This is a genomic window from Gordonia sp. IITR100 (assembly GCF_002009645.1).
GTDB lineage: Bacteria > Actinomycetota > Actinomycetes > Mycobacteriales > Mycobacteriaceae > Gordonia > Gordonia hongkongensis.
This window is the reverse complement of sequence record NZ_MVKV01000017.1, coordinates 1-110,148: the sequence shown is the minus strand read 5'-3', so window position 1 is coordinate 110,148 and position 110,148 is coordinate 1. Positions and strand designations below refer to the sequence as shown.

General features: G+C 67.9%; 110 protein-coding genes, 1 tRNA gene, 1 rRNA gene, 1 other RNA gene and 2 pseudogenes. 67 read left to right on the top strand and 48 right to left on the bottom strand.

Annotated features, from left to right (window positions below):
* The first annotated feature begins 169 nt into the window (after positions 1-169).
* Positions 170-286 (top strand): 5S ribosomal RNA (gene rrf, locus B1818_RS19625).
* A 56-nt stretch (positions 287-342) separates the two neighbouring features.
* Here rrf and B1818_RS19620 read toward each other — a convergent pair.
* Positions 343-2,208: an NAD(P)/FAD-dependent oxidoreductase gene (locus B1818_RS19620; RefSeq protein ID WP_058253681.1), complete on the bottom strand. Its 1,866-nt coding sequence runs from the start codon at positions 2,206-2,208 to the stop codon at positions 343-345.
* Between the two features lie 155 nt (positions 2,209-2,363).
* On the opposite strand from B1818_RS19620, the gene B1818_RS19615 reads away from it, so the two are divergent.
* The gene (locus B1818_RS19615) at positions 2,364-3,620 is read left to right on the top strand and encodes a helix-turn-helix domain-containing protein (protein WP_058253680.1); all 1,257 of its coding nucleotides are present in this window, start codon (positions 2,364-2,366) and stop codon (positions 3,618-3,620) included.
* A gap of 11 nt (positions 3,621-3,631) precedes the next feature.
* On the opposite strand, the gene B1818_RS19610 is transcribed toward B1818_RS19615, so the two are convergent.
* Together B1818_RS19610 and B1818_RS19605 are read right to left on the bottom strand one after the other, a co-directional pair.
* Complete coding sequence (locus tag B1818_RS19610; protein ID WP_058253679.1) at positions 3,632-4,318, bottom strand: response regulator transcription factor; 687 nt, start codon at positions 4,316-4,318, stop codon at positions 3,632-3,634.
* Positions 4,315-5,487, bottom strand: coding sequence for a sensor histidine kinase (locus tag B1818_RS19605; protein ID WP_231742661.1), 1,173 nt, complete (start codon positions 5,485-5,487; stop codon positions 4,315-4,317). Before B1818_RS19605 ends, B1818_RS19610 begins: the two co-directional genes overlap by 4 nt.
* Before the next feature lie 160 nt (positions 5,488-5,647).
* Here B1818_RS19605 and B1818_RS19600 point away from each other — a divergent pair, with 160 nt between their 5' ends.
* The 6 genes from B1818_RS19600 (at position 5,648) to crcB (ending at position 10,246) form a co-directional block, all read left to right on the top strand.
* Positions 5,648-6,289, top strand: a complete 642-nt coding sequence (locus B1818_RS19600; RefSeq protein ID WP_058253677.1) for a universal stress protein — start codon at positions 5,648-5,650, stop codon at positions 6,287-6,289.
* A gap of 26 nt (positions 6,290-6,315) precedes the next feature.
* On the top strand, positions 6,316-6,915 hold the full coding sequence (locus B1818_RS19595; RefSeq protein ID WP_058253689.1) for an MSMEG_1061 family FMN-dependent PPOX-type flavoprotein: 600 nt from the start codon (positions 6,316-6,318) through the stop codon (positions 6,913-6,915).
* Between the two features lie 119 nt (positions 6,916-7,034).
* Positions 7,035-8,915, top strand: coding sequence for a propionyl-CoA synthetase (locus tag B1818_RS19590; protein ID WP_058253688.1), 1,881 nt, complete (start codon positions 7,035-7,037; stop codon positions 8,913-8,915).
* A gap of 4 nt (positions 8,916-8,919) precedes the next feature.
* On the top strand, positions 8,920-9,402 hold the full coding sequence (locus B1818_RS19585) for a DUF6790 family protein (RefSeq protein ID WP_058253676.1): 483 nt from the start codon (positions 8,920-8,922) through the stop codon (positions 9,400-9,402).
* A 14-nt stretch (positions 9,403-9,416) separates the two neighbouring features.
* Positions 9,417-9,881, top strand: coding sequence for a CrcB family protein (locus B1818_RS19580; RefSeq protein ID WP_058253675.1), 465 nt, complete (start codon positions 9,417-9,419; stop codon positions 9,879-9,881).
* Positions 9,878-10,246 carry a fluoride efflux transporter CrcB gene (gene crcB, locus B1818_RS19575; RefSeq protein ID WP_175404384.1) on the top strand — a complete coding sequence of 123 codons (369 nt, stop codon included), beginning with the start codon at positions 9,878-9,880 and terminating at the stop codon, positions 10,244-10,246. Before B1818_RS19580 ends, crcB begins: the two co-directional genes overlap by 4 nt.
* A gap of 73 nt (positions 10,247-10,319) precedes the next feature.
* Here the strand turns inward: crcB and B1818_RS19570 are convergent, their stop codons facing one another.
* Together B1818_RS19570 and B1818_RS19565 are read right to left on the bottom strand one after the other, a co-directional pair.
* On the bottom strand, positions 10,320-11,543 hold the full coding sequence (locus B1818_RS19570) for an acyl-CoA dehydrogenase family protein (RefSeq protein WP_078113718.1): 1,224 nt from the start codon (positions 11,541-11,543) through the stop codon (positions 10,320-10,322).
* 26 nt (positions 11,544-11,569) lie between these two features.
* The gene (locus B1818_RS19565; protein WP_078113725.1) at positions 11,570-12,940 is read right to left on the bottom strand and encodes an acyl-CoA dehydrogenase family protein; all 1,371 of its coding nucleotides are present in this window, start codon (positions 12,938-12,940) and stop codon (positions 11,570-11,572) included.
* 179 nt (positions 12,941-13,119) lie between these two features.
* Between B1818_RS19565 and B1818_RS19560 the strand changes: the two genes are divergently transcribed.
* Positions 13,120-13,578: a DUF2752 domain-containing protein gene (locus B1818_RS19560; RefSeq protein WP_078113717.1), complete on the top strand. Its 459-nt coding sequence runs from the start codon at positions 13,120-13,122 to the stop codon at positions 13,576-13,578.
* Positions 13,579-13,595: 17 nt separating this feature from the next.
* Positions 13,596-14,255 carry an MBL fold metallo-hydrolase gene (locus tag B1818_RS19555; RefSeq protein WP_058253672.1) on the top strand — a complete coding sequence of 220 codons (660 nt, stop codon included), beginning with the start codon at positions 13,596-13,598 and terminating at the stop codon, positions 14,253-14,255.
* A 151-nt stretch (positions 14,256-14,406) separates the two neighbouring features.
* Here the strand turns inward: B1818_RS19555 and hisN are convergent, their stop codons facing one another.
* Positions 14,407-15,219: a histidinol-phosphatase gene (gene hisN, locus B1818_RS19550; RefSeq protein WP_058253671.1), complete on the bottom strand. Its 813-nt coding sequence runs from the start codon at positions 15,217-15,219 to the stop codon at positions 14,407-14,409.
* Positions 15,220-15,238: 19 nt separating this feature from the next.
* Between hisN and B1818_RS19545 the strand changes: the two genes are divergently transcribed.
* The 7 genes from B1818_RS19545 to smpB all read left to right on the top strand — a co-directional run bounded on the left by B1818_RS19545 (position 15,239) and on the right by smpB (position 20,656).
* Positions 15,239-15,631: a hypothetical protein gene (locus tag B1818_RS19545; RefSeq protein ID WP_058253670.1), complete on the top strand. Its 393-nt coding sequence runs from the start codon at positions 15,239-15,241 to the stop codon at positions 15,629-15,631.
* A 46-nt stretch (positions 15,632-15,677) separates the two neighbouring features.
* Positions 15,678-16,793 (top strand): peptide chain release factor 2, encoded by a 1,116-nt coding sequence (gene prfB / locus B1818_RS19540; protein WP_058253669.1) that lies wholly within the window; start codon positions 15,678-15,680, stop codon positions 16,791-16,793.
* Positions 16,793-17,746 carry a mechanosensitive ion channel family protein gene (locus tag B1818_RS19535; protein ID WP_058253685.1) on the top strand — a complete coding sequence of 318 codons (954 nt, stop codon included), beginning with the start codon at positions 16,793-16,795 and terminating at the stop codon, positions 17,744-17,746. The genes prfB and B1818_RS19535 overlap by 1 nt, the downstream gene beginning before the upstream one ends.
* Positions 17,746-18,348 (top strand): hypothetical protein, encoded by a 603-nt coding sequence (locus B1818_RS19530; RefSeq protein WP_078113715.1) that lies wholly within the window; start codon positions 17,746-17,748, stop codon positions 18,346-18,348. Before B1818_RS19535 ends, B1818_RS19530 begins: the two co-directional genes overlap by 1 nt.
* 91 nt (positions 18,349-18,439) lie before the next feature.
* The gene (gene ftsE / locus B1818_RS19525; RefSeq protein WP_058253667.1) at positions 18,440-19,126 is read left to right on the top strand and encodes a cell division ATP-binding protein FtsE; all 687 of its coding nucleotides are present in this window, start codon (positions 18,440-18,442) and stop codon (positions 19,124-19,126) included.
* A 54-nt stretch (positions 19,127-19,180) separates the two neighbouring features.
* Entirely contained in the window at positions 19,181-20,089 is a 909-nt protein-coding gene (ftsX, locus tag B1818_RS19520; RefSeq protein WP_058253666.1) for a permease-like cell division protein FtsX, read from the top strand.
* A 90-nt stretch (positions 20,090-20,179) separates the two neighbouring features.
* A complete protein-coding gene (smpB, locus tag B1818_RS19515; protein WP_058253665.1) occupies positions 20,180-20,656 on the top strand; it encodes an SsrA-binding protein SmpB in 477 nt (158 codons plus the stop codon).
* 1 nt (position 20,657) lies between these two features.
* Here smpB and B1818_RS19510 read toward each other — a convergent pair whose 3' ends face one another.
* Positions 20,658-21,209 (bottom strand): hypothetical protein, encoded by a 552-nt coding sequence (locus B1818_RS19510; RefSeq protein WP_139114259.1) that lies wholly within the window; start codon positions 21,207-21,209, stop codon positions 20,658-20,660.
* A 208-nt stretch (positions 21,210-21,417) separates the two neighbouring features.
* Here B1818_RS19510 and ssrA point away from each other — a divergent pair.
* Positions 21,418-21,791: a transfer-messenger RNA gene (ssrA, locus tag B1818_RS19505) on the top strand.
* 55 nt (positions 21,792-21,846) lie between these two features.
* Here ssrA and B1818_RS19500 read toward each other — a convergent pair.
* From B1818_RS19500 to B1818_RS24010, 5 genes are all read right to left on the bottom strand, one after another.
* A complete protein-coding gene (locus tag B1818_RS19500) occupies positions 21,847-22,725 on the bottom strand; it encodes a metal ABC transporter permease (RefSeq protein ID WP_058253663.1) in 879 nt (292 codons plus the stop codon).
* Complete coding sequence (locus B1818_RS19495) at positions 22,722-23,543, bottom strand: metal ABC transporter ATP-binding protein (RefSeq protein ID WP_078113714.1); 822 nt, start codon at positions 23,541-23,543, stop codon at positions 22,722-22,724. Before B1818_RS19495 ends, B1818_RS19500 begins: the two co-directional genes overlap by 4 nt.
* Positions 23,540-24,463 (bottom strand): metal ABC transporter substrate-binding protein, encoded by a 924-nt coding sequence (locus B1818_RS19490; protein WP_065631558.1) that lies wholly within the window; start codon positions 24,461-24,463, stop codon positions 23,540-23,542. The genes B1818_RS19495 and B1818_RS19490 overlap by 4 nt, the downstream gene beginning before the upstream one ends.
* Positions 24,464-24,527: 64 nt before the next feature.
* On the bottom strand, positions 24,528-25,148 hold the full coding sequence (locus tag B1818_RS19485; RefSeq protein ID WP_058253660.1) for a trans-aconitate 2-methyltransferase: 621 nt from the start codon (positions 25,146-25,148) through the stop codon (positions 24,528-24,530).
* Positions 25,145-26,380 (bottom strand): CaiB/BaiF CoA-transferase family protein, encoded by a 1,236-nt coding sequence (locus B1818_RS24010; RefSeq protein ID WP_139363057.1) that lies wholly within the window; start codon positions 26,378-26,380, stop codon positions 25,145-25,147. The genes B1818_RS19485 and B1818_RS24010 overlap by 4 nt, the downstream gene beginning before the upstream one ends.
* Before the next feature lie 189 nt (positions 26,381-26,569).
* On the opposite strand from B1818_RS24010, the gene B1818_RS19480 reads away from it, so the two are divergent.
* Positions 26,570-28,351 (top strand): long-chain-acyl-CoA synthetase, encoded by a 1,782-nt coding sequence (locus B1818_RS19480; protein WP_078113712.1) that lies wholly within the window; start codon positions 26,570-26,572, stop codon positions 28,349-28,351.
* 2 nt (positions 28,352-28,353) lie between these two features.
* Here the strand turns inward: B1818_RS19480 and B1818_RS19475 are convergent, their stop codons facing one another.
* A complete protein-coding gene (locus tag B1818_RS19475; RefSeq protein WP_078113724.1) occupies positions 28,354-28,989 on the bottom strand; it encodes an alpha/beta hydrolase in 636 nt (211 codons plus the stop codon).
* Positions 28,990-29,110: 121 nt separating this feature from the next.
* Between B1818_RS19475 and pgm the strand changes: the two genes are divergently transcribed.
* The 3 genes from pgm to B1818_RS19460 all read left to right on the top strand — a co-directional run bounded on the left by pgm (position 29,111) and on the right by B1818_RS19460 (position 31,785).
* Positions 29,111-30,754, top strand: a complete 1,644-nt coding sequence (pgm, locus tag B1818_RS19470) for a phosphoglucomutase (alpha-D-glucose-1,6-bisphosphate-dependent) (protein WP_078113711.1) — start codon at positions 29,111-29,113, stop codon at positions 30,752-30,754.
* Positions 30,755-30,846: 92 nt separating this feature from the next.
* Complete coding sequence (locus tag B1818_RS19465; RefSeq protein ID WP_078113710.1) at positions 30,847-31,599, top strand: DsbA family protein; 753 nt, start codon at positions 30,847-30,849, stop codon at positions 31,597-31,599.
* Positions 31,600-31,712: 113 nt separating this feature from the next.
* Positions 31,713-31,785 (top strand) — tRNA-Ala (locus tag B1818_RS19460).
* Positions 31,786-31,905: 120 nt separating this feature from the next.
* On the opposite strand, the gene B1818_RS19455 is transcribed toward B1818_RS19460, so the two are convergent.
* The 6 genes from B1818_RS19455 to B1818_RS19430 form a co-directional block, all read right to left on the bottom strand.
* Complete coding sequence (locus B1818_RS19455; protein WP_078113709.1) at positions 31,906-32,484, bottom strand: PIN domain-containing protein; 579 nt, start codon at positions 32,482-32,484, stop codon at positions 31,906-31,908.
* The gene (locus B1818_RS19450; protein ID WP_078113708.1) at positions 32,484-33,014 is read right to left on the bottom strand and encodes an excisionase family DNA-binding protein; all 531 of its coding nucleotides are present in this window, start codon (positions 33,012-33,014) and stop codon (positions 32,484-32,486) included. Before B1818_RS19450 ends, B1818_RS19455 begins: the two co-directional genes overlap by 1 nt.
* Positions 33,015-33,164: 150 nt before the next feature.
* Positions 33,165-33,464 (bottom strand): YciI family protein, encoded by a 300-nt coding sequence (locus tag B1818_RS19445; RefSeq protein ID WP_068971835.1) that lies wholly within the window; start codon positions 33,462-33,464, stop codon positions 33,165-33,167.
* 17 nt (positions 33,465-33,481) lie between these two features.
* A complete protein-coding gene (locus B1818_RS19440) occupies positions 33,482-34,015 on the bottom strand; it encodes a hypothetical protein (RefSeq protein ID WP_078113707.1) in 534 nt (177 codons plus the stop codon).
* On the bottom strand, positions 34,005-34,358 hold the full coding sequence (locus tag B1818_RS19435) for a helix-turn-helix transcriptional regulator (protein WP_078113706.1): 354 nt from the start codon (positions 34,356-34,358) through the stop codon (positions 34,005-34,007). The genes B1818_RS19440 and B1818_RS19435 overlap by 11 nt, the downstream gene beginning before the upstream one ends.
* Positions 34,355-34,711: a VOC family protein gene (locus tag B1818_RS19430; RefSeq protein ID WP_065631726.1), complete on the bottom strand. Its 357-nt coding sequence runs from the start codon at positions 34,709-34,711 to the stop codon at positions 34,355-34,357. The genes B1818_RS19435 and B1818_RS19430 overlap by 4 nt, the downstream gene beginning before the upstream one ends.
* A gap of 144 nt (positions 34,712-34,855) precedes the next feature.
* Between B1818_RS19430 and B1818_RS19425 the strand changes: the two genes are divergently transcribed.
* Positions 34,856-36,574 (top strand): CocE/NonD family hydrolase, encoded by a 1,719-nt coding sequence (locus B1818_RS19425; RefSeq protein ID WP_078113705.1) that lies wholly within the window; start codon positions 34,856-34,858, stop codon positions 36,572-36,574.
* Between the two features lie 22 nt (positions 36,575-36,596).
* A complete protein-coding gene (locus B1818_RS19420) occupies positions 36,597-37,289 on the top strand; it encodes an alpha/beta fold hydrolase (protein ID WP_254859766.1) in 693 nt (230 codons plus the stop codon).
* A 27-nt stretch (positions 37,290-37,316) separates the two neighbouring features.
* Here the strand turns inward: B1818_RS19420 and B1818_RS19415 are convergent, their stop codons facing one another.
* From B1818_RS19415 to B1818_RS19400, 4 genes are all read right to left on the bottom strand, one after another.
* Positions 37,317-38,279 (bottom strand): hypothetical protein, encoded by a 963-nt coding sequence (locus B1818_RS19415; RefSeq protein ID WP_078113703.1) that lies wholly within the window; start codon positions 38,277-38,279, stop codon positions 37,317-37,319.
* A gap of 109 nt (positions 38,280-38,388) precedes the next feature.
* Complete coding sequence (locus B1818_RS19410) at positions 38,389-38,766, bottom strand: VOC family protein (RefSeq protein ID WP_078113702.1); 378 nt, start codon at positions 38,764-38,766, stop codon at positions 38,389-38,391.
* A gap of 274 nt (positions 38,767-39,040) precedes the next feature.
* Positions 39,041-39,472 carry an iron chaperone gene (locus B1818_RS19405; RefSeq protein ID WP_247449795.1) on the bottom strand — a complete coding sequence of 144 codons (432 nt, stop codon included), beginning with the start codon at positions 39,470-39,472 and terminating at the stop codon, positions 39,041-39,043.
* Between the two features lie 109 nt (positions 39,473-39,581).
* Positions 39,582-40,781: an NAD(P)/FAD-dependent oxidoreductase gene (locus B1818_RS19400; RefSeq protein ID WP_078113701.1), complete on the bottom strand. Its 1,200-nt coding sequence runs from the start codon at positions 40,779-40,781 to the stop codon at positions 39,582-39,584.
* A 113-nt stretch (positions 40,782-40,894) separates the two neighbouring features.
* Between B1818_RS19400 and B1818_RS19395 the strand changes: the two genes are divergently transcribed.
* Positions 40,895-42,556, top strand: coding sequence for an ABC-F family ATP-binding cassette domain-containing protein (locus B1818_RS19395; protein ID WP_058252457.1), 1,662 nt, complete (start codon positions 40,895-40,897; stop codon positions 42,554-42,556).
* A gap of 6 nt (positions 42,557-42,562) precedes the next feature.
* Here B1818_RS19395 and B1818_RS19390 read toward each other — a convergent pair whose 3' ends face one another.
* Complete coding sequence (locus B1818_RS19390; protein WP_078113700.1) at positions 42,563-43,933, bottom strand: LLM class flavin-dependent oxidoreductase; 1,371 nt, start codon at positions 43,931-43,933, stop codon at positions 42,563-42,565.
* Positions 43,934-44,109: 176 nt separating this feature from the next.
* Between B1818_RS19390 and B1818_RS19385 the strand changes: the two genes are divergently transcribed.
* A complete protein-coding gene (locus B1818_RS19385) occupies positions 44,110-44,481 on the top strand; it encodes a helix-turn-helix transcriptional regulator (RefSeq protein WP_058252459.1) in 372 nt (123 codons plus the stop codon).
* 3 nt (positions 44,482-44,484) lie between these two features.
* Entirely contained in the window at positions 44,485-44,970 is a 486-nt protein-coding gene (locus tag B1818_RS19380) for an SRPBCC domain-containing protein (RefSeq protein WP_078113699.1), read from the top strand.
* Between the two features lie 3 nt (positions 44,971-44,973).
* On the opposite strand, the gene ygiD is transcribed toward B1818_RS19380, so the two are convergent.
* Positions 44,974-45,849, bottom strand: a complete 876-nt coding sequence (gene ygiD / locus B1818_RS19375; protein ID WP_078113698.1) for a 4,5-DOPA dioxygenase extradiol — start codon at positions 45,847-45,849, stop codon at positions 44,974-44,976.
* Between the two features lie 94 nt (positions 45,850-45,943).
* Between ygiD and B1818_RS19370 the strand changes: the two are divergent.
* The 6 genes and pseudogenes from B1818_RS19370 to B1818_RS19345 all read left to right on the top strand — a co-directional run bounded on the left by B1818_RS19370 (position 45,944) and on the right by B1818_RS19345 (position 52,035).
* A pseudogene (locus B1818_RS19370) lies at positions 45,944-47,179 on the top strand (serine hydrolase domain-containing protein).
* 68 nt (positions 47,180-47,247) lie between these two features.
* Positions 47,248-47,847 carry a DUF1707 domain-containing protein gene (locus B1818_RS19365; RefSeq protein WP_058252553.1) on the top strand — a complete coding sequence of 200 codons (600 nt, stop codon included), beginning with the start codon at positions 47,248-47,250 and terminating at the stop codon, positions 47,845-47,847.
* A 229-nt stretch (positions 47,848-48,076) separates the two neighbouring features.
* Positions 48,077-48,820 carry an ABC transporter permease gene (locus tag B1818_RS19360; protein WP_223259000.1) on the top strand — a complete coding sequence of 248 codons (744 nt, stop codon included), beginning with the start codon at positions 48,077-48,079 and terminating at the stop codon, positions 48,818-48,820.
* A gap of 40 nt (positions 48,821-48,860) precedes the next feature.
* Positions 48,861-49,649, top strand: a complete 789-nt coding sequence (locus B1818_RS19355) for an ABC transporter ATP-binding protein (protein ID WP_078113697.1) — start codon at positions 48,861-48,863, stop codon at positions 49,647-49,649.
* Positions 49,650-49,681: 32 nt separating this feature from the next.
* Positions 49,682-50,755: an ABC transporter substrate-binding protein gene (locus tag B1818_RS19350; protein ID WP_078113696.1), complete on the top strand. Its 1,074-nt coding sequence runs from the start codon at positions 49,682-49,684 to the stop codon at positions 50,753-50,755.
* A 185-nt stretch (positions 50,756-50,940) separates the two neighbouring features.
* On the top strand, positions 50,941-52,035 hold the full coding sequence (locus B1818_RS19345) for an LLM class flavin-dependent oxidoreductase (protein ID WP_078113695.1): 1,095 nt from the start codon (positions 50,941-50,943) through the stop codon (positions 52,033-52,035).
* A 36-nt stretch (positions 52,036-52,071) separates the two neighbouring features.
* Here B1818_RS19345 and B1818_RS19340 read toward each other — a convergent pair whose 3' ends face one another.
* Together B1818_RS19340 and B1818_RS19335 are read right to left on the bottom strand one after the other, a co-directional pair.
* Entirely contained in the window at positions 52,072-53,118 is a 1,047-nt protein-coding gene (locus tag B1818_RS19340; RefSeq protein ID WP_078113694.1) for a PHP domain-containing protein, read from the bottom strand.
* Positions 53,119-53,209: 91 nt separating this feature from the next.
* Positions 53,210-53,554 (bottom strand): Lsr2 family protein, encoded by a 345-nt coding sequence (locus B1818_RS19335; protein WP_058252466.1) that lies wholly within the window; start codon positions 53,552-53,554, stop codon positions 53,210-53,212.
* Positions 53,555-54,642: 1,088 nt separating this feature from the next.
* Here B1818_RS19335 and B1818_RS19325 point away from each other — a divergent pair.
* The 6 genes from B1818_RS19325 (at position 54,643) to B1818_RS19300 (ending at position 60,184) form a co-directional block, all read left to right on the top strand.
* Positions 54,643-55,500, top strand: a complete 858-nt coding sequence (locus B1818_RS19325) for a rhodanese-related sulfurtransferase (RefSeq protein WP_058252467.1) — start codon at positions 54,643-54,645, stop codon at positions 55,498-55,500.
* Positions 55,500-56,558, top strand: coding sequence for a GTP-binding protein (locus B1818_RS19320; protein ID WP_078113692.1), 1,059 nt, complete (start codon positions 55,500-55,502; stop codon positions 56,556-56,558). Before B1818_RS19325 ends, B1818_RS19320 begins: the two co-directional genes overlap by 1 nt.
* Positions 56,559-56,755: 197 nt before the next feature.
* A complete protein-coding gene (locus tag B1818_RS19315; protein WP_078113691.1) occupies positions 56,756-57,778 on the top strand; it encodes an N-acetylmuramoyl-L-alanine amidase in 1,023 nt (340 codons plus the stop codon).
* Between the two features lie 83 nt (positions 57,779-57,861).
* Positions 57,862-58,785 carry an SDR family oxidoreductase gene (locus tag B1818_RS19310; protein ID WP_058252469.1) on the top strand — a complete coding sequence of 308 codons (924 nt, stop codon included), beginning with the start codon at positions 57,862-57,864 and terminating at the stop codon, positions 58,783-58,785.
* Positions 58,782-59,579 carry a fructosamine kinase family protein gene (locus B1818_RS19305; RefSeq protein ID WP_078113690.1) on the top strand — a complete coding sequence of 266 codons (798 nt, stop codon included), beginning with the start codon at positions 58,782-58,784 and terminating at the stop codon, positions 59,577-59,579. The genes B1818_RS19310 and B1818_RS19305 overlap by 4 nt, the downstream gene beginning before the upstream one ends.
* A 20-nt stretch (positions 59,580-59,599) precedes the next feature.
* Complete coding sequence (locus B1818_RS19300; RefSeq protein WP_065631068.1) at positions 59,600-60,184, top strand: nucleosidase; 585 nt, start codon at positions 59,600-59,602, stop codon at positions 60,182-60,184.
* 3 nt (positions 60,185-60,187) lie between these two features.
* On the opposite strand, the gene B1818_RS19295 is transcribed toward B1818_RS19300, so the two are convergent.
* From B1818_RS19295 to B1818_RS19280, 4 genes are all read right to left on the bottom strand, one after another.
* Complete coding sequence (locus B1818_RS19295; RefSeq protein WP_078113689.1) at positions 60,188-61,090, bottom strand: DUF6542 domain-containing protein; 903 nt, start codon at positions 61,088-61,090, stop codon at positions 60,188-60,190.
* Between the two features lie 4 nt (positions 61,091-61,094).
* A complete protein-coding gene (locus B1818_RS19290; RefSeq protein ID WP_078113723.1) occupies positions 61,095-62,348 on the bottom strand; it encodes a DNA recombination protein RmuC in 1,254 nt (417 codons plus the stop codon).
* Positions 62,349-62,405: 57 nt separating this feature from the next.
* A complete protein-coding gene (locus tag B1818_RS19285) occupies positions 62,406-63,032 on the bottom strand; it encodes a methylated-DNA--[protein]-cysteine S-methyltransferase (RefSeq protein WP_078113688.1) in 627 nt (208 codons plus the stop codon).
* An 84-nt stretch (positions 63,033-63,116) separates the two neighbouring features.
* On the bottom strand, positions 63,117-64,670 hold the full coding sequence (locus B1818_RS19280) for a DNA-3-methyladenine glycosylase 2 family protein (RefSeq protein ID WP_078113687.1): 1,554 nt from the start codon (positions 64,668-64,670) through the stop codon (positions 63,117-63,119).
* 118 nt (positions 64,671-64,788) lie between these two features.
* Here B1818_RS19280 and B1818_RS19275 point away from each other — a divergent pair, with 118 nt between their 5' ends.
* The 5 genes from B1818_RS19275 to B1818_RS19255 all read left to right on the top strand — a co-directional run bounded on the left by B1818_RS19275 (position 64,789) and on the right by B1818_RS19255 (position 68,724).
* Positions 64,789-65,127, top strand: a complete 339-nt coding sequence (locus B1818_RS19275; protein ID WP_254859764.1) for a hypothetical protein — start codon at positions 64,789-64,791, stop codon at positions 65,125-65,127.
* An 84-nt stretch (positions 65,128-65,211) separates the two neighbouring features.
* Complete coding sequence (locus tag B1818_RS19270) at positions 65,212-66,510, top strand: AI-2E family transporter (RefSeq protein ID WP_065631088.1); 1,299 nt, start codon at positions 65,212-65,214, stop codon at positions 66,508-66,510.
* A 57-nt stretch (positions 66,511-66,567) separates the two neighbouring features.
* Positions 66,568-67,647 carry a redox-regulated ATPase YchF gene (gene ychF, locus B1818_RS19265; RefSeq protein WP_065631064.1) on the top strand — a complete coding sequence of 360 codons (1,080 nt, stop codon included), beginning with the start codon at positions 66,568-66,570 and terminating at the stop codon, positions 67,645-67,647.
* Between the two features lie 7 nt (positions 67,648-67,654).
* Positions 67,655-68,146 (top strand): peptide-methionine (S)-S-oxide reductase, encoded by a 492-nt coding sequence (locus tag B1818_RS19260; protein WP_078113686.1) that lies wholly within the window; start codon positions 67,655-67,657, stop codon positions 68,144-68,146.
* A 140-nt stretch (positions 68,147-68,286) separates the two neighbouring features.
* The gene (locus B1818_RS19255; protein ID WP_078113685.1) at positions 68,287-68,724 is read left to right on the top strand and encodes a VOC family protein; all 438 of its coding nucleotides are present in this window, start codon (positions 68,287-68,289) and stop codon (positions 68,722-68,724) included.
* 16 nt (positions 68,725-68,740) lie between these two features.
* Here B1818_RS19255 and B1818_RS19250 read toward each other — a convergent pair whose 3' ends face one another.
* On the bottom strand, positions 68,741-70,099 hold the full coding sequence (locus B1818_RS19250) for a S1C family serine protease (RefSeq protein WP_078113684.1): 1,359 nt from the start codon (positions 70,097-70,099) through the stop codon (positions 68,741-68,743).
* Positions 70,100-70,215: 116 nt separating this feature from the next.
* On the opposite strand from B1818_RS19250, the gene B1818_RS19245 reads away from it, so the two are divergent.
* The 4 genes and pseudogenes from B1818_RS19245 (at position 70,216) to B1818_RS19230 (ending at position 73,775) form a co-directional block, all read left to right on the top strand.
* Positions 70,216-70,875, top strand: a complete 660-nt coding sequence (locus tag B1818_RS19245; RefSeq protein WP_254859763.1) for a GNAT family N-acetyltransferase — start codon at positions 70,216-70,218, stop codon at positions 70,873-70,875.
* A 23-nt stretch (positions 70,876-70,898) separates the two neighbouring features.
* Positions 70,899-71,450 (top strand): putative immunity protein, encoded by a 552-nt coding sequence (locus tag B1818_RS19240; RefSeq protein WP_078113683.1) that lies wholly within the window; start codon positions 70,899-70,901, stop codon positions 71,448-71,450.
* Between the two features lie 301 nt (positions 71,451-71,751).
* A pseudogene (locus tag B1818_RS19235) lies at positions 71,752-72,736 on the top strand (arabinofuranosidase).
* Positions 72,737-72,893: 157 nt separating this feature from the next.
* Positions 72,894-73,775: a sulfurtransferase gene (locus B1818_RS19230; protein WP_078113682.1), complete on the top strand. Its 882-nt coding sequence runs from the start codon at positions 72,894-72,896 to the stop codon at positions 73,773-73,775.
* A 449-nt stretch (positions 73,776-74,224) separates the two neighbouring features.
* Here the strand turns inward: B1818_RS19230 and B1818_RS19225 are convergent, their stop codons facing one another.
* Together B1818_RS19225 and B1818_RS19220 are read right to left on the bottom strand one after the other, a co-directional pair.
* On the bottom strand, positions 74,225-75,196 hold the full coding sequence (locus B1818_RS19225; RefSeq protein WP_078113681.1) for an isopenicillin N synthase family oxygenase: 972 nt from the start codon (positions 75,194-75,196) through the stop codon (positions 74,225-74,227).
* Positions 75,193-75,693, bottom strand: coding sequence for a nucleoside deaminase (locus B1818_RS19220; protein ID WP_078113680.1), 501 nt, complete (start codon positions 75,691-75,693; stop codon positions 75,193-75,195). The genes B1818_RS19225 and B1818_RS19220 overlap by 4 nt, the downstream gene beginning before the upstream one ends.
* A gap of 88 nt (positions 75,694-75,781) precedes the next feature.
* On the opposite strand from B1818_RS19220, the gene B1818_RS19215 reads away from it, so the two are divergent.
* Positions 75,782-77,374, top strand: coding sequence for a PucR family transcriptional regulator (locus B1818_RS19215; protein WP_078113679.1), 1,593 nt, complete (start codon positions 75,782-75,784; stop codon positions 77,372-77,374).
* Here B1818_RS19215 and cynS read toward each other — a convergent pair.
* Positions 77,362-77,814 (bottom strand): cyanase, encoded by a 453-nt coding sequence (gene cynS, locus B1818_RS19210; RefSeq protein WP_058252560.1) that lies wholly within the window; start codon positions 77,812-77,814, stop codon positions 77,362-77,364. The two genes, B1818_RS19215 and cynS, sit on opposite strands and share 13 nt — an antisense overlap.
* 253 nt (positions 77,815-78,067) lie before the next feature.
* Between cynS and B1818_RS19205 the strand changes: the two genes are divergently transcribed.
* The gene (locus tag B1818_RS19205) at positions 78,068-78,937 is read left to right on the top strand and encodes a formate/nitrite transporter family protein (RefSeq protein ID WP_058252561.1); all 870 of its coding nucleotides are present in this window, start codon (positions 78,068-78,070) and stop codon (positions 78,935-78,937) included.
* A 66-nt stretch (positions 78,938-79,003) separates the two neighbouring features.
* Here B1818_RS19205 and B1818_RS19200 read toward each other — a convergent pair whose 3' ends face one another.
* Positions 79,004-81,058 carry a DUF2339 domain-containing protein gene (locus B1818_RS19200; protein WP_176455959.1) on the bottom strand — a complete coding sequence of 685 codons (2,055 nt, stop codon included), beginning with the start codon at positions 81,056-81,058 and terminating at the stop codon, positions 79,004-79,006.
* 126 nt (positions 81,059-81,184) lie between these two features.
* Here B1818_RS19200 and B1818_RS19195 point away from each other — a divergent pair, with 126 nt between their 5' ends.
* Both B1818_RS19195 and B1818_RS19190 read left to right on the top strand, forming a co-directional pair.
* Positions 81,185-81,517 (top strand): hypothetical protein, encoded by a 333-nt coding sequence (locus B1818_RS19195; protein ID WP_064571124.1) that lies wholly within the window; start codon positions 81,185-81,187, stop codon positions 81,515-81,517.
* Between the two features lie 43 nt (positions 81,518-81,560).
* On the top strand, positions 81,561-82,070 hold the full coding sequence (locus B1818_RS19190; RefSeq protein WP_078113678.1) for a carboxymuconolactone decarboxylase family protein: 510 nt from the start codon (positions 81,561-81,563) through the stop codon (positions 82,068-82,070).
* A 14-nt stretch (positions 82,071-82,084) separates the two neighbouring features.
* Here the strand turns inward: B1818_RS19190 and B1818_RS19185 are convergent, their stop codons facing one another.
* Together B1818_RS19185 and B1818_RS19180 are read right to left on the bottom strand one after the other, a co-directional pair.
* On the bottom strand, positions 82,085-82,909 hold the full coding sequence (locus B1818_RS19185) for an ABC transporter permease (protein WP_078113677.1): 825 nt from the start codon (positions 82,907-82,909) through the stop codon (positions 82,085-82,087).
* Complete coding sequence (locus B1818_RS19180; RefSeq protein ID WP_078113676.1) at positions 82,906-83,892, bottom strand: ATP-binding cassette domain-containing protein; 987 nt, start codon at positions 83,890-83,892, stop codon at positions 82,906-82,908. Before B1818_RS19180 ends, B1818_RS19185 begins: the two co-directional genes overlap by 4 nt.
* Before the next feature lie 105 nt (positions 83,893-83,997).
* Between B1818_RS19180 and B1818_RS19175 the strand changes: the two genes are divergently transcribed.
* Positions 83,998-84,699, top strand: coding sequence for a TetR/AcrR family transcriptional regulator (locus B1818_RS19175; protein ID WP_058252488.1), 702 nt, complete (start codon positions 83,998-84,000; stop codon positions 84,697-84,699).
* Positions 84,700-84,766: 67 nt separating this feature from the next.
* The gene (locus B1818_RS19170) at positions 84,767-86,005 is read left to right on the top strand and encodes an MFS transporter (RefSeq protein ID WP_078113675.1); all 1,239 of its coding nucleotides are present in this window, start codon (positions 84,767-84,769) and stop codon (positions 86,003-86,005) included.
* Here B1818_RS19170 and B1818_RS19165 read toward each other — a convergent pair.
* Positions 85,986-86,594 (bottom strand): TetR/AcrR family transcriptional regulator, encoded by a 609-nt coding sequence (locus B1818_RS19165; protein WP_078113719.1) that lies wholly within the window; start codon positions 86,592-86,594, stop codon positions 85,986-85,988. The two genes, B1818_RS19170 and B1818_RS19165, sit on opposite strands and share 20 nt — an antisense overlap.
* A gap of 116 nt (positions 86,595-86,710) precedes the next feature.
* On the opposite strand from B1818_RS19165, the gene B1818_RS19160 reads away from it, so the two are divergent.
* From B1818_RS19160 to urtE, 6 genes are all read left to right on the top strand, one after another.
* Positions 86,711-87,757 (top strand): oxygenase MpaB family protein, encoded by a 1,047-nt coding sequence (locus B1818_RS19160; RefSeq protein WP_078113674.1) that lies wholly within the window; start codon positions 86,711-86,713, stop codon positions 87,755-87,757.
* 277 nt (positions 87,758-88,034) lie between these two features.
* Positions 88,035-89,348 carry an urea ABC transporter substrate-binding protein gene (urtA, locus tag B1818_RS19155; RefSeq protein WP_091344393.1) on the top strand — a complete coding sequence of 438 codons (1,314 nt, stop codon included), beginning with the start codon at positions 88,035-88,037 and terminating at the stop codon, positions 89,346-89,348.
* Between the two features lie 102 nt (positions 89,349-89,450).
* Complete coding sequence (gene urtB / locus B1818_RS19150) at positions 89,451-90,338, top strand: urea ABC transporter permease subunit UrtB (protein ID WP_058252491.1); 888 nt, start codon at positions 89,451-89,453, stop codon at positions 90,336-90,338.
* Positions 90,335-91,447 carry an urea ABC transporter permease subunit UrtC gene (gene urtC / locus B1818_RS19145; protein ID WP_078113673.1) on the top strand — a complete coding sequence of 371 codons (1,113 nt, stop codon included), beginning with the start codon at positions 90,335-90,337 and terminating at the stop codon, positions 91,445-91,447. The genes urtB and urtC overlap by 4 nt, the downstream gene beginning before the upstream one ends.
* Positions 91,444-92,340: an urea ABC transporter ATP-binding protein UrtD gene (gene urtD / locus B1818_RS19140; RefSeq protein WP_078113672.1), complete on the top strand. Its 897-nt coding sequence runs from the start codon at positions 91,444-91,446 to the stop codon at positions 92,338-92,340. Before urtC ends, urtD begins: the two co-directional genes overlap by 4 nt.
* A gap of 3 nt (positions 92,341-92,343) precedes the next feature.
* Positions 92,344-93,036: an urea ABC transporter ATP-binding subunit UrtE gene (gene urtE, locus B1818_RS19135; RefSeq protein ID WP_068970915.1), complete on the top strand. Its 693-nt coding sequence runs from the start codon at positions 92,344-92,346 to the stop codon at positions 93,034-93,036.
* Positions 93,037-93,054: 18 nt separating this feature from the next.
* On the opposite strand, the gene B1818_RS19130 is transcribed toward urtE, so the two are convergent.
* Complete coding sequence (locus B1818_RS19130) at positions 93,055-93,672, bottom strand: SDR family NAD(P)-dependent oxidoreductase (protein ID WP_078113671.1); 618 nt, start codon at positions 93,670-93,672, stop codon at positions 93,055-93,057.
* A gap of 45 nt (positions 93,673-93,717) precedes the next feature.
* Between B1818_RS19130 and B1818_RS19125 the strand changes: the two genes are divergently transcribed.
* A complete protein-coding gene (locus B1818_RS19125; protein ID WP_078113670.1) occupies positions 93,718-94,173 on the top strand; it encodes a TetR-like C-terminal domain-containing protein in 456 nt (151 codons plus the stop codon).
* A gap of 24 nt (positions 94,174-94,197) precedes the next feature.
* Here B1818_RS19125 and B1818_RS19120 read toward each other — a convergent pair whose 3' ends face one another.
* Positions 94,198-94,938, bottom strand: a complete 741-nt coding sequence (locus tag B1818_RS19120) for a hypothetical protein (protein WP_058252497.1) — start codon at positions 94,936-94,938, stop codon at positions 94,198-94,200.
* A gap of 58 nt (positions 94,939-94,996) precedes the next feature.
* Between B1818_RS19120 and B1818_RS19115 the strand changes: the two genes are divergently transcribed.
* Positions 94,997-95,176, top strand: a complete 180-nt coding sequence (locus tag B1818_RS19115) for a hypothetical protein (RefSeq protein WP_058252498.1) — start codon at positions 94,997-94,999, stop codon at positions 95,174-95,176.
* A 105-nt stretch (positions 95,177-95,281) separates the two neighbouring features.
* Complete coding sequence (locus B1818_RS19110; protein WP_078113669.1) at positions 95,282-95,701, top strand: hypothetical protein; 420 nt, start codon at positions 95,282-95,284, stop codon at positions 95,699-95,701.
* Positions 95,702-95,806: 105 nt separating this feature from the next.
* On the opposite strand, the gene B1818_RS19105 is transcribed toward B1818_RS19110, so the two are convergent.
* A complete protein-coding gene (locus B1818_RS19105; RefSeq protein WP_058252500.1) occupies positions 95,807-96,142 on the bottom strand; it encodes a transglycosylase family protein in 336 nt (111 codons plus the stop codon).
* A 277-nt stretch (positions 96,143-96,419) separates the two neighbouring features.
* Positions 96,420-97,727, bottom strand: a complete 1,308-nt coding sequence (locus B1818_RS19100) for a cytochrome P450 (protein ID WP_078113668.1) — start codon at positions 97,725-97,727, stop codon at positions 96,420-96,422.
* An 83-nt stretch (positions 97,728-97,810) separates the two neighbouring features.
* Between B1818_RS19100 and B1818_RS19095 the strand changes: the two genes are divergently transcribed.
* Complete coding sequence (locus B1818_RS19095) at positions 97,811-98,488, top strand: TetR/AcrR family transcriptional regulator (RefSeq protein ID WP_078113667.1); 678 nt, start codon at positions 97,811-97,813, stop codon at positions 98,486-98,488.
* A gap of 61 nt (positions 98,489-98,549) precedes the next feature.
* On the opposite strand, the gene B1818_RS19090 is transcribed toward B1818_RS19095, so the two are convergent.
* Positions 98,550-99,635, bottom strand: coding sequence for an NADH:flavin oxidoreductase/NADH oxidase (locus tag B1818_RS19090; protein ID WP_078113666.1), 1,086 nt, complete (start codon positions 99,633-99,635; stop codon positions 98,550-98,552).
* Between the two features lie 59 nt (positions 99,636-99,694).
* Between B1818_RS19090 and B1818_RS19085 the strand changes: the two genes are divergently transcribed.
* On the top strand, positions 99,695-100,486 hold the full coding sequence (locus B1818_RS19085; RefSeq protein ID WP_078113665.1) for an enoyl-CoA hydratase: 792 nt from the start codon (positions 99,695-99,697) through the stop codon (positions 100,484-100,486).
* A gap of 61 nt (positions 100,487-100,547) precedes the next feature.
* On the opposite strand, the gene B1818_RS19080 is transcribed toward B1818_RS19085, so the two are convergent.
* The 4 genes from B1818_RS19080 to B1818_RS19065 all read right to left on the bottom strand — a co-directional run bounded on the left by B1818_RS19080 (position 100,548) and on the right by B1818_RS19065 (position 106,824).
* Positions 100,548-101,699, bottom strand: coding sequence for an acyl-CoA dehydrogenase family protein (locus B1818_RS19080; protein ID WP_058252504.1), 1,152 nt, complete (start codon positions 101,697-101,699; stop codon positions 100,548-100,550).
* Positions 101,700-101,719: 20 nt separating this feature from the next.
* Positions 101,720-102,952 carry an acyl-CoA dehydrogenase family protein gene (locus tag B1818_RS19075; protein WP_065631040.1) on the bottom strand — a complete coding sequence of 411 codons (1,233 nt, stop codon included), beginning with the start codon at positions 102,950-102,952 and terminating at the stop codon, positions 101,720-101,722.
* Positions 102,953-103,042: 90 nt separating this feature from the next.
* Positions 103,043-104,284 (bottom strand): AI-2E family transporter, encoded by a 1,242-nt coding sequence (locus B1818_RS19070; RefSeq protein ID WP_078113664.1) that lies wholly within the window; start codon positions 104,282-104,284, stop codon positions 103,043-103,045.
* 143 nt (positions 104,285-104,427) lie between these two features.
* Complete coding sequence (locus tag B1818_RS19065) at positions 104,428-106,824, bottom strand: acetyl-CoA acetyltransferase (protein ID WP_078113663.1); 2,397 nt, start codon at positions 106,822-106,824, stop codon at positions 104,428-104,430.
* Positions 106,825-107,008: 184 nt separating this feature from the next.
* Here B1818_RS19065 and B1818_RS19060 point away from each other — a divergent pair, with 184 nt between their 5' ends.
* Together B1818_RS19060 and B1818_RS19055 are read left to right on the top strand one after the other, a co-directional pair.
* A complete protein-coding gene (locus B1818_RS19060) occupies positions 107,009-108,250 on the top strand; it encodes an acyl-CoA dehydrogenase family protein (RefSeq protein ID WP_078113662.1) in 1,242 nt (413 codons plus the stop codon).
* A 26-nt stretch (positions 108,251-108,276) separates the two neighbouring features.
* On the top strand, positions 108,277-109,572 hold the full coding sequence (locus tag B1818_RS19055) for a WS/DGAT domain-containing protein (protein ID WP_078113661.1): 1,296 nt from the start codon (positions 108,277-108,279) through the stop codon (positions 109,570-109,572).
* The last annotated feature ends 576 nt before the right edge of the window (positions 109,573-110,148 follow it).

The window sequence follows — 110,148 nt, the reverse complement described above, 5'->3', positions numbered from 1 at the left end:
TACGCACAGCAATGTGTTCAGGTGACTGGTACTAATCGGCCGAGGACTTACCAACAACACCCACAACATCACCAAACACCGTTTTGGTGTGTTCGCATCCACTATGTACTTCTGAAACAACACACAACAGAAAAATAAACACTGTTGTGTGACAGTTGTTTCACAAAGTTACGGCGGCTATAGCGGAGGGGAAACGCCCGGCCCCATTCCGAACCCGGAAGCTAAGCCCTCCAGCGCCAATGGTACTGCACCCTAATCAGTGTGGGAGAGTAGGACACCGCCGAACACAATTTCAGAAAGGCCCCGCAACCCTCGTGGTTGCGGGGCCTTTCTCATTGGTGATCAGCTCAGGTGGTGGACGTCCGCCAAGCCGTATACGGGCGTGGGGATTCCTTCATATCGCGCCTTCAGCTGTAGGGCGAGATACAGCGAATAGTGGCGCGACTGGTGCAGATTTCCGCCGTGGAACCACAGGCCCGGTTGCTGGGTGGGCTTCCACATGTTCCGCTGTTCGCCCTCCCAGGGGCCCGGGTCCTTGGTCGTTTCGGAACCGAGTCCCCACACCTTTCCGACACGGTCGGCGACCTCCTGTCCCATGAGGTCGGCGGCCCAGCCGTTCATCGATCCGTACCCCGTGGCGTAGACGACCACGTCGGCGTCGATCTCGGTCCCGTCGGCGAGCACCACCGAATTCTCGGTGAGGTGGTCCAATTGACCGTGGACCAGCTTGATCGTTCCGTCGGCGATGAGTTCGCTCGCGCCCACGTCGATGTAGTAGCCGGACCCGCGGCGTAGGTACTTCATGAAGAGTCCGGAGTCGTCGTCGCCGAAGTCGAGCTCGAAGCCGGCCGCCTCGAGTCGTTCGTAGAATTCCTTGTCCTGTTCGCGGATCTGGTCATACACGGGTACCTGGAACTGGTGCATGATCCGGTAGGGCAACGAGGCGAAGGTGAGATCGGCCTTCTTGGTCGTCATCCCGGAGGCGACCGCCTCCTCGCTGTACAGGGAACCGAGGGCGATCGACCGCAGCGAGTCGGATTTCACGATGTGGGTCGAGGAGCGCTGCACCATCGTGGCGTCGACGCCGTTGTCCACCAGCGCCTTGCAGATGTCGTGCGCGGAGTTGTTGGAGCCGATGACGACGACCTTCTTGCCGAGGTAGCCGTCCGGTCCGGGATGTGCGCTCGAGTGGTGTTGCTCGCCGGCGAACACATCCTGCCCGGGGACCGAAGGGACGGCAGGTTTGCCGGACATCCCGGTCGCGAGGACCAGCTGCGTCGGATGGAGCGTGAGGCGCTCACCGTCCCGGTCGACCTCAACCGTCCACCGTGACTCGGCCTCGTCGTACTCGGCGGACAGACACGTCGTCTTACTCCAGTACGGAACCTCCATGACCTTGGTGTAGAACTCGAGCCAGTCGCCGATCTTGTCCTTGGGTGCGAAGACCGGCCAGTTGTCGGGGAACGGCAGGTAGGGGAGATGGTCGTACCAAACCGGGTCGTGCAGGCACAGCGACTTGTAGCGTTTGCGCCACTGGTCCCCGGGACGGTCATGGCGATCGACGACGACCGACGGCACGCCGAGCTGGCGGAGTCGTGCGCCGAGCGCGATACCGCCCTGCCCGCCGCCGATCACGAGCACGTACGGTTGCGCCGACCGTCCGAGCGACAATTCCTCGTCGGCCTTCTTCTCCGCCCAGGAACGGGTGTCGGGATCTGAACCGTGCACCGCCCCGAGCGGTCGATTCGGGCCGGCCGACTCCTCGTGTCCCTTCAGTTCCTGCATCGTCGTCAGCAGCGTCCAGGCCTTGTCCTCCCCGGCGTCGCGCCCGCCACCGTCGGTGCCGTCGTCGTCGCGACGGATGCGCAGGTGTCCCTCACACCGCCCGACGGCGGTCTCGAACGCGATGAACGCCGAGACGACACCGTCCCCGTCGTCGGTAGCCGGTTCGGTGGTGGTGAAGTTCGATGGCCGGGTGTCGGCGAGACGCGCGGTCAGCATGTCGGCGATCTGCTCGTGGCCCTCCACCGTCTTGATGTTCCAGGTGAATGCGGTCAGGTCGCGCCAGTAGCTGTCGGTCAGAAACGCGTTCGTCGCGCGGGCGATGTCATGTGCGGCGAGTGCGGATTCGAACTCACGCAGCCAGGCGTCCATCCGCTCCTGCGGGGTGCGGTCGAGATGGACCAGCGGTTCCAATGTCTGAGTCATGATGCCTCCTCGAGATGTGCCCCGCGAACGTGATGTGGAACACAGCGGGTTGTGGACAGCAGACGCCCTGGCGCCGGGTGGCGGCAAGGGTTGCAGGGGGTTGCGAGGGCCGGGGTACGTTGTCGTTGTCTGTGACGTGACGCACAATCGAAGAGATGAACGCTTACGAGTCGGCCTCCGAGCTGGAGCCCGCGGTGCACGCCGGCGACGATCCGCGCGAGTTCGCGTCCGTTCTCAGCGCGGTTCACGACGCGGCGATGTCGGGCGGGCGCATGCCGGCGCGTCCGCGGAGCGTCATCGACGACTCGTGGCAGCGACTCCGGCGTGCCGGTCTCGACCCGGACGTGGACTGTGCCGGGGAACGGACGCTTCAGCTCGAGGAGCTCGAGGAACGCCGCCGACGCTCCGGCCTGGCGGAGGTCGTGGACGAGCTGGCACGTGGCCTCGACTCGCTGATCGCCGATGGCGACAACATCCTGGTCGTCTCGGATGCCGATGGGCACGTGCTATGGCGGAGCGGATCGTCGAGGGTGCTCACGCGCGCGGACACCCTCGGGTTCGTCGAGGGTGCCGACTGGGCCGAGGGCTCGGTGGGGACCAACGCGATCGGTACGGCACTGATGTCAGGTCGTTCGGTGCAGGTGTTCTCGGCCGAGCACTTCGTGCGCAGTCATCATTCGTGGACCTGTACCGGTGCACCGATCAAGGACCCGCGGACCGGTGAGATGTTGGGGGTGGTCGATGTGAGTGGTCCGGCCGCCACCATCCATCCGACCACCTTGGCGCTGGTGCATGCGGTCGCCCGGCTGGCCGAATCGCAACTACGCGAGAGCCATCACCGACGACTCGATTCGTTGCGGGCGGTGGCCGCGCCGATCCTCGCCCGCATGCCCGGCCCAGCGTTGGCGGTCGACACCGACGGGTGGGTCGCCGCCGTCGACACCGTGTCTCCGCGATCGCGACTGATCCTGCCACCGCGGCTCGGCCCCGGCCGGATCTTCGTGAATGCGCTGGGGGAGTGCGACGTCGAGGCGTTGCCCGGCGGATGGTTGGTGCGCGTCGCGGAGACCTCGGACGTATCCACCACACGGGTGATCGTGCGGGTACCGCCGGACGCGTCGGGTGTCCGAAACGTCGAGGTCACTGTCGAAGGCGCGAGCGGTGCCTGGACCCATCGCTGTTCGCCCCGGCACGGCGAGATCCTCACCCTCCTGGCGCGACGGCCCGGCGGCGTCACCGCGGCCCAGATGTCGATGCACCTGTTCGGCGTCGACGACCGGACGGTCACCGTGCGGGCCGAGATGTCCCGTCTGCGCAAGCACTTCGGTGGTCTGCTCGTGGCGGGCCCGTACCGGTTCGTCGACGGGGTCGACGTCGAGGTGCTCGCCCCCGAGGCCACCGTGCACGACTGATCTACACGGGCTCAGTCGTACTCGGCGACCACGAGCCCACGGTCGAAGGCGTACACGATCGCCGCCGCCCGGTCGCGGAGGTCGAGCTTCGTGAAGATGTGATTGATGTGGCTCTTCACGGTCACCTGCGAGATGCCGAGGGCCGCACCGATTTCCGCGTTGGTGCGGCCGCGGGCGATCAGGCGGAGGACATCGGTCTCGCGGTCGGTGAGCCCGGGCACGGTGCTCACCTGCTCACGCCCCGACCGTCGGAAGCCGTGGAGAACGCGTTCGGTCACCGCCGGGTCGAGGAAAGCGCCGTCGCGAACCACCGCGCGGACCGCCCAGATGAGCGCCTCGGCCGGCGAATCCTTGAGGATGAATCCGGCAGCTCCGGCGCGCAGCGCGCGGGACAACAGGGCGTCGTCGTCGAAGGTGGTCAGGATCAGCACCGGCGGCGGCTCCCGCAGGGTGCGGACCATCGTGGTGGCGGTGATGCCGTCGACGTCGCGCATCCGCAGATCCATCAGGACGATGTCGGGCCGGTGCTCGGCGATCCCCGCGAGGACTCCGGAACCGTCCGCGCATTCACCCACGATGTCGAAGCCGTCGCGCAGGCGCAGGATGCGACGCAGGCCCGTACGGATGAGCTCCTGGTCGTCGACGAGGAGAACCCGGATCGGGTCGGCCGCGGGATCGGTGGGTGCGGTCGTCGTCATGCGGGCACCCCCGCGGTGAGCGGTCGCGACGGCAGCGTCGCGTGGACCGACCAGGTGCCTGCGCGATGCGCTGTCCGGAGCGTGCCGCCGAGCAGTGCCGCGCGCTGGGTCATTCCCTCGATACCGGTGCCGTCGCATTCTCGAGGCCGATCCTCGGTCGCCGGGTTCTCGACCGTGAGAGCCACTGCATCGGCCACCGACACCGAGACCGAGGCCTGCTTGGCCACCGAGTGTTTGACGACGTTGGCCAGGGACTCCTGGGTGATCCGATACAGCGCCGCACCGACCGGACGTGGCAGCTCGGTGAGGTCGCCGACGAGGCTGAAGTCGATGTCGACGCCGGCCTTGCGGTAGTCCTCGACGAGCCGGACGAGGTCTCCGGCGCCCGGTGACGGGGCCGTCGTTCCCGTCGGCTCGGTCGTCCCCAGTACGTGGACGATGGTGCGGATCTCGGTCATTGCCTGTCGGCCTTGGCGTTCGGCGTCGGAGAGTGCCTCCAGTGCCTCCTCGATGTCACGATCCTGTTCGAGCACGCGACGGGCGCCGGTGACGTTGAGCATGGTGATCGACAGGGAATGCGCGATGACATCGTGGATCTCGCGGGCGATCCGCTGTCGTTCGTCACTCGCGGCGCGGTCGGCACGCTCGGCGAGCACCCGGGCCCGATTGTCGGCCAGACGCTTCTGGATCAGCATCATGTAGCCGATCAGCCAACCGCACGCGACGCCGAGCGCGTAGATGGCCGGTGACTCGAGACCGCCGACGGCGCCGAACCACACGATGACGGCGAGGCAGGCCGCCGTCACGATCAGTCCGGCGGGAAGGGGATACATCGCGGCGGCGATCGCCGCCACCAGGACGAGTTGGAGGGGGGCGGCGTCGGTGGGCGTCGGGACCATGAGGAAGCAGACCGTACTGGTGATCACGGCAGAGCACGGGTACGAGGTCGGCGGCAGGGTCAGGTCGAGCACCAGCGAGAGCACGGCGAGGACCAGCGCCGCGATCACCCACCCGATCTGATCGAACGGGAAACGTTGTGCCGTCGACACCAGGGTGACCACGACGCTCGACGACAGGATCACCGCGGGGTACAGCGGCGGGTAGTCGCCGCCCGCCCGTTCGATCCGCCGGCGCAGCCCCGCGCCCATCTCCGCTGTGAAGCCCGTCACCGTTCCAGGATAGTTCCGCAGAACTGCCGAACGTCCGCCTCACGGTGGATTCGGCTGTCCACCCTGGGGTGGAGAACCGGTCAACCCGCGGGATGGCGACTCGGGACGATGGTCTCCATAGCGTTGTGAGCAGCCGATATCGCCGACCGAGGAGGACATCATGAGCACGCTGCGGACACGACCCCGGCGCTGGGAGCGCCTCGGGACCCGACGAGTGCCGACAGATCCCGCCCTGGCCGGGCCGATCGACGCGCGCGGCGTACCGGTGAAGAGCCACGCGGGGTTCGGCCGTCCGGTCGTCGTCGGAGTCGACGGGAGTGACGCCTCACTGCGTGCGGTGAAGGTCGCCGTTCGACTGCTCGGCGATTCCGGCGACCTGATCCTGATCTGCGCCACGCGGCGTCGTCGGAAAGAAGCGAGCACCACGCTCCACGACGCCCTCAAGGACGAGGCCTATCTGCTCTCCGGTCAGGCGGGAGTCGACGAGACCCTGCGGACCGCCGCCGAACTCGCGAGGTGGCATGGTGCACGGACGGTGTCGACCATGAGCGAGGTCGGCGACCCGACGACGGTCCTGCACCGGGCAGCCCGACGGGTGGAGGCCGGCGCCGTCGTCATCGGTACCGGTGGGACACGTCCGGGCTGGACCGCCCGACGTCTCGCCGGACGACTCGACGCCGACGTCACCCTGATCGTCACCGACGGGTCGGTCCATCTGCGCCGTCGGGCTGCGCGGGTCGATGATGTCCGCGACACCACCTGGACCTTCCCCTGGCCGGCGCCCGCACCGCGACCCGCGTAGCAACGGCCGCGTGACACGATGTGCAGATGCACATCACCGACGAGTCGAGGCTGCGGGAGATCGTCGGCCATCCGATGGAGATCATCCGCGACAAGGCGCGGAACTCACTCGCCGCCGTCGACCGGGAATGGCTCGCGGAGTCGCCGATGGTGTTCCTGGCGACGGCCGACGAACTCGGACGGATCGACGTGTCGCCCAAGGGCGACCCGGCCGGCAAGGTCGTCCACGTCATCGACGACCGGCACATCGCGATACCCGAGCGGCCGGGCAACCGTCGTGTCGACGGCTACGTGAACATACTCCGGAACCCCAATGCGGGCACCATCTTCGTCGTACCCGGTCGCGGGGACACGCTGCGGATCAACGGCCGCGCCCGCATCGTCGAGGACGCCGACTACTTCGACGACCTCACGGTCAGCGGTAAGCGGCCGATCCTCGCGGTGGAGATCACCGTCGACGAGGTGTTCTACCACTGTCCCAAGGCGTTTCTCCGGTCCGATCTGTGGAAGCCGGACTCATGGCGACCCGACGCGCTGCCCTCGGTCGCGGAGATCACCCGGCGCGTGATGCCCGAAGCGGGCAACGAACGGTTCACCGAGGACAGCTTCCGTCCGTACCTCTACTGACCCGCCGGCGGTGCGGGCGCGGGATCGAACACGGTGTCCCCGGTCACCCCGATACCCTCGAAGGGCGATGCGGCACCGACGACACCGGTGCCCTCACCGACGACGGCGAAGGGATGGCCATGGGCCGGTACATTGAAGCGTTCACACGGGCAGCCGACGATCGGGAGGCTTTCTGGCTCGACGCCGCCACCGGCGTCGAATGGATCACCCCACCCACCTCCGCGCTCGACGACTCTGCCGCCCCGCTCTACCGCTGGTTCCCGGACGCGACCCTGAACACCTGTGCCAACACCCTCGATCGCCACGTGTCGGCGGGGCACGGCGACCGGACCGCGCTGATCTGGGACTCGGCGATGGTGGGCGAGGTCCGTCGGTACTCCTACGCCGAACTGCTCGACGAGGTCTCGCGATTCGCCGGTGTCCTCACCGGGCAGGGGATCGGTTACGGAGATCGCGTGGTGATCTACATGCCGATGATTCCCGAGGCGGCCGTCGCGATGCTGGCGTGCGCGCGGATCGGCGCGGTGCACTCGGTGGTCTTCGGCGGTTTCGCCGCCCGTGAGCTCGCGACCCGTATCGACGACGCCGAGCCCGTCGCCGTCCTCACCGCCTCGGGCGGTCTGGAACCGGGCCGGGTCGTCGAGTATCTGCCGATGGTGGCCAAGGCCATCGAGTTGTCGGCGACGCCCCCGCGCGTCGTCATCGTCAAGGACCGTCCCGAGATCGGCGGTGTCGCAGCGGATCACGAGGGTTGGCTCGACTGGGACGACGTGCTCGCCGGTGCCGATCCGGTCGAGCCGGTCGCGGTCAAGGCTACCGATCCGCTGTACATCCTCTACACCTCGGGGACCACCGGGAAGCCCAAGGGCGTCGTCCGCGACAACGGCGGGCATGCGGTGGCCCTGACATGGTCGATGGCGAACATCTACGACATCGCCGCCGGCGACGTGTGGTGGACCGCCTCGGATGTCGGGTGGGTCGTCGGACACTCCTACATCGTGTACGGGCCCCTCCTCGTCGGAGCGACGTCGGTGATGTACGAGGGCAAGCCGGTCGGTACCCCGGACGCGGGCGCGTTCTGGCGTGTCATCGGCGAACACGGGGTGAAGGCGTTGTTCACCGCACCCACCGCGATCCGCGCCATCCGCAAGGCGGACCCGGACGCCACCGAACTGAGCAAGTACGACGTGTCCTCGCTCGAGACGTTGTTCGCAGCGGGCGAGCGACTCGACCCGGACACGTTCACGTGGGCATCGGAGGTGCTCGGTGTCCCGGTCGTGGACCACTGGTGGCAGACCGAGACCGGTTGGGCGATTGCGGCGAATCTCCGTGGCCTGGAACCGATGCCGATCAAGGCGGGCTCGCCGACGGTCCCCGTTCCCGGCTACCGCGTGGGGGTCGTCGACGCCGAGGGCAATTCGCTGGGCCCGGACGAGGAGGGCAACATCGTCATCGGTCTGCCGCTGCCGCCCGGAACCCTCGCCGGGTTGTGGCGCGACGAGGAGCGGTACCGCAAGTCGTATCTGTCGGCGTTCGACGGCTTCTACCTGACCGGCGACTCCGGTTACGTCGATGCCGACGGTTACGTGTTCGTTCTCGGCCGGTCCGACGACGTGATCAACGTTGCCGGACACCGGCTCTCGACGGGCAGTATCGAGGCAGTGGTGGCGTCGCACCCGGCGGTGGCCGAGTGCGCGGTCATCGGGATCCACGACGAACTGAAGGGCCAGCGTCCCAGCGGATACGTGGTGCTCAAGTCCGGCGTCGACATCGACGCCGAGACACTGCGCACCGAACTCGTGGCCATGGTGCGCGGCGAGATCGGGGCCGTCGCGACGTTCCGCGACGTGACGGTGGTGCCGGCGCTGCCGAAGACGCGGTCGGGCAAGATCCTCCGGAAGACCATGCGGCAAATCGCCGACCACGAGGAGTACACCGTGCCCTCCACCATCGAGGACCCCGATGTCCTGACCGCGCTGGCCGCACAACTCGAGGGCTGAGTCGATGCTCGATGGTGTGCTTCGCACCGCGATCCGGCTGGTGCCGTTCGTCGGGCTGGTCGGCACGATCATCACCACGATCGTCGACGCGTCGACCCCGGGTGGTGACCTGGGCCGGGATCTGCTCGAGAACTCAGTGCTGTGGATGATCGGTGTCCAGGGATGGATGACCGGGTGCGGACACATGTTCTTCGGCGAGCCGATCGCCGAGTCGATCGGGTGGCCCCCGAAGACGCCGTGGCAATGGGAGGTCGGGCTCGCCAGCCTGGCGACGGGTGTCTTGGGCGTGATCGCATCGGGTTTCGGTGACGAGTTCACCCTCGCCACCATCATCGCGTTCTCGGTGTTCTACCTGGGCGCCGCGGTCGGGCACGTACGGGAGATGGTGACCCGGCGGAACTTCAAGGCGGGCAACGCCGGTCCCATCTTCTTCTTCGACGTGCTGGTACCGATCTACCTGATCGTGTTGTACGTGTCGGTCACGTAGCGGAGACTTGGCGCGTGCACCGAGACGAGCACCGCGAACTCCCGGTCGATCCGGACGAACGCCCTGTGCATCTGCGCCTGCAGGCCGTCGCCTGGGTGTTCGCCGGCGGGATTCTCGGCACCGGGCTCCGGCTGTGGGCCGAGAACTCGTTCCCGGCCGTCGAAGGGCAGTGGCCCTGGGCCACTTTCGGGGTGAACGTCGCCGGCGCGTTCGTGCTGGGAGCGTTGCTCGAGTTGCTGATGCGTTCGGGACCCGACGGCGGATGGCGCCAGCGCATCCGTCTCTTCGGCGGCACCGGCATCTGTGGGGCGCTGACCACCTACAGCACCTTCGCGCTGGAGATCACCGAACTGACACGGGCTTCGGCGGTCGTGACCGCAACCATGTATGCGGTGCTGAGCGTGGTGCTGGGGGTTCTCGCGGCGGGTTGCGGGATCGCAGTCGCATCGACGATCGCCGGGCGGAGGGAACGATCGTGATCGCGTTCGCCGTGATGGTGGCGGGAGCGCTCGGTGCCGTCACCCGGTTCGTCGTCGACGGAGCTATTCGACACCGATGGCCGTCGACGACGCCCTGGGGCACCTTCGCGATCAACGTCAGCGGGTCGGCACTGCTGGGTGTGCTCGCCGGTCTCGTCGTCTTCCACGGGGCGCCGCACGACTGGCAGCTGGTCCTCGGGACCGGATTCTGCGGTGGCTACACGACTTTCAGCACGGCTGCGTTCGAGACGGTGCGGCTGGGGCAGCAGGAGGACAGGTGGCGGTCCGCCGCGTACGCCGTCGGAACGCTCGTCGCGTCGGTGTTCGCGTGCGCGGCCGCCGTGTGGGTCGTGTGGCTCGTCTGATCGCCGGCCCACGAACGACTCGGCCCCGCGACGGAAGCTCCGTCGCGGGGCCGAGAGGCGTTGTGTCAGATGATCACTTGAGTTCGGCGCTGCTCTTGTTCAGCACACGCCGGGCGATGATCAGATTCTGGATCTGCTGCGTCCCCTCGAAGATGTCGAGGATCTTGGAGTCGCGCGCCCACTTCTCCACCAGCAACCGCTCCGAGTAGCCGAGGGTGCCGGTGAGTTCGACGACCTTGTTGGTGACGTCGGTGGCGGTGCGGCCTGCCTTCGCCTTGGACATCGACGCCTCGGTCGAGTTCGGCTGCTTGTTGTCGGCCATCCAGGCGGCCCGCATGGTGTGCAGGTACGCGGCCTCGAAATCCGCCTCCATGCGCAGGAACTCGGCAGCGGCGGCGTGCTGGTCGGCGGCAGGCCGATCGTAGTCGACCTCGATGCCGGCCTCGTCGAGGATCGCGCGCAGTTCCTCGAGCGCGGCACGGGTCACGCCGACGGCCATGCCGGCCACCAGCGGACGGGTGTTGTCGAAGGTCTGCATGACCCCGCCGAAGCCCTTCCTGGTGTCGACCTCGGGTGAGCCGAGCAGGTTCTCCTTCGGGATCCGGCAGTTCTCGAAGCGGATCGCCGCCGTGTCGGAGACCTTGATACCCAGCTTGTGCTCGAGGCGTTCGACGGTGACACCCGGATGGGTACGCGGCACCACGAAGCTCTTGATGGCGGCGCGGCCGGCGCTCTTGTCGACGGTCGCCCAGACGACGATGTGGGTGGCGCGCGATCCCGCTGTCACGTAGATCTTCTCGCCGTCGATGACGTACTCGTCGCCGTCGAGGGTGGCGGTGGTCGACACGGCGGCCGAATCGGAGCCGAAGCCGGGCTCGGTGATGGCCATGGCCGCCCACACCTTGCCGAAGCGCTCGAGCTGCTCGTCGGTCGCGACGGCGGCGATCGCCGAGTTCCCCAGTCCCTGGTAGGGAATCGAGAGCATGAGGCCAACATCGCCCCAGGAAGTCTCCATCACGTTGACGACGGACTGCATGTTGCCGCCGTTGACCACGGCGCCCTCGGCCTTGGGCTTGTCTTTCTTCTGTTGGCTACGTCCGCCGTCGGCGCCCGCACCGGCCTGTCCGGTCTCGGACAGACCGTCGTACAGGCTGGCGAGGGTGTCGAGCTCGACGGGGTAGTCGTGCTCGCGCAGGTCGTACTTGCGCGAGATGGGCCGGAAGATCTCCGCGGCCGCCTGATGGGCCTGGTCGACGGTGACTCGCAGCTTCTTCGGGAGTTCGAGATTGATGCTCATGTCAGTTTCCTTGGGTCACAGGCGGTCTAGAGGACGACGATGCCTTCGCCGATGCCGGCGCCGCGGAGGTCGCGGTACCAGCGCTCGACCGGGTGCTCCTTGGTGAAGCCGTGGCCGCCGAGGAGCTGGACGCCGTCGAGGCCGATCTGCAGGCCCTTGTCGATGGTGAGTTTGCGGGCGAGGGCGGCTTCGCGGGCGAAGCTCAGGCCCTGCTCGGCGCGTGCGGCGCCGCGCAGCGTCACGAGGCGGATCGAGTCGACCTCGGTGGCGATGTTGGCGACCATGAACGCGACCGCCTGGCGGTTGGAGATCGGCTCGCCGAAGGCCTCACGCTCGTTGACGTAGGGGATCACGTAGTCGAGGACGGCGCGTGCGGTGCCCGCGGCCAGCGCCGACCAGCCCAGCCGGGACAGGCGAACGACGTCGCGGTACGCCGACGTCGCGGCGTCGGCCTCGCCGCCGATGATGGCGGTCGCCGGTACGGCGACGTCCTGCAGCAGCAGACGACCCATGCCCGCGGCGCGCACACCCATGCCCGGGTCGGCCTCGACGATCAGGCCCTTGCTGTCGGATTCGACGATGAAGAGGGCCGGCTTGCCGTCGAGCTGGGCGCCGACGATGAACAGTTCCGACGAGCCGGCGGCCGGGACGAAGGACTTGACACCGTTGAGGCGGAACCCGCTCGGCACGCGAGTTGCCTTGGTGCTCAACGAGAAGGCATCGAACAGCGGACGCGGCTCGGCGATGACGACCGCGGACTGGGGCACGTTCTCCCCGGCGAAGTCGGGCAGGTAGGTGCGCTGCTGCTCGTCGGTGCCGAAGTTGGTCACGGTGGTGGCCACACCACTCGGCGCGAGCAGCGGCAGCGCGAGGCCCATGTCGCCGTAGGCCATCGCCTCGGCGACGAGCGCGTTGGTCACGACCCCGCGCTCGGAGGCGGCGCCCTCGAACTCCTCGGGGACGTTGATCATGGTGATGCCGAGCTCGGCGGACCGCTTGACCAGGTCTTCGGGGGCCGCTGCGGCGGCGTCGGCGTCGTGTGCGGCCGGACGCAGGAGCTCGGTGGCGAACTCCTTCACCGTCTCGGCGATCATCTGCTGTTCGTCGTCGGGGGTGAGGTTGAAGTAGTCCTTGGGCGTGCTGGTGAGACGCTTGGCCTGGCCGGAGCCGCCGCCCTGAGCGGCCTTGAACGCGCGGTTCGCCGCCCCGAGGGTCTGGAAACCGGTCTTGGTGCCCTGGTAGGCGATGCGGTTGATGGGTTCGCGGATCTTGTACTTCTCGGCGAACTCGGAACCCGTCACCGTGGTCAGGACGCGCATCGCGGTGCCGATGAAGTTGCGCGGGTGCGGGTTGCGGCCGACTGCGGAGGTGTCGCGTGGTTCGGTGTGGGTTGTCATGATCACCAGCCGTTTCTTTCCAGTCGCCCCGGTGGGGGTCTGTGCGTGGATCCACGTGTGGGTGGAGGGTCGATGCGACCTATCTTACTCGGTAGTAAGTCCGTACCTTACTTCGGAGTAAGAAGTTTGTCACGCACTTGCCCGACACCGCCTTTCCGCACACCCGCTACGCTGGCCGCATGACCCTCGATCACCGCCGCGAACAGGGCTTATCAGGCAGCGAGGTGGTGGGCGCGACGACCGTCGCGGTGGTCGGTGCCGCCGCGCTCGGCGCCGCGTGTGTGTTCAGTCCGAGTGGTGTGGAGAGCGGACCGCCGCTGTGTCCGTTCGCGTTGATGACCGGACTTCCGTGTCCCGGCTGCGGACTCACCCGGAGCTGGGTTGCCTTCATGCACGGCGACGTCGGGTCCGCGTTCACCTTCAATGCCTTCGGTCCGGTGGTGCTGGTGCTGACCGCGGTGACCGTCGTCGCGGCGACGGTCACCCTGGTGCGCCGTCGCGGGGCGCCGCTCGCCGGCTGGCGCGACCGCGTGCTCGGACCCGTCGGCGCCGTCCTGCTGGGGGTGTGGCTGACCTACGGTTTCGTGCGAATCCTCGACGCCGCGTTCGGGTGGGGGTTCTTCCCGGTCGTCGTGTGAACGGGCACAGTGGAGTCATGCAGATCACCCACTTCGGCCATTCCTGTCTGCTCGTCGAGATCGACGGGACCAAGGTGCTCTTCGATCCGGGGAATTTCTCGCACGGGTTCGACGGCATCGACGATCTCGACGCGATCCTGATCACCCACCAGCACCCTGACCACTGCGACGTCGCGAAGCTGCCCGAGCTCGTCGCCGCGAACCCCGACGCGATCCTCTACGCCGATCCCCAGACGACCAAGCAGCTCAACGACGACGACGTGGCCGGCGCGTGGACGGCCGCCCGCAGCGGCGACCAGATCGAGATCGGTTCGCTCACCGCGCGTTTCACCGGCGGCCGGCATGCCGTCATCCATCCCGAGATCCCGGTCATCGACAACGTCGCCTATGTCCTCGGGACCGCCGACCAGCCGGGCCAATTCATGCATCCGGGGGACTCGTTTTACATTCCGTTCGAGCATGTCGATGTTCTCGCGCTGCCGTCGGCCGCGCCGTGGATGAAACTCAGCGAATCGGTCGACTACCTCCGGGCGATGGCGCCGCGCGTCGCCGTCCCCATCCATCAGGCGGTCCTGTCCGACGCCGGCAGCGGCATCCACTACGGGCGACTCGCGGACATGAAGGACGACGCGACCGAGTTCACGGTGCTGGAAAAGGAGAGCGCCGCGCAGGTGTGAGGGGCCGGGAGGTGGCTTCGACTCGGTTCGTCGCTGCGCTCCTCACCGGCTCAACCAGCGAGGGGGGCCTGCGAGCGGGCTCCCTCCGGTCCCTGAGGAGCGAGCTTGCGAGCGTGCTCCCTCCGGTCCCTGAGGAGCGAGCTCGCGAGCGTCACGAAGGGTCGACGCGCAGCGCCCCCAGCACCTCGTCGTGCAGCAGTCCGTTGCTGGCGATCGCACTGCCGCCGGCGGGTCCGGGCGTGCCGTCGAGGGCGGTGAAGCGTCCGCCCGCCTCGCGGACCAGGATGTCGAGCGGCGCCAGGTCCCACAGCGAGACCTCGGGTTCGGCGGTCACGTCGACCGCACCCTCGGCGACGAGGCAGTAGTTGAAGAAGTCGCCGTAGCCGCGCACGCGCCACACCCGGTCGGTGAGGTCGATGAATTTCTCGCGGATGCCGCGATCGGCCCAGCCGGACAGGCTCGAGAACGCGAGGCTGGCCGACCCGAGGTCGGCCACTCCCGACACCGACAGGCGTCGGACATCCTCGTCGTCGAAACGCACGTGCGCACCGAGACCTGTTGCCGCCCACCAGCGTCGGCGAAGTGCCGGTGCCGAGACAACCCCGACCGTGGGCACGCCGTCGATGAGGAGCGCGATCAGCGTGGCCCATACCGGGACGCCGCGGACGAAGTTCTTGGTCCCGTCGATGGGATCGACGACCCACTGCCGCCCGGAGAGCACGGCGTCGCCGCCGAACTCCTCGCCGAGCACGGTGTCGGCGGGGCGACGGGCCGAAAGGCGTTCGCGGATCAGGGTTTCGCACGCCAGGTCGGCATCGGACACCGGTGTGAGGTCCGGCTTGTCGTCCACCTTCAGGTCCACGGCGCCGAAGCGGTCCATGGTGAGTGCGTCGGCGGAGTCGGCGAGGGAGAGTGCGAGCTCGAGGTCGTCGCTGAACGTCGTCGGACCGGGAGGGACGGACATGCCCGGTAGGGTAGCTGTCATGGTGCTGACCGTGACGTTCACCCTGTTGATCGCGGCTCTCGTGGTGGTGCTGGTGGTGCAGTGGCAGCGCGGCCGCAATCCGCAGCCGATGTCGGCGGCCAAGGCCTCCCAGTTCGTACAGGGCACGTTCACGGTCGTCGGGGTCTCCGACCGCGACGACGAGCCGACCAAGAGCGCGGCCGACAAGGACGGAAACCGGTTCTGCACCATCTCCGGGACGATCGTCGGTCCCGAGACCAGTCCGACCGAGGTGTACGGGACGCTCGTGCTGGGCGCGGGCGACCCCTGGCCCCAGGTCGGCGACGATCTGCCGGTCCTCTACAAACCGCAGAAGGCCGCGACGTCGTGGCGGTTCGGGGTGATGCCCGAAGCCGGTCCCGGCCCTCTGTAGATCCGCCGGGCGCTGACGCGCCCGACTGTCGGTACTCTGGATAACCGTGCATCCCGACGTGACCGCAGACCTCGACTCCCTCGACGCCACCTTGACCACCGTGGAGAAGGTGCTCGATCTCGAGGAGCTGCGTCGTCGCATCGACGAGCTCGAGATGCAGGCGTCGGACCCGGACCTCTGGAACGACCAGGACCACGCCCAGAAGGTGACCAGCGAGCTCTCGCACGCGCAGTCGGAGTTCCGCAGGGTCTCCGAGTTGCGCCAGCGCCTCGAGGATCTCCCCGTTCTCTACGAACTCGCCGAGGCTGAAGAGGGTGACGACAAGACGGCTGCGCTGGCCGACGCCGATGCCGAACGTGAGAGCCTGCGGACCGACATCGAGGCGATGGAGGTCAAGACGATGCTCGCCGGCGAGTACGACTCGCGCGACGCCGTCGTGAACATCCGTTCCGGCGCGGGCGGCGTCGACGCGGCGGACTGGGCGCAGATGCTGATGCGCATGTACATCCGGTGGGCCGAGCAGAAGGGCTATGGCGTCGAGGTCTACGACACCTCCTACGCCGAAGAAGCGGGCCTCAAGAGCGCGACGTTCGCGGTGAAGGCCCCGTACATGTACGGCACGCTGTCGGTCGAGCAGGGCACCCACCGGCTCGTGCGTATCAGCCCGTTCGACAACCAGAGCCGCCGTCAGACATCGTTCGCCGAGGTCGAGGTGCTGCCCGTGGTGGAGACCACCGACCACATCGACGTCGACGAGAACGACATCAAGGTGGACGTGTACCGCTCGTCGGGCCCCGGCGGGCAGTCGGTCAACACGACCGACTCCGCGGTCCGGCTGACCCACATCCCCACCGGCATCGTCGTGACCTGTCAGAACGAGAAGAGCCAGCTGCAGAACAAGGCGTCAGCGATGCGCGTGCTGCAGGCCAAGCTGCTCGACCGCAAGCGCCAGGAGGAGCGCGCCGAACTCGACGCACTGAAGGGTGACGGCGGTTCGAGCTGGGGCAACCAGATGCGCTCCTACGTGCTGCACCCGTATCAGATGGTGAAGGACCTGCGGACCGGCGTCGAGGACAACAATCCGACGTCGGTGCTCGACGGGGAGCTGGACAAGTTCATCGAGGCCGGGATCCGCTGGCGGATGGCGACCGCCGAAGCGTGATGCGCGATCCCGGAGTCCTGCTGCTCGCCGCGCCGCCGAGCCCGACCGAGGTCTTGATCGGTCGGGTATATGTGTGGATGGCCACCAACGGCTTGGAGATCCTCATCTGGATCCTGGGCGCGGTGCTGCTCGCCCGATTGATCCGGTGGGGCGCCGACAAGTACGCCTCCCGTGTGGACTCGCGGTTCTCCACCAGCGACCTCATCGTCCAGACCGAGGACGCCAAACACCGTCGCGCTCTGGTCGACGTGGTGGCGTGGACGCTGATCGTGGTGATCGCGATCATCGTGATCATCCACACGCTGTCGGTGTTCGGAATCCCGTTGAGCGGGTTGACCGGCCCCACCGCGGTGATCGGTGCCGCCCTCGGCTTCGGTGCGCAGCGCATCGTGCAGGACATCCTCGCCGGCTTCTTCGTCGTTGCGGAGAAGCAGTACGGCTACGGCGACGTCGTCAACCTGACGGTGACGGGCAACGCGCCTGCCGAGGGCACAGTCGAGGACGTGACGCTGCGGGTGACCAAACTGCGCACCGCCGAGGGCGAGGTCATCACCGTCCCCAACGGCCAGATCGTCAAGGCCACCAACCTTTCGAAGGACTGGGCGCGCGCGGTCGTCGACGTCCCGGTCCCGTCCGAAGCCGACATCGGGCTCGTCAACGACACGCTCGACCGGGTGGGCCGGGAGTTCTACGCCCTGCCCCGGTGGCACGACCTGCTTCTCGACGCACCGTCGTCCCTCGGTGTCATCAGCCTCGAGCTCGACGCCATCACGGTGCGCATGGTCACTCGTACGCTTCCGGGCAAGCAGTTCGAGGTCGGGCGCGCGCTGCGTGTCCACATCATCCGAGCGCTGGCGCGTGAAGGTATCAATGTGCCCGCCCGCGAGGTCCGGTCCGCGGGTGGGCCGCCGGCGACACACGCCGATCAGGGCAATCGGGACGGGGGAGACTGATGGCTGAGACACCGAATTCCCCGCGCCGGAACGAGCCGGCTGGGGACAGGCCTGACGAGAGCCTGCCCCACGACGAGCAGCCCGGCGAGGGTGGGCCTGGTAGAGACATCCCCGCCGACGACGCCCCGACACAGATCATCCCGACGCAGGGCATCCCCCCCGAGGCCCCACCGCCGCAGCAGTCGCCGGACGAGTCCGACGGCAAGCGAGGGCACGACTGGCGGCACATCGCCCGCACCCGGATGCGGACCAGCACCGCGATCTTGGTTACGGTCTTCCTCGCCTGTTGCGTGCTGTACGGATACACCTCGCAGCGCTACGGTGTGGTGTACTCACCGGCACGGCCCGCGCCGACGACATCGCAGACGGTCGAACCGACGTACGAGCCGCCACCGTCGACGTCGTCATCCACGACCACCACCTCGACGGAACCGTCGACGACCGACTCGACCAGTGGCGTCGAGGGTACGGACGGCTCGTCGACGGACGGGGCCCCGGCGCCCGCGCCCGGTACGAGCCGCGAGACCATCCCGGGTCTGCCCAACATCCCGCTCCCGAATTTCGGCGGACAGACGCCGACCACCACGGTCCCGACACGCTGAACCGGCGGGGAATTCGCTGGTCAGGCGGGTGGCTGAGCTGGGGCGTCGTGCCTGAACGCACTCTCAGGAGTCGTCGTTACACTGGCACATCGTGATCAAGCTGGAGAACGTCACGATGCAGTACAAGGCGTCCAGTCGACCCGCTCTGCGAGATCTGAGCTTCGAGGTCGACAAGGGGGAGTTCGCGTTCCTGATCGGTCCGTCGGGATCAGGTAAGTCGACGTTCTTCCGTCTGCTCCTCAAGGAGGACCGCCCGACGAGCGGCGAGGTGTACCTCGGGGAGTTCCACGTCAACAGACTGAAGGCGCGCAGCGTGCCGAAGCTGCGGCAGTCGATCGGGTGTGTGTTCCAGGACTTCCGTCTGCTCCAGAAGAAGACGGTGGCCGAGAACGTCGCGTTCGCGCTCGAGGTGATCGGTCGGCCTCGCTCCACCATCCAGCGGGTGGTGCCGGAGGTGCTCGAGTACGTCGGCCTGGAAGGCAAGCACGATCGCATGCCGAACGAGTTGTCCGGCGGCGAGATGCAGCGCGTGGCCATCGCCCGCGCCATCGTGAACCGTCCGCTGGTGCTCCTGGCCGACGAGCCCACCGGCAACCTCGATCCCGAGACCAGCGAGGAGATCGTCGACGTCCTCGACCGGGTCAACCGCCGCGGCACCACGGTGGTGATGGCCACCCACGACCGCCACATCGTCGACGCGATGCGACGACGGGTTCTCGAGTTCGACAGCGGCCAACTCGTCCGCAACGACCCGCAGGGCGTGTACGGAATCGGCTGACGCGCAGCCCGACCCGACACACTTCCCCGAGACCCAAGGACTGTCTGAGCAGACATGCGAGCGAATTTCATCATCAGCGAGGTTCTCCACGGACTCCGCCGCAACGCGACCATGACCATCGCGATGATCATCACCACCGCGATCACGCTGGGAATGTTCGGCGGTGGGCTCCTGGTGATCCAGATGGCGGACAAGAGTCAGCAGATCTTCCTCGACCGGGTGGAGATGGAGTTCTATCTCAATCCCGAGGTGACCGAGCGTGATCCGCAGTGCGAGTCCGACCCGTGCGCCCAACTTCGCCGCGGGCTCGAGAACGAACCCGGCGTCACCTCGGTGACCTACCTCGACAAGGACGAGGCCTTCAAACGCGCGAAGGAGATCTTCGCGAACAACCCCGATCTCGCCGAGAACATCGTCGAGGGCACGTTGCCGGCCTCGCTGCGTGTGCGGGTGTCCGATCCCGGCCAGTTCGATGCGGTGCTCACCAAGTACGCGACGCGGAAAGACCTGGGGGTGGACGCCTTCAAGGACGACCGCAAGCTCGTGCAGCGGATCTTCAGTGTCCTCGACGGCGTCCGCAACGCGACCTTCGCCATCGCTTCGGTCCTGGCGATCGCCGCCATCCTGTTGATCATCAACACGGTTCAGGTCGCGGCGTTCACCAGACGGACCGAGGTGTCGATCATGCGCCTCGTCGGCGCGACCCGCTGGTACACCCAGTTGCCGTTCCTGCTCGAGGCGGTGGTGTCGGCCTTCGTCGGCTCGATGCTGGCCATCGGCGGTCTGCTGCTGGCCAAGAAGTTCTTCTTCGACAACGCGTTACGCGAGCTGTACGGGGTCAGCTTCTTCGCCCGGATCGAGCTGACCGACGTACTGTTCGTCGCACCGTGGCTGGTGCTCGGCGGAATTGTGTTGGCGGGTGCGACCGCGTATGTCACGCTTCGTGTCTATGTCCGGGAATGATCGGTCCGTCGGGGCGGTTCGGATTGTCGGCGATCAGCAACCGGTCGGTCACCAACAGGGCGATCGACCACACTACGAGGAGGTGAGTGCATGCCGAAGGAAAAAGGACGCAATGTGATCGCGTCCAACCGCAAGGCGCGGCACAACTACGCCATCCTCGACGTCTACGAGGCCGGCGTCGTCCTGGTCGGCACCGAGGTGAAAAGCCTGCGGGCGGGCAAGGCCTCGCTGGTCGACGCGTTCGCGACGATCGACGACGGCGAGGTGTGGCTTCATGCCCTGCACATCGCCGAGTACGGCAACGGCTCCTGGACCAACCACTCGGTCCGCCGCAAGCGCAAACTGCTGATGCACCGACGCGAGATCGACAACCTCGTCGGCAAGATCCGCGACGGCAACCTCACGCTGGTGCCGCTGTCGATGTACTTCAACGACGGCAAGGTGAAGGTCGAGCTCGCGCTGGCCCGCGGCAAGCAGGCGCACGACAAGCGCCAGGACATCGCCAAGCGGACCGCCCAGCGTGAGGTCGAACGTGAGGTCGGCCGCCGCGTGAAGGGCATGGGCTGACTCACGCGCCGGTGTCGGCCTGACCCTGTTGCTCAGTCGGCGTTCCCGGCGACGTGTTCGGTCCGTTCTGGTCGTCGGACTCGGAGCCGCTCTCACCGTCCTGGTTCTGTCGGCCCGGCAGGCCGCCCATCCCGGGCCCACCCATCTGCGGTCCACCCATCTGTGGTCCACCCATCTGGGGACCGCCACCCATTCCGGGCCCGTTGCCGCCCTGCTGCCAGACGGCGGCCGGCGACGGCCGCTCGGGCGTCGTGTTGTCCCCGGTGATGTAGCCGGCGCCGAAGCCGAGTGCGCCCGCGACGATGGCCAGCCCGGCTGCACCGGCGATCAGGGCCGACCGGGCCGGCGCGGTCTTCGGGGTTACCGGGCGCGGTTCGCCGACCGGGCCGCGTGAATCGGGTGAGTCGCCCGCGCCGATGGACTCATGGGAGTTCGCTCCCGGGGTCGGCGCCGGGCTGATCGGCGTGGTCGCGGCGTCGTCAGATGTCGTGGGTGCCGGCGGGGCCGGGGAGGTGCTGTCGGGGTCGTGTCCGCCAGGGGTCGGGGGCGTCATGTCGGTCTCGCTCTCGTCGGTCGGCCGAGTCCGTCCTCGGCTCACGAGGTCTCCACGATCCCGGCGGTGTCTTGGTCGACGCTGTCGGTCAGCTGTGAATGCGCTGGTGATCGCGGCGAACGGTAGCCGACCGGTAATGGGAATGAACTCTGAGTGACGAGTTGTTAGACTGAAGTGCTCGCTGACATCCGTCGGCGGCAACCTACTCGGGGCTGATCGGTTTCGACTTCGTGCGTCGAGATAGGGGAAGCGTGTCGGTGCAGGCTGGAGACCACCGTGAGCGTCGCAGCAACCAATTAAGCGCCGATTCCAATCAGCGCGACTACGCCCTCGCTGCCTGAGTAGCGCCGGCTAGTCTGTCGGCCCGGGTTATGCTCCCAGACCCGGTTGCCGGCATCATCCATGGGAGCTCACCGTCCTCGCCGGTCGCGGGTGAGGTCGGAACATCAAACAGCGACTGGGATCGTCATCTCGGCTTGTTCGCGTGACCGAGAGATCCGAGTAGAGACATAGCGGACTGCACACGGAGAAGCCCTAACAACACGACGGAGGACCCGGGTTCAATTCCCGGCAGCTCCACGAGAAGGCGCCCCACCGGACTCGGTGGGGCGCCTTTCGTTTCGCGCCGGCCGGTTCGCTAACCGGTACTCAACGCATCGAGCGTCGCGCTCTCGCGATGCTTGCGTCGTTTGGTGACGACGCCGTGGGTCGGGCTGAACAGGTAGACACCGAAGAACGCGATGCCCTGGACGAGGACGACCATCCCGCCGGGGGAGGTGTCCTGGTAGTAGGAGACGTAGAGGCCGATGACCCCGCAGATCGCCGAGATCGCGGGCGCGATGACGAGCATCCGGCCGAAGCGATCGGTGAGCAGTCGGGCCGTCGCGCCGGGGATGATGAGCATCGCGACCACGAGCACGATGCCGACCACCTGCAACGCGGTCACCGCAGTAAGGGCGAGCAGCGCGAGAAGGGCCGCGCCGAGCAGTTTCGGGCTGAGTCCGATCGCGAAGGCGTGCGTGCGGTCGAAGGCGTAGAGGGTGAAATCGCGCCTCTTGAGCAGCAGCAAGGTCGCCACGATCGCACCCAGGATCGCGATCTGCACGAGATCCGACGTCGAGACGCCTAAAAGATTGCCGAAGATGATGTGGTTCAGGTCGGTCTGGCTCGGCGTCACCGAGATCAGCACCAGGCCGAAGGCGAAGAGGGTGGTGAAGACGATGCCGATGGCGGCGTCCTCCTTGACCCGGCCGCCGTCGCGGACTGCGCCGATCAATGCCACGGCCAGGAAGCCGAAGATCACCGCACCGATGGCGAACGGCACGCCGACGATGTAGGCGAGGACCACGCCCGGCAGCACCGCGTGCGAGACCGCGTCACCCATCAGCGACCAGCCGATCAGCACGAGCCAGCACGACAACAGCGCACACACGACCGAGGCGATCAGCGTCGCCCACAGGGCACGCGTCATGAACGCGTAGGCGAACGGGTCGAGAAGGATGTCGACGATGTTCACGAGGCCTCCTCGTGGCGGTCAGACCCGAGGCGCCCGGACTCGAGACGCTCGGACTCTTCGCGTTCGGACGTCGGCCGGGCGAGTGGATCGAGCCCGAACGCGCGGACGAGGTTGTCGGTGGTGATCACCTCGGCCGGCGCGCCCTGCGCGATCACGCGGCGCATCAGCAGGATCGCCTCGTCGGCCAGCTCGGGCAGGACCTGGAGATCGTGCGTGGACACCAGGATCGTCGTCCCGGCATCGGCGAGTTCGCGTAGCAGTGCGGTGATGGTCCCCTCGGTGCGTTTGTCGACGCCGGCGAACGGTTCGTCGAGCAGCAGGATCTCGGCTTCCTGTGCGATGCCGCGGGCCACGAAGGCCCGCTTGCGCTGTCCGCCGGACAACTGGCCGATCTGGCGGTCGGCGAAGTCGGTGAGCTCGACGCGTGCGAGGGCTTCGTCGACGGCGTCGTGGTCGGCCCGCTTGGGGCGGCGCGTGAACCCGAGATGGCCGTAGCGACCCGTCATCACGACGTCACGGACCGACACCGGGAAGCTCCAGTCGATGTCCTCGGACTGCGGCACGTAACCGAGCGCGCCGGCTCGACGCGCCGCGGTGGGGGTCCGGCCGCCGAGCCGGACCGTGCCGGTCGTCGGGGTCACCGACCCCACGATCGTCTTGAACAGTGTCGACTTGCCCGATCCGTTCATGCCGACGAGGCCGCACACCTGGCCGGCAGGTACTCGTACCGACGCGTGGTCGAGGGCGAGGATGTCGCCGTACCGCACGGTCACGTCCGTCACCTCGATGGCGGAACCGCTTGTCGCTGAGACGTTCACGTGTTGCTCCCGGTCAGGCCCGACACGATGGTCGCGACGTCGTGGCGGATGAGGTCGAGGTAGGTGGGTACGGGGCCGTCGGCCTCGGAGAGCGAGTCGACGTACAGGGTGCCGCCGAACCGGGCGTCGGTCGCGTTCACGACCTGTCGCATCGGGGCGTCGGAGACCGTGGACTCGCAGAACACGCCGGGGACACGGTTCGCCCGGACGAAGTCGATCGTCTCGGCGACCTGTTGCGGCGTCGCCTGCTGTTCGGCGTTGACCGGCCAGATGTAGCGCTCGACGAGTCCGGCGTCGCGGGCGAGATACGAGAACGCGCCCTCGCAGGTGACGAGGGCCCGCTCGTTGGCGGGTAGTCCGGCGAGTGCGGAGGTGAGATCGGTCTGTACCTGCTGGAGCTGCCGCTTGTACGCGGTCGCGTTCGATTCGAAGGTGGCGGCGCCGTCGGGGTCGAGCTCGGTGAACGCGCGCACCATGTTGTCGACATAGATCTGCACATTCACCGGACTCATCCACGCATGCGGATTCGGCTTGCCCGCATAGGCATCCGACGCGATGTCGATCGGTTCGACACCCTCACTGACAACGACGTGCCGGACGTCGAGGCCGTCGACGAACTGGGCGAACCAGGCTTCGAGATTGAGACCGTTGTCGAGGACGAGCGACGCGGTCGCGGCCCGACGGATGTCGCCGGGAGTCGGCTCGTAGCCGTGGATCTCGGCACCCGGCTTGGTGATCGACTCCACCTGCAGACGGTCGCCGGCGACCTCCGAGGCGATGTCGGCGAGCACGGTGAACGTGGTGAGCACGACCTTCTCATCGGGCAGCCGACTCGACAGCGTGCATCCCGCGAGGATCGTGCACACGGCAGCAAGCAGTGCCCCGACGGTGACGAACCGGCGACGCACGAGCTTGGGCATGCCGACACTATAGTTTCGGTTCGCCGAACTTTCTAGTTCGGGGGGTACGTGCCCTGGAACAGCGTCATCGGCGTATCGCGAGGAGATGGAACTCGGCGAAGCGATGGGCGTCATCGGCACGTTTGACGGTGCGCCACTCCTCGTCGAAACCGGCATCGGCCAGGGCCGCCGCCATCCGATCCGGGTGCCAACGCCACGCGGGTGCCACCCGATGGTCGAACTCGACGATCTCGTCGTCGGGGGTCGTCTGACCGGCGACCAGGACGGTGCTGCCCGCGGCCATCCGCTCCGCCCAGCCGCCCACGATCTCGGGCACGGAGTCGGGTGGCACGTGGATCAGGCTGAAGCGGGCCAGTACGGCCGCGACGGTGACGTCGGCGAGCTCCGGAGCGTCGATGCGGGCGTCGCCGGAGACGAACCGGACGCCGGGGTGCTTCGACCTCGCGATCCGCAGCATCGCCGTACTCGGGTCGACGCCGACCGCGTCGAACCCGAGTGCGACCAACTCGGCGGTCAGGAGCCCCGGCCCGCAACCGACGTCGAGCACCGTTCCTGCGACACCGCTGTCGCGGACGTGCTCGACGAACGCCCCGAAGGCGTGGCGCTGCAGGATGTTAGTGAACGGGGACGGGAAGGTCTCGGCGTACAGATCGGCGAGCTCGTCGTAACCGGGCTGCGAACTCACACGACTCCCGACGCCCGCAGATCCTCGATCTCGCGGGCGGACAACCCCAGCAATCCGCCGTAGACGGCCTCGTTGTCGCAACCGGGGGCGGGGGGACCGGCGTTGCGGATGCCACCAGGGGTGTCGCTGAACTGTGGCACGACGCCGGGACCGAGGACGGTGCGCTGCGCGCGTTCGTCGTAGTGTTCGGCGATCATCCCCCGTGCCTGTAGATGCGGGTCGGCGACCACCTCGGCGACGGAGTTCACCGGTCCGACAACGACTCCCGCGGCACCGAGTACTTCGGTCAGCTTCTCCGGTGTGTACTGCCGCGACCATTCGCCGATCAAATCGTCGAGCTCGTCCTGGTTGCGTCCGCGCGCGGCGTGATCGACGAAGCGGTCGTCGGTCGCGAGCTCGGGTTGTCCCATCGCCGCGCACAGCCGGGCGAACACCGAATCCTGGTTGGCGGCGATGATGACGTGAGTGCCCGCGCTGGTCGGGTAGAGGTTCGACGGTGCGATGCCGTCGAGCCGAGTGCCCGACGGGCCGCGGACGACGCCACCTGCGTCGTAGTCCGCGATGGCCGATTCCTGCACGGCGACACACGATTCGATGAGGGAGGTGTCGACGACCTGCCCCTCGCCGGTCACCGAACGCCGGTACAGTGCCGCGAGGGCGCCCTGCGCGGCGAACATACCGGCCAGGGTGTCGCCGAGTGACAGCGCCAGCCGGGGCGGGAGCTGTCCGGGGTAGCCGTTGAGATACCGCAGACCGCTGGCGGCCTCGGCGACGGAGGCGTACCCGGCTCGTGTCGAATCCGGGCCGGTCTGGCCGTAGCCCGAGACCCGCACCACGACGATGCCCGGGTTGCGAGCGGACAGTACATCCGGGCCGATGCCGAGCCGCTCGAGCGTCCCGGGACGGAAATTCTCGACGATGATGTCGGCCCGTTCGACGAGATCGAGGAACAGCTCGCGCCCTCGGTCCGCCCGCAGATCGAGGGTCACCGCCTTCTTGTTGCGGCCGTGCACCGTCCAATAGAAGCGGTGACCGTCGACCTCCGCCTGTCCCCAGGTGCGGATCGGATCGGGCTTGCCGGGCGGTTCGATCTTGATGACGTCCGCGCCCATGTCACCCAACAGCCGTGCCGCGTGTGGTCCGGCGATGAGCGTGCCCAGTTCGAGGACGGTGACGCCGTCGAGCGGGCCGGCGGGACGGTCGCTCGTCGGTCTCGGCGAGGTGTCGGTCATCCAGACAGTGTGGCCGGTCACCCGGCGTGCGCCAAGGGTCGACCCCGGCTGGCCGGCGGATCGCGGCGCGGTCTCGCCTGCTGCCTCGACGCATCTGAACTTTTGAAACAAATAGCCCCCAATGTGTCAATGGGGACGAGCTGTCGCTAGGGTGTGTGTCGTCGAACACACCGAAGGGGCGGGAAGAACATGGTTGATCAGGCGTCGGGCGCGGGACTGCTGCCGGACATCCGGTTGGCGGACATGGTGTCGGGAGTCGCGTCGTTGCGTCGTGACGCCGGCACGATTCTGCGGACCCTACCGGCGATGCTGCCCACACCGCCGACCACGAAGATGTCCATCGGCAAGCGGTTCCAGCAGAGTGCGCAGAAGTACCCCGACCGGGACTTCCTCCGGTTCGAGGGTGCGTCGATCACGTACCGCGAGGCCAATGCTCGGGCCAACCGGCTCGCGGATCTCCTCACTCGCGAGGGTGTCGGGCGCGGTGACGTGGTCGCGGTGCTCTCGCGTAATCACCCCGATGTCGTCATCGCGATGTTCGCGATCGTCAAGATCGGGGCGATCTGCGGAATGCTCAACTTCAATCAGCGCGGCGCGGTGCTGGAACACAGTCTCGGACTCATCGAGCCGAAAGTGGTTCTCTATCAGTCCGATCTGCTGGAGGCGCTGGAATCGGTGCCGACCGGATGCCGACCGGAGAAGGAGTTCACCTTCGCCGAACTCGCCACACTGACCGCGCGCTGCTCACCGCTCGACCGGCCGGTCACCGACTCGATCGAGGTCGGGTCGACCGCGATCTACATCTTCACCTCGGGCACAACGGGTTACCCGAAGGCCAGCAAGATGAGTCATTACCGCTGGCTGGTGGCGATGAACGGCATCGGCGGGCTGGGAATCCGTCTGCGCGGCGACGACGTCATGTACACGGCGTTGCCCTTCTACCACAACAACGCTCTCACGATCTCGGTCTCGTCGGTCCTCGCATCGGGCGCCTGTCTGGCCATCGGCAAGCAGTTCTCGGCGTCGAAGTTCATCGACGAGATCATCGAGAACAACGCCACCGCGTTCGCCTACATCGGTGAGCTGTGCCGCTATCTCCTCGCGCAGCCGCCGAAGCCGACCGATCGCGCGCACCGCCTCCGGCTGGCCGTCGGCAACGGTCTGCGCCCGGACATCTGGGATGCCTTCACCGAGCGGTTCGGTATCGACCGCGTCGTCGAGTTGTATGCGGCGAGCGAGGCGAACATCGGTTTCATCAACGTCTTCGGCTTGTCCAAGACGGCCGGGTTCTCGCCGTTGCCGTACACGATCGTCGAATACGATGAGGAGACCGGCGAGCCGCTGCGCGGTCCCGACGGGCGGGTGCGGCCGGTCGGGAAGGGTGGTACCGGATTGCTTCTCGCGCAGATCAATTCACGGGTGCCGTTCGACGGTTACACCGACCCGGCCGCGACCGAACGAAAGATCGTCCGCGACGCGAAGCGCAAGGGCGACAAGTGGTTCAACAGCGGCGACGTCGTCCGCGATCAGGGCTTCTCGCACATTGGCTTCGTCGACCGCATCGGTGACACCTTCCGCTGGAAGGGCGAGAACGTGGCCACCACCGAGGTCGAGGCGGTGCTCGACGCGCACCCCGCCGTCGAGGAGGCGGTCGTGTTCGGTGTGCCCGTTCCGGGGGTCGACGGCAAGGCCGGCATGGCGGCGGTGAGCCTGCGCGACGGCGAGACCTTCGACGCCGACGGTCTCGCCCGACACGTTCGCGACGGTCTGCCCGCGTACGCCGTGCCGCTGTTCGTCCGGCTCGTCGAGGCGCTGGAACACACCTCGACGTTCAAGAACATGCGCACCGAACTCCGCAAGCAGGCCTACGGGCAGACCGGCGACGATCCGCTCTACGTGTTCGTCGGGGAGAAATACGTCGAGTTCTATCCGGAGTTCGTCGAGGAGTTGGCCGGCCGGCCGACGCGCTGAGGTCAGGCGCCGCGCAGCGCGGACAGGCGCTCGCCGACGAAGTCGAGCGCGCTGCGCTGCCAGAGCCCGATGTGATCGAGCATGGCGTGACCGCCGCCGGGGACCGGGATGAACTCGGCGTCGACGCCCAGCGCCGAGAGCTCGTCGATGCCCTTGCGGGTCCGCTTTGCGAGCGTGCGGGTGTCGGCGTCGCCGTGCACCGCGACGACCCGCGCGCCGGGCTGGATGTGTCGCCAGTCGGCGAACTGCCACCACGGCGCCAGGCCGAGGACGCCGATGACCCGGCGGTCGGCGGCGAGATGGGCGGCCACGCGTCCGCCCATCGAGTGTCCGATCGCGACCACCGGCACGCCCGGGTGCCGTCGGCAGATCTCGTCGAGTGCCGCACGGGCGGGGAGCAGAGGCGAGTTGTCGTCGCCGTTCCAGCCGTACACGCGGTAGCCGACCTGGTGGACGCGCACCGACCGGCCGAATCGCAGTCGCAGCGACCAGGTGAACGGGTACATGCGCAGGGCGGACGGCTGCCAGGGACTGAACGGTTTGTGGCTGTTGTCCGTGCCGCCCGGCAGGACGAGCACGAGCAGGCCTGGGGATCGGCGTCCGGGGGACAGCAGTCCCGACAATCCGGCGATCAGCATGTGTGCAGGCCCCTTCGATGCGACGTCGACGATCGTCCCACCGTAGCGATTCGGTATCCGGGTCCGGACGGATCGGTTCGTCGACCGGGCGAACGGCGTGTGGAGTGGCACAATCGCGGTCATGGCACATCCTCGCGCTGGTACCTTGGCCCTGCCCGAAGACCTCGTCGACGTGGACGCCCTGGTGCGTGCCTATTACGACAACACACCCGACCCGTCGGACCCGTTGCAGCAGGTCGTGTTCGGGACGTCGGGGCATCGCGGATCGAGTTTCGACAACGCGTTCAACGAGGCCCACATCCTCGCGACGACGCAGGCGATCGTCGACTACCGCCGCTCGGCCGGGATCTCCGGTCCGCTGTTCATCGGGTTCGACACCCACGCTCTCTCGGTCCCCGCCTGGCGCACCGCTCTCGAGGTGCTCGCGGCCAACGAGATCACCGTCTACACCGCCGAGAGCGACTCGTTCACACCCACGCCGGCGGTCAGCCGCGCCATCCTCATGTTCAACCAGGACAACCCGGGGGTGCTGTCCGACGGCATCGTCGTGACGCCGTCACACAATCCGCCGCGGGACGGCGGGTTCAAGTACAACCCGCCGACCGGCGGTCCCGCGGACACCTCGATCACCTCGGTCGTGGCGGCGCGGGCGAACGAACTGCTCGAGCAGAAGCTCGACGGTGTCGCGCGCATCCCGTTCGAGCGTGCGCGCGGCAGCGAGTTCGTGCACGACTACTCGTTCCTCCTCAACTACATCGACGGACTCGGCGATGTGGTCGACATGCGGGCGATCCGCGACGCCGGCATCCACATCGGCGCCGACCCGCTCGGCGGCGCGTCCGTCGGCTACTGGGCGCTGCTGGGCCTCCGATACAACCTCGAGCACCTGACGGTCGTGAATCCGACGGTGGACCCGACGTTCTCGTTCATGACGCTCGACACCGACGGCAAGATCCGGATGGACTGTTCGTCTGCCAACGCGATGGCCTCGCTCATCTCCTCCCGTGATTCCTACGACATCGCGACCGGCAACGACGCCGACTCGGACCGGCACGGCATCGTCACGCCCGACGCCGGTCTGATGAACCCCAACCACTACCTGGCCGTCGCGATCGACTACCTGTTCACGCACCGGCCGCAGTGGTCGCAGTCGGCGGCCGTCGGCAAGACGCTCGTGTCGTCGTCGCTGATCGACCGGGTGGTCGCCGGGATCGGACGACCGCTGCTCGAGGTTCCCGTCGGTTTCAAGTGGTTCGTCGACGGCCTGCTGAACGGTCGCGTCGCCTTCGGTGGCGAGGAGAGCGCCGGGGCGTCGTTCCTGACCTTCGACGGCAGCCCGTGGTCGACCGACAAGGACGGCATCATAATGGCGCTGCTGGCGTCGGAGATCCTCGCGGTGACGGGCAAGTCGCCGTCGCAGCGCTACGCCGAACTCGCCGAGGAGTACGGGACAACGGCGTACGCGCGGATCGACGCGCCGGCCAGCCGGGAGCAGAAGGCGGTGCTGTCGAAGTTGTCACCGGAGCAGGTGACGGCCACGGAACTGGCGGGCGAACCCATCTCGGCGATCATGACGACCGCACCGGGCAACGGCGCACCGATCGGCGGCCTCAAGGTCACGACGGAGAACGCCTGGTTCGCGGCTCGCCCCTCGGGGACCGAGGACGTGTACAAGATCTACGCCGAATCCTTCAAGGGCGCAGACCATCTCGCGCAGGTGCAGAGCGAGGCGCAGCAGGTCGTCGACGCGGCGCTGGGGGCGTGAGCGAGTAGCGGGCCGGCGGTGGTGGTCACCGCCCCGTTCCGGCTGGACGTTCCCTCAGACAATTTTCAGCGCGGCGCCGTTATTGTCGGAATGTGAGCAAGAAGCGCAAGCCGGGAGCATCGGTGCCCCGCACCACCAACTCGAAGTATCAGCCGAGCGCGCCGTCGAACACGATGACCTACGTGCTCGGCGGCATCGCGGTCCTGGTGATCGCGGGCCTCGTGATCGGCGGGATCTGGTGGAGCGGACGCGATCAGGGTGACACCGATCAAGCCGCGCTGGCGTCGAGTTCGACGATGATCGTCGGTCCCGAGACCGCTCCGCTCATCGACGTCTTCGAAGACCCGATGTGTCCGGTGTGCAAGGTGTTCGAGCAGCAGTCCGGACCGGCCATCACCAAGGCCGTGACCGAGGGCAAACTCCGCGTGCGCTACCACACGCTGCACTTCTTGAACTCGCGGTCGGCGACCGGTGACTACAGCTCGCGCGCTGCCGGTGCGCTGACCTGCGTGGCCGACGAGCAGAACACCGATCTGTTCCTGCGATTCCACAGCGCGCTGTTCGCCGCCCAGCCGCCCGAGGACGGCACCGGCAACATCACCAGCCCCGAGCTCGCGCGTGTCGCCACCGAGCAGGGCGCGACGCCGGCCACCGCCACGTGCATCACCGACAACGCGAAGGTCGCCCAGGCCGAGGAGAACGCGCAGAAGTCGACCGACGAACTGTCGAAGGCGACCGGCGGCCAGGTCGGCACCCCGACCGTGCTGCACGACGGCGAGCCCGTCAACGGCGTCCTCGAGGGCACCGGTTGGCTCGACAGCATCCTGGGTGGCGGCAACTCCTGAGTCGCGGACGCCGACTCGACACCAACCGGGTCGGCGTCCTGGCGATTTGGCTGGTATCGCCGAGATGGTGTAACTTCGCCAGTGCCCTTGAACAGGGCGGAACAACAAAATACGGGGCTATGGCGCAGCTGGTAGCGCACCACACTGGCAGTGTGGGGGTCAGGGGTTCGAGTCCCCTTAGCTCCACCGAACGAAGCCCGTTCCGACCGATGTCGGAACGGGCTTCGTCGTTGGTGGGATAGAGTCTGTCGAACCGAGTTGCGTAGGGACGAACGGCTGCGCGCTCTACGGAGGCGGCGACGTGTTCTAGCTACCGGATTCGAAGTAGGGTGCGATATCCCTGACGAAATCGGTTGTGCCAGAAGCTGCGAGAGCATCGAGAAACTGTTCGGTGGTCACCGGTGGGCGACGACGCTTGTCGGCGGTTTGGGCTACAGATGCCACCGCACGCGCCGGATTGCGGTGGAGTAGGTCCAGCAGGAATTGGTCGGAGCTGCGTATGTGCAGCCCCAGCGGCTCCACAACTGCATTGGGAAAATGCTGGGTGTGGTCGGTGACGATCGCGGCCGCGTGGCCTCTCACGGCGGCTGCGACAACGTGTCGGTCGTCAGGATCGGGCATTCCTGAGATTGCCTCTTCAAGTGGTTCCCAGCCTTCGACGCACGCGTCCTCGAAGGCATCGTTCATTGCATCGACCCGCAAGCGTGCGGTCGCCTCTGAGACTCGTCCCTTTGTCGCCCGATTGATACCGCGCACCGTCTCGTCCATGATGCGGTTGCTCCACAGAGGGTAGAACGCCCGGTGCTCGGCGAAGGTGAGCAGCAGATCGGCCTTGTCGATCGGCACCAGAACACACGCGTCGAGCATCACACGAAACCCCGCCACTACCGCTTGCGCTCCTCGGCAATCTCGCGGCGAGATGTGCGCATGGCTTCCCGATAGTCCTCGGCAGGCACGTCGTACAGACCGCTGTCTTCGGCGTCATCGACGAGAGCTTGCAGCGCCCCGCGCCGCTCGATTGCGCGCTGTGACTGATACTCGAGTAGATCGCCCAACTTCACGCGCCGGTGACGGCTGCCTTCTACGGTCTCGAAGGGGATTCTGCCGCTCTCCAGCAGTTTGATGAGAGTAGGGCGGCTGATGCCGAGGTAGTCGGCAGACTCCTGCGTCGAGAGTTTCTGGTCGACCGGAGCGACAACGACCGCGCGGTGCGCGCGCATCGCATCCACGATCTGTGTCAGCGTCCGATAGACCTCGAGCGGGAGAGGCACTTCTTCACCGTCGGGCCCGACGAGCGCGGCGGGCTCGTGGTGGTGATCGAGGAACCGCGACAAATCCCTGAGGGCGTCGAGGTCGGGGGCGTCAGTCGGGGGGAAGAACGTTCCTGTTCTGCGCGGTGCGGTAGTCGGGCTCATCTGACAAGTTTGCCGACTAATCGAAATATCCGCAATCCTTTTGTGGCTGTATTGGCAGTGTGGGGGTCAGGGGTTCGAGTCCCCTTGGCTCCACCGAACGAAGCCCGTTCCGACCGATGTCGGGACGGGCTTCGTCGCTGTCCGGTCCGTTCAGTCGCGTCCGATACCGACGGGCATGGGGAGGATCTCGACGCGGGCGAGGCCCGAGGTGACGGCCGGGTCGGCGGCGCTGATGGCCCGGACATCGTCCTCGGAGTCGGCGCGCACCACGCCCAGGCCCCAGTTCCCGGTCGGGTCGACGACGGGACCGAAGATCACCGCGGTGCCGTCGGCGAGGAGCCCCGACCAATACGCGCCGTGGCGGCCCATGATGGCGGCCTCGTCGTCGGACATGTCGCCGGGACCGAAGGTGGGACGCGGCGGGACGAGTTTATACACGAAGTGGGTCATGTTCTGACGCTCTCTCTTCAGGGGTGGGTCGATTCGATGACGTCGACGCAGGCCGCCAGGGCGGCGGCCCAGCCGCCGGAATACGCGCCGGAGCTGTAACCGCCTGGCGCGGCGCAGTCTTCGCGAAGCTGTTCCTCGCTCAGATGTTCCCAGCCGCGGTGTTCCACGGACACCCGCGTCAGTGCCGGACCCAGCGAGGTGAAGGCCAGCTCGACCTCGGTCGGCTCGGGAGTGTTCAGCCACGACATGACGAACCGACTCGGGGGTTCCCACACCGCCAATCGACCCCATTCGGCGGTCGTGCCGTCGTCCCAGGTCTCATAGACCCGGCCGCCGGTGAACTCGTCGATGGTCACCGTCCGTGCACGGTCCCCGCCGATCGACATCGGCTGCAGCGGCCACCAGACCCCGATGGTCCGGACAAAGGTGGTGAAGACGTGGTCGAGATCGCTACGGACGGTGGTGGATTGACGTATCGGAGGCCGTCGGAGCGGGAGAACGGCACCGCCGTCGCGACTTCCGGCGCCGTCGACCTCCCGTTCACCCGGCACGGTTCACCTCGTCGGCGTCGGTCAGTCCGCGTTCGGCCTCGACCAGTTGCCGCGCGACGTCGAGAGATGACGCCCACATGTCGTCGAGCAGGTCGCGTAGTCGGTCGATGCCCTCGGGTCGGGCGCGGTAGATGCGTCGGGTCCCCTCGCGGCGTTCGGCCAGCAACCCGGCGTCTTTCAACACCGTGATGTGCTGAGAGATCGCGGTGCGGCTGACGTCGAACCGGGCGGCGATGTCGCCCGCGGACAGCTCCTCGCCGGAGACGAGTTCGAGGATGGCGCGGCGGCGGGGCTCCGCCATCGCGCGCAGGGCCTCGTCGACGCCTGGGGACTTGTCGGTCACGCCCAGAGTCCGATCGAGTTGCCGTCGGGGTCGGCGAACATCGCGAATCTGCCGTACCCATCCGGGAGGTCCGTGGGCGGCACGAGTGCCTTGCCACCGAGCGTCTCGGCCCGGTCGAGGGACGCCTGCAGATCGTCGACGCGCATGTAGACACTCACCCCGCTGGTCCCGCCGGGTTCGGACACGGCGCCGATGCCGCCGGAGACGGCGCCGTCACCTGCGCCGGTGTCGACGAGCGAGTATTCCGGGCCGGAACTGTCGTCGATGGTCCAGCCGAACAGATCGCGATAGAACGCGGTGAGACGGGTGGGGTCATGCGAGGTGATCTCGAAGAATGCGACTGGTGCTCCCATGAGGACTCCTTGTGCCGGTATATGTCGGTAATGGCTAACGTTAGCGATCGCTGACGGAACACGCAAGGGTGTGGAGAGCCATGAGCGGCCTCGGCCCGTGCCCTAGAGTCCAGCCATGGGTGTCGCACTGTCGTCGGAGGTCGTATGGGGGATTCGGTGAGTCACGACCGGCCGTGGCGGCGCCCGGGTGCTCTTCGCTACGGCCTGCGGCGGTTGCGGAACGCCGTACGTCCGCCGGTGACCATCTACCCGGCACCCGACGACATGATCAAGGATGCCGACGTCCCGGTGGTGATGCGCGACGGGGTCACCCTGCGGGTCAACGTGTATCGGCCGGCGGGGGATGGTCCGTTTCCGGTCCTGCTCTCGGCGCACCCCTACGGCAAGGACGCGCTGCCGGTCCGGACGCGGTTCGGGTGGAAGATCAACTTCCAGTACCGGATCATGAATCAACCTGCGCCGTATCGCGTTTCGAGTGAGACGGGCTGGGAGGCGCCCGACCCCGCGGTCTGGACCTCGCGGAGCTACGTCGTCATCAATGCCGACCTGCGCGGCGCGGGGACCTCGGAGGGAACCGGATCGCTGCTCTCCGACGCCGAGGCCCTCGATGTCCACGACCTGATCGAGTGGGCCGGCCGGCAGTCCTGGTCGACCGGAGCGGTCGGCATGCTGGGCGTGTCGTATCTCGCGCTCTCGCAGTACAAGGCGGCCGCACTCCACCCGCCCCACCTCGCGGCGATCTGTCCGTGGGAAGGGTTCACCGACCTCTACCGCGACTTCATGAAGCCCGGTGGAGTCGACGAGAGAGGGTTCTCCCGCATCTGGGCTCTCGTCACCCGGAAGGCCGCCCGGTTGTCGGAGGACATCGGTGCCGAACGCCGCCGCCACCCCCTGCGAGATGACTGGTGGCAGAGCAAGACACCGAATCTTACGGCCATCGAGGTGCCGATGCTGGTGTGCGCCAGTTTCTCCGACAGCAATCTGCACAGCGCGGGTTCGATGCGTGCGTTCGAGCGGGCCGGGTCGGCTCACAAGTACCTGTACACCCACCGCGGACCGAAATGGGCGACGTTCTACAGCGACGACGCGGTGGCGACCCAGCACGCGTTCTTCGACCGACACCTGCGCGGGGACACGACCAGGACCCTGCCACGGGTCCGCCTCGAAGTCCGGGGGTCGCGGACCGAGGTCACCGATGTACGCGAGGAACATGAGTGGCCGCCGGCGGCGACCACGTGGACCGAACTGCTACTCGCTGACGGTGATCGTCTGACCCGGGTCACCGGGGGAGGCGTGGCGAGTGGTTCGTCGGTTCTCGACCTGCGCGGGGCCGGGCTGGCCTACGACCTTGCCATCGATTCTCATCTCGAACTCTCCGGACCGATGAGTGCTCGACTATGGGTTAGCCTGCCGCGCGGTGGGGATGCGACGTTGTTCGTGGCAGTGGAGAAATGGGCCGGAACGCGGTGGGTCCCGTTCGAGGGTTCGTACGGATACGGCCGGGACCGCATCGTGACGGGTAGGCAGAAGCTCTCCCTGCGAGCACTGGACCGCGATGCATCGTCGGTGGCCCGGCCGGTGCACAGCTTCGACCGCGTTCAGTTGCTGGAGCCCGGTCAGATCGTGGAGATAGAGGTCGGACTCGGTTCGTCGGCAACATCTTTCATGCCCGGCGATCGCCTGCGGCTGGTGCTCGCGGGACGGAACGTCGACCGGGGCAACCCGTTGACCGGACATTTCCCCGCCCGCTATCAGACCGGTCCCCGCGGAACGTGTCGGATTCATCGGGGCGGAGATCATCCCTCGATGCTGACGGTGCCGCTGATCGAGGCGACGAATCCGGCGGCCGGTCTGAATCCGTGACGACAGCTGAGGAGAGTACGTGGTGACGACCGAACCCCCGACCTGGCTGCTACTGCCGGGAACCCCGCTGTCGCCGGCGGTGTGGGACGGCGTGCGTGCCGAGCTGGCCGAGTACGGACACGTGATCACGCCTGCGATCAGCCCGCCGCCGGGTTATGCGGATGACGACCTACCCGCGCGGCTCGCCGCCGGGGTCGCGGAATCGGCTGCGTCCGAGGCGCCCTGGCATGTGGTGGGACATTCCTTCGGCGGACAGGTGGCCCTGGAACTCGCGATCCGGCGCCCCGAGCTCGTCTCCCGCCTGACGCTGCTGTGCACCCGAGACACGCCCTTCCCGGCATTCGACGCTGCGGCAGCCGCCGTCGAGGCCGACACCGTCGATGTCGACGGCACACTCGGACGCTGGTTCAGCGCAGACGAATTGCGCAACGATGGACCGGTCGTCCGCTACGCTCGCGAAGCCGTGGCCGCCGCGGACCACGCGTCCTGGGCGTCGGCGCTGCGCGCGATCGCCCACTTCGACTGTTCGCAACGCACCGCGTCGATCTCGTGCCCGGTGACCGTGGTCGCGGCCGAACACGACACGGTGTCCGACGTCGCCTCCATGAGAGCCATGCATCAGCGGATACCGGGATCGGACTTCATCGTCTGCGCCGGGGCCTGGCATATGAGCATCTTCGACGACCCGGCCGCGGTGGCGCGAATCCTCCTCTGACGACCGACGAATCTCGACCGTCGGGCTTCAGGTCGCGTCGGCGATGATCTGCCGCTGGGCCGTGAACATCTCGGCCAGATTGTTGCTGACCGTGGTGTCCATCGCGGGCGGTGCGTCGTCAACCGTGTTGTGCGTGACCGTGAACGATACGCCCCGCTCCTCGCCGACCACGATGATCCCGGCGAGGTGAACCTCGATCGCACCGACCTCGTACTCGCCGGTCATCCGGACCGCTTTGTAGTCACCGTCGATCGGCAGCTCGACCTTCTCGAGCGCGAGAGTGACCGGGACGTCGCCGTCCTCGAGGGTCAGCGTGAAAGACGAACAGGCGGAGACGATCTCGTCGAACTCGTCGTAACCGTTGTCGGCCGGCTTGGTCACGTCGGCACTGTAGTTGTCGAGACCGAAGAGTATCTCGTTGGAGGACGAGGTCTCGGTGAGCTCGCGCTCCGCGCGTTCGTTGCCGGTCTGCTGAGACTGGACCAGCGTCGCACACTTCTCGTTGTCCACGGTGCTGCCGTCGTCGTCGGTACTGCCCGTCTCCGTGCTGAATTCGCCCGTGATGTCCGGGAACTGGTCTTCGGGCAGCACCAGTTGGAGGGCCGAGGCGGTCGGGATCGACGGTTCGTCGTCGCCACCACCGCGCAGGGTCAGCGCCAGCACCACCGCCACCACGACGATCAGTACGAGGACCAGTCCGCCGCCGCCGATGAACCACCACTTCTTGCTCCCACTCTTGGCCGGAGGGGGTGATTGCTGACCGAACGGCTGGCCATACGGTTGTTGGCCGTACGGCTGCTGGCCGTAGGGCTGCCCGCCATAGGGCTGTTGGCCGTACGGCTGCCCACCGTACGGACCCGGGTTCGGCGGCTGGCCGGGAGCCGGCTGCGGCCCGCCGGGTTGGTGACCGCCAGAAGGCGGCCAGCCGGGTTGCTGCGGCCCCTGCGGACCCATGGCGGTCGGCTGGTTGGGGTCGTAGGGACTGCCCACGGTCGGCTCCTCCTGGTCGGTGACCTTGGGAGATTACCGCGCTTCGATGGGGGCATCGCCGGGTTTCATGCGACCGAATGAGCGACGTCCGGCGGACGGGTCCGGACGTTCACAGGAGCGCGGGCGGTGGGTATTTCGGTTCGTACAGCGTGATCTCCCCGGCGCCGGGGACCTTGACCCGGACAGTCACGCCCCAACCCTCATCGGTCGGTGTGCCGGCGAACTCGGCGCCCCGGCCGGCGAGTTCGCGCATGGTGGAGTCGAGATCGTCGCACATGAACGACACGTCGAACTTCTGATCGGTGCGCCCGGCGCTTCCCTCGTGCTCCCAGGCATTCGGGTGGGCTCCGAGTTCGCTGGGACCGGTCTGGAAGATCAGCCAACCGCCGCCCGTGTCGACGTGCGGGAAGCGCAACACGTCGCGGAAGAAGGCGCGGGCGGCGTCCGGGTCGTCGCAGTAGATCAGTGTGTGCACCGCGGTGATCATGGCTGTCAGGGTAGTCGGCCGCGGAGCCGAACCGGCGTTGTTCGCAGAAGCCGGAACCGGCTCCCAGCGCTGAATCTCCGTCCCCGTGAGTCGGCGCGAAGGGCAATATACCCTTCAAACCTGTTGAGGGGGAGGCAAATTCGCTGGGAGGACGATCCCGCGCCGGTTGCTGGCCCTTCGTGGCTCGTCGCTAACGCTCCTCACACCTCCGGGAGCAGGGCTGGGACCTGCGGGTTTACAGTCTTTCGGATGAGGCAGTAAGGGGAAGGTCAGCTCACCGCCTTCGCGACCAGCGTCGCAATGGTCTTCTCGGCCTCGGTGTCCAGGGTGCTGACCGCGAACGACGTCGGCCAGAATCCGCCGTCGTCGAGGTTGGCGTTCTGGGTGAATCCGAAGGTGGAGTATATCGCTCCTTGTCGTCGTGCCCGCTGCGGAAGAAACACACCACCTTGCCCTTCAGCGCGTAGGCCGGTTGTCCGTACCAGAGCTTCGGTGCGAGGTCCGGTGCGGCCGTGGTGACGATCGCGTGGATGCGTTCGGCCAGCGCGCGATCGGCCGGGTCCATGCTCTCGAGCTTCGCGAGCAGATCGAGTTCCTCGGCCGCCTTCTTGTTCCCGCGCCTGCGGGTCTTCTCCATCTCGAGTTCCGCGGCGCGCTCCTTCATCGCGGCCCGTTCCTGATCGGAGAATCCTCCAGAGCTGCCCATTCGCGTTCCCTTCGCGGTCGACGGCCTCGGGGCCGAGGCAGCTCTCACGGTAGTGCGGCGGGTCTAGGGGCTTCTCGATTCCGAACCGGTCACAGGTCTCGACGCGGACTCACACCCGCCCTCGCAGGATCGCGTTCCAGTACAGGCGCGGGAGGGCATATCGGTCGAAGGCCCACGCACTCCGGCGCGGTTTGAGCGGGTCGATGACCGACGGCAACGACGACGTGATGGTCCCGTCGCGGTCGAACTCGGCGGCGATGAGATGATGTGCGTCCGTCGCGATCGGAGCGACGGTGTACCCGTCGTAGGCGGTGAGCTCCTCGCCGGCCCGCGCGGCCGCGATGTTGTCGGCGAGCACCGAGATCTGCCGTCGCAACCCGCCGCCCGACGGGTCGGTCGCGATCGCGGCGCCGTCACCGGCTCCCCAGATGGACGGATGGGTGCGGTGACGCAGCGTGTGGGGATCGATGTCGACGAGCCCCCGGCCGCGGGCGCCGGCCAGGTCCGAGTCGGTCACCAGGTCGGCACCTCGGAAGGGCGGGACGAGGTGCAGCATGTCGTAGTACACATCCTGGGTGTCCGAGCCGGTGACCACGGTGACCCGGCGATCGACCGGATGCAGTCGTACGGAGCTGTCGAGCAGCACGCGGACGCCGAGTTCGTCGAGGCACTCCGAGAGGCGGGCGTCGAGGGCCGCGACGCCGAGCAGATGGGGCCGGTCGACGGTCATGGTGATGTCGAGCGACTCGAGGATTCCTCGACGCCGCCAGTGGGCGGCGGCCAGGAAGAGTGGTTTGAGTGTGGTCCCGGTGCAGCTGACCGGCGGACGCGGGACGGTGAACACGGCCCGTCCACCCCGCGGCATCGAGGTGACGAGATCCCAGGTCTGTTCGGCCCGGTCGAGATAGTTGCTGGCCACCGCCGGGTCGGCGATCGCGAGCTCGATCCCCGGCATCGCGTCGTGATCCGGTACGAGTCCGACGGCCAGGACGAGGTCCCGGTAGCCGACGTCGGCGCCCGAGACGCAGCGGACCGTCCGCTTTCCCGCGTCGACGACGACGGCGGTGTCGCGCAACCACGTCACCCCGTCCGGCGTCACCGATCGCTGCGTGCGCTCGGCGTCCTGCAGCGTCGCCTGACCTCCGCCGACGTAGGAGAGCAGTGGGCGGTACGTGTGGACGGCCTGCGGTTCGATCACCGCGACATCGGTGACGCCCAGGCGCAGCAGTCGCGCCGCCGCGCTGAGGCCGGCGTTTCCGCCGCCGACGATGACGACGTCGAAGTGTCGGGTCTCGCGAGATGAGGTCATGCGGGTCAATACCCGGCCGGGCGCTCGGGAAAACCGGGGGAGCCGGCTGCCGCGTGCCGGAGCCGCCTCGGCCGGGTCCTCGTGGTCCGAGAGCTGGGTGCGACCATGGACCGATGACCGCCACGCTCGTCGCCAAGGACGTCGCCGGGGGATATGCCCACCGCGTCCTCTTCGACCACCTCGATCTCACGGTGGCACCCGGCGACGTGATCGGCGTGGTCGGTGCGAACGGTGCCGGGAAGACCACGCTGCTGCGGGTACTCGCCGGTGATCTCGCGCCCCTGGAGGGGACGGTGACCCGTGCACCGTCCGACGCTTTCGTCGGATGGTTGCCGCAGGAGCACGAACGGGTTCCCGGTGAGGTGGTGCGCGCGTACGTCGCCCGCCGGACGGGGTGCGCGGCGGCGACGACCGCGATGGACGCGGCGGCGGACGCGTTGGCCGACCCCGACGCCGCGGCGCCGGGAGATCCGGCCGAGACGTATGCGGCCGCGCTCGACCACTGGTTGGCCACCGGGGCGGCCGATCTCGACGAGCGGCTGCCCGCGGTCCTCGCCGACCTCGGGCTCGGTGACGGTGTCATCGACCCGGATGCCACCCTGATGGCGGATCTGTCCGGCGGCCAGGCCGCCCGGGTCGGGCTCGCCGCGCTGCTGTGCTCGCGCTTCGACATCGTGCTCCTCGACGAACCGACCAACGACCTCGATCTCGACGGTCTCGCGCGCCTGGAGGAGGTCGTGGCCGGCATGCGGGGCGGCGTCGTCCTCGTCAGTCACGACCGAGAGTTTCTCGCGCGCAGCGTCACCCGGGTGCTCGAACTCGACCTCGCGCAGCACACCAACACCGTGTACGGCGGCGGCTACGAGAGCTACCTCGAGGAGCGTGCCGTCGCCCGACGTCACCGTCGCGAGGAGTACGAGGAGTTCGCGGCCAGGAAGGCCGACCTCGTCGCACGCGCTCGGACCCAGCGTGAATGGTCGAGCCAGGGTGTCCGCAATGCCATCCGGAAAGCGCCGGACAACGACAAGATCCGACGCCGCGCCGCCACCGAGTCCAGTGAGAAGCAGGCGCAGAAGGTCCGGCAGATGGAGAGCCGGATCGCTCGGCTCGACGAGGTCGCCGAACCGCGCAAGGAATGGGTTCTCGAGTTCACCATCGGGTCCGCGCCGCGCTCCAGCTCGGTGGTCGCCACCCTCAATGAAGCGGTCGTGCGACAGGGGGATTTCGTGCTGGGCCCGGTGTCGTTACAGGTGAACGCCGGCGAACGCATCGGCATCACGGGCCACAACGGTGCCGGCAAGACGACGCTGCTGCGGCTACTGCTCGGTCGCGTCGAACCCGACGAGGGGACCGCGCGACTCGGTGCCAACGTCGCGATCGGCGAGATCGACCAGGCGCGTGGCCTGTTCACCGGTCCCCGGCCGCTGGCCGAACGGTTCGAAGCGCTGGTCCCCGAATACTCCACCGCGGACGTGCGGACGTTGCTCGCCAAGTTCGGCCTGCGGGCCGATCACGTGGACCGGCCGGTCGGAGAGCTGTCACCCGGCGAACGCACGCGGGCCGGACTCGCCCTGCTGCAGGCGCGGGGCACCAATGTCCTTGTCCTCGACGAGCCGACCAACCACCTCGACCTGCCGGCCATCGAACAACTCGAGTCCGCTCTCGATTCCTACGACGGCGCAGTGCTTCTCGTGACCCACGATCGGCGCATGCTGCAGAACGTGCGCGTCGACCGGCACTGGGACGTCGACGGCGGCCGGGTCGGCGAGCGCTGAGTTCTCTCAGCCCGCGAGCCGGGTGTCTACCCCACGCACGTCCGCGGGCAGATCCTCCTCGGCGCTCCCGAGCCCGAGGTGCTCGCGCAGGGTCGTGCCCTCGTACTCCGTGCGGAACAGGCCGCGGCGCTGCAACTCCGGCACCACGTAGTCCACGAAATCGTTGAAGGTGCCCGGGGTTTGCGCACTCGACACGATGAACCCGTCGGCCTCACCGCCGGTGAAGGACTCCTCGATCTGATCCGCGACATCGGCGGCCGTGCCGACGAACTGCGGCAGCAGGACTCCCTGGGCGTAGAGCTTGCCGATGTCGCGGAGGGTGAGACTGTCCCGCTCGGAGAGGCGTCGGGCGACGTCGAACAGCCCCTGTGTGCCGCTCACCTGGACGTCTTCGACGGGAGCGTCGAGATCGTAGGCGGAGAAGTCGTGGTCGGTGTGAACCGACAGCGTGATCAGGCCGGAGATCGGATCGGCGAGTTCGTTGTGGAACGCCTGCTTCTCCCGGGCGATCGACTCGGTCTCGCCGATGAACGGGATGAACGCCGGGAAGATGTTGACGTGGTCGGGATTTCGGCCGAAGTTCACCGCCCGCGACTTCACGTCGTCGTAGTAGGCCCGGCGTCCCTCCGGGGTCGGGTCGATCTCGAAGATCGCCTCCGCCCACCGCGCGGCGAAGTCCTTGCCGGTGTTCGACGACCCCGCCTGGATGAGTACCGGGCGATGCTGCGGTGAGCGGGGCTGGTTGAGCGGACCCCGCGTGCGGTAGTGCGTGCCTTCGTGGTCGACGGTGTGGATCTTCGACGGATCCGCCCAGACGCCGGACTCCTTGTCGGCGGTGACGGCGTCGGCATCCCAGCTCGACCACAGCTTGATCGCCGTGCTGACGAACTCCTCGGCACGCACGTACCGCTCGTCGTGTCCGACGTGGTCGTCGAAGCCGAAGTTCTGCGCCTCGGCCTGCGACAGCGACGTCACGATGTTCCACGCGATCCGTCCACGGGTGAGGTGATCGAGGGAACCGAAGACGCGCGCGAGTTCGTAGGGGTGAAAGTAGGTGGTGGACTTGGTGACCGCGATACCGAGTCGCGTGGTGACGGCGGCGATGCTCGCCGCGACCAGGCTCGGATCGATCGTCGCGGCGGCCTGAGTGCCGCGCCGGAAGGGTTCGGACTGGTTACCGCCGAACCGGACCGGTGCGGCGAGCAGGTCGGCGAAGAAGGCGAAGTCGAACTTGCCGCGTTCGAGGATGCGGCCGACCCGGTGGTAGTGGTCTGGCCCGAAGTAGTCGGTCTCCGAGCCGGGATGACGCCATGCGGCGTGCGAATGGGTGACGGGGGAGGCGATCAAGAAACCACCGAGGTGGAGCTGACGGGTCACGAGTGGGGTCCTTCGGGTTCGGGATCGCGGAGTCGGTCCGGTGGCGGCGACGCGCGACGGGTGCAGCGAGACGGTCGGGACAAGTCAAGGCGCAGGGTCCGCCGGAGGCCAGGGTTGAGCCCGTCGTGATCGCAACAGACCCTTGACATACAACCAATTGGTTGTATGTTTGAGGCGTGGCCGAGAATGCAGGCGAACCGACAGACGAGGATCGGGCCGACGCCCTGTTCCACGCGTTGTCGGACCGCACCCGTCGTGACATCCTGCGACGCGTGCTCGCCGGCGAACACTCGGTCTCGGTGCTCGCCGCGAAATACGACATGAGCTTCGCGGCGGTACAGAAGCACGTCGCCGTCCTGGAGAAGGCCGGTCTGCTCACCAAGCGTCGTTCCGGACGCGAGCAGCTGGCCAGCGGCGATGTCGCGGCAGTGCGTTCGGTGGCCTCGATGCTCACCGAGCTCGAAGCGGTGTGGCGTGGTCGTATCGCCCGCATCGACGATCTACTCACGCTCGAATCACCCTCACCCACAATCACACCGGAGGAATGAACAATGCCTGTCATCGATGTGACACCCGACCTGGACGCCCGGACGATCACCATCAACGCCGAGTTCGCGGCCCCGATCGAACGGGTGTGGCAGATCTACGCCGATCCGCGTCAGCTCGAGCAGATCTGGGGCCCGCCCACCTATCCGGCGACCGTCGTCGACCACGACCTGCGCCCGGGCGGCAAGGTCACGTACTACATGACCAGTCCCGAGGGCGAGAAGTTCGGCGGCTACTGGAAAGTCGAATCGGTGGACGAGCCCACCGGCTTCACCTTCCTGGACGGCTTTGCCGACGGGGACCTCAACCCGATCACCGACATGCCCGAATCCCGCAATTCCTACGCATTCACCGAGACGGACGGTAAGACCGTCGCCACCTTCATCAGCACCTACGACTCGGCCGAGGCGTTGCAGAAGGTGCTCGACATGGGAGTCGTCGAAGGTGCGTCGTCGGCGATCAACCAGATCGACGAGTTCCTCGCGGCCTGAGGGTCACAGGTTCGAGTTGAGTGTCGGAAACCCCTCGGGCAGTTCGGCAGCCGGGCCACCGGCGCCGGACCCCGTGGGCTCGACCTCCAGCCCGTGCGTGTAGGCGGCCATCGAGATCGACCCGGCGGCATGGCCGTCCACGAGCAGATTCAGCGGGGCGTCCCCGGCGAGTCCGGCGATGTACAGCATCGGCAGATAGTGGTCCGGGGTCGGTACGGACTTGTCGAAGTCGGGATGTCCGTCCAGACTCAGCACACTCGACGGCTTGTCCAGCAACACCTCTCGGGCCGCATCGTCGAACCGGTGGGCCCAGTCGAATCCGCTGTCGGGCTTCGCGAAGTCGACCGCGCGTAGGTTGTGCACGATGTTGCCGCTGCCGATGATCAGCACACCCTGGTCGCGGAGCGGGGCGAGCCGGCGGCCCAGTTCGTAGTGGTGTTCGTGGTCCTTGAAAGCGTTGAGCGACAACTGGAGTACGGGTACGGACGCATCCGGGAACGTGTGCACCAGCACCGACCACGTGCCGTGGTCGATACCCCAGCTGTCGACGTCGTGACCGCACCACGTGGGTTTGACGACATCGGAGACCATGTCGGCGACATCCGGGTCGCCCGGGGCAGGGTACTCCACGTCGAAGAGGTCCTGCGGGAAACCGTAGAAGTCGTGGATGGTCCGTGGCCGTGGCATCGCCGTCACGGCGGTGGCGTTGGTGTACCAGTGCGCCGAGATCACCAGGATCGCTCGCGGTTTCGGCACCGATGCACCCAGAGCGGCCCAGGCCTCGGTGTACTTGTTGCGCTCCAGGGCGTTCATCGGGTTGCCGTGACCGATGAACGCGACCGGCATCGTCCCCGAGCTCGTCGCGTCTACCGCTGACATCGTCGCCTCCTCCGGCCGATTGCGGACGGAGTCGACGCTACTCCGGAATCGACGAAGTCGCCGACAGGGGTTCGGCGCCCGTGAAAATTCGACAATGCACAAGCGCTGGTCAATGCTGATTGCCGCGGTCCTCGCGATCGTTCTGGCGGCGTGCGGCACCGGGGGCGGTGCCGAACCCGCGTCCTCGTAGGCGTCGTCGTCCAACCCGCAGCAGGCGGCGCAGATCGAGTAGATCGTCGAAGGACTGATGGAGTCCCAACACCTCAAGTCGGTGATCGTGCGTGTCACCGACGACGGCCAGGAGGTGACCACCAAGGCGTTCGGCGAGTCGCAGACCGGTGTACCCGCCACCGCGGACATGCACTTCCGCAACGGGTCGGTCGCCATCGCCTACGTCGCGGCGGTGCTGTTGCAACTCGTCGACGAGAAGGCGGTCGCCCTCGACGACATCATCGCGACATGGGTGCCCCAGATCCCCAACAGCGACCGGGTCACCCTCCGGCAACTGGCGACGATGACGTCGGGGTATCAGGACTATGTGCTCGGCAACGACGCGTTCGAGATCGAGGAGCTGACGAACCCGTTCAAGGCGTGGACGACCGACGAGATGTTGTCCTACGCGGTGAACAAGCCGCTGCTCTACGCGCCGGGGACGAACTGGAACTACGCGCACACCAACTACGTGATCCTCGGCCTCGTGCTGGAGAAGATCACCGGTGAATCGGTCGCGGATCTACTCCGGCAGCGGATCTCCGAGCCGCTCGACCTCGACAAGACGGTGTCGGATCTGACGGCGGTGATCCCGGAACCCGCCCTGCATGCCTACTCGTCGGAACGCCGCGGGATTCTGAACCCTCCACCGTCGACGCCGTTCTACGAGGAGACGACCGGCTGGAACCCGTCGTGGAGCATCACCCACGGTGCGATCCAGACGTCGAACATCTACGACGTCGAGGCGACGGCCCGGAAACTCTTCGCGGGGGAGACGCTGTCGGCCGAGGGCTACGACACCATGGTCTCCACCCGGCTCCGCGGCGTGGCGCGTCCGCTGGCCGGTTGCTCGACGTGCCGGCCGATGAACGAGGAGTACACCTACGGCATGGGAGTCGTGCTGACCGGCGGCTGGATCGTGCAGAACCCGTTGTTCAACGGCTACGCGGCGGTCGTCGGGTATCTCCCGTCAGAGAAGATCGCCATCGCGGTGGCGGTGACCTACGACGCCGAGGCGTTCGGTCCGGACGGCTCGTACGCCAACGGCGGCAATCCGATCTTCGCGCAGATCGGCGCCCTGATGGCCCCCGACTCCGCGCCACCGATCCCGCGGAACTGACGCCGCCGCGAGCCCCGGCCGTCGTGCTGCGAAAACCCACCCAGCGCGGGTGCCATAAGGTGGCAGGTATGGTCGACCGCCTCCCCGACGACGATCTACGGGTCGGAAACCCGGAACGCGAACGGGCCGTGACTCTTCTCAACGACGCCTTCTCGTCGGGATATCTGGAGATCGCGGAGTTCGAGGACCGGTCCGGTCTGGTGTACGCCGCCAAGACCCGCGCAGACCTGCGAGCCGTCCTGGAACACCTGCCGAACGCCGGTCGCCTGTTCAACGAGCCGGGCCAGGCCGTAGCCGCGACCCCGGCCGTCGCCGTCCCTTCGGCCGGGCCCGTGCACCTCGCGGCCGAGTGGGAGACGGTTCGACGCAAGGGCACGTGGCATGTTCCGCCGTCGACGCTGGTCACCGGCAGCATGGGCACCGTCGACATGGACTTCACCCATGCGACGTTCCCCGGGCCGTCGACGATCCTGCAGCTGCAGGTCTCCATCACCACGGTGAAGCTCCGGATCGGCCCCGATCAGGAGATAAGGTACGGCGACCTCCAACTCTCCGGATGGTCGAAGGTGAAGGACAAGGCCGGCGCACCGACGCGTCCGGGCGGACCGGTGATCGAGCTGACGGGGTCGGCGTCGGGGATGACCGGCATCGTCATCAAACGGAGCTGACGCACCGAACGGTATCGACCGGGGCTGACCGCTCGCCGTTACGCGAACGCTGGGCGGGTGGCCTACTTGTGCTCACGCTGAACTCAACGGTGTCGCGAGTGTTTCCCGATTCGTAACGTTGCCGCACGTGGCCGACCGAACACTCAGTATCAGCGCGCCCGGCGATCCGCGGGCGGTGGACCCGGGGTCGTCCGACTCCCCATCGGCCAAGGCGGGCCGGTCGTCCCGGCTGCACACCATCCTGCGCGCGCTGTCACCCATCGCCGTTCTCGTGCTCTGGCAGGTGGGCAGCGCACTGGGGATCATCCCGCAGGACAAGCTGCCCGCACCGTCGCTGATCGCCGAGGCCGGGTGGGAGGTCCTGAACAACGGACAACTCCTCGACGCCATCGCGGCGTCGGCGCAGCGGGTCGCGATCGGACTGACGATCGGCGTCGCGGTTGGGATCGGTCTGGGCCTGCTGGTCGGCCTGAGCAAGTTCGCCGACTCGGCCATCGACCCGAACATGCAGGCTATACGCGCACTTCCGCTCTTCGGTCTGATCCCGTTGTTCATCCTGTGGTTCGGCATCGGCGAGATGCCCAAGGTGCTGCTCGTGTCCCTCGGCGCGCTGTTCCCCCTCTACCTGAACACCTCCGCCGCGATTCGCCAGATCGACGGCCGCCTGGTGGAAACCGCTCGCGTGCTGGGCTTCTCGCGGCTGACCACCATCCGCGATCTCATCATCCCGGGTGCCATGCCGCAGATCCTGGTCGGTCTGCGCCAGGCCCTGGCGATCGCATGGCTCAGCCTCATCGTCGCCGAGCAGATCGCGGCCACGTCCGGGCTGGGATACCTGATCAACAACGCGCGCGACTTCCTGCGCACCGACATCATCTTCTTCGGCCTGATCGTCTACGCCGCACTGGGTTTGATCACCGACGCCATCGTGCGTGCGCTGGAGCGCTACACGACCCGATACCAGAACCGGTGAGGCCCCCAACCCGCACATCCCGAGTCTAGGAGGCCCTACCATGACCGCCATCGCCACCCGCGATCTCGAGGTCCCGTCCGCCGACGACCTGGTCGACCCCGCCGGATACGCCGCGGAAGTCGAGAACGCGAGCCTGAGCTACGGGGACAATCTCGTGTTGCGGGACGTGACCCTACGGGTCGGGGCGCACGAGATCGTCGCGCTCATCGGACGCAGCGGCAGCGGCAAGTCGACGCTGCTTCGCCTGCTGGCGGGCCTGTCGCAGACCGAGTCGGGTAGCGTCCGGACCGCCGGTCACCCGGCGGTGTCCTTCCAGGAGCCGCGACTCTTCCCCTGGCGCACCGTCTTACAGAACGTCGCCTTCGGCCTCGTGCGCGAGAAGGTCGGCAAGTCACAGGCCCGCGAACGCGCGCGCCGCACCCTCGACGAGGTCGGCCTGAGCGACAAGACGGCTGCGTGGCCCGCGCAACTCTCGGGTGGTCAGGCGCAACGGGTCTCGCTCGCCCGTGCGCTCGTGGCCCGTCCGCAACTGCTGCTGCTCGACGAGCCGTTCGGCGCACTCGACGCCCTCACTCGGCGCACGATGCACGAACTGCTCATCTCGCTGTGGCGCGACAACGGGTTCGGTGCACTCCTCGTCACCCACGACGTCGACGAGGCGTTGCGGCTGGCCGACCGCGTCGTCGTCCTGGCCGGTGGCGAGATCGTCGAAGACCTCACCGTGCCCCGTCCACGTCAGGCCGGCGACGTCGATGATCTCGACTCCGAGATCCCGCGCCTGCGAGCCGAATTGCTGACCGCACTCGGCGTCGCCGATCCGGCGCGCTGACCCTCCCGTTCCCTGACCGAAAGCCGATCTCGATGACACACCACCATCTTTCCGTGCGCGCATCCCGGCCCCGACGGCGCCGCGTGCTCGCCGCCGTGCTGGCCACCGCCGCCATGACCCTGAGCCTCGCGGGCTGTGTGCAGCGGGAGGACACCGCCGAATCGATCGCGAACGAGACGGTCGACGTCGCCTCACTGCAGGACCTGACCCTCCGAGTCGGAGACCAGAAGGGCGGCACCGAAGCCCTACTGCGCGCCTCGGGCGAACTCGAGAAGCTCCCGTTCACCATCGAATTCTCCACCTTCACCTCCGGCCCGCCGCAGATCGAGGCCGCCACCGCAGGCAAGATCGACTTCGCGGTCACCGGGAACACGCCGCCCATCTTCGGCGCCGCGGCGAACGCGAAGGTCAAGATCGTCACCGGGTACGCGAACAACGCCAGCGGCGACGCGATCCTGATCCCGGGAACGTCGACACTGGCCTCGGTCGCCGACCTCAAGGGCAAGAAGGTCGCCGTGGCGAAGGGCAGCTCGGCCCACGGACATCTGCTGCTGCAACTGAACAAGGTGAATCTGACCCTGGGGCCCGGCAAGGACGTCGAACCGGTCTTCCTTCAGCCCGCGGATGCGTTGTCCGCGTTCACCTCCGGGAACGTCGACGCATGGGCGATCTGGGACCCGTACACCGCGATCGTCCAGCTCGAGAACAACCCGAAGACGCTCGTCACGGCCGAAGGCGTCTCGAACGGTTACGGTTTCGGGATCGCGGGCGACGAGGCGCTGGCCGACCCGCGTCGCAACACCGCGGTACGGGAACTGGCGCTCGGGATCGCGCGGGCCGCCAACTGGGCCGAGGCCAACCCGGAAGAGTGGGCCGAGCAGTACTCCGCCGAGGTCGGAATCGACCCGCGGGCCGGCGCGATCGCCCAGGGCCGCAGCCTCCGACCCGCGATCGCACTCGACGACAGCGTCGTGGCGTCGGAGCAGGAGCTCGCCGATGCCTTCGCCGACTCCGGGCAACTCCAGGGGCAGGTCGACTTCGCGACGTTCGTCGACAACCGCTACGACGAGGCCCTGGCACCGCTGTTCGGCACGCCCCAGTCCTAGTGGTGCGTCTCGGAAATAAGTGACTGGTCTCCGGCGCTCGATCGGCGCCTGGCTGCGTTGTCGTCGGTCGAGATAGCTCCGCTATCCCTCCCTCCTCCGCCTTGCCAGACCACCGATCGCTCCACCGGATACCGGCCACCTATTTCCGAGACACACCACTAATGATGCGAGAAGGGAACACGCCCATGAGCCATTTCCATTGGTTTCTGCCGACCGCCGGTGACAGCCGCGGGATCGTCGGAGCCTCACGTGCATCGGCGACGAAACGGCACCCTCCGGGTTACCGTGCGCCAGACCTGCCGTACCTGATCGATGTCGCACGCACCGCCGATCGGCTCGGCTACGAGAGTGTCCTGACCCCGACCGGAACCTGGTGTGAGGACGCGTGGCTGACCACGGCCGCCGCGATCACCCACACCGAGCAGTTGACCTTCCTCGTCGCATTCCGCCCCGGGCTGATCTCGCCGACCCTGGCCGCACAGCAGGCGGCGACGCTCCAGCGATTCTCGGGTGGACGGATCGCGGTCAACATCGTGACCGGCGGTGACGAGGTCGAGCAACGCCGGTTCGGTGACTGGGTCGACCACGACCGCCGTTACGCGCGCACCGACGAGTTCGTGCAGATCGTCGACCGGCTCTGGTCCGGTGAGACCGTCGACTTCGACGGAGAGTTCTACCGTATCGCCGGGGCGTTCCTCGCGGATCCGCCGACCGATCCACCGCGGATCTACTTCGGCGGGTCGTCGGACCCGGCACTGACCGTTGCGGCCTCGCGTGCCCAGGTCTACCTCACGTGGGGCGAGCCGCCGGCGGTGGCCGGAGAGAAGATCGCGGAGGTGGCGCGACGCGCCGAGACGGTCGGCCGGTCACTCGAATACGGTGTGCGGCTGCATGTCATCGCCCGCGAGACCTCCGAGGAGGCGTGGCGGGTCGCCGACACACTGCTGCAGGGGATCTCCGACGACGAGATCGAGACCGCGTTCGCCCTGCACTCGGTCTCGGACTCGACCGGTCAGCGTCGGATGGCCGAACTCCACGGCGGACGTCGCGATGCGCTCGAGATCCATCCCGGCTTGTGGGCGGGGGTCGGGCTCATCCGTGGGGGAGCCGGCACCGCGCTCGTCGGCAGCTACGACGAGGTCGCGGCGCTGATCGGCGAGTACGAATCCGAGGGCTTCTCCCACTTCATCCTGTCGGGCTATCCGCACATCGAGGAAGCGCACTGGTTCGCCGAAGGCGTGCTGCCGGTGATCCGAGACCGGGTCGACGCCCTGAGCTGACAGCGTTCTGGACCGCTCGGGCCCCACCGGGACAGCTCAGCGGGCGAGCCACTCCGACAACCGGTCCGACGACCATGTCGTGACGATCCGGTCGGGGTCGATGCCGTGGTCGACGGCCCGCCGCGCGCCGAGGATCTTGAAGTCGAGTTGCCCGGGTGCGTGGGCGTCGGAGTCGATCGCGAACAGGCAGCCTGCGTCGTCGGCGATCTCGATCAGTTCGTCGGGCGGGTCGACCCGCTCCGGACGGGAGTTGATCTCCACGATGGTGTCGTGGGCCGCGCAGGCGGCGAACACGGCCTCGGCGTCGAAGGTCGAGGGCGGGCGGTGGCCGCGCCCGCTCAGCACTCGCCGGCCGGTGCAGTGGCCGAGGACGTGAACCCGTGGATCAGAGACCGCGGCGATGAGCCGGTCGGTCATGGCGTCGTGCGCCATGCGCAGATTGGAGTGCACGGACGCGGTCACGACGTCGAGCCGGGAGACCATCTCGTCGGTCTGATCGAGCGTGCCGTCGTCGAGGATGTCGATCTCGATTCCACGGAAGAGACGAAAGTGGCTGCTGTGACCGGTGTTCCAGTTGTCGATCGCCTCGATCTGGGCGGCGAGCCGTTCCGCGCTCAGTCCGTTCGCGACCGTGAGGCGCGGCGAGTGGTCGGTGATCGCGAGCCAGTCGTGGCCGGAGGCCTCCGCAGCCGCGGCCATCTCGTCGATGGGCGCGCCGCCGTCGCTCCAGTCGGTGTGGGCGTGCAGGTCGCCGACAACGGCCTCCACGAGGCCCTCGGCGCCGTCGGGGGCGAGGGGTGGATCTTCGCCCTGCAAGCGCGCGAGGTACCCCGGTAGCTCACCGTCGGCGGCCTCGGCGATGACCGCCGCGGTGGTCTTGCCGATTCCCTTGATCGCGGTGAGAGTGCCGGCGGCAGCCCGCGCGTGTAGCGCGGACGGGTCGAGTCCGGCGGCCGCCTGCCCGGCGCGGCGGAAGGCCTCCACGCGGTACGTGCTCTCCCGACGCCGCTCGAGCAGCCACGAGATGCGCTCGAGTGCGCGAATCGGGTCCACCGGAGCCGACAGCGGGGTCAGGGGCCTCATCGGCGAACAGCCCTTTCAACGCCTGTTGCCCGGCACGCGAAAGGCGGCCGGGCAACAGGTCTCATGTGTGATGACGGTCAGGTCTGACCGATCAGTGTGCGGCTTCGAAGGCCTCGATGATGCTCTGTGGGATGCGACCGCGATCACTCAGTTCGTAACCTTCGCGGATGGCCCACTCGCGAATCGCCTTGGTGGTCTCCTTGTTGCGTCCGCCCCCGGTCGCAGTCGACGCCGTTGCGGTGCGCTTGGTCACGCGACCGGTCTGGCGGGAGATGTCGAGGTACTTCGACAGCGAATCGCGGAATTGCTGCGCGTGCTTCGACGAAGTGTCGAACTCGTAGTTCTTTCCATCGAGTGACCACCGGACGGTTTCGTACTGATCCAGCACCTTACCGTCGAGATCGTCGATGACCTGAACGATTTCCTTTTTCGCCATGAATTGCTTGTCCCCTCGAATTGTGTCATCCGACCAAGACGGACGTGCAAGGCCCGAAAACCTGCGTCCCCCCGTTTTGATCTATTCCAACTGTGCACAGCTTAGCCTCAAACCATGAGTACTTGCTGAGAACCCCCGCCTAGACCATAAATCATTGAATAGCGTTAGGGAAGTCGAGACACGTCCGTTTGTTGACAAGTCGGATCCATGCTGGTCTCGACGGCGGGTTACGCGCAGTGGCGGTCCGGTTCGAAGTAGGTGTGGTCTAGCTCGTGGGCACAGTCCCGGTCGTCCGCCGGGACGATTCGTCCGATTCCTCGGGCGACACGCTCACCAACGCTTCGGGCGCCCGATCTGCTGCATAGATGGTTTGGTAACCGTTCGGGGTGATTGCGAATCCTGATTGAGAACGCGATTCGAGACAGAACATTCCGACGGTCTCAACGAGACAAGAGAATCGTGATATCGAAATTGTGCGACCGAAGTCGACAATCGAACTGCGATACAGAACGGGATATCGATTGGCGCACGCACCGCGCTGCGGTCCATCCGGTCCCAGGACGGCATAATCGCGGGCCCAGTCACAGGCGCCCGAGTCGGACGACGGGCGTTCCGCCGAGGAATCGTCGTCCGCATCCTCATCGATCCGACAGGCGAGGGCCGACGAACCGTTGGTACCGGTCGAGCAATTCACCGCCCGATCCGGCGTCGAGAAATGGAAACCGGACGAGTCCTGCAGCGGCGAATCCTCCGTCACCGAGCCCTGGTGGAAACGCGAGTTGTCGACGCGTGGTGCCATTGCGACGACTCGCCCGATTGTCCAGTCGGGCAGATTCCGCGCCGAGTCCTCGCCGGTGGTCGATGTCGTCGACGAGGACTCGATTTCGGTCACCGTCGACAACTCGTCGGTGGGCGGAATGACGATTCGGGACGGGCCGGAGTCCGACGGCAGGGAGCATCCGGCGAGTGCGACCGAAACGGTCAGAGTCCCGATTGCCGCGGTTGCGCAGATCACGCGCAGAAATCGGCGGTCGCGGGACCGTGATGTGGATTCGGGGCGGGGTCGCCGATTTCCGTACCCTTGCACTGTGCCGACCCCCAAGATCGTCTTGTTCTACGTCTTCGTTCCGCTGCCCGATCCCGAGGCCATCCGGTTGTGGCAGCTGGCGGTGTGCGAGTCGCTCGGGGTCCGGGGCAGGATCATCGTGTCACGCCACGGGATCAACAGCACCGTCGGTGGCGACATCGCCGCGGTCAAACGCTACGTCAGGACGACCCGCGCGTACCCCGGGTTCGCGGGGGCGGACATCAAATGGTCCGACGGCACGGGCCGGGACTTCCCGCGGTTGAGCGTGCGCGTCCGGCCCGAGATCGTGACCTTCGGGGTTCCGGACGAGATCGAGGTCGACGAGAACGGGGTCGTCGGCACCGGAACCCGGCTGAGTCCGGAGCAGGTGCACGAGCTCGTGGACGCCCGCGGCGACGACGTGGTCTTCTTCGACGGGCGCAACGAGATCGAGGCAGAGGTCGGGCGATTCGCCGACGCGGTCACGACCAAGGCGCGGACCACCCGGGACTTCGTGCCGTTGATCGAGAGCGGCGCGTTCGATCATCTCAAGGACCGGCCGATCGTCACGTACTGCACGGGCGGCGTGCGCTGCGAGGTCCTCAGCACGGTGATGCGGAACCGCGGGTTCGCCGAGGTCTACCAACTCGACGGTGGCATCGTGCGTTACGGCGAGCGGTACGGCGACGACGGGCTCTGGCAGGGTTCGCTCTACGTCTTCGACGACCGCATGGGCGTGGAGTTCTCCGACCACGCGGAGGTGCTCGGCCGCTGCGTCGAATGCCGTCGTCCGACGAGCAATGTCGCCAATCACCCCGATCGGGACGGCCGCGACCTCGCCGTGATCTGTGCGGACTGTCTGGAACCCGACCGCCGGTGATGAGCGCTGCGAAGACCCCCGATCGCCGCGGTCCGGTTCCGGTCGTCGTGGTGGCCGGGTATCTGGGTTCGGGAAAGACGACACTGCTCAATCATCTGTTGCGGTCTGCCGGGCGCACCGGCACCCGTTTGGGCGTGCTGGTCAACGACTTCGGCAAGGTGAACATCGACGCGCTGCTCGTCTCGGCGCAGGCGGACGGCACGGTGAGCCTCGGGAACGGGTGCATGTGCTGCACCGTCGACACCGACGGCCTCGCGGACGCGCTCACCTCGCTGGTTCGTCCGAGCGCGGGGATCGACGCCATCGTGATCGAGGCGAGCGGGATCGCCGAACCCAAAGCGCTCATCCGGATGGTGACGTCGGTGGCGGACGCACGACTCCGCTACGGCGGACTGGTCTACGTGGTCGACTCCGCGCACGTCGAGGAGGTGCGCGGTACGCATCCGGAGCTGGACTCGCACGTCGCGATCGCCGACCTGGTGCTCGTCAACAAGGTCGACCTGATCCCGGATGAGTCCCGACGCGTCGTCGAAGAGCTTGTCGCACAACTCAATGCGACCGCACCGCGGGTGGCGACCCGGAATGCCGCGATCGATCCGGCGCTCCTGTTCGATGTCGTTCAGCGCGACGTCGCGCAGGCTCGGTCCGGCCAGATGGCTTTCGACGAGTTGCTGCTCGACGACGCGGGTCACGCTGACCACGAGCATCTGCACGCTGAATACGAGTCGGTGTCGTTCTCCAGTGACCGGCCGATGGATCCGCGGCGCCTGGCGCGATTTCTCGAACGTCCGCCCAATGGGTGTTTCCGGATCAAGGGAATCGTCCATTTCGACGAACCGAGGCATCGGCAGCGGTTCGTCGTGCACGGAGTCGGCGGCTTCGTGCGCGTGATGCGTGAATCCTGGGAAGGGCGGCGTCCGGCCACCGAACTCGTCGCGATCGGGCGCGGTCTCGACGAGGCGGCCGTGCGCGCCGAGCTGGAGGCCGCCGTCGCCCGACCGGAGGGCGCTGCGGACGAGAACGGCATCCTCGGAATCCTGCGGCACCTGGCGGACTGACCCGCGACACGCTCGACACGCCGATCGGAGAGGTCACAGCTCCCTAACGAAATGCCGTTGTCCCAGGACGACCATTTCGGAATCCCGCATTCGTTTGTTTCACTGTTATGTCTGTGACCAGTGTGACCAGTGGTACTCAACGGGAGGGAGTGAGGCAAGTGACCAGCGCCTCGGCGCGTCGCGGCCTCGACAGCGCAATGTTCCGAAAGACGACAGCCCAACGCCTTGCCACGATCGGCTTCGCCATGGTGGCCGCCACGTCGATGGCGGTCGCCTCGAATGTGGCCGCGGCACCCGCCGAAGCGGCCCCCGCCCGCGGGACGGCACTGGCGGGGAAGACGATCTTCCTCGACCCCGGTCACCAGGCCTCGGCCGCCGGTCACGACCTCAGGGCACAGGTGCCGGACGGGCGCGGTGGCAAGAAGGACTGCCAGACCAGCGGCGCGACCGGTGTGAACGGCGCCAAGGAGCACACGGTCAACTGGCAGATCGGGCAACTCGTGAAGGCCGGCCTCGAGAGCCAGGGGGCTCGTGTGGTCCTGAGCAGGCCGGACGACACCGGCTGGGGCGGTTGTGTGGACGAACGCGCCGCCGCCGCCAGCCGCTCGGGCGCCGCGGTCGCGGTCAGCCTTCATGCCGACTCGACGGCGCGGGGAGCCGACGAGTCCAAGAAGGGCTTCCACATGATCGTGCCGTCGCTGCCGGTCCCGGATGCCACCGTCGACCGCGTGCAGTTCGGCGAGGGACGCAAGGCCTCGACCACCATGCGCGACGCCTTCGTCAAGGCCGGGTTCCCCTCGGCGAACTACGCCGGTGTCCGCGACGGCATCCAGACCCGTCCGGACATCGCCGCGGTGAACCTGACCAAGGTCCCGGCGGTCTTCATCGAGATGGGCAACCTCGCCAACCCCGGTGAGGCCAAGGCGCTCGCCGGCCGGGACGGTCAGGTCAAGTACGCCATGGCGATCACCGACGGCATCCTGAACTACGTCAACGGGAACGCCGCCACCGGAGCGGGCCCGGCGCCGTCGGTGCCGACGGACGACGCCAGCGGACTGTCCTCGGTCATCCCATTCGTCGAGCAGCTCCTCGCCACCGAGGACCCCGAAGCCGTGGCGCGGCTGCTGATGACCCAGGGCCAGGACGTGTCCGCACAAGTGCTCAAGGCGATGCTGACCATCGTCTACGCGCTCTTCGACGGGAAACTGCCGATCGGCTGACGTCGCCGGCGCGCGGCCCGATCCGGCGTGGGCGATCCGTCGATCGGCTGAGGTCCGCCGCGGCGGACGGCTAACCTCGCGTCATGGGTCTCAGAGAGCTGCTGTTCATGGACACCCCGGTGCCGTCGCTGCGTGGCCGCAAGGTCCTCATCACCGGTGCGGCGAGCGGAATCGGCAGGGCCACCGCCCAGGCCGCCGCTGCCCGGGGCGCCGAACTGGTGCTCACCGACCTGCACGCGGATCAGCTCGACGAGGTCGTCGCGGCCATCACCGCGGCCGACGGAACGGTCCTCTACCACGTGGCCGGGGACGTCTCGGACTTCGACTGGGTGGCCGGGTTCGCCCGCCAGGTCGACGCCGAGGTCGGCGTCATGGACGTGGTGATGAACATCGCCGGGATCTCGGCGTGGGGAACGGTGGAGAATCTCGAACACCGGCACTGGCGGAAGCTGGTCGACGTCAACCTGATGGGGCCGATCCACATCATCGAAAACTTTGTGCCGCAGATGATCCGACGAGGACGCGGCGGACACATCGTGAACGTGTCGTCGGCCGCCGGCCTGTTGGCGCTGCCGTGGCACGCCGCATACAGCGCCAGCAAGTTCGGGCTGCGGGGCGTGTCGGAGGTTCTTCGATTCGATCTGCGGCGTCACGGGATCGGGGTGTCGCTGGTGTGCCCCGGCGGGGTGGACACGCCGCTGGTCGACTCCGTGGAGATCGTCGGCATCGACCGCGAGAACCCGCGGGTCAAGGCCGCCATCAACGGATTTCACAAGGTCGCGGTGTCGCCCGACGTGGCGGCGGCGGCGATCCTGACCGGGATTCGCAAGAACCGCTTCATGGTCTACACCTCGTTCGACATCCGGTTCGGGTACTGGTGGGCGCGAAAGTTCGCACTGCCGTATGAGATCGCGATGCGAGTCGCCAACGATCGTTTCGACCGGCTCGCGCGAGTGAGTGCGAAGAGTCTCGAGGCGACGGCGACCGACGAGCATTCCTCCCGGTGAGTCCCGCCTTCACCAAGACGCTGCGCGAGAGCGGCCCGCGGGGCGGTCATCCCGACTTCTTCGCGGCCGAAGCCGCCGGGTTGCGTTGGCTGTCGGCGTCGGGAGCGCCTGTCGTACAGGTGATCTCGGTGAGCGAAGACGCAATCGAACTCGAACGCCTCGAACGCGGTCGGCCATCGCCCGGAGCGGCACGGGAGTTCGGGGCCGCGCTCGCTCGGATGCACGACGCGGGCGCCCCGCAGTTCGGTTCCCCGCCTGCCGACGCGGACGGAACACCGTTCTCCGGTCAGCTGTTCATCGGTCGCCGAGAGTTGAGCTCGGTCGAATACCGGTCGTGGGGTGAGTTCTATGTCCGGGAACGGGTGGAACCGTATCTGGCCCCGGCACGCGCGGCCGGGAACCTCACGACCGAGGACGAGGACGCGGTCCGCGACGCATGTGTCCTGATCGCGGACGGCGTGTTCGACGACGACGAGGGGCCGGCACGCATCCACGGCGACCTCTGGAACGGGAATGTGATGTGGACTCCGCGGGGCGTGGTGATGATCGACCCGGCCGCGCACGGCGGTCATCGGGAGACCGATCTGGCGATGCTCGCATTGTTCGGGTGCCCGCACCTCGATGCGGTCCTCGACGGCTATCGAGACGCGCACCCGCTCGTCCCCGGCTGGCAAGACCGCGTCGACGTCCACCAACTGCATCCGCTCGCCGTGCACGCGGCCGGCCACGGACCCGGATACGGCTCGTCGCTGGGCCGCGCGGCGCGGGCGTCCGCCGCGCTCGCCCGCGGCTGACACACGCCATAATCGTCGGCGTGACTCACAACGCGCTGCCCCGACCCGGTGTCCTCGTCGTCTCGGCGACGCGGGCCGAGGCCAGACATGTGCCGCCCGGGATGCGGGTGCTCGTGACCGGCATCGGCAAGGTGCGCGCGACGATGGCGCTGAGCCGGGAACTCGCCGGCGGGGCGCCGGTCTCCGAGGTCATCAACATCGGTACCGCGGGGGCCCTGCGCGACGGTGTGAGCGGCGACGCCGAGTTGGGTCTGTTCCTCCCGTCGGCCGTGCTCGAGCACGACATCAGCAGCACCGAATTACGGGCGATGGGTTACGAGATGACCGACCGCTGGGAGCTACCCGGCGGTGACGGAACGGTGCTGGCGTCCGGGGACACCTTCGTCGCGGATCCGGTTCGTCGGCGCGAACTCGCCCGGCATGCCCACCTCGTCGACATGGAGGGATGCGCGGTCGCCCACGTGAGTGCCGAGTTCGGCGTGCCCTGCCGCCTGATCAAGGCGGTCACCGACAACGCGGACGAGGGTGCGATGGAGTGGCCCGCGCTCGTCGACGCCGCAGCGCGTCGGCTGGGGCGTTGGCTGGAACGCAACGTCACGAGCTGAGGCTCAGGACCGAGTGTCGGCGACTCCGGCCGGGGGGATGTCGGTTGCCGACTCATACGTCGGGATGTCCGTGCGTCGCGGCGCGGGCGTGGCGTCCGACGGCGTGAGGTCGGGGGCCGCGAGGTCGGCGACCGTCGGTCGCGGCGCGCCCGTTGCGGTACGAGAACCCTTCGTCGCCGAGCGGGACGTCGCGGACGGCCGGTCCGGAGCGCCGGTCGAACGCGGTTTCGCCCGCGATCCCGGCGCGGCCTTGGTCGACGGCGAAGACTGCGCTGCCGATCGGTTCTTCTCGGGAGACGCCGACGGGGCCTCGGTGGCGGCTCCGGACGAGCCGGCTCCCTTGGCGCGACGATGCGTTGCCGCGCGGCCCGAGGGCCGGTCGGCATCGCCGCTCCCGGCCGCGGACCTGCTCGGGGGCGTCCGGCCCGCCCTGTCGCGACCCGCGGCCCGGCGTTTCGCCGGCTCGGCGGCCTCGCGGGTCAGGAACCACCGGGCGAGCACGATCCCCAGGGTCACGAGGAACGTCGTCAACATCCAGGGGAAGTCCGCCGCGATGGGGAGCAGGACATTGAAGACGAGGCTCTTCAGCCCCGACGACGCCTGCTCGGAATTGAGGCCGTACAGGGTGACGATGCTGACGAAGAAAGCGATGAGCGGGGGCTGCGCGGCGGCGGTGAACAGGGCACGACGACGCACCGCCAGCGCGGCGATCACACATCCGACGAGGTAACAGAACTTGTAGATCGAGCCCAGCGAATCGTTGCTGCCGGCGTCGATGGCCGCACCGAGGCCCGTGATCCCGGTGGCCAGGAGAACGGCGCCCCACCACGGCACACCGCGGACCGCGGGCAGTACCGACTGCTGGTCCAGTGGTACCGCGGTTTGGAGACGTTGCGGGAAAGGCACATGGTCACGGTACCGGGTCCTCGACAGAAATCGTTTCACCCCCGGACCGGGGCGTCGATGCCGCCTCCGGCGCCGTCCCAGGCCGGGCGGTCGGCCCCGCCGGGCGGCAGGTGTCGTGGATCACCGGTGGTCGTGGGGCGTCCGGGACATCGCCCAGGGCGTCGAGCTCGGCCAACCGGCGTGCGGTGACGCCGAGGCGACTGTCCACCGAACCGATCGTTGAGTTGTAGGCGTCGACCGTGCGCTGCAGCGACGTGCCGAGGGTGCCGAGGTGAGTGAGCACCCCGGCGAGCCGCTGATGGAGCTGCAGACCGAGATCGTGGATGACCGCGGCGTCGCGAGCCATCGCATCGTGACGCCATCCCAGTGCGACGGTCCGTAGCAATGCGATGAGGGTGGTCGGGGTGGCGATGACGACGTTGCGTGCGAAGCCGAACTCGAGGAGGTCGGGGTCGGTGCGGGCGGCGGCTTCCAGGACGACGTCGCCCGGCACGAACAGCACCACCATCTCCGGTGTGTTGTCGAAGGCGGACCAGTAGGACTTCGCGGACAGTCGTGCGATGTGCGCGCGCAGGGCGCGAGCATGTTCGCGGATGAGTTTGTCGCGAACGGACGTGTCGGTGGCCTCGGCCGCCCGCAGGTAGGCGTCGAGGGGCACCTTGGCGTCCACGACGATGTCGCGGCCGCCGGCGAGGTGGACGACGAGGTCCGGCCGCAGCGTCGTGGCACCCCGGCCGTTTCCGGAACCGTTCGGATCGGCGGGGTCGGTGACCGACACCTGGGTGCTGAAGTCGCAATGCTTGGTCATGCCGGCGAGCTCGACCACGCGCTCGAGCTGGACCTCACCCCATCGGCCGCGGGCTTGCGGGCTGTGCAACGCGTTGGCCAGCTGGCGGGTCTGGTCGTTGAGCGCGATCGACGCCGAGTGGATCCCGCGCACCTGCTCGGTCAGTCCGGCGTACGCGCCGATCCGGTTGTTCTCGACCCGGCGCAGTTCGTCGGCGAGCTGGGCGAGGTTGGCGCGCAACGGCTCGACGATGTGCGCAACCGAGCTGCCGATCGCCGACGACTGCCGGCGTGCCGCGTCCTCGGTGGCCCACGACAACGAGGACGCGACGTCGTCGCGGGCGGCGCGCAGCATCTCCACCTCGGCGCGAGCCGCCGCCACGGTCGCGGCACTGCGAGCGGCGTGCGCCCACCAGCCCAGGGCGATCCCCAGGGCGAGGCCGACGACGAGCGAGAGAGCGGCAGCAGTCATGTCGTCGATGGTGTCGGACACCCCCGACAAGTTCGGCCGGACCGCGGGCGACGGGCACTATTGGTCGCCGGAACCGCTCCGCTCGTCCGGGCCGCTCCGCGCGCCGGCCTCGAAGTCGAGCAGCCACTGCTTGGTGGGCAGGCCGTAGCGGAAACCGCCGAGGCTTCCGTCGCTGCGCTTCACCCGGTGGCAGGGCACGAACAGGGCAGCCGCGTTGCGCGCGCAGGCGGCTGCCGCGGCCCGGACCGCCGCCGGCTGACCGGCCAGTTCGGCGAAGCGGGTGTAGGTGACGGGGTTTCCGGGCTCGACCAGGCGCAGGGCGTCCCAGGCCGGACCGAGGAAGGTCCCGCCGGAACGTTGGACGACCGGAATCCGCGACGGCGCGGCGAGATCGCCGTCGTAGTACGCCGACACGGCGTCGGTGATGGCGCCGAGCGCTGCCGATGGCTGGACCGATTCCGGGCGTAGCGCGCGGTGGACGAGCGCCATCAGGTAGGCGGGATCGTCGGTCCACCCCGACGCCAGGACCCGGTGGTCGGGATCGGCGACTACGGTGAACGCCCCGTTGGGAGTGGCGACGGTGGCATAGCCGCCGACTGTCGTTGTGTGACCGATGGATCGGGCACTCCCCGGTTCAGGGGTGTCGGGCCCGGAGGCGGCGGTGGTGGTGGTCGGTGCGGACATTGTCGCTCCTTGCGGATCGCTGGGGATGTGATCGGAAGAGAGATCGCTACGAGATGCCGGTCGTCGGAGTCTGCTCACTGCTCGTCACACGGCCTGTCCGGCGGCGTCGAGTCGGTGTCGCCACAGGTGCATGGTCGCGTACGAGCGCCACGGTGCCCAGTGCCGCGTGTCCCGCAGATCGATTCCGAGGTCGGCGGCTGCCCGGACGACCACGAGGTCGTTCGTGAGCAGGACGTCGGGATCGCCGGTGACTCGCATCGTGACGATGTCGGCGGTCCAGGGGCCGATGCCGGGCAACTCGAGAAGCTGGGCACGAAGATCAGACGCATCGACCCCCACATGCGGTTCCACCCGACCTTCGGCGAGTGCCGCCGCGACGCCGATCACGGCATCGATCCGCCGCCGCGGGCCGCGGAGGACCTCGTGTCCACGGGCGGCGACGACACCCGGCGTCGGGAAGGACTTCGACGACGGACCGTCGACTGTCGTCGCCGTCTCGGACGGGGTGGCGAAGGCGTCGCCGACCGGTTCGCCGAGGGCCTCGACGAGCCGGTTCACCTGGTTGCGCGCGGCGGCGAGACTCACCTGCTGACCGAGCATGGTCCGGATGATCGTCTCGGCCGGATCGAGGCTGCCGGGCGCACGGAGGCCCGGCGCCTGGCGCAGCAGCCGCTGCATCGTGGCGTCGGCGGCCAGTGCGTCCTCGGCCGCGGTGATGTCGGCGTCGAGGTCGAGCAGACGCCGGATCCGGTTGACCGCGACCCCCACGTCACGCATGTCCAGTCCGTGAAGGGCGACGACGGCGTGGTCGTCCTGCGGCTCCACCTCCGCCGACGCTGTTCGGTGGGGTAGGGCGAGGACCCGGCGGTAACGCCAGCCGTGCGGACTGTCCGGGGCGTCGACGACGGATTCGACCCCGGCCACGGCGTGCGCGTCCAGGAACCAGCGCATCCATGGCCAGCGATACGACGCGCGGAACGGCAGGCGCAGGGTGACGCTTCCCGGGGCGGAATCGGTGCCGATCGCATCCTTCCTGCGGCTGTGCAGGCGTCGAAGCTCGGTGGGGGTGAGCCCGAAAACCGCGCGGACGGTGTCGTTGAACTGGCGCACGCTGGCGAATCCGGCGGCGAACGCGACGTCGGTCATCGGCATCGTCGTGCACTGGATGAGCACGCGGGCGTTGGTGGCGCGATGTGCTCGGGCGAGCGCGAGCGGCCCGGCTCCGAGATGCCGGGTCAGCACGCGGGTGAGGTGCCGGGGTGAATACCTCAGACGCGCCGCGAGTCCGTCGACCCCTTCGCGCTCGACGACGCCGTCGGCGATGAGCCGCATCGCGCGAGCCGACATGTCGGCGTTGATGTTCCACAGCGGGGACCCCGGAACGGCGTCGGGTGCGCAGCGTCGACAAGCACGGAAACCCTGCTGCTGGGCGGCCGCCGCGGTGAGGACGAACGCCACGTTGGCGGGCCGGGGGGTTTGTGCCGGACACGACGGACGGCAGTAGATGCCGGTGGTGCGGACCGTGACGAAGAACTGACCATCGAAGCGGGCGTCGCGGGCCTGCACTGCGCGATAACACCGGTCGAAGTCCGGCGCGAAACCCCCGGTGTCGGGTTCTGTTGCGCTGCCTGTGCTCACCCGTCCACTGTGTCATCCGTCGACGTCCCGGTCTGGCGGGAATCGGACATCGCGACGGCATCCCACTGAGCGGACGAAAAGTGTGATCTGGGTTACATGTCTGTGGCAGCATGGCGCCATGACCACCCGGTTCGATGGCCGCCGCAGAAGTCGGCACGACGACCAGTCCCTGTCCGGACTCCCCGCGTGGGGGCTGGAGATGATGATGGGCCTCTACGGCCCGGAGACGATCAGGCGTGCCTGCGCCGAGGAAACCGAGCTCGGCATCACGGCGCGGGCCGAGCGGGCCGCCCCGGCCGCCGGATGCGCTCCGTCGTCGGCCGCGCCCCCGCCGCGATCGGGCGCCGGGCCCGCCGGGCGCGACGACACCCCGGTCGTCTTCAACCAGGTCGACGCCGAACTCGAGGCCATCAACTCGCTGGTTCGCTACCTCGGACGGAAATTCCGCCGCCGCTGATCATGTCGTCGGACGGACCACATGTTCGTACGACCGTCGCCGCGTCGATGTCGCATTGTCATGCCGATGTGTGAGGATCCTCGGGTGACCGACAGCTCGGACGATCAGCGCGCGGACGACTCGTCCGCCGACGCAAGACCAGACACCACCAAGGTCGGTGCCGACGCCGTCCTCGGCGGCGATGCGGTGCTCGGCGGCGGTGAGAAGACGTACCCGACCCGGCTCCAGGTGATGATGACCGGCCTGCGGTCGTGCGCGACGGTCGGCGCGCAGATCGTGTTGGTGGCCGCCGCGCTGTGGGTGCTGTTCTGGTTGCTCGGCAAGTTCTGGGTGATCCTGTTGCCGGTCCTCCTGGCCATCATCGCGTGCACGATCCTGTGGCCGCCGGTGCGGTGGATGCGCAACAAGGGCGTGCCGGCCGCCGCGGCGTCGTTCCTGATGATGCTCATCGGACTGGGTGTGTTCGCCGGTGTGATCGGGCTGATCGTCCCGTCGGTCGTCGACCAGGCGCCCGAACTGGCGAGCCGTGCGACCGATGGTGTGGAGCGTCTGCAGGACTGGGTGCAGGGTCCGCCGCTGAACGTCGACGACCAGCAGCTCGACAACATGGTCAGCACCATCACCGACCGACTGCAGTCGAGCGCGTCGACCATCGCGGCCGGTGTGTTCAGCGGCGTCGGAACGGCGACGTCGCTGCTGATCACGATGTTCACCTCGCTCGTGCTGGTGTTCTTCTTCCTCAAGGACGGTCCGAAGTTCGTGCCGTGGCTCGACCGCACCGTCGGCAAGCCCTCGGGCAACCACCTCGGTGAGGTGCTGACCCGCATGTGGAACAGCCTCGGCGGCTTCATCCGCACACAGGCGATCGTGAGTTTCGTCGACGCCGCGCTGATCGGTCTCGGTCTGTTCATCCTGGGCGTCCCGTTGGCTTCTGTGCTGGTGGTCATCACCTTCCTCGGCGGATTCATCCCGATCGTGGGTGCCTTCGTCGCCGGCGCGCTCGCGGTGTTGATCGCACTCGTGTCCAACGGTCTGACCACGGCCCTGATCGTGCTGGGCATCATCCTCGCGGTGCAGCAACTCGAGGGGAACGTGCTCCAGCCGTGGTTGCAGTCGAAGTCGATGGATCTGCACGCGGTGATCGTGCTGCTGTCGGTGACCTTGGGCGGCACGTTGTTCGGCATCACCGGCGCGTTCCTCGCGGTTCCCGCCGTGGCCTCGCTCGCCGTGGTGCTCCGCTACCTGAACGAGCAGATCGCCGAGCGGGCCGGCGAGTCGTTGCCACCCGCGAACACACCGGTCACGACCCAGGTCGGTGTTCCGAACGATGACCCGCCGAAGGATCCCCCGAACCCGGTGAAGGGGTTGCTCGACCGGGACTGACTCCTCGGACCGACGCCCCGCCGGGCGTCGCGCTGGCTGCCGATAGACTGGGCCCCCGTGAGTCTCACCCTGGGAATCGTCGGTCTGCCCAACGTCGGTAAGTCGACCCTGTTCAATGCCCTGACCCGTAACGACGTCCTCGCGGCGAACTACCCGTTCGCGACGATCGAGCCGAACGTCGGCGTGGTCGAACTGCCGGACAGCCGCCTGGGCCGCCTCGCAGAGATCTTCGGCAGCGAGCGGATCCTGCCCGCCACGGTGTCCTTCGTCGACATCGCCGGCATCGTGAAGGGTGCGTCGGAAGGTGAGGGCATGGGCAACCAGTTCCTCGCCAACATCCGCGAAGCCGACGCCATCTGCCAGGTGGTCCGGGTCTTCGACGATGGTGACGTCGTCCACGTCGACGGTCGCGTCGATCCTTTCGCCGACATCGAGGTCATCGAGACCGAGCTGATCCTGGCCGACATGCAGACGCTCGAGAAGGCCATCCCGCGTCTGGAGAAGGACGCGCGCAAGAACAAGGACCTGGCCGAGACCCTCGCTGCCGCCAAGAAGGCGCAGGAGATCCTCGACACCGGCAAAACACTGTTCTCGCAGAAGGATTCGTTCGACCTGGCGTCGGTGCGCGAGCTGCACCTGATGACCGCGAAGCCGTTCCTCTACGTCTTCAACTCCGACGAGGGTGTGCTCACCGACGACGCCCGTAAGGCGGAGCTGCGCGCCGCCGTCGCACCCGCCGACGCGGTGTTCCTCGACGCCAAGGTCGAGAGCGAACTCCTCGAACTCGACGAGGAGGACGCCCAGGAGCTGCTCGACTCCATCGGGCAGGACGAGCCGGGTCTGACCTCGTTGGCGCGCGCGGGTTTTCACACCTTGGGCCTGCAGACCTACCTCACGGCCGGCCCCAAGGAATCCCGCGCCTGGACCATCCACCAGGGCGACACCGCGCCCAAAGCGGCGGGGGTCATCCACACCGACTTCGAGAAGGGCTTCATCAAGGCCGAGATCGTCTCCTTCGACGACCTCGACGCCGCGGGCTCGATGGCCGCGGCCAAATCCGCCGGCAAGGTGCGCATGGAGGGCAAGGACTACGTCATGAAAGACGGTGACGTCGTCGAGTTCCGGTTCAACGTCTAGACAAGCGATGACGTCCGTGCCGCCGAACGAGGAGATCTACCTCGCGGGCGGTTGCCTGTGGGGTGTGCAGGCATTCGTCGCGACGCTGCCGGGGGTGACCTTCACCGAGGCCGGCCGGGCCAACGGCATGAGCCACACCCTCGACGGTGAGTACGACGGCTACGCCGAATGCGTGCGGACTCGGTTCGATCCGGCTGTCGTGAGCGTCGACCAGTTGGTCTCGCACCTCTTCGAGATCATCGATCCATACAGCGTGAACCGACAGGGGCCCGACGTCGGCGAGAAGTACCGCACCGGTGTGTATTCCGACCGGCCGGAGCACCTCGAACATGCGCGAGCCTTCATCGGTGCGCGGGCCGACGCGGATCGCGTCGCCGTCGAGGTGCTTCCGCTGACCAACTATGTGCGAAGCGCCGACGAGCACCAGGATCGGCTCGCACGGTATCCGGAGAGCGCGTGCCACCTTCCGCAGGAGCTGCTGACCAAGTACCGCGGCTGACGGTTCAGCAATGGGTATCCCTCAGCGATACCTGCTGCTGAACCCTCCGCGCCGAGTGCCCGACCATCCCCGGCCGGCCGGCCGTGCACGGTCTCGCGACACGCTCATGGCCGTCGCCCATCGTTGCTAGCGTGACCTCCATGTCCATCACACTCGAGAACGTCGCCATCGCCGTGCGTGACCTCGACGCCGCGATCGCCTTCTTCACCGACCTCGGTCTCGACGTCATCGGCCGGGACACGGTCCGCGGGGAGTGGGCCGACACGGCGGTCGGGCTCGACGGCAACCACGTGAAGATGGCGATGCTGCAGACCCCCGACGGTCACGGGCGGCTCGAACTCTTCGAGTACATCCATCCCGAGGCCATCGAGACGCCACCCACGCAGCCCAACGACATCGGGATGCACCGGGTGGCGTTCTCGGTCGACGACATCGACGAGGCCCTCGAGGTGGCGGCACGGCACGGGTGTCATCCCGTGCGCGGCGTCGCCACCTACGAGGACGTGTACAAACTGACCTACGTGCGCGGGCCGAGCGACATCCTCGTCATGCTCGCCCAACGACTCTCGCCGGGCTGATCCGACGCAGCTCGGGTCAGGGGTTCTGGCCGAAGGGGTTGCCGCCGAACGGCAACGGGGAACCGCCCGATCCGCTGCCGGATTCCGGCACCGTCGTCTCCTGCTCGTCGACGGCACTGCCCAGCTTCACCTGGACCGTCCGGGCACCCGAACCGGAACCGGTGGTCACCGGCACGGTCTCACCCGGCTCGTGGGTGAGGATTTGCGCCATGAGGTCGGCGTAGTCGGAGACGGTGGTGTCCCCGATCTTGGTGATGACGTCGCCCTCTCGGATACCCGCGTCTGCCGCGGGCCCGCCACGCTGCACCGACGAGACGGTCGCGCCCTCGGTCCGGTCGCCCGCCGACAGTGAACCCGACACTCCCATCACGGGTTTGGTGGCCTGACCGTCCTGCAACAGTTGATTGGCGATGCGCTTGGCGGTGTTGATCGGGATCGCGAAACCCAACCCGAAGGACTGCGGTCCACCGGACGCGGCCTGGCCGGTGTCCACCGCCGAATTGACCGCGATCACCTGCCCCTGCAGATTCACCAGTGGCCCACCGGAATTGCCGGGGTTGATGGGGGTGTCGGTCTGCAGACCGTTGTACACGGTGAGCGACGAACCACTGGCGTCGCCGGCGGTCACCGTACGCGACAGCGCGCTGACGATGCCGGACGTCACCGTGTTGGTCAGGCTGTCCGGGCTGCCGACGGCGACCACCTGCTGGCCGACCTTCAGCGCATCCGAATCACCGAGTGTCGCCGGGGTCAATCCCGACGCACCCTCGAGCTTGATGACCGCGAGATCGTATGACGGGGCGTTCCCGGTGACGGTGGCGTTGTGCTGATGCCCGTCGCCGGTGGTGACGACGATCGTGCTGCCGGAGCCGGCCCCGGCGACGACGTGGTGGTTCGTCAGGACGTAACCGTCGGGGGAGAGGACGATGCCGCTGCCCACCGCGGTTCCGTTCGCGGTCTGGACCTTGATGTCGGCCGTCGACTTCGACGCCACGCTCGCGGCATACGTCACCGAACCGGGTTGCGCGTCGGCGGCATTGGCCGCGGCGGCCGGTTGCGAGTTGAGGATCGGTACCGACGCGGCGTCGTGCCCGAGCAGCGAACTGCCTCCCATGCCGACGGCGCCGCCGAGCAGTCCCGCGAGGAGCGCGGTGACGATGATCGGCTTCGTCACGCCGGCACGCTGCCGCGCGACCGGAGGAGGCGGCGGGGGTGAGACGAATGGCGGCGGGGTGGCCTGCGGGTTCATCGCCCAGGGCCCGGGCGGCGGCACCGGTCCGCGCGGCGGCGCAAAGGGTTCGGTGATCGGGTCGTGGTCGTCGTCGGGCATGGGGGTCTGGGGCGTGTTCACGGCACCACGATGCCTGCGCCTCATGTGAACAGGGCTACGGAAATCCTGCGGATTTGCTGACAAGCTCGACGCGGACTCTCAGGTGTCTCTGACCTGTCCACTGCGGATTTCCCGCGCCACGAGATATCAGTGTCGACCGAATGTGGTTCCGCGGTAATGTGACCCGCCGACCACCCGCATCCGACTCAACCCTCGAGGACAGTGACATTTCCATCGACCACGCGATCATCGCGGATCTCGACGATGCCGCCGGCACTCTCGCCGCCGCTTTCGACGCCTATCCCTGGACTCGATGGTCCATTCCCGAGGACGGCTATCGGGAACGGTTGCACCGACTACAACGGATGTATCTGGGATACGCCTTCGACCACGGTGTCGTGCTGGTCACCACGGACCGGTGCGGCGTGATCGCCCTGCTGCCCCCGGATGTGCCGGAGCCGGATGGACAGTTTCAGGCCGAAGCGGTCGCCCTGCACGGCGATCGGCTGGCCGCGGTCGCCCGGGCCGAGACCCCTGCGCACCCGGTAGGCGCATGGAACCTGGCGACACTCGGAGTCCACCCGGACCGCCAGGGCAAGGGGCTGGGAAGCGCGCTGGTCCGCGCCGGACTCGCCGCGGTCGACGACAGGTGTCCTCCTCCGGGTGCGTGCGTCGCGCTCGAGACTTCCGACGATCGCAATGTGATGATCTACGAACGTCGCGGGTTCGTCGTCACCGCAACGACTCCGGTCGACACGGGCCTCGTTGTCCATTCGATGCTCCGCGATCCGGATGGCGGCGGGTTGTCGGCGACCGTGTGAGGACACTGCTAGCGTTTCGGCCGATGGCGGACTTCGAGTTGACCGATGACGACTTGCGGGTCGTCGTGCGTTGTGCGACCGAGTGGGCCGAAGAAGTGCTGCCGGTCTTCGAGCGAACGCGGCCCGACGACCCGCGTCCCCGCGCGGCCATCGAGGCGGCCCGGGAATTCGCCGCCGGCGCACGCAGATCGACGCGACAGCGGACGGCGGCCTTTGCGGCGCATCGGGCCGCGAAGGACGCGCAGTCGGAGACCGCTCGACTGGCCGCCCAAGCCGCGGGCGACGCAGCGGCGGCGGCATATCTGCATCCGATCGCGAAAGCGCACCAGGTCGGTCACATCCTGCGGGCCGCGGTGAACCGGGTATACATCGCCGAACTCGACAGCGGCGGAGACCCGGCGGTGGGGAACGAGATGGTCGAGGCCGTGTGCCAACGGACACCACCCGAGCTCATCGATGTGCTGTGTCGGTACCCGGAACCGGATGCCGGGGCATCACGGGCGGCCCGCCTGATGGCCGAACTCGACAGCCGGTTGCGGGCGTCGGGCAGACGGACGACTGGGACGCCTGACTGAGACGAGTGGCCGCTCGGGCACATCAAATCCCCTGTGCAGGAACGGTTTTTGTTGATCATTCGCCTGACAAACGACATGTCGCATGACATGGTGTTGCCTGGCCGATGCGCGCAGTCGGGCTCAACGGCCATCCAGTTGGCACATGTCGAAAGGTCTCCAGTGTCCTCGTCTGAACTCGGTCTCACCATGTTGTTCGCCTTCATCGGTCCGCTCCTGGCGCTCTACGCCAACGGCAGCTAGGGGTACGACCTTCCGGGTGAAAGTTGCACATCGTGCGCCGTTCGTCGTCGATACTGCATCGGTGACTCCTTCCAGACGAACCGTCCTCGCCGCGGCGATCGTGGTCCTGCTCGCGGTGGCCGGGCTGCTCGTCCCGACGCCGGCGAGCAGTGCCGCCGCGCCCTCGGGTTGGCGGTACACGATGGTCGCGTTCAGCAATGCGAGTGCGCGCGACATGGACGTGTACGAGTCCTCCGACGGCCTCGAGTACACCCTGGTGCGCAGGTCCGCGTACCGGCCGCCGACGGGCTATGTCCGGGATGCGAGCATCTTCCGGCACACCGACGGCTGGTATTACGTGACGTACACGACCGCCGACGGGGCCAGCATCGGGTTCGCGCGCAGCCGCGACCGCGTCAACTGGAACTTCCTGTACAACTGGCCGGTGCCGCTGTGCTGTGCGTTCCTGCCGGGGACCGGTGACGGCAAGGGATTCGGCTCGAGCGGAATCAGGTTCGTCCGGCTCGTCCGGGTCGGCGGGTTCGAGTGACGGTCCGTCGTTGTCGCCGTTCACGACCAAGGCTTGGGCGCCCGAATGGTTCGTGGAGGGTGGCCGGGTCAACGTGATCCTGTCGATGTCGACCGGTGGTGGTTTCGTCCCGTATGTGATGACGGCGCTCGATCCCGGGCTGCGGATGTGGAGTCCGCCCGTGCCGCTGTTGAGCATCGGCGCCGACCACATCGACACCACGGTCATCAAGGTCGGGCCGACCTATCATGCATTCACCAAGAACGAGACGCGAAAGTTCATCGAGCACGCGGTCTCGGGCTCGCTGTTCGGGCCCTACCGGTTCGTGCCGCCGGGCAACTGGGGTCGTCTCGTCGAGGGTCCGTCCGTCGTCCAGCTACGGAACGGCGCCTGGCGGATGTACCTCGACGCCTACCGGAACGGCCGATACCTCTACTCCGACAGCACCGATGGGATGCGCACCTGGTCGCCGGTGAAACAGATCCCGGGCATCTCCGGCACCGTCCGCCACGTAGGCGTGATGCGCGAGCGCGCCTGACGGCGACGGATCCGCACGCTGCCGCGACACGACGCACCGGGTCGCGTACGTGCGTCAACCGTCGTGCTCGGTGAGATTCGGCACGGTGCCGAGAAGCCGACGGGCACCTAGTCTCGGTGACGTCGGGGGTGTTTTGCCCGTTTCTCGAGAGGTTCCGATGAGTACTTCTGTCCTGCCCGCGCTGGTCGACGTCGCCTGGTTGCGGGAGCGGCTCGACGACCCCACCGTGGTCATCGTCGACGCGACCACCCATCTCCCGATTCCGAAAGAGGGGCCATATGTCCCCGAATCGGGAGCGGAGTCCTTTCGCGCGGAACACATCCCGGGTGCGGTGTTCGCCGATCTGCTGACCGACTTCGCCGACGCCGACAGCCCCGAACCGTGGACGGTCCCGTCATCCGAGCAGTTCGCCACGGCCGCATCGGCGTTGGGGATCGGAGACGGGGCGACCGTCGTGGTGTACGACCAGCTCGAGGGGTTCTGGGCAACGCGCTTCTGGTGGCACCTGCGACTCGAGGGTTTCGACGCCGTGACCGTGCTCGACGGCGGCCTGCCGGCCTGGAAGGCGGCCGGCGCCCCGGTGACCGATGCCGAGTCGACCGTCACCCCGCGTACTTTTCACGGGACGCGTCGTCCCGAACTGTTGCGCTCGACCACGGAGGTCGCTGCCGCGCTTGATGATCCGTCGACGCTGCTGGTGAACGTCCTCGACGAGCCGACTTATCGCGGTGAGACCACGACGTACGCCCGTCAGGGCCACATCCCGGGATCGGTGAATCTCCCGGTGTTCTCGATCCGTGACGCCGAGACCGGCGACCTCCGCCCGGTCGACGAGCTGCGTCGGGAGTTCGAGGCGGCCGGGCTACTGGCCGACGACACCAAGGTCGTGACGTACTGCGGCGGCGGCATCGCGGCCACCGGGATCGCGCACGCGCTCGCACTCGTCGGACGCGACGACGTCGCGGTCTACGACGGTTCGATGACCGCGTGGGCCAACAACCCGTCGCTCCCGCTGGTCACCGGACCGGAACCGCGTTGACGACGCCGGGCCGCTCCAGCGGTCTGGCGCTACGCGTGAATTCGCTTCCCCCTCAGCAGGATCGAAGGGCACATTGCCCTTCGACCCTGCTCACGGGGACGAGCTTTTCCGGGCCGGCCGGCCGTTCCCCAGGGTGCGAGTGAAGCGAGCCTCGAAGGCTAATGGCTACAGGAACATCCCCACCAGACCCTTCGAGGCTCGTCGCTATCGCTCCTCGCACCTCAGGGAGCGGGGGTCGCGCACCTAGCACCTCAGTATCTGCGGCCTGGCGCCCGTCGTGAACCACGAAAGCACTCTGCTCCCTGAGGAGCGAGCCTGCGAGCGTCACGAAGGGTTACGCAACCCTCGGTCGCCGGACCCTTCGTGACGCGACCTCCGCAAGCTCCGGGCGCTCCTCAGGGAGCGGAGGGGGTTCGCGCTTTTCCGCCTCGGGAGTGGAGGGCCAGGTCTCAGCCGACGGTGATCGCGTCGAGGCGCTGTCGGATGAAGTCCCCGGACACCACCGGTTCGAGTCCGGCGCGGCGGCCCACGGGTGGGGCGACGGGGGAGACGAGGGCGTCGTGATCGAGTTCGTAGAAGAAGATCAGCGAGACGAGGTCTTCGGCGGGTGCGTCGGGTTGCGGTGGCAGGACGCGGTGCCGGCCCGCGGGCCAGCGCCCGGCCGACCAGTACTCGAGGATGTCCCCGATGTTGACGGTCAGGGCGTCGGGGTTCCACGGTGCGTCGGCCCACCCCGATCGCTCGCTGTAGACCTGTAATCCACCGGCGCCGGGTTCGCGGTCGAGGATGGTGACGGTGCCGAAGTCGGTGTGCGGTCCGATGCGGAACTGGCCGGGTTCGGGGGTTCCGACGTCGTGCAGCGGCGGGTAGTGGTTGATGTTGGACGACCACGTCGGCTTCGACGCGAGGTCGCGGAACGGATTGTCCGGGCCGACGAGGCCGAGTGCGGCGGCCATCAGCGCCAGCAGGTCGTCGGACAGCCGCCGCATCTGAGACGTCCACGCAGTGATCAGTTCTCGCAGTTCGGGCGTTTCCGCCGGCCACACGTCGGGGGCGAACCAGTACCCGTCGATCTCGGGTATGCCCACCGGCGTCTGCGCACCGGAGGTGAACGATTCCTTCAGGTCCGGCGGGGTCTCGGTGCCCTCGGCGAAACCGTTGGCCTCCTTGCCGGGACCGATCCAACCGCGGCCGCCGACACCGGCGGAGTACCGGCCCTTGACGTCGGCCGGGAGAGCGAAGAACCGACGGGCCGCCGCGCGAAGGGAGCGCGGCAACTCGGGATCGAGTCCGTGCCCGGTGACGAGCAGGAACCCGGCCTGCTGCAGGGATTCATCGACAGCGGCACAGACCCGTTGCGCGGCAGCACCTCCGGAGTGCCACTCCCGAAGGTCGACGGTGAGTACCGGGCTGTCGGTCATGACATCTCCACGTTCTCGTCGGCCGGGGCGACCCCGATGTCCTCGTTCCACACCGCAGGATTGGCCGCGATGTACGACGACATCATCTCAGCGCACCGGTCGTCGTCGAGCACGATGACCTCGACACCGTGCTCACGCAACCAGTCCTCTCCGCCGTAGAACGAGGTGTGTTCGCCGATGACGACCGTGCCGATGCCGAATTGGCGGATGAGGCCGGAGCAGTACCAGCACGGCGACAGGGTCGTCACCATGATCGTCGGCCCGTAATCCCGTTGCCGCCCCGCGGCGCGGAATGCATCGGTCTCGCCGTGCGCCGACGGATCGTCGGCCTGCACGCGACGATTGTGGCCCGCGCCGAGCAGCGCGCCGTCGGCCGCGAAGAGGGCCGCACCGATCGGGATGCCGCCCTCGTCGAGGCTCGTCCGTGCCTCCCGGTAGGCAACGTCGAGCATCCCGGACACGTCGAGACCGGCATGGCCGGGCAGCGAGATCGTCATGCTTCGAGAGTGCCGGGTGGCCCCGACGGTGACAACTGACAGATCGTCGTACTGCGGCCGAGGCCACCGGTGCATATTGTCTTCGTCCATGACGCTCGAACGACCCCCGACGGATACCGCCACCCCGACGCTTCGGGAGATCCTCGACGACCACCTCGCGGTCGCCGAGCCGCGGGTCCTGAGCGGCCACGAACGTCTCGACGCACCGGTGCGGTGGGTGCATTCGAGCGAGATCTACGAGATCGGGCCGCTGCTCACCGGCGGCGAGTTGCTGCTCACGACGGGGCTCGGTCTGCGCGGACTCGATGCCGGCACCCGCAAGCACTATGTGCAGGACCTGTCGCAGCGCGGGGTCGCGGCGGTCGCGATCGAAGTGGGTCGGACGTTCGAGGCGGTACCCGAGGAGATGGTGCGGGCGGGATCGGCGGTCCGGCTGCCGATCATCGAACTCCGGGCGGTGGTCCCCTTCATCGACGTGTGCCGAGCGGTCAACACCGCGATCGCCGCCCGCGAGGTCGACGAGTTACGAGTCCGTTCGACTCTCGTGGAATCACTCCACGACGACCTGGCGGCCGGAGCGGGGGTCGCGCCGATGCTCGGTCATGTGGCCGAAACCCTGCATGCGCCTGTCGTTCTCGTGTCCACATCCGGGGCGCTGCTGTCCGCGCACGGCGTCGACGACGACTCGGCGGCGTGGCGGGTCGTCGACCGGGCCGTGTCGGAGGCCACGGTCCACAGCAAGGGACGTCCGATCGCCCGGCTGATCGTGGGCGAGCGCACCGACGCCGGCCCGATCCCGTTCGCGCAGAGTCTGTTGCGTGCGGCCGCCGGTCCGGTGGCGGTCGGCCTGACCCGGACCGGGGTACGGGGTTCGGCCCTGGCCGCGCGGCTCGTCGAAGACCTGGTCGACGGCAGACCGATGCGACCCGCGGATCTGCGGGCACGCCTGGCCGCCGCGGGGGTGTACGTGGGGGCGCCCACCGTGGTGGTGCCCCTTGCGGCGGAGGCCCCCGACCCGCGGATGGCCGATGCCGCGGTCGCCGGCGCCGAGTTGGATTCGGTGGCACGCAGCATCGTCGACGCCACGGTCTACGCACTGGCCGCGGTGCCGGCCGGGGTAGGAGAGGGCGCCACCGACCCGGTCGACCGGGTGGCGTCCTCGTTGACACGGCAGGGCAACCGAATCGGACGCACCACGGTCGTCGTCGGAAACCCCTGTGTCATCGACGATGTCGGGCCCGGCGCGGATGTGGCGTCCGTCCTCTCCGCCTCACTGCGCCGATGCGGGCGGCAACTCGGGCTCGCGGCGTCCACCGCCGCGGGCCTCGGGACGGGACGACGGGTGTTCACCTCGCGCGAACTCCTCGTCGACGAGGCGATCGGTGCGCTGGATCCCGCTCTTCGGACGGAGCTGCGGTCCCTGGTGGAACCACTCGTCGCGGCCGATGGACGCTCCTCGTCGGACCTCGTCCGGACCCTGGCGGTGCACCTGGCGCACGGCTGCAGCGCGACGCGGTCGGCTGCGGCGCTCCACATCGGCAGGCAGAGCCTCTATCAGCGGCTCGAACGGATCCGGACTGTGCTCGGTTTCGACCCCACCGACCCGGCCGTCTACGCGTCGACGATGCTGGCCCTGCGTTCGGTGACCCGCGAGGTTCACCAGGTGGCTCACCAGTTGTAGTCGAGGAACTTCCCGTCGAAGGTCACGACCACGCGGTCGCCGTTCGGGTCGGGCCGGCGTCGGATGTCGATGTTGAAGTTGATGGCGCTCATGATGCCGTCGCCGAACTCCTCGTGGATGAGTGCCTTCAGCGCGGGCCCGTAGACGTCGAGCGCCTCGTAGAAGCGGTAGATGGTGGGATCGCTCGTCGCCGCCTCGTCGGGTGTCCGCGTCGGCTGTTGTCGCAGACTCTCGGCGACGCCCTCGCCGAGGCCGAGCAGTTCCACCACGGCGGTGGCCTTCGTGGCCGGGACCGGATGTTTGCCCAGCAGCGCAGCGACGGTCCAGACCAGCGGGGCGTCGATCTTCTCGGCAATTGTCGCCCACGTCAGTCCCTGGCGAATTCGCGCGGCGTTGATCAGCTCTGCGGCATCGGTTTTCGGCATGATCGGGGTGGTCATCGTCATCTCCATCGATAGTGTTGGACCACACCCACATTGCCCATCGGCGGGCACGATGCCAAGTCGAGTCAGCGACTTTCGGCAGTGTTCACACGATCGACACGCCCACCGCCGACCGCGACGACACCAGAACTTCACACCGCGACCTGGACCGAGTGAGGGCGGTGTAACAGGGAGACTCGTCGATGACACCGAACGGACATGTGGCCTCGGTTCCATGGGCGCATCAACTGAGGAGTTCGAGGAGAACCACATGTCCTATGTGAAACCGTCCGAATTCGCGGTGAAGATGGTCGACGCCGGCGAGTCCAAGGCGTTCATGTCCACCCGCGACACCCTGATCAGGGCGTTCATGGCCGGCGCGATCCTGGCTCTGGCCGCGGCCTTCGCAGTGACCGTCACCGTGCAGACCGGCCAGCCGCTGGTCGGTGCGCTGTTGTTCCCGGTCGGCTTCATCCTGCTCTACCTGATGGGATTCGACCTGCTCACCGGTGTGTTCACGCTGGTGCCACTCGCACTACTCGACAAGCGACGAGGAGTCACGGTCCGGTCGATGCTGCGCAACTGGGGTCTGGTGTTCCTCGGGAACTTCCTCGGCGCCATCCTGGTCGCGGTGATGATGGCGGTCATCCTGACCTATGGATTCAGCGTCGCACCCGACGAGGTGGGACAGCGGCTCGGCGAGATCGGCCACAGCCGTACCGTCGGTTACGCCGAGCACGGGGCCGCCGGCATGCTGACGCTGTTCATCCGCGGCGTGCTGTGCAACTGGATGGTGTCCACCGGTGTCGTCGCCGCGATGATGTCGACATCCCTGCCCGGCAAGGTGATCGGGATGTGGATGCCGATCATGCTGTTCTTCTACATGGGCTTCGAGCACTCGATCGTCAACATGTTCCTCTTCCCCTCGGGTCTCATGCTCGGCGGTGACTTCTCGATCGCCGACTACCTCGTCTGGAACGAGATCCCCACGGTGATCGGCAATCTCGTCGGCGGACTCACCTTCGTCGGTCTGACGCTGTACTTCACCCATGTACGGACCGCTCCGGATCGTCGACCCCCCGCCCACGACGCGACGACCGAGGTCGACGTGGCCGCGCCGGTCCGTACGACGACCGCTTAGTCCCGAGGCCGACCCGTATGACGTCGTGCCCGCATTCCGGGCACGACGTCATACTGTTCGGCAGGGTCATACGGCTGTCGCCGAATCCGGCTCGGCCGGGTCGTCCTGGAGAGCGCTGGCGTACCAGGCGCCCAGGCCGAGCAGGATGAGTCCGGTCACGATGAACACGATCACGCGGAAGATTCCGTCGAGGGTGGCCAGGTCGAAGAGGAACAGTTTCGCCATCGCCGCGGCGACGAGGACGAGACCCCCGGTGACCGCGGCGGTACGTGCGGCACCGGTGCGACGCCGGGCATAGGCCAGCGCCGTCCCCGCGAGGACCATCCAGCAGGTTGTCGCCAGCACGTGACCGGCGAGGAAGCCGTCCGACCCGGCGACCAGGACGCCCGCGGTCACACTGATCGCGGTGAGTGCGTAGACGACGACCACTCCGGCGGCGATATGGGCTGCGCGCGAAACTTTCTCGTCGGTGAGGCGGGCCCACCCGACGGCCAGGACCAGGGCGCCGGCGGCCGCGAACACACTCGCCACGACGATCCCCAGAGACGCGTCCCGTCGCATCAGGTCCGCATCGGCGAGCACATACGGCGGCGCCGCGTCGAGTAGCGCCGCGAAACCGATGGCCCACAGGACCGAGCCACCGGCGAGAAGTACCCGCGAGGTCGTCGACCATGTCCGGGCGGCAAGCGCGGTCACCGTTGCCAGGCCGAGCAGGACGGTGATCGCGACCGTGCCGTCGAAGGCCACCAGAACGGCGACGAACAGCAGCAGAAGGGCGGTCGCGGACCAGATCTGCGCAACGACGTCGGGCACGCGCGGGGTGGAGCCGGTACGCGAGTCGGGAAGCCCCGATCCGATCAACACGGTTCCGATCAGCGCGCCGGCGATGCAGGTCTGCAGGATCACCGCGCCCGGCATGTTCATCACCGCTCCGGCGAACAACGCGGGGATGGTCGTCGCACTCGCCAGACCGGCCAGCGTCTCCCGGAACTGCGTGGTGGGCATCGCGATCAGGGCGCCGGCGACCCCCAGCACGACGACCACGACGACCGCGGCCGCGAAGACGGTGTCGGCGGCACCGGCCGACGTCCACCCGGCCAGCGCGAGGACACCGACCAGGGTCAACGGAATCGTGGGCGCGGCGAGCCGTACGGCATGCAACCAGATCCAGTCGCGACCGAGCTGGACCCACGCCGAACCGGCGGCGAGGACCACCATGAACGCGATGAGGGTGGTGTCCAGTCCGCCGGTGAGCACCGGTGCCAGAGCGATCAACGGCACGACGACGAGCAGCCCCAGGTGTTCGCTGCGCCACCGATGGGCCAGCGCGAGCCCAGCCGCGGCGACGAGTCCCGCGACGCCGAGGCCCACGACGATGGGCAACCAGTCGTAGATCTTGGTCGCGGCCAGGACGTCGAGGTAACCCGCCGCGATGCCGGTGGCCGTCAGCGCGATGGCACCGATCCGGCCGTCGGCCCGCCCGCGCAACCACATCCCGCCGGCGACGAGCGCCGCGGCGAGGACCGCGCCACCCGCGACGCGGAATTCCGGCCGGAGCATTCCCGCCTGCGCGGCCAGGACGAGGAGCAGTGCGACACCGATGAGGGTCACGCCGACGCCGGCGGTGGCGAGGATCTTGCCGATCAACCCGCGTTCGGCGGCCGCGCCGATCCGTTCGGACATCGACGGCCCGGCCGGCCGCGGAGGCGAGGCGACCGGCGGATACGGTCGCGCACTCGCCGGGCGGGGCATCGGCGGAGGGCCTTGCGGGACCGGCGGAGCGATCGGAGGTCGTTGGTGGCCGACTGGCGGCGCCGTCGGCAACCAGGGCCGGGACGGGGGTGTGGGCCGAGGTCCCGCGGCCTGCGCAGGAGCTGCCGCCACCGTCGGTGGTGTGAGGCCGGCGGCGGGTGGCTGCCCGGAAGGTTTCGGTGCGGCGGATTGCGGTGCGGGGGCGACGTCGCGAGCAGGCTCGTCGGGCTGGGCGACGATGCGTCGAAGCTCGGCGAATTCGGCTGACACGGTGGACATCTGGCGTGCTATAGCGTCGAACTCGGTCGAGATCCGCGCCAGGGTGGCAGTACTCGGATCGCCGCCGAATGTGCTGCTGGGAGAGTTCATGTGTCGACGATGACCGGTCGCGCCCCGGCATGGATGAGTAGTCCTACCCATCAGGGGTGGGGGATTCGTGTGACGGGGTGCGCGGCGAGGTGATTGCCGGACGGCCCGGCAGGGTATCGCTGGACCATGACTGATCCGCACAATGCCGCCGACCGTGGACGCGCCGACGTCGAGAAGCGCTGGCAGGACACCGGAAGCTACCGGTCCGCGGCCCTGTATGTCGTGGCCGTGGTCGCGCTCGGCGCGGTGGCCTGCGCGGTCTTCCTCGCCGTCGACCGCGCCAATATCGTCCTCGCGTCGCTCGTCCCCGGTGTGTTCCTTCTCGGCGGGATCGGTGCGCTGGTCAACGCCTACCGCACCTATCGCCGGGGCGGCACCTGGCCGATGTGGCAGGGCGCGGCGTGGTTCCTGTTCGCCCTCATGCTCGTGGCGCTGGCGTTTCCCGCGATGGCGGGCTGATGCCTGTTTCCCACTGTGACGGGCTGATGTCTACTGTGGGGCCATGCCTGCGCAACGGGTGCGAATCGACAAGACCACGCCGCAGGTCTACCGAAAGCTGATCGCGGTATCGGCCGAGGTCGCCGCGGCCGCCGAATCGATCGGGCTGAGTCGGTCCCTCGTGGAACTGGTGAACCTGCGGTGTTCGCAGCTCAACGGTTGCGCCTTCTGCATGGATCTCCATGCGCAACTGGGCCGCTCCGCGGGTCTGACGACACAGCAGGTCGACGTCATGGCCGGGTGGCGGGATGCGCCGGACCTCTACGACGACGTCGAGCAGGCGGCCCTGGAGATCGCCGAGCTCGTCACCGAACTGCCGGCGCACGACGCGGCCGACCTCGCCTACGACCGGGCGACGGACATCCTCGACACCGACCAGACCGCGGTGCTGATCTGGGCGGCGGTGACCATCAACGCGTTCAACCGGATGTCCATCGTGAGCGGGTACCGCCCCCGGCCCGGCGCCTCGCCGCAGAAGGCGGCAACACCGTTCACCCGTGGCGCGACAGGCTAGTCGGCGTCCTCGCCTCACCGCCCCTTGCGCGCGAACACCCAGCCGGCCGCCGCGAGTGACACCAGCGCGATCGCCGCGCACCAGGCCAGGCCCGTCACCGCTGTCGACGGCAGATCGTGCACCGGTGACCCGCCGGTGCCCATGCCGACCAGCAGGGCTCGAATGGACTCGATGACCGGTGTGACCGGTTGTGCCTCGGCGAAGCCGCGCAGCCAGGCCGGCATCGTCTCGGGTGGCACGAACGCACTCGAGACATACGGCAGGAAGAGCATGACGAAGCCGAAACCGCCTGCCGCGGCGGGCGTTCGCACCGCCACGCCGATGAACGCGGCGATGCAGGTGATGGCCAGGATGTAGGCGAGGACCATCCCGGCGGCACCGAACCATTCGAACAGCGACGCCGACGGCCGGAAACCGATGGCGACCGCGACGATCAGGACGACCGCGGTGGACACGGAGTTCTTCACCAGGCTGGCCGCGACATGGCCGAACACCATGGTCGCGCCAACGATGGGCATCGACCGAAAGCGGTCGATGACGCCGCCGTTCATGTCGTTCGCCACCGCCAGTGCGGTATTGGACGCGCCGTAGCCCGCGCACAGCAGGATGACTCCCGGAGTCGCGTAGGTGATGTAGTCGGTACCCACCGACATCGCGCCGCCGAAGACGTAGACGAACATGAGCATGATGGCGATCGGCAGGACGAGCGCGAGGATCAACTCGTCCGGATCGCGGCTCATCATGCGCAGCGATCGCCCGAACATCGTGGTCGCGTCGATCTGCAGGTGCCGAAGTCGCTTCGACGACGAGCCCTCGGCGAGGACAGTGGTGAGACTCATGCCGCGACCTCGTTCCCGGTGGCCGGTTCGGCGGGTTGTCCGGTTGCCGCGAGAAACACGTCGTCCAGTGTGGGAGAGCGCAATTCCCAGGAATCGACGGTGGCGACGGTCCGATCGGCGAGATCGAGGACCGCGCGTGTGTGGGCCACCGACCGGTCGGTGGGCACGCGGACGATGGTCGACTGGACCGACGGCCCGAAAGCCGCCAGGTCGGAGGCCAGTGCGGCGGCGTCGGCCGCAGTCGGCACGACGAACTCGAGCGCGGCCTCGCCGACGCGGCGTTTCAGGTCGGCCGGTGTACCGGCGGTCCCGATCCGGCCGCCACTGATGAGGACCACGCGGTCGGCGAGGCGGTCCGCCTCCTCCAGATACTGCGTGGTCAAAAGGACTGCCGTCCCCTGCGCGACCACGTCGTCGATCACCTGCCAGAGCATCTGACGGCTGCGCGGGTCGAGGCCGGTGGTCGGCTCGTCGAGGAAGAGGACCACCGGCCGGTCGAGGAGTCCCGCGGCGAGATCGAGACGCCGGCGCATACCGCCGGAGTACGTCGCGACCAGTCGGTCGGCGGCGTCGGTGAGATCGAAGGCGAGCAGGAGTTCGTCGACGCGGTGATCGACGGTGCGGCGGGGATGGTGCGCGAGCCGACCCATCATCCTCAGGTTCTCGCGACCGGTGAGTTTGTCGTCGACGGCCGCGTATTGCCCGGTGAGACTGATGATCTCGCGGACCCGGCGGCGATCGGCGACGACGTCGAAGCCGCCGACACGCGCGGTCCCCCCGTCGGGGCGGGTGAGGGTGGACAGGATGCGCACCGTGGTCGTCTTACCCGCGCCGTTGGGGCCGAGCAGGGCGACGACCTCCCCGGCACCGACGTCGAGGTCGAGCCCGCGCAGGACGGGCACCCGGGAGTCCCCGCGGCCCAACGATTTCGTGAGGCCGACGGCCTCGACCGGCATGGGTGACGAACGGTCCGGGACGGTCATGTCGGACTCCGATCTGTTTAGGTCCGAAACTGTTTATGTCGGTAACTGCGTACAGTAGACGCAGTTGTGCGCGACGGCAAGGGTCGCCGACCGAGAGGACCGCGAATGGCAGAGGGTGGGGACGGGACGCTGCAACGGCTGTGGACTGGTGGCAGGGCGGGCAGCCGTGGTCCCAAACCGGCCCTCGATCTCGACCGCATCGTCGACGCCGCGATCGCGATCGCCGACACCGACGGCCTCGACGCGGTTTCCATGGCGCGCGTGGGTGAGGCGCTCGGCTGTTCGGCCATGGCCCTGTATCGCCACGTGTCCGGCAAGGCTCAGCTGCTGAGCCTCATGGTGGACGCGGTGGCGGGTCAGCTCGCGTTGCCGCCGCGCCGAGGGGAGTGGCGCGAGGATCTGGCGGCGTGGACGCGGGCGCAGATCGACGGCATGGTCGAACGCCCCTGGTTCCTCGAACTGCCGCTGACGGTCGCGGTCCCGGGGCCGCGTCGAATGCGTTGGATGGAGGCGGGTTTCGAGATCCTGAAGGACTTCGACCTGCCCGGTGACGACAAACTCGAGATCCTCGGCCTGCTCGCCCAGTATGTGCTGTCGGCAACCCGGCTGGAGATCGAGATGCGTCGTGCGACGGGTACCGATGTGGAGTCGGACTTCGAGCAGGTGCTGACCGGTCTCGCCGATCCCGCGCAGTACCCGTACCTGTTCGCGGCGATGCAGAGCGCGGGCGGGGAGTCCGACGACCGTGAATTCGGGCTGCAGCTCATTCTCGACGGCATCGCATCGCGCGCCACCGGCTCGCCCTGACGCGTCACCGGGCACGCTGACCGGCCGCCCACCGCCGCACTCGCATCGGTGCGGCATGATGTCACCCATGTCGACTGTGCGCTCGGGCCGGCTCGCGGTCGGCACGCTGTCGCTGCTCACCGTTCTCTACTTCGCGCAGGGCCTGCCCTACGGATTCTTCAGCCAGGCGGTGCCGGTCATCCTCCGCGAGGAGGGCTACTCACTGACCCAGATCAGCGTGTACGGACTGTTGTTCGCGCCCTGGGGCCTGAAATTCCTGTGGGCGCCCTATGTCGACGCCTACGGCACCCGGCGCAGATGGCTGGTGTCCCTGCAGTTGTCGTCGGCGGTCGTCGCACTCGTCTTGGCGACGCTCGATCTGTCCGGGTCCCTGGTCTGGCTCCTGATCGGCATCGCGGTCATCAACCTGCTGTCGGCGACGCAGGACATCGCGACCGACGGGCTGGCGGTGTCGATGCTGGAGCCGCGTCAGCGCGGTCTGGGCAACGGAATCCAGGTGGGCGCGTACCGAATCGGCATGATCGCCGGCGGCGGCGGGCTCCTCTGGCTGTTCTCGTTCGCCGGCTGGCGCACCTTGTTCGTCGTGATGGCGGTGCTCCTGTTCGCGGTCACCGTCGGCGTGTGGTTTCTCGCCCGTGAGCCGAGCCGACCGACCGGCGATGCGCCACTGACACCGTCGAAGCGGGTGTCGCCCGGGTTGTTGCTGACGGGCTGGTCGTCGCGGCTCCGACGTCCGGGCGTGATCGCGTTCATCCTCGTCGTCGGCGCGTTCAAGTTCGGGAACTCGATGGCGTCGGCGCTCGTCGGCCCGTTCATGTCCGACATCGGACTCACACTGGGCCAGATCGCGCTCGTCGAAGGTGCGTTGTCGTCGGCCGGGGCGCTCGGCGGAGCCGCGCTCGGCGGGTGGCTCGCGTACACCTACGGTCGGCGGCACGCACTGCTCGTCGGCGGTGTCACCCAGACACTCAGTCTCGGACTGTATCTGGTCGCGTCGATCGGCGTCGGCGGCTTCTCGCTGGTGGTCACGGCCAGCCTCGCCGAGCACATCCTGGGTGGCGCGGCGACCGTCGCGGTGTTCACCCTGATGATGGATGCGTGCCAGAAGGGCTACGAGGGCAGCGACTACACCTTGTTCGCGTGCGCGGTGGTCGGCGTGCAGGGCGCGGCCGGGTTCGCCGCCGGGATCGTCGGCGACCTGTTCGGGTTCCCGGCGATCTTCGCGTCCGGCCTGATCCTGTCCGGCCTCGGCTGCCTGGTCATGATCCGGGCCCTCGATCGCGGTCTCATGGAACGTCTCGGGTAGGCAGGAGGGTCGCCATCGCCTCGTCGACGACGCGGTCGAGGTCGTCACCCAGGCTGCCGGCCAAGAACTGTTGCACCAGTTCGGACATCGCGCCGGTGAAGATCGCGGCCCGCACCCGGCTCGTGAGCCGGTCGGTGTCGCGGGCGTCGGCCTCGGCGAACGCGAGGTCGCGGAGCATGCCCTGGGTGGTGGCCCGCCGTTCGGCGAGAACGGGATTGGTCACCCCGGCGGTGAACAACACGCGGCCGCGCCGCGGATCCGACGACGCGTGGCCGAGGACCGCACGGATACCCGCGCGGGTGCGTGACCGGACCGAGGGGCCCGCCTCGCGCATCGCGGCCTCGACCACCGCACCGAGTTCCGCGGTCGCGGTGTCGTAGACCGCGCCGAGCAGATCGTCGGTGTCGGAGAAGCTCTCGTAGAAGTACCGGGTGTTGTAGCCGCAACACCGGCACACCGAGCGAACCGACAGCTCGGCTTCCGCGCCGACGCCTCCGAAGATGTCGAAGGCGGCCGCGATCAGGGCCGCTCTACGCTCCGCGCGCCGGTCCGCGAGCGGTACGCCCGCCCAGCGGGTCGGTGAGGACATCTGCTCACCATAGTCGGCCGCGAACGTGCCCCGCACAGATCTGGTCACGACTGTACCCAAAGAGTTACTCTGGGTACGACCGTGACCAATGGTCGACCCGAGCGGAAGGTCTCCAGATGACTGTGTCCATGGCTCCTCTCCGACTGCCGTCGACCGACTGGATTCCGGTTCCCCTCCCGCACGAGTTCGTCGGGTCGTGGCTGAACGGCAAGTTCGACGCCCACGTCCGAGCGAAGTTCTTCCGCGGGATGGACTTCGAGAAGCCGGCCGGCGATCCGGGTTGGTTCGGCCCGGGCAGCGCGACCTGGTACGTCCATTCGCACACGCCCGCGCTCATCTTCGGACTGCAGTGCGCGTCGTACCTGGAGCGTCTCGACCCGAGCATCTTCTGGATGGGTGTGCAGCACTCACGGCTGGTCCGGCGGCGCGAGGACGGAACCCCGACCCTGTCCATCGACCCCGACGGCGCGATGACCAGACTCGGGCACTCGCTGGCCTTCTTCATGGGGACCGCGTACGGCTCGACCGAGTCCGCCGAGCGACTGGCACGGACGGTGCGCGCGATGCACCACACCATCAAAGGTGTGCGGCCCGACGGTGCGGCCTACGACGCCGATGATCCGGCCTGGCTTCGCTGGAACTATGCCACCGTCGTATGGGGTATCGCCACCGCGCACGAGATCTACCACCCGCGGCCGCTACGGGGCACCGAACTCGACGGCTATTACCGGGAATTCGTGCGCGTCGGTCATGCGCTGGGCGGGACCGACCTGCCCACGACCAAAGCCGACACCCTCACCTGCCTGGCCGAGTATCTGCCGAAACTCGCACTCACACATGGCAATGCGATGGCCACCGGGTTGAACGTACGCAACCCGGCCCAGGGCGTCGTGGACTGGGCGATCCGTGACACGATGCCCCGCTGGGCCCAGCAGCTCATCATGTACCGCCCGCCCAATCCGGTCGAACGGCGTGCGCGCCGGAGTGCGGTGTGGGGTCTGATCAACTCCGCCCACCTGACGATGGGGGAGGCGCCGAAGTTCGCAGCCGCTCGTCGCCGCGTGGCGCACGGGACGACGGTGCCGCACACGCTTCCGCGCTATGAACTCGGATCCGACCCCGAGCGTACCCGTGCCGAAATCGAGGCCTCGTTCGCCCATTAGCCGCTGTGGGCGCTCATGTCAAACCGGGTCACTCCGAAACATCAATGAAGGCAACGGAATTCGCGGGCATCAGATCGTGACGGCGGGTCCGGAAGCGGAAACATCGATTTCATCTCACGTCACGCCGGTGTAACAAAGTCAATTTACGTTTACCTCCCATACGCCAGATCGCAAGGCTTGCGACGCGTATCTCATCGGGGGTCACGCGGTGACAGGCCGCGTGTTCGTCGTGCCCCCATCTGAGTGGACCTGAGACGTAATGAGAAAGGCTTCGCCGATGCCGTCTGTTCCGTTGCCGCCCGGCCCCCCGCCGGCGGACATCCCGCCGTCCGCCCCGACCCGGTCACGCCGTCGGCGGTACGGCATCCTGGTCCCCGCGGCGCTGTCCGCGGTGGCGCTGGTCCTGAGCGCCTGTGGCAGTTCGGCCAGCGAGGAATCGGCATCGAGCGCCGAATCGTGTGTCGACACCTCCGGGAGCACCATCAAGGTCGGCTCGCTGAACTCGCTGTCGGGCACCATGGCGATCTCCGAGGTCACCGTGCGTGACTCGATCAAGCTCGCCGTCGATCAGATCAACGACAACGGCGGAGTGCTGGGCAAACAGATTCAGCTCATCGGCGAGGACGGGGCCTCCGAGCCGACGATCTTCGCGGAGAAGGCCGAGAAGCTGATCTCGAGTGATTGCGTCGCAGCGGTGTTCGGCGGTTGGACGTCGTCGAGCCGAAAGGCCATGCTGCCGGTCTTCGAGGACAACAACTCGCTGCTGTACTACCCGGTGCAGTACGAGGGCCTGGAGTCGTCGCCGAACATCTTCTACACCGGCGCCACGACGAACCAACAGATCGTGCCGGCTCTGGAGTACCTGAAAGAGGAGGGCGTGAAGTCGCTCTACCTCGTCGGTAGCGACTATGTCTTCCCGCAGACGGCCAACCGTGTCATCAAGGCGTACGCGGAGGCCAACGGCATCGAGATCAAGGGCGAGGACTACACCCCGCTCGGTTCGACGGACTTCTCGACGATCGTCAACAAGGTCCGTACCGCCGACGCCGACGCCGTGTTCAACACTCTCAACGGCGATTCCAACGTCGCGTTCTTCCGCGAGTACAAGAACGTCGGACTGACCCCGCAGGCCATGCCGGTCGTCTCGGTGTCCATCGCGGAGGAAGAGGTCGGCGGTATCGGTGTGGACAACATCGAGGGCCAGCTGGTCGCGTGGGACTACTACCAGACCGTCGACAACCCGGTGAACGCCTCGTTCGTCCGTGACTACAAGGCCGCCTACGGTGCCAACAAGCCGACCTCCGACCCGATGGAGGCCGCCTACGTCTCGGTCTACCTGTGGAAGAACACCGTCGAGAAGGCCCAGTCGTTCGCCGTCGCCGATGTCCAGAAGGCTGCCGGCGGAGTCACTTTCGACGCTCCGGAGGGGCTCGTCACGATCGACGGCGAGAACAACCACATCACCAAGACCGCGCGCATCGGTGAGATCCGTGGCGACGGACTGATCTACACGGTGTGGGATTCGGGTCAGCCGATCGAGCCGGACCCCTACCTGAAGTCGTACCCGTGGGCCGAGGGCCTGAGCAACTGACACCGTCGACGACCCGTCCCGCGTCCTCCGGCGACGCGGGACGGGTCGCGCACGGTCCCTCCCGGCGAACGCGGCACTCGCCGACGACGAACGGATAGACACGTGGAAACCGTTATCGGACAGCTCTTCACCGGGCTCAGTCTCGGTTCGATCCTGCTTCTCGCAGCTCTCGGCCTGTCCCTGACCTTCGGTCAGATGGGCGTGATCAACATGGCCCACGGGTCGTTCATCATGGCCGGGTCCTACACCGCGTACACGGTGCAGGAATACCTGATCTCCAATGCCGGGGTGTCCCTGCTGGTCTCGCTCGTCATCGGATTCCTCGTCGGCGGCCTGATGGGCGTTCTCCTCGAGGTCACCCTGATCAAGCGCATGTACGACCGCCCCCTGGACACACTCCTGGTGACGTTCGGTGTCGGATTGATCCTCCAACAGCTCGCCCGCGACATCTTCGGCGCGCCGGCGGTCGACGTCGTCGCACCGTCGTGGTTGTCCGGCGGCGTCGACATCCTCGGCGCGGTCGTCCCGAAGACGCGCCTGTTCATCATGCTGCTGGCCATCGTCGCGGTCACCGCGATCGCGGTGACCATGAAGTACACGCCGATGGGTCGTCGCATCCGCGCCGTCGTCCAGCACCGGGATCTCGCCGAGACGAGCGGGATCTCCAGCCGCCGAACCGACATCACGACGTTCTTCATCGGTTCGGGACTCGCCGGCATCGCCGGGGTGGCACTGACGTTGATCGGCTCCACCAGCTCGAACACCGGGATGACCTATCTGATCGACGCATTCCTGGTCGTCGTCATCGGCGGACTGGGCCAGATCAAGGGCGCGGTCATCGCGGCCATCGCGCTCGGCGTCCTGAACTCGTTCATCGAATACAACACGACGGCGTCGGTGGCCAAGGTCGCCGTGTTCGTCATCATCGTGATCTTCCTGCAGATCCGGCCGCAGGGACTGTTCACGGTCCAGTCGAGGAGTCTTGTGTGAAGGACTATTTCAGCAGTTCCTGGAAGGTCTGGGCGGGCTTCGGCGTCGCCGCCATCCTGTTGTTCGGGGTCGCGCCCGCCGTCCTCTCGGACTTCCGTCTCAACCTGCTCGGCAAGTTCCTCTGCTTCGGCATCGTCGCGGTGGGCATCGGCCTGGCCTGGGGTCGTGGTGGCATGCTCACCCTCGGCCAGGGTGTGTACTTCGGGCTGGGTGCGTACATCATGGCCATGCACCTCAAGATCTCCGACGCGGAACTGCGCGGCGACGACGTGCCCGACTTCATGCAGATCGCCGGGATCAGCGAACTGCCCGGGTACTGGAAGCCCTTCGCCTCACCGGTGGTGACGATCCTGGGCATCCTGCTGGTACCGACGTTGCTGGCGATCCTGCTGGGACTCGGCGTGTTCAAACGGCGTGTCAAGGGCGCCTACTTCGCGATCCTGTCGCAGGCGTTGGCCGCGGCCTTCGCGATCCTGCTCATCGGTCAGCAGACCACTGGTGGCAGCAACGGCCTCAACCGTTTTCGCAGCTTCTTCGGGCTCGCCCTGAACGACCCGGTGAACCGGCAGCTGCTGTTCTTCATCACCGCGGCCATCCTGCTCGCCGTCGTGGCGATCACCCGTCAGCTGATGTACAGCCGGTACGGCGAACTCCTGGTCGCCGTCCGCGACCAGGAGGAGCGGGTCCGGTTCCTCGGCTATGACCCGGCCAACACCAAGGTCGTCGCCTACGCGATCGCGGCGCTGTTCGCGAGCATCGCGGGCGCCATGTTCGTTCCCATCGTCGGCATCATCTCGCCCGCCGACGTCGGGATCGTGCCATCCATCGCCTTCCTCATCGGCGTCGCCATCGGCGGGCGCACAACGCTTCTCGGCCCGGTCCTCGGCGCCATCGCGGTGGCCTGGGCGCAGACCAGTCTGTCGGAGAGCTTTCCGTCCGGCTGGACTTATGCGCAGGGAATCCTGTTCATCGTGGTCGTCGGGTTCTTCCCGGCCGGGCTGGCCGGCCTGGGGGCACTGGTCAAGTGGCGCCGGAAGAGAGCTCCGGTTTCTTCCCCGACCGGCGACATCGACGAACACACCAGCAGCAAGGTAGGAGCGTCGTCATGACCGAAGCAGAATCGACGGTCGTCGGGCACCCGCCGGTCGCCGGCGGCAACGCCGGGATGGACAGCGACTACCTCCAGGTGCGCGGTCTCAGCGTGGAGTTCGATGGTTTCAAGGCCGTCTCCGACGTGGATCTCACACTGCTGCAGGGTGATCTGCGGTTCCTGATCGGCCCGAACGGTGCCGGCAAGACCACCATCATCGACGCCATCACCGGTCTGGTGAAGTCGACGGGCTCGATCCAGAAGTCCGGTGTCGAACTGGTCGGCAAGAAGGTGCACCAGATCGCGCGGCTCGGGGTGGGCCGGACCTTCCAGACCGCGAGCGTCTTCGAGGAACTGAGTGTGCTGCAGAACCTCGACATCGCCGCGGGCGCCGGGCGTTCGGTGTGGACGATGCTGCGGCGTCGACCGACGCAGATCCCCGACTCGATCGCCGAGGCGCTCGAAACCATCGGCCTGCAGGACCTGGCCGACACACCCGCGGGCGTACTGGCCCATGGTCAGAAGCAATGGCTCGAGATCGGGATGCTGCTGGTGCAGAACGCCTCGGTGCTGCTGCTGGACGAGCCGGTCGCCGGGATGAGCCACGAAGAGCGTGAGGAGACCGGGAACCTGTTGCGCCGCATCGGCGGTGAGCGCACCGTCGTGGTCGTCGAACACGACATGGACTTCATGAGGTCCTTCGCGACATCGGTCACCGTGCTCGCGCGGGGTCGGGTGCTCGCCGAGGGCACGGTCGCCGAGGTCCAGGCGAACGCGAAGGTCCAGGAGGTGTACCTCGGGACCGCGGCCGGCGGTGAAGAACTCGCGGAGATCGCCGCCGAGGTCGACTCCGACACGACTGCGACTTCGGCGAGCGCGGCTGCAACGCAACCGATCACGGAGAAGGGCTGAACCATGCTGAAGATCTCCGGAGTCCATGCGGGCTACGGTCGGACCGAGGTGATCCACGGGGTCGACATCGAGGTACCGACCGACGGCGTCGTCGCGGTGATGGGACACAACGGGGCCGGGAAGACGACCCTGCTCCGCGCGGCCGTCGGGTTGGTGAAGACCACCAAGGGCACCATCACGTTCGACGGCGTCGACATCACCCGGGCGCGTCCGAGCGTACGGGTCGGGCACGGCATCGCCTATGTGCCCCAGGGGCAGCAGAGTTTCGGCCATCTCACCACCGCCGAGAACCTGCAGGTGGTGGCCGACGGCCGCAAACGCGGCAAGGAGCTGGTCGCCGAGATGCTGGACATGTTCCCGGCACTCAAGGAATTGCTGGGACGACGCGCCGGCCTGTTGTCCGGCGGCCAGCGTCAGCAGCTGGCGATCGCGCGCGCGCTCATCACCGAGCCGCGGATGCTCATCCTCGACGAGCCGACCGAGGGCATCCAGCCGTCGGTCGTCGCCGAGATCGAGCAGACCATCACCACGCTCACCCAGCGCGGTGGGCTGGGCGTGCTCCTCGTCGAACAGCACATCGGGTTCGCCCTCGAGGCGGCGCAGCGGTACTACGTGCTGGAGAGCGGCCGCGTGACGTCGTCGGGTGAGGGCGGTACGGCCGCCGAAAGTGCGGTGCGCGAGGCGATGACGATCTAGCACGACGCGCGGGTCACCTCAGCCGGGCGCTTGCCGGCTGAGGTGCTCCCACTCGTGATAGCCCCGGTCACGTGCGCGGTCCATCTCGAGCACATAGTCGAACGACTGGCTGCCGACGATCAGGCGCCGAGGCGGGTCGGGGAGCGCCACGAGTTCCAGGATGACCGGCGCGGCCTTGCCCGCTCCGTAGAAACCGACGGTGGCCATTCCTCCGCCGCTGCCCATCGACGTCACCTGCAGCAGGCGGCCGCCGCCGCCGGCGCGCAGGTGGGGCAGGACGGCTTGCGCGACCCAGACGGCACCGAAGAAATTCAGGTCGAGGTGCGCCCTGATCTGGGCCTCGGTGGCCTCCTCGACCATTCCGTAGAGCATTCCGCCGGCGTTGTTGACGACGATGTCCGGTCGGCCGAACGCGGTGACCGCTGCATCGACGCCGTCGAACACGGCCTGCCGGTCTGTGACGTCGAGCGATAGGGGATGGAGTTGATCGGGATGTCGCGTGGCCAGCGACGCCAGCGGTTCGATGTTGCGGGCGACGGCCACGACCTCGTCGCCGGCGGCAAGTGCCGCTTCGGTGAACGCGCGTCCGAGTCCGCGGGATGCGCCGGTGATGAACCAGACCCGTGAGGTGATCATCGAATTTCCTCCTAAGTAAACGGAACGGTCCGTCTCGGAACAACTATGGCCGAGCTCGCTCGGTGGCCGTCGAAGAGCGCGGTCGTCTTCGCAGCGGTGCTCGCGCTGAGCGAGGGGGCCGACGGGCAGTCGGTCGAGTTGCCGGACACCGGGGATCTCGAGGCGGACCTGAAACAGGTCATGCGGGAGACGGTGGCAGAGTTCGCCGATCCGTCCTTCGATCGCCTGATCCGCGCGGTGAACACGGAGATCGCGAATGACGCCGACCTCGCGGCGGAGTACCGGGAGAAGCTGTCGCGACCGTTGGACGACGCCAAGAAGGCTCGGCTTCGCATGGCCGAGCGGGCGGGCCAACTGCCCCCCGACACGGACCTCGACCTGTTTCTGGAGATGCTCTACGCCCCGTTGTTCCAGCGGTGGTTGCACCGCAGCGGCCCGCTGACCGAGACCTACGCCGACGCACTCGTCGAGGCGACGCTCCGGGCGTTCGGGGGGAGGTGACGGTCGGCGCGGTCCGCGCCGGCGTCAGTCCAGCCGGACCCCGATCTCGGGGGTGAGTTCGTGCGGCGCGTGGAGGGGGAGATCGTCGCCGCTCCAGAATCGCCCGGGGTCGAACCAGTTGGAGTCCTTGGACGCGTCGAGGATGCCCATCTCCCGATAGGTGATGGCCACCACCTCGGCGCAGTAGGCGGCTTCGAGTCCGACGCCCTCGGTGTTCTGATTTTTCCGCTGCTGCCGTTCGTCGCGTCGTTGACGGACCTTGCGGTCGAGGTAGGGGATGCCCCGGACGAGGTCGGTCGAGTTGGGCACCCGGCCGCGAAACCACCGGCCGGCCAGGCGCGCGGTGGTCGGGAACGGCGTCCCGTCGAGTTCGGCGATCACCTTGAGGAGAGCGTTCTCCTGATCAGCGGTCACGTCCGGGGTGAGCTGACGGAACCAGCACGCCTGCTTGTAGCGGATCATCCACTGCTCGACGGCTTCTCGCGCGTCGTGTAGCTGCACGCCGCGATGATTCGATCCGGTCCACACGTCGGTCAGCCGATCGCCGAGCTCTGCGTGCCACAGCAGCGGTGGCAGATCGTCGATGCAGACCGCCATCGCGACATGGTTCACGGGCGCGTTGGTCAAGGTGCGGATGGCCCGGTCCGGTCCGGAATGGCCGCGGAAGAGCCAGATGTCGCCGGTGCGGGTGGCGTCGAGTGCGTCGGTCAACGAGATACCGGCGTCGGCGCGGTCTCGGCCGAGGAGAATTCTGCTGGTGGGCACGAGAGCAGGCTAATGCGTCCGGAGCACGCACGACGCCTGCGCGACCTATCCTGCCCGCATGAGGAACCTGTGGAAATGGCTGGGATTGGCGGGCGCGGTCGGGGTGGCCACCGGCGGGGTGATGGTCGCGCGTGACCAGCGGCAGCGGAAGTCCTATTCGGCCGACGATGTCCGGGCACGCCTGCACCAGCGGCTCGACGAGACGGAGAATGCGGGTGGCGATACCGCTGATTCCTGAGGGCCGAAGTGGCGGTGAGGATCGGAGTGGCGGAGCCACTGATTCCTGAGGACACTGGACAGCGTTGACCGGCGGCTCGTCAGGGTGGCCGGAGGAAGGAACATCATGACCGACAACAGCGGCTCCGGCGGACCGTTCAATTTCGGCCCCGAGGACTTCGACCGATTTGCGCGCGAAGCCGGTGACGGACTGCGCGACGTGTTCGGCAAGCTCTTCGAGGGTCAAGCCGGACCGGCAGCCTTCTCGATGTTCTTCGACGAGGCCGCCCGCGGCCGCACTCGCACCAAGCCCCGTGAGGAGACCACCGGTGAGGCCGGCTCGGGTGTCTGGGCGGTGTTCGTCGTCGACGACGACGGCGGTGCCCGCGTCGAGCAGGTCTACGCCACCGAACTCGAGGCCCTGCGCGCCAACAAGACCAACACCGATCCACGACGCAACGTGCGGTTCCTGCCGTACGGCATCGCGGTGAGTGCGTTGGACACGACGATCAACGACAGCGGCGACGACGCCGCGCCCACGCCGTAGACAGCGGCAGACGCAACAAGGCCGGCGAGTCCTGAAAAGGACCCGCCGGCCTCGTCGTGTCAATGACTGCACGGCCTCACGGCACGTGCTGCGCCGGTGCCTGCGTCAGAGGTTGGCGCCGCACACCGGCCAGGCGCCGGGGCCCTGGGTGGCGAGCACGTTCTCCGCGACGCGGATCTGCTCCTCGCGCGAGGCGTCGGCCGGGTTACCGGTTCCGCCGTTGGCCTGCCAGGTGCTCATCGAGAACTGGAGGCCACCGTAGTAGCCGTTGCCGGTGTTGATGGCCCAGTTGCCGCCGCTCTCGCATTGAGCGACCGCGTCCCAGTTGCCGCCTGCTGCGTGCGCGGTGGACGCCAGCATCCCGAAGGGGGCGGCAGTCAGTGCGCCGACGATGGCGGCGCGGGCGACGAGCTTGGTCATGTGGGTCTTGGTCATTCGCATGGTCTTCGTTCCTCCTCACCACCCCGGGGTTGGCAGGGCGGTTGATCTCGGACCGTGGGCGACCATACGGGTTGGGTAACGGCTTGGTCACGTCGAGCCCGTGACCTGGGCCATTCGGATAACGTCGGGATAACGCTGTTAGCTTTGCGGCGAATTCGCAGCGCATACCGCTATTCGGCGGGGTCTCGCCGTCGCCGATGTTCGGCCACGTTCGATGACGAAGGTCACAGCGTGAATGTGGGGCCCGTCACGTCGGCCCCCGGGCGTCGAGCTGGGGTCAGCGCGGAACGACAGCGATACGACCACCGCGGGACGGGGCATACGCCACCCCGCGCGAGAACCAGCGTTCGGACCTGGCGCTGGTCGGCATCAGTTCGAAGTCCGCCAGCAGTGTCCGCAGGGTCACGTCCATCTCCATGGTCGCGAATGCCGCCCCGATGCACCGCCGCGTGCCGCCGCCGAACGGCAGCCATGCCGCCGGAGGCTTGGTGCCCAGGAAACGGGTCGGGTCGAAGACCTCGGGCCGGGCGAATTCGCTGCTGTCGTCGTGGAGGAGTGCGATCGAGACGAGGACGTTGTATCCCTTCGGGATCCGCCACTTGCCGAGGTCGAGATGGTCGGCGACGACATGCCGGCCGGCGAAGTCGATGACGGGTCGGCTGCGCTGGACCTCCAGGATGGTGGCGTGGCGGTAGTCGGAGCCACCGGCGTCCACCTCGGCCACCAGTTCGCGCACCACCTCGGGGTGCCGGCGCAGCCGCTCGAGCGCCCACGAAAGGGTCGTCGCCGTGGTCTCGTGTCCGGCGGCGAGCATCGTGGCCAGTTCCTCGGCGATCTCGTCGTCGGTCATCGGACTGCCGTCGTCGAAGGTGCTGCGCAGCATGATCGCAAGGATGTCGGTGCGCTCATCCAGGCGAGAATCGTTGCGCGCCTTCGTGATCAGCCCGCCGACGTAATCTCGGTATTCGGCATTGCGTCGCGCGTACCGGTGATTGGGGTCGATCGGCCGGAAAAGGCGTGGGAGTGGGGGTACCGTCGCGGCGCGCGAACCGACGGTCACCATCGGTGGGATCATGTCGCGGAGTCGGTCCAGCTCGCTGCCCTCGGCGCCGAAAACCGCGCGGAGGATGACGTTCAGGGTGATGCGCATCATCGGTTCGATGGAGGCGAACTCGACCCCGGTGGGCCAGGACGCTGATTCGGCGCGAACCTCGTCGACCACCATCTGTTCGTACGACCGAATCGGCTTGCCGTGCAACGGCGGGGTGAGCAGTTTGCGCCGGGCGCGGTGTCGGGCGCCCTCCAGCGCGAACATCGATCCGGTGCCGAGTATGCGGCCGAGGTTGGGCTGGACGTTCTCGACCTGGTCGCCGGCGGTGAACAGCTCGCGCGCCATCGCGGCATCGGAGATGACGACGGAAGGGCCGAAGACGGGCAGGTTCACGGTGAAGGCCGAGCCGTGACGGTCGTGGAGATATCGAAAGAAGTGTCGCCGCGACACGACCGCGCCGAGCCCCTGGATGGTGGACGGGATCGACGTGGTGGGCGGCAGAACCGCCTCACCGCTCAGGGTCGGGGTGTTCACCAGTGGGGTCCTCTCGCCGCAGCGGGTGGTACGTCTACGTACCACCCGACGGTACGCTCACGTACCGGGCGAGACAAGGGCCTATGCTCGAAGGCGTGACTGGATCGGGCCCGCGCGCTTCGCTCCCGGCGCCTGCGACATCGGGCCCGCTCGCTTCGCTCCCGGCGCCCTGGCTGACCTCGTCGGCGGGCGCATCGAGCCGGGACCGGCTGCTCGCGGCGATGCTCGAGTGCATCGTCGAAGCGGGTTACCGCGACACCACGGTCGCCGACATCGTGCGGGTCGCGCGGACCTCGAGGCGGTCGTTCTACCAAGAGTTCGCCGACAAGCAGTCATGCTTTTTCGCGCTGCTGACGGTGACCAACGAGTTCATGATCGCCGAGATCGCGCGGCGCGTGGATGCGGAAGCCTCCATCGAGGAGCAGGTGCGACAAGCGGTGTCGTCATATGTTGCAGCGAGCGAGCGGTATCCGGGTCTGACGCTGAGCTGGATCCGCGAGTTGCCCGCGCTCGGCAGCGCCGCCCAGGCGGTCAAGGACGAGGCCCTGGAAGCGTGGATCGAACTCTTCGTCGGCCTCACCTCGACCCCGACGATGGCCGCGGCGGGGGTGGTGCCGATGGACCGTCAGCGCGCGATCTTCCTGTGGGGTGGCTTCCGGGAGCTGACCGCCGGTGCCGTCGAATCCGGCGCCCCGCTCGCATCGATCATCGAGCCGGCAACCGCGGCGTCCCTCGCGCTGGTGACGCCGCGGCCGGTGTGACGAGACCCTTCGTGACGGCCCTCCGCAAGCTCCGGGCCTCCTCAGGGAGCGGGGACCGGGCTCAGTGCCATGAACCGCGTTGATATTGCGGCGGATACGGCGCCTCGCGCTTGTCGATGCCCAACTCGTGTGCGGCGCGCAGCGGCCAGGACGGCTCCCGCAGCGCGACGCGTCCGAAGAAGACGGCGGTGATGTCGTCGTCGCCGGCGACCTTCTCGGCCTGATCGGGTTCGGTGATGAGGCCGACGGCGGCGGTGGGCACACCCGACTGGCGGTGGATCGACCGGGCGAGGTCGACCTGGTAGCCGGGTCCGACGGGGATGTCGGCGAGGACGTTGCCACCCGAGGAGACGTCCACGAGGTCGACGCCGCGGCCGGCGAGGAGGGCGGCGAGACGGGCGGAGTCGTCCACATCCCACCCGCCCTCGGTCCATTCGGTGCCGGACACCCGGATGAACAGCGGCTTCGACGACGGCCACACCGCGCGGACCGCGTCCACGACCTCGAGGGTCAGCCTCGTGCGTCCCTCGAAGTCGCCACCGTAGGCGTCGGTGCGCCGGTTCGAGAACGGGGAGAGGAACTGATGCAGCAGGTAGCCGTGCGCCGCGTGGATCTCGACGACGTCGAACCCGGCGTCGTCGGCGCGACGGGCGGCCTGTGCGAACGCGTCCACGACCTCGGCGATCTGCTCGGTCGTCATGGCGGTGGGGGCGGGCAGTCCCTCGAAGGCGACGTCGGACGGGCCGAATGTCGTCCAGCCGCCGTCGTCGAGCGGAATGGCGCCGGAGCGGTCGTCGAACGGTGCGTAGGTGGAGGCCTTGCGGCCGGCGTGGGCGAGCTGGGTGCCGATGACCGAGCCCTGCGAGTGGACGAAGTCGACGATGCGTCCCCAGGCCGCGGCCTGGTCGTCGTTCCACAGACCGGCGTCGTGTGCGCTGATCCGACCTTCGGGCACCACGGCCGCCGCCTCGGTGAGGATCAGTCCGAAGCCGCCGGCAGCTCGGGAACCGAGATGCGTCAGGTGCCAGTCGGTGGGCACCCCGTCGCCGGCGAAGCAGCTGTACTGGCACATCGGGGCGAGCCAGATCCGGTTGGGGATCGCGACATCGCGGAGGGTGATCGGTTCGAAGAGCGCGGTACTGGTCACGACGAGACACAACGATCGATCCGACGTCGTATTCCCGCGGCACTGCATAGTGTCGGGGCATGACCGAACAAATCCTGCACGAGGCGGTGTCGACGGAGATCGCCGAACCACTCGGGGTGATCACGCTGGGGGACGCGCGGCGTCGTAACCCGTTGTCCACGAGCACGATGCGCGCCATCATCGTCGCGCTTCGGGACTTCGACGACGATCCGCGCGTGCGGGTCATCGTGATCCGGGCGCTCGGACCCGCGTTCTCCGCCGGGCACGACCTCGGTGAACTCGTCGACCGGACCCTCGACGACGACGAGCGGGCCGTCTTCGCGACGTGCACGGAACTGATGCGGACGGTCCACGAGGTGCGCCAGCCCGTCATCGCCGAAGTCGCCGGCATGGCCTTCGCGGCGGGGTGCCAACTGGTCGCGACATGTGATCTGGCGGTGGCGGGTCGCAGCGCGCGGTTCAGCACGCCGGGCGTCCGCATCGGGTTGTTCTGCTCGACTCCGATGGTCGCGCTGTCCCGCGCGATCGGACGCAAGCGCGCCATGCACATGCTGCTCACCGGCGAACCCATCGACGCCGGGACCGCCGCGGACTGGGGGCTGCTCAGCGGCGTCGTCGACGACGACGAGCTCTCGAACTCGGTGCGGGAGCTGGCTCTCCACATCGCCGGGTCGAGTGCGCGGACCGTCTCCATCGGCAAGCAGGCGTTCTACCGGCAGGTCGAGCTCGACGAGTCGGCGGCGTATGACGAGATGGGTGAGACGATGGCGACCAATGCGATGACCTGCGATGCGCAGGAGGGTATGTCGGCGTTCCTGCAGAAGCGGAAGCCGGTCTGGACCGACAGCTGAGTCAGGCCCGAACGCCGAATCGCCACCTCCGGAACCGGGAGGTGGCGATTCGGCGATGCGGTCAGGCGTCGATCTGCGCGGTGGCGGTCGCGAAACGCGCGAGATGGGCGTCCGCGGTGCCGAATTCGTACTCGATCGCGGTGAGACGCTTGAAGTAATGGCCGATGGCCAACTCCTCGGTCATCCCCATGCCGCCGTGCAACTGCACCGCGTTCTGTCCGATGAACCGGGCGGCGCGACTGACGGTGGCCTTGGCGGCCGAGACCGCCGCCGCCCGTTCCGCCGGCGAGCCCTCGAGGGACAGGATCGCGAAATACTGTGCGGCGACCGACTGTTCGAGCTCGAGATGCATGTCGACCATGCGGTGCTGCAGCACCTGGAAGCTGCCGATCGGGACCCCGAACTGCTCGCGCTGCTTGGAGTACTCGACGGTGTCGGTGAACACCTTGCGCATCAGGCCGACGGCCTCGGAGACGACCGCGGCGGTCGCGGTGTCCCACGCCTTCTCGAGGATCTCGATGGCGTTCTCGTCGGCGATGAGCGCGTCGCCGGGCAGGCGCACGTCGGTGAACGTGATGTCGGCGGCCTGGCGGTCGTCGATGGTGCGCAGCTTGTGCAGCTCGAGCCCCGTCGGCCCGCCGTCGGCGAGATCGATCAGGAACAGCGAGACGCCGGCGGGATCGTGGGGTTCGCCTGCGGTGCGGGCACTGACGATCAGGTAGTCGGCGAGCGGCGCCGTGGTGACGACGGCCTTGGTGCCGTTGAGCACCCACTCGTCGCCGTCCCGGTCGGCGGAGGTCTCGATGCGGGAGAGGACCCCGCCCGAGCCGTCTTCGAGCGCGGCGAGTGCGCTGAGCGCCTCGCCCTCGGCAATGCGACCGGCGGCCTCGAGGGCGACGGGGTTACCGGTCGCGTGCAGCAGGCCCGCACCGAGCACGACCGTGTCGACGAACGGCTCGACCACGAGGGCGTGCCCGAGTGCTTCGGTGACGACCATCAGCTCTTCGGGGCCGCCGCCGAATCCGCCGATGTCCTCCGGCAGACAGGCGCCGACGACCCCGAGGTCCTCGACGAAGGCCTTCCAGATCTTCGGCTGCCAGCCCTCGCCGACCTTCGCGGCGTCGCGGCTGACCTGCAGGTCGTACCGCGCGTCGAGGAACTTGTCGAGACCGTCGGACAGCAGTTGCTGTTCGGGTGTGAGTGTGAAGTCCATTGGTTATCTCCTGTGACCCGTCAGAGACCCAGAGCCGCTTTGGCGAGGATGTTTCGTTGAATTTCGTTGCTGCCGGCGTAGATCGAGCCCGCGCGGTCGTTGAAGTAGTGCAGCGGCGCGACGGCCTGCCACGGTTCGCCGCTGACGTAGCCGTCGGTGGGCGGGGTGTACTGGAAGATGGGTCCGCCCGGCTTGGTGGCGTGCGGCTGGAAGACGCGTCCGTGCGGGCCCGCGGCCTCCAGGCTGAGGGTCGTGATCTCCTGGCTCAGTTCGGTACCGAGGATCTTCAGCATCGACGCGATGGAACCGGGGTCCTTGCCCGAACTCATCGCGGCGAGCGCGCGGTACTCGAGGACCTCGAGGATCTTCGCGCGCACCTGCAGGTCGGTGAGCTTGGCCGCGAAGGCCGGATCCTCCGACAGCGGGCCGCCGTTCGGCGCCGTCACCGACGCCGCGTCCCGGCCGAGCTGCTCGGCCATGACCTGCAGCGCCGGGGCGGCCGCGCCGCCGCCACGCTCGAAGACGAGCAGGTACTTCGCGACGGTCCACCCCTCGTCGATCTTGCCGAGGACGTTCTTCTTGGGCACGCGCACGCCGTCGAAGAAGACCTGCGCCTGCACCTGCTCGCCGGACGCGAACACGAGGTTCTGCACCTCGATGCCCGGCGAGTTCATGTCGATGAGCACGAACGTGATGCCCTGCTGCTTGCGTTCCTGGCGCGAGGTCCGCACGAGGCAGAAGATCCAGTTCGCCTCGGAGGCGTGGGTGGTCCAGATCTTGGAACCGGTGACGACGAGGTCGTCGCCGTCGTCGACCGCGGCCATCGACAGCGACGCGAGGTCGGAGCCGGACTCGGGCTCGGAGTAGCCCTGGCAGAAGAAGACGCTGCCGTCGAGGATGCCCGGCAGGAAGAAGTTCTTCTGCTCGTCGGTGCCGAACGCCATGATCGCGTGCGACACCATGCGGATGCCCATCGGCGACAGCGACGGCGCGCCGGCGAGGATCGACTCACGGCTGAAGATGTAATGCTGGGATTGCGACCAGTCGCATCCGCCGTACTGCACCGGCCACGCGGGAGCGGCCCAGCCACGCTCGTGCAGGATCGCCTGCCACTTCATCGAGGCCTCGTGGTCGGAGTAGACGCTGGTGCGCAGCGTGCCCGCCGCGCGTAGGTCGGGGGTCAGTTTCTCGTCGAGGAACGCGCGGACCTCGTCGCGAAACGCAGCGTCGTCCGGAGACCAGTTCATGTCCATGAGCGGTGCGCAACCTATCTGTAAACGGTTGTGGTCAGATTGGGGTCGAAAGGGAATCTACCCAATGATCGGCGCGCTGCGTAGCCCGCCTCACGTTTCCGGTTCCAGTGTGACGCCCGGGGCCGATCCGGGTGGCGGATCCTCACCCTTCGCGCCCGGGGTCTTCGCGGGTTCTCTCGTGTCGTCGTCGGATGTCCCCGCCTCGGTCGGGTCCGGGCTCTTCGGCTGCCCGCCCGACGACAGCAGCACGTCTGCCCAGCGGGTGGCGGGGTCGATGTCGATGAGCAAGGCCTTGGCGAGCAGGGTCAGCGGCACCGCGAGGATCGCGCCCAGCGGCCCGATCGCCCAGGCCCAGAAGAGCAGGGACAGGAAGGTCAGGGTGGTCGACAATCCGACCGCGTCGCCCACGAACTTCGGTTGGATGACCGACTGGATGATGACGTTGATCGCGCTGTAGACGACGATGACGACGATCATCTTCGTGGGCCCCCCGACGAGCAGTCCGAGCAGCGCGGGTGGGACCAGACCGATGATGAAGCCGACGTTCGGGATGTAGTTGGTGATGAACGACAGCAGGCCCCAGAGGATGGGGAGCGGGATGGACAGCAACGCGAGGGCCACGCTGTCGAGCACGGCGACGATCAGGCCGAAGACCGTCGACACCCACAGATAGCTGCGCGTCCCCTCCGAGAACGAACGGAAGGCCGATGCGATGTCGGGGCGCATCCGGTCCAGGATGTTCATCCGGTCGTCGAAGCCGACCGAGTCCGCGGCCATGAACAGCAGCAGGGCGAGGACGAGCACGAGCGCCGAGGCCACGCTGAACGTGCTGCTCAGCACGTCGGTCACGGCACCTACGACCTTGCTGGTGTCGACATGGGAGATCATGTCCTGCACCGTGTCGTGGCTGACGCCGTGGCTGGTGAGGAAGTTCTGGAAGCCGGTGACGAGGTCGTCGAACTTGTCGTCGTACTGCGGCAGGATCGATGCCAGGCGCGCGACGGAGAACACCAGCGCCGCGAACAGCCCGATGAGGATTCCGTAGACGAGGAGCACCGTCGTCACGAAGGCGGCCCACCGCGGGAAGCCCTTCTTGCGCAACCAGTTCGGGACCGGTTGGACGGCGACGGTGAGCATCAGCGCGAGAAAGACCGGACCGACCAGCGACGCCACCGATTTGATGCCGCCGATGGCGACGACGAGGCCGGCGATCGTGAGGAGCACGATGGTGCCCCGCGGCAGTGTCCAGTCGGGGGGATCGACCCGGTACGACGGTGGTGGGGGTGTGCGTTTGGAGGACTTGGTTCCGCGTGCCTCACTGCTACCGGACATGGTGTGCCGCCTTTCTGGACACGACTGTTACGTCGAAACAGCGGCCACCCACACGCCGGAGCGCGCGGAGTGGCCGCCGTCAAGTGTTCAGCATTCGACGACCATCCGCGCGCGTTCGGCGTGCTTACGTCTCCGGTTGGTTCTCAGTGACCCTTCCAGTTCGGCGTCCGCTTCATCACGAACGCCATGATCCCTTCGAGGGTGTCGCCGCTGATCACGAGCGAGTCGAGCACCGAGGTGCTGGCGTGGACGGCGTCGACCGTGTCGGTGATGGCGTCGGACTGTTCCATGGTGGCGATCGACGCCCGTACCGACGTCGGAGAGGCGGCCAGGATCTCCTCGGCCACGCCGCGTGCGGTCCCGAGAACCTTTCCGGCGGGGGCGATCCGGCTCACCAGTCCGGCGGCCGCGGCTTCGGCGGCGGAGATCCGACGCCCGGTCAGGATCATGTCGCGTGCGAGCGCGGGCGGGACCATCCGCGGCAGGCGGACCAGACCGCCCGCGGCGGCCGCCAAACCCACCTTCACCTCGGGCAGTCCGAACGATGCGTCCTCGTCGGCCACGACGATGTGACAGGCCATCGCGATCTCGCAGCCGCCGCCGAGCGCGAAGCCGTTGACCGCCGCGATCACCGGTTTGGGCAGGCTGCGCCGCGAGGTGAGTCCGGCGAACCCGTTCTTCGGCACCGACAGGGCGGCGGGCCCCGCGGTCGCCGCGAGATCGTTGCCCGCCGAGAAGGCCTTGTCGCCCTTGCCCGTCAAGATCGCCACCCACAGGTCGGGATCGGCGAAGTAGGCCTCGAAGATCGAGTCGAGTTCGGCGTTCGCGGCGGGGTTCAACGCGTTGCGCGCGTCGGGCCGGTTGATGGTCACCTCGAGCAGCCGACCGTCGCGACGGATCTCGACGTGCTCGTAGGAGTCGCGGAACGCCGGCGCGACGACCGGATGCCGGGAGTTCATGGCCGCGGAGGTCAGGGCCACCCGATTGCCTTTGTCGAAAGACCGCACGACGATCGGCGTGCCGACGGGGTCCTCGGCGGTGAGGAGGAGGTCGAAGAGTTCGTCGTCGTCGGAATCGAGATTGGCCACGAAGCGGGCGCCGAGTCCCTCCGGAACGGTCGGATCGACCAGCCGGCCGATCACCACACCGGTGCGGCGGCCGTTCTTCTGCGGGATGACCGTGTAGGTCTCGACGACCGCGGCACCGTCGGCGTCGGCGATCGTGGGAACGGTCGGTACCGCGTCGAGCTCGGCCTGGACCGGACCGCTGGTGTCCGGACGCCACGGTGCCGGCGTCGTCGAATAGACACCCGCGGCATGCTTGCTCAGCACACCGCCGTTGGCGACGACGAGACCGTAGTCACCCGGCGATCGCCGGACGCGGGTGACGACTTCGGCGATCGCGTGGAGCGAGTAGTTGTTGCCCGGCCCGCCGAAGAACGGCAGGCCACCCGTCACGGTCAGCCCGCGCGGATCGTCGGGCGACATGCCGATCCCGTCGAGGACGTTGAACACCGCGATCGGGAAGCAGCTGTAGATGTCGACCACGGAGATGTCGTCGAGCCCGATCCCGGCGACCTGCAGCGCATGCCGCACCGCCGCGGGAGCCGCAGGAGCGGAGGACAATTCGGGGCGAGCCAGGACCGGGCGTTCCACCGTCGACGAATGACCGTGCAGGAACACCCATTTCGCGGGGTCGATGCCGGCGGCCTGCGCGGCCCGCACCGACATCACGACCACGGCTGCGGCCTGGTTGACCTGATCGCGCGCCACGATGTACCGAGTGAACGGATCGGACACGATCCGGTTCTCGGGGGTGACGGTGACGAGTTCGTCGGCGGTGCGCGCCGTCGGGGCGGCCGAGTGCGGGTTGGCGGCGGCGACCTCGGTGAACGGTGCGAACAACTCACCCATCGTGGCGATGTAGGGGTCGCGGCCCAGGCCGGAGGCGTGCCGGCGGGCGTTCTCCAGCAGGGCGTACTGCGGCAACACCGACGCGAGGCCGTGCCGCATCTCGGCGACCGAGATGATGCCCTTGAGCCCGAAACCGCGGTCCTCGAGTTGCCCGCCGACCTCCTCGGCGAAGTTCGGGCGCTGATCCTCCGGCTGTGACATGAGGTGGCGGACCGTCGACATCACCTCGGCGCCGAACACCACGGCCCCCTCGGAGTCGCCGGCGGCGATGGCCGCCGCGAGTTCGGTGAGCATCGTCTGCGGGGTCTGGCCGCCGGTCACGGCCTGCACGGCGCGGCGTGGGTCCACCCCGATCCGGCTGCCGACCGCGCGCGGCATGTTGTCCGGTCGGCCCAGCGGTGACGACGACAACGGGCTCGAGATCTCGAACGAGCGGATCGCGGCGATCGTGTCGATCGACCCGGCGACGTCGCCTCCGGAGTCGGCGAATGCGGCGGTCACCGCCCGGGCGGCGAGGTCGGCCTCGCCGAGCGCCTCGTATCCGGGATCGGTCAGGCGTTCCGATGCCTGGCCCACGCCGACGACGACGGGGGTGGTCGGATCGATATCAACGAGCGTTGTTGGCATACCAAACATTGACACATGGCGTGACCGGGGTCTCATCGGAGGTGGCGGACGAGCGTCGGAGCGCCAGTGTGCGGTGCACGCGCCCAGAACGTCAGCGTTGCGGTCAGCGCGGTTGCAACCGTGGTCGGCCGGTGCCGAGCCGACCAGACTGTCGCCGACCAGTCTGCGATCGAAAGGACCCCCGATGACGTCCACTGTGCCGTCCACCGAGCAAACCAACCGGCCCGCCACCGAAACGACGGACGAGCGTCTCGACGAGGTGTTCGCACCGATCTTCGCCCGGATCGCCGAAGGCGCCGTGCAGCGCGAGGACGACCGCAGGCTTGCATACGACGAGGTCGCGTGGCTACGGGAGGCGAAGTTCGGTGCGTTGCGCGTGCCGGCGGAATTCGGTGGTTATGGCGCGTCGATCCGTCAGCTGTTCCGGTTGCTCATCGATCTGGCCGCCGCGGAGTCCAATCTCCCGCAGGCCCTGCGGGTGCACTGGTCGTTCGTCGAGGACCAGCTCGCCGCCCTCCCGGACGAGGCTGCGCAGCAGTGGTTGCGCAAGGTCGGCGAGGGGACGCTGGTCGGCAACGCGATCACCGAACCCGGCGTCGGCGCCATCGACCGGTACCAGACGCGCCTCACCCCGGACCCGGCGAGTACCGACGGCAGCGGGTTCCGGCTCGACGGCACCAAGTACTACAGCACCGGCAGCCTCTACTCCGACCACATCCTCGTCGCCGCCGACCAAGACGGTGAACGGGTCTCGGTACTCGTCGACGCCGACGCCGACGGCGTCACCCAGCACGACGACTGGGACGGCTTCGGCCAGCGCCTGACCGCCAGTGGCACCACCGAATTCGCCGACGTCGAGGTGCCGGCCGATCGGGTGCTCGGCCCGGGTTACGGCGGGGAGGGGCGCACCTACGCGACGTCGTACCTGCAACTCGTGCAGCTCTCGGTGCTCGCGGGCATCGCGGCACGCGCCACCGACGACGTCGTGGAGTGGGTGCGTAATCGCACGCGCACCTTCACGCACTCGACCGCCGACCTGCCGCGTCATGATCCGTTGGTGCAGCAGGTGATCGGCCGGTTGTCGGCGGCGGCTTACACCGCGCGCACGCTGGTCCTCGACATCGCCGACGAGCTCGACGAGCTCGCCCTCGCCGGCTGGGAGGACGCCGCGCTCCTCGACCGCGTCGAATTCGATGTCGCCCGTGCCCAGGCCGCCGTCATCCCCGCCGTGCTCGACGCGACCACGCAGCTCTTCGAGGTCGGCGGCGCGTCGATCACCTCCGAGCGTCTGCGCCTGGATCGCCACTGGCGCAACGCGCGGGTGATCTCGGTGCACAACCCGCTGATCTTCAAGCTGCAGGCGGTCGGCGACCACGTGCTCAACGGCACCGACCTGCCGTACGCCTGGAGCGCCGGGCAGAAGTAGCACGCCGTGCCGCTACGCTGGCGGCCATGCACCGGATGGCCGCGGCGGACGCGGTGTCGTACTGGATGTCGCAGCGCATCCCGAACGACGAGTTCCTGGTGTATTGCTGTGCCGCGCCGCGCAGTTCGATCGAGGACTGCGCGGCGCGACTCCGGCTGCGGGCGGCGCATGTCGACGATCTGTGCCTCCGGATACGAGATGTCCCGGGCACGGCCGACCGCCCGTACTGGGAATCCGTCCGGCCCGCCGACGACCAGGTCCGCGTGGCCCCGTCGAGCCGCACGTGGTCGTCGTGTCTGACGGAGATCGCCGGGCTCATCGCCCAACCGCTCGATCCCACGCGGGAGGCGTGGCGGGCGCACCTCTTCGGTCCGGTCGTCGACGTCCCGGCGGCGACGGGTCCGGTTGTCGTCGTCGTGCTCCAGGTCTGTCACGCCCTGGGTGACGGACGTCGGATGTCGCGGATCGCGCGCGACTGGTTCACGGCTCCTGCGCCTCCACGACGACCGGTGTCCGAGGTGCGTTCACCCTTCCGCGAGTTGATGGTCGACGCCGGTACGGCGCTCGGCGGAGTGCTTCGATTTCCCGGCGAGTTCGTCACGACAGCGTGGCGTGGGGTTCGCGCGGCGCGTCTCGCCTCGGCATCCGTGCCGGGAACGGCGGGATATGCGCCGACTCGGTTCAACGTCCCTCCCGGACCGCGGCGCATCCTGCGTGTGTTGGTCGTCGCGCGTGATCAACTCAGCGGACCCGGAGTACCGGTCACGGTCGCCGTACTCACCGCGATCTCGGTGGCGCTCCCGGAGTATCTGGGTGACCGGGATCGGCGATACGGCGCGGAGCTGACGGTCGGGCGTGGCGGAGAACGTCGAGCGCGCAACCATTTCCGCAACGCGGGGATCGATCTGCACGTCGACGTCGACGATCTGGTCGAGCGCGCACGACTCATCGACGCCGAGATCGCCGCCGCACGCGCGGCCGAGGCGGAACCGCTGCGGGTCGCGCAGCGTCGGGCGTCGGAGTCGACACCGGCGATCCTGACCCGATGGGGGATCCGATCCTTCGATCTCGACACCCCGCCGGCGACGGTCACCGGCGTCACCGTGGTCTCCTCGGTGAACCGCGGAGCCGCCGATCTCGACCTCGACGGAGGCGAGATCCTCTTCACCACAGGATTTCCCGCGCTGTCGCCGGCTCAGGGATTGACTCACGGCGTACACGGGATCGGCGACCGGGTCGCAATCTCGGTGACCACGAGCCCGGATGTCATGAACGATGTGGATCGGTACGTGGAACTGCTCGCGCGAGCGCTGGGTGGCTGAGTGCACGCCGCCGCGGCCCCTCCGCTCCACTCCCTGAGCTGAGTTGCGAGAAGCGCAGCCGCCCCCTCTGCTCCCTCATCCGAAAGAACCACGAAACCGCTGTTCTGCGATGTCCTCCCTTTGCTCCCTGAGGTGCGAGGAGCGTTAGCCGCCGGGCCGAGCAAGCGACGAAGGAGCGCGTCGAGGTCGACGAGCCTCGAAGGGTGGCGACGTCATGTCGCCAGGACCCTTCGTGACGGCCTCCGCAAGCTCCGGCCTCCTCAGGGAGCAGTGGTTGGGCTCGCTCCAACACAACGGGTTCTTCGGAGTCCACGACGGCCGCGAGGCGGCAGATGCTGAGGAGCGCCCGGAGCTTGCGGAGGGTGCGTACGAAGGGCCTGGCGACCAAATGTCCCCGCTCCCAGCGAATTCGACGTGATCTGCGCAGCCGACCATAGCCAGATGTCGAGGACTGCTCGTCGGGTGCGGATTCTTGTCGGTGGTCGGGTCTACCTTGGATGTATCAGTTGAACCGGTCAACCAGGCCGGGTGGCAACGACTTCGGGGGGAGTCACTGTGGGGGCATGGACGGATCTG

Excerpts from the sequence above, each read along its gene's own strand:
- urtD (WP_078113672.1), top strand. The coding sequence starts at position 91,444 with ATGACCGAAGCAGAATCGACGGTCGTCGGGCACCCGCCGGTCGCCGGC.
- B1818_RS19570 (WP_078113718.1), bottom strand. The coding sequence starts at position 11,543 with ATGAGCATCAATCTCGAACTCCCGAAGAAGCTGCGAGTCACCGTCGAC.
- B1818_RS19075 (WP_065631040.1), bottom strand. The coding sequence starts at position 102,952 with ATGGACATGAACTGGTCTCCGGACGACGCTGCGTTTCGCGACGAGGTC.
- B1818_RS19085 (WP_078113665.1), top strand. The coding sequence starts at position 99,695 with ATGACCGAACAAATCCTGCACGAGGCGGTGTCGACGGAGATCGCCGAA.
- B1818_RS24010 (WP_139363057.1), bottom strand. The coding sequence starts at position 26,380 with ATGACCGACACCTCGCCGAGACCGACGAGCGACCGTCCCGCCGGCCCG.
- B1818_RS19060 (WP_078113662.1), top strand. The coding sequence starts at position 107,009 with ATGACGTCCACTGTGCCGTCCACCGAGCAAACCAACCGGCCCGCCACC.
- B1818_RS19595 (WP_058253689.1), top strand. The coding sequence starts at position 6,316 with ATGCACATCACCGACGAGTCGAGGCTGCGGGAGATCGTCGGCCATCCG.
- B1818_RS19215 (WP_078113679.1), top strand. The coding sequence starts at position 75,782 with ATGACGCTCGAACGACCCCCGACGGATACCGCCACCCCGACGCTTCGG.
- B1818_RS19535 (WP_058253685.1), top strand. The coding sequence starts at position 16,793 with ATGCGCGATCCCGGAGTCCTGCTGCTCGCCGCGCCGCCGAGCCCGACC.
- B1818_RS19410 (WP_078113702.1), bottom strand. The coding sequence starts at position 38,766 with ATGATCACCGCGGTGCACACACTGATCTACTGCGACGACCCGGACGCC.
- urtE (WP_068970915.1), top strand. The coding sequence starts at position 92,344 with ATGCTGAAGATCTCCGGAGTCCATGCGGGCTACGGTCGGACCGAGGTG.
- B1818_RS19350 (WP_078113696.1), top strand. The coding sequence starts at position 49,682 with ATGACACACCACCATCTTTCCGTGCGCGCATCCCGGCCCCGACGGCGC.
- B1818_RS19170 (WP_078113675.1), top strand. The coding sequence starts at position 84,767 with ATGTCGACTGTGCGCTCGGGCCGGCTCGCGGTCGGCACGCTGTCGCTG.
- B1818_RS19560 (WP_078113717.1), top strand. The coding sequence starts at position 13,120 with ATGACCCTCGATCACCGCCGCGAACAGGGCTTATCAGGCAGCGAGGTG.
- cynS (WP_058252560.1), bottom strand. The coding sequence starts at position 77,814 with ATGACCACCCCGATCATGCCGAAAACCGATGCCGCAGAGCTGATCAAC.
- B1818_RS19250 (WP_078113684.1), bottom strand. The coding sequence starts at position 70,099 with ATGAGGCGCAGGCATCGTGGTGCCGTGAACACGCCCCAGACCCCCATG.
- B1818_RS19160 (WP_078113674.1), top strand. The coding sequence starts at position 86,711 with ATGACTGTGTCCATGGCTCCTCTCCGACTGCCGTCGACCGACTGGATT.
- B1818_RS19545 (WP_058253670.1), top strand. The coding sequence starts at position 15,239 with ATGGTGCTGACCGTGACGTTCACCCTGTTGATCGCGGCTCTCGTGGTG.
- urtA (WP_091344393.1), top strand. The coding sequence starts at position 88,035 with ATGCCGTCTGTTCCGTTGCCGCCCGGCCCCCCGCCGGCGGACATCCCG.
- B1818_RS19320 (WP_078113692.1), top strand. The coding sequence starts at position 55,500 with ATGAGCGCTGCGAAGACCCCCGATCGCCGCGGTCCGGTTCCGGTCGTC.
- B1818_RS19220 (WP_078113680.1), bottom strand. The coding sequence starts at position 75,693 with ATGACGATCTCGCTGCCCGGCCATGCCGGTCTCGACGTGTCCGGGATG.
- B1818_RS19510 (WP_139114259.1), bottom strand. The coding sequence starts at position 21,209 with ATGACGCCCCCGACCCCTGGCGGACACGACCCCGACAGCACCTCCCCG.
- B1818_RS19115 (WP_058252498.1), top strand. The coding sequence starts at position 94,997 with ATGAGGAACCTGTGGAAATGGCTGGGATTGGCGGGCGCGGTCGGGGTG.
- B1818_RS19185 (WP_078113677.1), bottom strand. The coding sequence starts at position 82,909 with ATGAGTCTCACCACTGTCCTCGCCGAGGGCTCGTCGTCGAAGCGACTT.
- B1818_RS19240 (WP_078113683.1), top strand. The coding sequence starts at position 70,899 with ATGGCGGACTTCGAGTTGACCGATGACGACTTGCGGGTCGTCGTGCGT.
- B1818_RS19260 (WP_078113686.1), top strand. The coding sequence starts at position 67,655 with ATGACGTCCGTGCCGCCGAACGAGGAGATCTACCTCGCGGGCGGTTGC.
- B1818_RS19400 (WP_078113701.1), bottom strand. The coding sequence starts at position 40,781 with ATGACCTCATCTCGCGAGACCCGACACTTCGACGTCGTCATCGTCGGC.
- B1818_RS19450 (WP_078113708.1), bottom strand. The coding sequence starts at position 33,014 with ATGAGCCCGACTACCGCACCGCGCAGAACAGGAACGTTCTTCCCCCCG.
- B1818_RS19365 (WP_058252553.1), top strand. The coding sequence starts at position 47,248 with ATGGTCGACCGCCTCCCCGACGACGATCTACGGGTCGGAAACCCGGAA.
- B1818_RS19565 (WP_078113725.1), bottom strand. The coding sequence starts at position 12,940 with ATGACAACCCACACCGAACCACGCGACACCTCCGCAGTCGGCCGCAAC.
- B1818_RS19380 (WP_078113699.1), top strand. The coding sequence starts at position 44,485 with ATGCCTGTCATCGATGTGACACCCGACCTGGACGCCCGGACGATCACC.
- smpB (WP_058253665.1), top strand. The coding sequence starts at position 20,180 with ATGCCGAAGGAAAAAGGACGCAATGTGATCGCGTCCAACCGCAAGGCG.
- B1818_RS19590 (WP_058253688.1), top strand. The coding sequence starts at position 7,035 with ATGGGCCGGTACATTGAAGCGTTCACACGGGCAGCCGACGATCGGGAG.
- B1818_RS19430 (WP_065631726.1), bottom strand. The coding sequence starts at position 34,711 with ATGGGAGCACCAGTCGCATTCTTCGAGATCACCTCGCATGACCCCACC.
- ftsX (WP_058253666.1), top strand. The coding sequence starts at position 19,181 with ATGCGAGCGAATTTCATCATCAGCGAGGTTCTCCACGGACTCCGCCGC.
- B1818_RS19600 (WP_058253677.1), top strand. The coding sequence starts at position 5,648 with ATGAGCACGCTGCGGACACGACCCCGGCGCTGGGAGCGCCTCGGGACC.
- B1818_RS19200 (WP_176455959.1), bottom strand. The coding sequence starts at position 81,058 with ATGAACTCTCCCAGCAGCACATTCGGCGGCGATCCGAGTACTGCCACC.
- B1818_RS19080 (WP_058252504.1), bottom strand. The coding sequence starts at position 101,699 with ATGGACTTCACACTCACACCCGAACAGCAACTGCTGTCCGACGGTCTC.
- B1818_RS19110 (WP_078113669.1), top strand. The coding sequence starts at position 95,282 with ATGACCGACAACAGCGGCTCCGGCGGACCGTTCAATTTCGGCCCCGAG.
- B1818_RS19175 (WP_058252488.1), top strand. The coding sequence starts at position 83,998 with ATGGCAGAGGGTGGGGACGGGACGCTGCAACGGCTGTGGACTGGTGGC.
- B1818_RS19480 (WP_078113712.1), top strand. The coding sequence starts at position 26,570 with ATGGTTGATCAGGCGTCGGGCGCGGGACTGCTGCCGGACATCCGGTTG.
- B1818_RS19225 (WP_078113681.1), bottom strand. The coding sequence starts at position 75,196 with ATGACCGACAGCCCGGTACTCACCGTCGACCTTCGGGAGTGGCACTCC.
- B1818_RS19335 (WP_058252466.1), bottom strand. The coding sequence starts at position 53,554 with ATGGCGAAAAAGGAAATCGTTCAGGTCATCGACGATCTCGACGGTAAG.
- B1818_RS19315 (WP_078113691.1), top strand. The coding sequence starts at position 56,756 with ATGTTCCGAAAGACGACAGCCCAACGCCTTGCCACGATCGGCTTCGCC.
- B1818_RS19255 (WP_078113685.1), top strand. The coding sequence starts at position 68,287 with ATGTCCATCACACTCGAGAACGTCGCCATCGCCGTGCGTGACCTCGAC.
- B1818_RS19165 (WP_078113719.1), bottom strand. The coding sequence starts at position 86,594 with ATGTCCTCACCGACCCGCTGGGCGGGCGTACCGCTCGCGGACCGGCGC.
- B1818_RS19195 (WP_064571124.1), top strand. The coding sequence starts at position 81,185 with ATGACTGATCCGCACAATGCCGCCGACCGTGGACGCGCCGACGTCGAG.
- B1818_RS19105 (WP_058252500.1), bottom strand. The coding sequence starts at position 96,142 with ATGCGAATGACCAAGACCCACATGACCAAGCTCGTCGCCCGCGCCGCC.
- B1818_RS19490 (WP_065631558.1), bottom strand. The coding sequence starts at position 24,463 with ATGCCCAAGCTCGTGCGTCGCCGGTTCGTCACCGTCGGGGCACTGCTT.
- B1818_RS19095 (WP_078113667.1), top strand. The coding sequence starts at position 97,811 with ATGCTCGAAGGCGTGACTGGATCGGGCCCGCGCGCTTCGCTCCCGGCG.
- B1818_RS19230 (WP_078113682.1), top strand. The coding sequence starts at position 72,894 with ATGAGTACTTCTGTCCTGCCCGCGCTGGTCGACGTCGCCTGGTTGCGG.
- B1818_RS19190 (WP_078113678.1), top strand. The coding sequence starts at position 81,561 with ATGCCTGCGCAACGGGTGCGAATCGACAAGACCACGCCGCAGGTCTAC.
- B1818_RS19610 (WP_058253679.1), bottom strand. The coding sequence starts at position 4,318 with ATGACGACGACCGCACCCACCGATCCCGCGGCCGACCCGATCCGGGTT.
- B1818_RS19405 (WP_247449795.1), bottom strand. The coding sequence starts at position 39,472 with ATGGGCAGCTCTGGAGGATTCTCCGATCAGGAACGGGCCGCGATGAAG.
- B1818_RS19355 (WP_078113697.1), top strand. The coding sequence starts at position 48,861 with ATGACCGCCATCGCCACCCGCGATCTCGAGGTCCCGTCCGCCGACGAC.
- B1818_RS19345 (WP_078113695.1), top strand. The coding sequence starts at position 50,941 with ATGAGCCATTTCCATTGGTTTCTGCCGACCGCCGGTGACAGCCGCGGG.
- pgm (WP_078113711.1), top strand. The coding sequence starts at position 29,111 with ATGGCACATCCTCGCGCTGGTACCTTGGCCCTGCCCGAAGACCTCGTC.
- B1818_RS19620 (WP_058253681.1), bottom strand. The coding sequence starts at position 2,208 with ATGACTCAGACATTGGAACCGCTGGTCCATCTCGACCGCACCCCGCAG.
- B1818_RS19425 (WP_078113705.1), top strand. The coding sequence starts at position 34,856 with ATGGGGGATTCGGTGAGTCACGACCGGCCGTGGCGGCGCCCGGGTGCT.
- B1818_RS19065 (WP_078113663.1), bottom strand. The coding sequence starts at position 106,824 with ATGCCAACAACGCTCGTTGATATCGATCCGACCACCCCCGTCGTCGTC.
- B1818_RS19475 (WP_078113724.1), bottom strand. The coding sequence starts at position 28,989 with ATGCTGATCGCCGGATTGTCGGGACTGCTGTCCCCCGGACGCCGATCC.
- B1818_RS19130 (WP_078113671.1), bottom strand. The coding sequence starts at position 93,672 with ATGATCACCTCACGGGTCTGGTTCATCACCGGCGCATCCCGCGGACTC.
- ygiD (WP_078113698.1), bottom strand. The coding sequence starts at position 45,849 with ATGTCAGCGGTAGACGCGACGAGCTCGGGGACGATGCCGGTCGCGTTC.
- B1818_RS19615 (WP_058253680.1), top strand. The coding sequence starts at position 2,364 with ATGAACGCTTACGAGTCGGCCTCCGAGCTGGAGCCCGCGGTGCACGCC.
- B1818_RS19395 (WP_058252457.1), top strand. The coding sequence starts at position 40,895 with ATGACCGCCACGCTCGTCGCCAAGGACGTCGCCGGGGGATATGCCCAC.
- B1818_RS19285 (WP_078113688.1), bottom strand. The coding sequence starts at position 63,032 with ATGTCCGCACCGACCACCACCACCGCCGCCTCCGGGCCCGACACCCCT.
- B1818_RS19180 (WP_078113676.1), bottom strand. The coding sequence starts at position 83,892 with ATGACCGTCCCGGACCGTTCGTCACCCATGCCGGTCGAGGCCGTCGGC.
- B1818_RS19275 (WP_254859764.1), top strand. The coding sequence starts at position 64,789 with ATGACCACCCGGTTCGATGGCCGCCGCAGAAGTCGGCACGACGACCAG.
- B1818_RS19310 (WP_058252469.1), top strand. The coding sequence starts at position 57,862 with ATGGGTCTCAGAGAGCTGCTGTTCATGGACACCCCGGTGCCGTCGCTG.
- hisN (WP_058253671.1), bottom strand. The coding sequence starts at position 15,219 with ATGTCCGTCCCTCCCGGTCCGACGACGTTCAGCGACGACCTCGAGCTC.
- B1818_RS19070 (WP_078113664.1), bottom strand. The coding sequence starts at position 104,284 with ATGTCCGGTAGCAGTGAGGCACGCGGAACCAAGTCCTCCAAACGCACA.
- B1818_RS19445 (WP_068971835.1), bottom strand. The coding sequence starts at position 33,464 with ATGACCCACTTCGTGTATAAACTCGTCCCGCCGCGTCCCACCTTCGGT.
- B1818_RS19205 (WP_058252561.1), top strand. The coding sequence starts at position 78,068 with ATGTCCTATGTGAAACCGTCCGAATTCGCGGTGAAGATGGTCGACGCC.
- B1818_RS19530 (WP_078113715.1), top strand. The coding sequence starts at position 17,746 with ATGGCTGAGACACCGAATTCCCCGCGCCGGAACGAGCCGGCTGGGGAC.
- B1818_RS19585 (WP_058253676.1), top strand. The coding sequence starts at position 8,920 with ATGCTCGATGGTGTGCTTCGCACCGCGATCCGGCTGGTGCCGTTCGTC.
- B1818_RS19555 (WP_058253672.1), top strand. The coding sequence starts at position 13,596 with ATGCAGATCACCCACTTCGGCCATTCCTGTCTGCTCGTCGAGATCGAC.
- B1818_RS19290 (WP_078113723.1), bottom strand. The coding sequence starts at position 62,348 with ATGACTGCTGCCGCTCTCTCGCTCGTCGTCGGCCTCGCCCTGGGGATC.
- B1818_RS19245 (WP_254859763.1), top strand. The coding sequence starts at position 70,216 with ATGTGGTTCCGCGGTAATGTGACCCGCCGACCACCCGCATCCGACTCA.
- B1818_RS19340 (WP_078113694.1), bottom strand. The coding sequence starts at position 53,118 with ATGAGGCCCCTGACCCCGCTGTCGGCTCCGGTGGACCCGATTCGCGCA.
- B1818_RS19125 (WP_078113670.1), top strand. The coding sequence starts at position 93,718 with ATGGCCGAGCTCGCTCGGTGGCCGTCGAAGAGCGCGGTCGTCTTCGCA.
- B1818_RS19055 (WP_078113661.1), top strand. The coding sequence starts at position 108,277 with ATGCACCGGATGGCCGCGGCGGACGCGGTGTCGTACTGGATGTCGCAG.